106 protein-coding genes and 1 pseudogene (1 of these 107 running past the window's edge) are annotated in these 115,343 nt (G+C 69.9%); 31 read left to right on the forward strand and 76 right to left on the reverse strand.

Annotated features, from left to right (window positions below; genetic code table 11):
* Positions 1–255: 255 nt before the first annotated feature.
* The gene (locus AVR91_RS30440; protein WP_143254164.1) at positions 256–2,760 is read left to right on the forward strand and encodes a PQQ-dependent sugar dehydrogenase; all 2,505 of its coding nucleotides are present in this window, start codon (positions 256–258) and stop codon (positions 2,758–2,760) included.
* A 250-nt stretch (positions 2,761–3,010) separates the two neighbouring features.
* Here AVR91_RS30440 and AVR91_RS30445 read toward each other — a convergent pair whose 3' ends face one another.
* A complete protein-coding gene (locus AVR91_RS30445) occupies positions 3,011–3,622 on the reverse strand; it encodes a TetR/AcrR family transcriptional regulator (RefSeq protein WP_228708328.1) in 612 nt (203 codons plus the stop codon).
* 85 nt (positions 3,623–3,707) lie between these two features.
* Between AVR91_RS30445 and AVR91_RS30450 the strand changes: the two genes are divergently transcribed.
* On the forward strand, positions 3,708–4,586 hold the full coding sequence (locus AVR91_RS30450) for a sterol desaturase family protein (RefSeq protein WP_083737786.1): 879 nt from the start codon (positions 3,708–3,710) through the stop codon (positions 4,584–4,586).
* Here AVR91_RS30450 and AVR91_RS30455 read toward each other — a convergent pair.
* Both AVR91_RS30455 and AVR91_RS30460 read right to left on the reverse strand, forming a co-directional pair.
* The gene (locus tag AVR91_RS30455) at positions 4,560–5,564 is read right to left on the reverse strand and encodes a glucosyl-3-phosphoglycerate synthase (protein WP_063276237.1); all 1,005 of its coding nucleotides are present in this window, start codon (positions 5,562–5,564) and stop codon (positions 4,560–4,562) included. The two genes, AVR91_RS30450 and AVR91_RS30455, sit on opposite strands and share 27 nt — an antisense overlap.
* 85 nt (positions 5,565–5,649) lie before the next feature.
* Positions 5,650–6,573: a hypothetical protein gene (locus AVR91_RS30460; protein ID WP_063276238.1), complete on the reverse strand. Its 924-nt coding sequence runs from the start codon at positions 6,571–6,573 to the stop codon at positions 5,650–5,652.
* A 60-nt stretch (positions 6,574–6,633) separates the two neighbouring features.
* Here AVR91_RS30460 and AVR91_RS30465 point away from each other — a divergent pair, with 60 nt between their 5' ends.
* The 5 genes from AVR91_RS30465 to AVR91_RS30485 are packed head-to-tail and all read left to right on the forward strand — an operon-like array spanning position 6,634 to position 12,437.
* Entirely contained in the window at positions 6,634–9,381 is a 2,748-nt protein-coding gene (locus AVR91_RS30465) for an FHA domain-containing protein (RefSeq protein ID WP_211282792.1), read from the forward strand.
* Positions 9,335–9,568 carry a hypothetical protein gene (locus tag AVR91_RS30470; protein ID WP_063276239.1) on the forward strand — a complete coding sequence of 78 codons (234 nt, stop codon included), beginning with the start codon at positions 9,335–9,337 and terminating at the stop codon, positions 9,566–9,568. Before AVR91_RS30465 ends, AVR91_RS30470 begins: the two co-directional genes overlap by 47 nt.
* Positions 9,569–9,571: 3 nt before the next feature.
* Positions 9,572–10,786, forward strand: coding sequence for a glycosyltransferase family 4 protein (locus AVR91_RS30475; protein ID WP_063276240.1), 1,215 nt, complete (start codon positions 9,572–9,574; stop codon positions 10,784–10,786).
* Positions 10,780–11,487: a class I SAM-dependent methyltransferase gene (locus AVR91_RS30480; protein WP_063276241.1), complete on the forward strand. Its 708-nt coding sequence runs from the start codon at positions 10,780–10,782 to the stop codon at positions 11,485–11,487. The genes AVR91_RS30475 and AVR91_RS30480 overlap by 7 nt, the downstream gene beginning before the upstream one ends.
* Positions 11,484–12,437, forward strand: coding sequence for a prenyltransferase/squalene oxidase repeat-containing protein (locus AVR91_RS30485; RefSeq protein ID WP_063276242.1), 954 nt, complete (start codon positions 11,484–11,486; stop codon positions 12,435–12,437). Before AVR91_RS30480 ends, AVR91_RS30485 begins: the two co-directional genes overlap by 4 nt.
* A 61-nt stretch (positions 12,438–12,498) precedes the next feature.
* Here AVR91_RS30485 and whiA read toward each other — a convergent pair whose 3' ends face one another.
* Genes whiA through uvrC form a run of 4 tightly spaced genes read right to left on the reverse strand, consistent with a single transcriptional unit; the run spans position 12,499 to position 17,328 of the window.
* On the reverse strand, positions 12,499–13,488 hold the full coding sequence (gene whiA, locus AVR91_RS30490) for a DNA-binding protein WhiA (protein WP_063276243.1): 990 nt from the start codon (positions 13,486–13,488) through the stop codon (positions 12,499–12,501).
* Positions 13,489–13,506: 18 nt separating this feature from the next.
* Complete coding sequence (locus AVR91_RS30495) at positions 13,507–14,484, reverse strand: gluconeogenesis factor YvcK family protein (protein ID WP_143254155.1); 978 nt, start codon at positions 14,482–14,484, stop codon at positions 13,507–13,509.
* The gene (rapZ, locus tag AVR91_RS30500; RefSeq protein ID WP_034311885.1) at positions 14,471–15,328 is read right to left on the reverse strand and encodes an RNase adapter RapZ; all 858 of its coding nucleotides are present in this window, start codon (positions 15,326–15,328) and stop codon (positions 14,471–14,473) included. The genes AVR91_RS30495 and rapZ overlap by 14 nt, the downstream gene beginning before the upstream one ends.
* Positions 15,329–15,378: 50 nt before the next feature.
* Complete coding sequence (uvrC, locus tag AVR91_RS30505; RefSeq protein WP_076153730.1) at positions 15,379–17,328, reverse strand: excinuclease ABC subunit UvrC; 1,950 nt, start codon at positions 17,326–17,328, stop codon at positions 15,379–15,381.
* Positions 17,329–17,577: 249 nt separating this feature from the next.
* On the opposite strand from uvrC, the gene AVR91_RS30510 reads away from it, so the two are divergent.
* Both AVR91_RS30510 and AVR91_RS30515 read left to right on the forward strand, forming a co-directional pair.
* Positions 17,578–18,315 (forward strand): S1 family peptidase, encoded by a 738-nt coding sequence (locus AVR91_RS30510; protein WP_063276246.1) that lies wholly within the window; start codon positions 17,578–17,580, stop codon positions 18,313–18,315.
* Between the two features lie 94 nt (positions 18,316–18,409).
* Entirely contained in the window at positions 18,410–19,189 is a 780-nt protein-coding gene (locus tag AVR91_RS30515; protein WP_063276247.1) for an exodeoxyribonuclease III, read from the forward strand.
* 482 nt (positions 19,190–19,671) lie between these two features.
* On the opposite strand, the gene AVR91_RS30520 is transcribed toward AVR91_RS30515, so the two are convergent.
* From AVR91_RS30520 to rpe, 5 genes are all read right to left on the reverse strand, one after another.
* Positions 19,672–20,115: a PH domain-containing protein gene (locus tag AVR91_RS30520; protein WP_063276266.1), complete on the reverse strand. Its 444-nt coding sequence runs from the start codon at positions 20,113–20,115 to the stop codon at positions 19,672–19,674.
* Between the two features lie 17 nt (positions 20,116–20,132).
* Positions 20,133–20,639 carry a 6,7-dimethyl-8-ribityllumazine synthase gene (gene ribH / locus AVR91_RS30525; protein WP_016333121.1) on the reverse strand — a complete coding sequence of 169 codons (507 nt, stop codon included), beginning with the start codon at positions 20,637–20,639 and terminating at the stop codon, positions 20,133–20,135.
* Positions 20,636–21,910: a bifunctional 3,4-dihydroxy-2-butanone-4-phosphate synthase/GTP cyclohydrolase II gene (locus AVR91_RS30530; protein ID WP_016333120.1), complete on the reverse strand. Its 1,275-nt coding sequence runs from the start codon at positions 21,908–21,910 to the stop codon at positions 20,636–20,638. Before AVR91_RS30530 ends, ribH begins: the two co-directional genes overlap by 4 nt.
* Before the next feature lie 56 nt (positions 21,911–21,966).
* A complete protein-coding gene (locus AVR91_RS30535) occupies positions 21,967–22,590 on the reverse strand; it encodes a riboflavin synthase (protein ID WP_063276249.1) in 624 nt (207 codons plus the stop codon).
* Between the two features lie 112 nt (positions 22,591–22,702).
* Positions 22,703–23,371: a ribulose-phosphate 3-epimerase gene (gene rpe / locus AVR91_RS30540; protein ID WP_016333118.1), complete on the reverse strand. Its 669-nt coding sequence runs from the start codon at positions 23,369–23,371 to the stop codon at positions 22,703–22,705.
* A 145-nt stretch (positions 23,372–23,516) separates the two neighbouring features.
* On the opposite strand from rpe, the gene AVR91_RS30545 reads away from it, so the two are divergent.
* From AVR91_RS30545 to AVR91_RS30555, 3 genes are all read left to right on the forward strand, one after another.
* Complete coding sequence (locus AVR91_RS30545) at positions 23,517–24,752, forward strand: sensor histidine kinase (protein ID WP_063276250.1); 1,236 nt, start codon at positions 23,517–23,519, stop codon at positions 24,750–24,752.
* Entirely contained in the window at positions 24,749–25,408 is a 660-nt protein-coding gene (locus AVR91_RS30550) for a response regulator transcription factor (protein WP_063276251.1), read from the forward strand. The genes AVR91_RS30545 and AVR91_RS30550 overlap by 4 nt, the downstream gene beginning before the upstream one ends.
* Before the next feature lie 82 nt (positions 25,409–25,490).
* Positions 25,491–26,606: a serine hydrolase domain-containing protein gene (locus AVR91_RS30555; RefSeq protein ID WP_063276252.1), complete on the forward strand. Its 1,116-nt coding sequence runs from the start codon at positions 25,491–25,493 to the stop codon at positions 26,604–26,606.
* Here AVR91_RS30555 and AVR91_RS30560 read toward each other — a convergent pair.
* The 4 genes from AVR91_RS30560 to ggt all read right to left on the reverse strand — a co-directional run bounded on the left by AVR91_RS30560 (position 26,603) and on the right by ggt (position 31,485).
* Complete coding sequence (locus tag AVR91_RS30560; protein ID WP_063276253.1) at positions 26,603–27,109, reverse strand: flavoprotein; 507 nt, start codon at positions 27,107–27,109, stop codon at positions 26,603–26,605. The two genes, AVR91_RS30555 and AVR91_RS30560, sit on opposite strands and share 4 nt — an antisense overlap.
* Entirely contained in the window at positions 27,106–28,542 is a 1,437-nt protein-coding gene (locus AVR91_RS30565; RefSeq protein ID WP_143254156.1) for an RsmB/NOP family class I SAM-dependent RNA methyltransferase, read from the reverse strand. The genes AVR91_RS30560 and AVR91_RS30565 overlap by 4 nt, the downstream gene beginning before the upstream one ends.
* Entirely contained in the window at positions 28,539–29,465 is a 927-nt protein-coding gene (gene fmt, locus AVR91_RS30570) for a methionyl-tRNA formyltransferase (protein ID WP_063276254.1), read from the reverse strand. The genes AVR91_RS30565 and fmt overlap by 4 nt, the downstream gene beginning before the upstream one ends.
* Before the next feature lie 208 nt (positions 29,466–29,673).
* Positions 29,674–31,485, reverse strand: coding sequence for a gamma-glutamyltransferase (gene ggt / locus AVR91_RS30575; protein WP_063276255.1), 1,812 nt, complete (start codon positions 31,483–31,485; stop codon positions 29,674–29,676).
* 97 nt (positions 31,486–31,582) lie between these two features.
* Between ggt and AVR91_RS30580 the strand changes: the two genes are divergently transcribed.
* A complete protein-coding gene (locus tag AVR91_RS30580) occupies positions 31,583–32,962 on the forward strand; it encodes a hypothetical protein (protein WP_076857467.1) in 1,380 nt (459 codons plus the stop codon).
* Between the two features lie 9 nt (positions 32,963–32,971).
* Here the strand turns inward: AVR91_RS30580 and AVR91_RS30585 are convergent, their stop codons facing one another.
* The 13 genes from AVR91_RS30585 to pyrR form a co-directional block, all read right to left on the reverse strand.
* Positions 32,972–35,062, reverse strand: coding sequence for a primosomal protein N' (locus AVR91_RS30585; RefSeq protein WP_063276257.1), 2,091 nt, complete (start codon positions 35,060–35,062; stop codon positions 32,972–32,974).
* Between the two features lie 417 nt (positions 35,063–35,479).
* Positions 35,480–36,682 carry a methionine adenosyltransferase gene (gene metK / locus AVR91_RS30590; protein WP_063276268.1) on the reverse strand — a complete coding sequence of 401 codons (1,203 nt, stop codon included), beginning with the start codon at positions 36,680–36,682 and terminating at the stop codon, positions 35,480–35,482.
* Positions 36,683–36,778: 96 nt separating this feature from the next.
* On the reverse strand, positions 36,779–37,999 hold the full coding sequence (gene coaBC / locus AVR91_RS30595; protein WP_076857469.1) for a bifunctional phosphopantothenoylcysteine decarboxylase/phosphopantothenate--cysteine ligase CoaBC: 1,221 nt from the start codon (positions 37,997–37,999) through the stop codon (positions 36,779–36,781).
* Positions 37,992–38,261, reverse strand: coding sequence for a DNA-directed RNA polymerase subunit omega (gene rpoZ, locus AVR91_RS30600; protein WP_005152353.1), 270 nt, complete (start codon positions 38,259–38,261; stop codon positions 37,992–37,994). Before rpoZ ends, coaBC begins: the two co-directional genes overlap by 8 nt.
* 24 nt (positions 38,262–38,285) lie before the next feature.
* Positions 38,286–38,915: a guanylate kinase gene (gene gmk, locus AVR91_RS30605; RefSeq protein WP_016333106.1), complete on the reverse strand. Its 630-nt coding sequence runs from the start codon at positions 38,913–38,915 to the stop codon at positions 38,286–38,288.
* On the reverse strand, positions 38,912–39,229 hold the full coding sequence (gene mihF / locus AVR91_RS30610; RefSeq protein ID WP_003096398.1) for an integration host factor, actinobacterial type: 318 nt from the start codon (positions 39,227–39,229) through the stop codon (positions 38,912–38,914). The genes gmk and mihF overlap by 4 nt, the downstream gene beginning before the upstream one ends.
* A 107-nt stretch (positions 39,230–39,336) precedes the next feature.
* Complete coding sequence (gene pyrF, locus AVR91_RS30615; protein WP_063276259.1) at positions 39,337–40,176, reverse strand: orotidine-5'-phosphate decarboxylase; 840 nt, start codon at positions 40,174–40,176, stop codon at positions 39,337–39,339.
* On the reverse strand, positions 40,173–43,487 hold the full coding sequence (gene carB / locus AVR91_RS30620; protein ID WP_063276260.1) for a carbamoyl-phosphate synthase large subunit: 3,315 nt from the start codon (positions 43,485–43,487) through the stop codon (positions 40,173–40,175). Before carB ends, pyrF begins: the two co-directional genes overlap by 4 nt.
* A complete protein-coding gene (carA, locus tag AVR91_RS30625; protein ID WP_063276261.1) occupies positions 43,487–44,623 on the reverse strand; it encodes a glutamine-hydrolyzing carbamoyl-phosphate synthase small subunit in 1,137 nt (378 codons plus the stop codon). The genes carB and carA overlap by 1 nt, the downstream gene beginning before the upstream one ends.
* Positions 44,623–45,132, reverse strand: a complete 510-nt coding sequence (locus AVR91_RS30630) for a PH-like domain-containing protein (protein ID WP_063276262.1) — start codon at positions 45,130–45,132, stop codon at positions 44,623–44,625. The genes carA and AVR91_RS30630 overlap by 1 nt, the downstream gene beginning before the upstream one ends.
* Positions 45,129–46,421 (reverse strand): dihydroorotase, encoded by a 1,293-nt coding sequence (locus AVR91_RS30635; RefSeq protein ID WP_076857471.1) that lies wholly within the window; start codon positions 46,419–46,421, stop codon positions 45,129–45,131. The genes AVR91_RS30630 and AVR91_RS30635 overlap by 4 nt, the downstream gene beginning before the upstream one ends.
* Positions 46,418–47,350: an aspartate carbamoyltransferase catalytic subunit gene (locus AVR91_RS30640; RefSeq protein ID WP_016333100.1), complete on the reverse strand. Its 933-nt coding sequence runs from the start codon at positions 47,348–47,350 to the stop codon at positions 46,418–46,420. Before AVR91_RS30640 ends, AVR91_RS30635 begins: the two co-directional genes overlap by 4 nt.
* The gene (gene pyrR, locus AVR91_RS30645) at positions 47,347–47,943 is read right to left on the reverse strand and encodes a bifunctional pyr operon transcriptional regulator/uracil phosphoribosyltransferase PyrR (RefSeq protein WP_016333099.1); all 597 of its coding nucleotides are present in this window, start codon (positions 47,941–47,943) and stop codon (positions 47,347–47,349) included. The genes AVR91_RS30640 and pyrR overlap by 4 nt, the downstream gene beginning before the upstream one ends.
* 260 nt (positions 47,944–48,203) lie before the next feature.
* Between pyrR and bldD the strand changes: the two genes are divergently transcribed.
* Positions 48,204–48,692 (forward strand): transcriptional regulator BldD, encoded by a 489-nt coding sequence (gene bldD, locus AVR91_RS30650; RefSeq protein ID WP_003096372.1) that lies wholly within the window; start codon positions 48,204–48,206, stop codon positions 48,690–48,692.
* Between the two features lie 109 nt (positions 48,693–48,801).
* Here the strand turns inward: bldD and nusB are convergent, their stop codons facing one another.
* Genes nusB through AVR91_RS30665 form a run of 3 tightly spaced genes read right to left on the reverse strand, consistent with a single transcriptional unit; the run spans position 48,802 to position 50,959 of the window.
* On the reverse strand, positions 48,802–49,266 hold the full coding sequence (gene nusB / locus AVR91_RS30655; RefSeq protein WP_063274190.1) for a transcription antitermination factor NusB: 465 nt from the start codon (positions 49,264–49,266) through the stop codon (positions 48,802–48,804).
* Positions 49,266–49,829: an elongation factor P gene (gene efp / locus AVR91_RS30660; RefSeq protein ID WP_034311660.1), complete on the reverse strand. Its 564-nt coding sequence runs from the start codon at positions 49,827–49,829 to the stop codon at positions 49,266–49,268. Before efp ends, nusB begins: the two co-directional genes overlap by 1 nt.
* A 38-nt stretch (positions 49,830–49,867) precedes the next feature.
* The gene (locus AVR91_RS30665; protein WP_063274191.1) at positions 49,868–50,959 is read right to left on the reverse strand and encodes a M24 family metallopeptidase; all 1,092 of its coding nucleotides are present in this window, start codon (positions 50,957–50,959) and stop codon (positions 49,868–49,870) included.
* Between the two features lie 537 nt (positions 50,960–51,496).
* On the opposite strand from AVR91_RS30665, the gene AVR91_RS30670 reads away from it, so the two are divergent.
* Positions 51,497–51,904 carry a B-4DMT family transporter gene (locus tag AVR91_RS30670; protein WP_063274192.1) on the forward strand — a complete coding sequence of 136 codons (408 nt, stop codon included), beginning with the start codon at positions 51,497–51,499 and terminating at the stop codon, positions 51,902–51,904.
* Here AVR91_RS30670 and AVR91_RS30675 read toward each other — a convergent pair.
* The 11 genes from AVR91_RS30675 to AVR91_RS30725 all read right to left on the reverse strand — a co-directional run bounded on the left by AVR91_RS30675 (position 51,859) and on the right by AVR91_RS30725 (position 60,526).
* Positions 51,859–53,343: a glycoside hydrolase family protein gene (locus AVR91_RS30675; protein ID WP_063274193.1), complete on the reverse strand. Its 1,485-nt coding sequence runs from the start codon at positions 53,341–53,343 to the stop codon at positions 51,859–51,861. The genes AVR91_RS30670 and AVR91_RS30675 overlap by 46 nt on opposite strands.
* Positions 53,344–53,403: 60 nt before the next feature.
* Positions 53,404–54,330 carry a GNAT family N-acetyltransferase gene (locus tag AVR91_RS30680; RefSeq protein WP_063274194.1) on the reverse strand — a complete coding sequence of 309 codons (927 nt, stop codon included), beginning with the start codon at positions 54,328–54,330 and terminating at the stop codon, positions 53,404–53,406.
* Positions 54,327–54,758 (reverse strand): type II 3-dehydroquinate dehydratase, encoded by a 432-nt coding sequence (aroQ, locus tag AVR91_RS30685; RefSeq protein ID WP_063274195.1) that lies wholly within the window; start codon positions 54,756–54,758, stop codon positions 54,327–54,329. The genes AVR91_RS30680 and aroQ overlap by 4 nt, the downstream gene beginning before the upstream one ends.
* A complete protein-coding gene (aroB, locus tag AVR91_RS30690; protein ID WP_016333091.1) occupies positions 54,755–55,864 on the reverse strand; it encodes a 3-dehydroquinate synthase in 1,110 nt (369 codons plus the stop codon). The genes aroQ and aroB overlap by 4 nt, the downstream gene beginning before the upstream one ends.
* 8 nt (positions 55,865–55,872) lie before the next feature.
* Positions 55,873–56,274 carry a hypothetical protein gene (locus AVR91_RS30695; protein ID WP_063274196.1) on the reverse strand — a complete coding sequence of 134 codons (402 nt, stop codon included), beginning with the start codon at positions 56,272–56,274 and terminating at the stop codon, positions 55,873–55,875.
* A complete protein-coding gene (locus tag AVR91_RS30700) occupies positions 56,271–56,795 on the reverse strand; it encodes a shikimate kinase (RefSeq protein ID WP_083715671.1) in 525 nt (174 codons plus the stop codon). Before AVR91_RS30700 ends, AVR91_RS30695 begins: the two co-directional genes overlap by 4 nt.
* Positions 56,792–57,979: a chorismate synthase gene (gene aroC / locus AVR91_RS30705; protein ID WP_037343929.1), complete on the reverse strand. Its 1,188-nt coding sequence runs from the start codon at positions 57,977–57,979 to the stop codon at positions 56,792–56,794. Before aroC ends, AVR91_RS30700 begins: the two co-directional genes overlap by 4 nt.
* Positions 57,980–58,026: 47 nt before the next feature.
* Complete coding sequence (locus tag AVR91_RS30710; protein ID WP_063274197.1) at positions 58,027–58,638, reverse strand: prepilin peptidase; 612 nt, start codon at positions 58,636–58,638, stop codon at positions 58,027–58,029.
* Positions 58,639–59,022: 384 nt separating this feature from the next.
* Complete coding sequence (locus AVR91_RS30715) at positions 59,023–59,652, reverse strand: anti-sigma factor family protein (protein WP_063274198.1); 630 nt, start codon at positions 59,650–59,652, stop codon at positions 59,023–59,025.
* The gene (locus AVR91_RS30720) at positions 59,649–60,161 is read right to left on the reverse strand and encodes a sigma-70 family RNA polymerase sigma factor (RefSeq protein ID WP_076153688.1); all 513 of its coding nucleotides are present in this window, start codon (positions 60,159–60,161) and stop codon (positions 59,649–59,651) included. Before AVR91_RS30720 ends, AVR91_RS30715 begins: the two co-directional genes overlap by 4 nt.
* Complete coding sequence (locus tag AVR91_RS30725) at positions 60,158–60,526, reverse strand: hypothetical protein (RefSeq protein WP_063274199.1); 369 nt, start codon at positions 60,524–60,526, stop codon at positions 60,158–60,160. Before AVR91_RS30725 ends, AVR91_RS30720 begins: the two co-directional genes overlap by 4 nt.
* 132 nt (positions 60,527–60,658) lie before the next feature.
* On the opposite strand from AVR91_RS30725, the gene AVR91_RS30730 reads away from it, so the two are divergent.
* Positions 60,659–61,099 (forward strand): QcrA and Rieske domain-containing protein, encoded by a 441-nt coding sequence (locus AVR91_RS30730; RefSeq protein ID WP_063274200.1) that lies wholly within the window; start codon positions 60,659–60,661, stop codon positions 61,097–61,099.
* A 62-nt stretch (positions 61,100–61,161) separates the two neighbouring features.
* On the opposite strand, the gene AVR91_RS30735 is transcribed toward AVR91_RS30730, so the two are convergent.
* Positions 61,162–61,617, reverse strand: coding sequence for a PTS sugar transporter subunit IIA (locus AVR91_RS30735; RefSeq protein WP_063274201.1), 456 nt, complete (start codon positions 61,615–61,617; stop codon positions 61,162–61,164).
* Positions 61,614–61,859, reverse strand: a pseudogene (locus tag AVR91_RS30740) (glucose PTS transporter subunit EIIB); the annotation flags it as partial. The gene AVR91_RS30735 and the pseudogene AVR91_RS30740, both read right to left, overlap by 4 nt.
* Before the next feature lie 225 nt (positions 61,860–62,084).
* Between AVR91_RS30740 and AVR91_RS30745 the strand changes: the two are divergent.
* The 8 genes from AVR91_RS30745 (at position 62,085) to AVR91_RS30780 (ending at position 72,038) form a co-directional block, all read left to right on the forward strand.
* The gene (locus AVR91_RS30745; protein ID WP_038515621.1) at positions 62,085–62,873 is read left to right on the forward strand and encodes a GntR family transcriptional regulator; all 789 of its coding nucleotides are present in this window, start codon (positions 62,085–62,087) and stop codon (positions 62,871–62,873) included.
* Entirely contained in the window at positions 62,870–64,123 is a 1,254-nt protein-coding gene (locus tag AVR91_RS30750; RefSeq protein ID WP_063274203.1) for a PTS transporter subunit EIIC, read from the forward strand. Before AVR91_RS30745 ends, AVR91_RS30750 begins: the two co-directional genes overlap by 4 nt.
* Positions 64,124–64,163: 40 nt before the next feature.
* Positions 64,164–64,430 (forward strand): HPr family phosphocarrier protein, encoded by a 267-nt coding sequence (locus AVR91_RS30755; protein WP_007031200.1) that lies wholly within the window; start codon positions 64,164–64,166, stop codon positions 64,428–64,430.
* Between the two features lie 234 nt (positions 64,431–64,664).
* On the forward strand, positions 64,665–65,489 hold the full coding sequence (locus AVR91_RS30760) for a serine hydrolase domain-containing protein (RefSeq protein WP_063274204.1): 825 nt from the start codon (positions 64,665–64,667) through the stop codon (positions 65,487–65,489).
* Positions 65,490–66,053: 564 nt separating this feature from the next.
* Positions 66,054–67,073, forward strand: a complete 1,020-nt coding sequence (locus tag AVR91_RS30765; RefSeq protein ID WP_063274205.1) for an iron ABC transporter substrate-binding protein — start codon at positions 66,054–66,056, stop codon at positions 67,071–67,073.
* Between the two features lie 62 nt (positions 67,074–67,135).
* Complete coding sequence (locus tag AVR91_RS30770) at positions 67,136–68,575, forward strand: ABC transporter permease (RefSeq protein WP_083737788.1); 1,440 nt, start codon at positions 67,136–67,138, stop codon at positions 68,573–68,575.
* A complete protein-coding gene (locus tag AVR91_RS30775; RefSeq protein WP_063274207.1) occupies positions 68,572–69,588 on the forward strand; it encodes an ABC transporter ATP-binding protein in 1,017 nt (338 codons plus the stop codon). Before AVR91_RS30770 ends, AVR91_RS30775 begins: the two co-directional genes overlap by 4 nt.
* A complete protein-coding gene (locus AVR91_RS30780) occupies positions 69,585–72,038 on the forward strand; it encodes an AMP-binding protein (RefSeq protein ID WP_228709393.1) in 2,454 nt (817 codons plus the stop codon). The genes AVR91_RS30775 and AVR91_RS30780 overlap by 4 nt, the downstream gene beginning before the upstream one ends.
* Here AVR91_RS30780 and AVR91_RS30785 read toward each other — a convergent pair.
* Complete coding sequence (locus AVR91_RS30785) at positions 71,972–72,913, reverse strand: D-2-hydroxyacid dehydrogenase family protein (protein WP_063274208.1); 942 nt, start codon at positions 72,911–72,913, stop codon at positions 71,972–71,974. The two genes, AVR91_RS30780 and AVR91_RS30785, sit on opposite strands and share 67 nt — an antisense overlap.
* Before the next feature lie 92 nt (positions 72,914–73,005).
* On the opposite strand from AVR91_RS30785, the gene AVR91_RS30790 reads away from it, so the two are divergent.
* A complete protein-coding gene (locus tag AVR91_RS30790; RefSeq protein WP_063274209.1) occupies positions 73,006–73,635 on the forward strand; it encodes a maleylpyruvate isomerase family mycothiol-dependent enzyme in 630 nt (209 codons plus the stop codon).
* Positions 73,636–73,638: 3 nt separating this feature from the next.
* Here AVR91_RS30790 and AVR91_RS30795 read toward each other — a convergent pair whose 3' ends face one another.
* Positions 73,639–74,838, reverse strand: a complete 1,200-nt coding sequence (locus AVR91_RS30795) for an endonuclease/exonuclease/phosphatase family protein (protein ID WP_063274210.1) — start codon at positions 74,836–74,838, stop codon at positions 73,639–73,641.
* A 140-nt stretch (positions 74,839–74,978) separates the two neighbouring features.
* Between AVR91_RS30795 and AVR91_RS30800 the strand changes: the two genes are divergently transcribed.
* Positions 74,979–75,392, forward strand: a complete 414-nt coding sequence (locus tag AVR91_RS30800; protein WP_063274211.1) for a hypothetical protein — start codon at positions 74,979–74,981, stop codon at positions 75,390–75,392.
* A gap of 17 nt (positions 75,393–75,409) precedes the next feature.
* On the forward strand, positions 75,410–76,078 hold the full coding sequence (locus AVR91_RS30805; RefSeq protein WP_063274292.1) for a TetR/AcrR family transcriptional regulator: 669 nt from the start codon (positions 75,410–75,412) through the stop codon (positions 76,076–76,078).
* A gap of 66 nt (positions 76,079–76,144) precedes the next feature.
* On the opposite strand, the gene AVR91_RS30810 is transcribed toward AVR91_RS30805, so the two are convergent.
* From AVR91_RS30810 to AVR91_RS42925, 8 genes are all read right to left on the reverse strand, one after another.
* A complete protein-coding gene (locus tag AVR91_RS30810; protein ID WP_063274212.1) occupies positions 76,145–77,398 on the reverse strand; it encodes a GrpB family protein in 1,254 nt (417 codons plus the stop codon).
* 259 nt (positions 77,399–77,657) lie between these two features.
* The gene (locus tag AVR91_RS30815; RefSeq protein ID WP_267284142.1) at positions 77,658–78,515 is read right to left on the reverse strand and encodes a shikimate dehydrogenase; all 858 of its coding nucleotides are present in this window, start codon (positions 78,513–78,515) and stop codon (positions 77,658–77,660) included.
* Between the two features lie 32 nt (positions 78,516–78,547).
* The gene (gene mltG, locus AVR91_RS30820; RefSeq protein ID WP_063274213.1) at positions 78,548–79,996 is read right to left on the reverse strand and encodes an endolytic transglycosylase MltG; all 1,449 of its coding nucleotides are present in this window, start codon (positions 79,994–79,996) and stop codon (positions 78,548–78,550) included.
* 347 nt (positions 79,997–80,343) lie between these two features.
* Positions 80,344–80,772, reverse strand: a complete 429-nt coding sequence (ruvX, locus tag AVR91_RS30825; protein ID WP_394329975.1) for a Holliday junction resolvase RuvX — start codon at positions 80,770–80,772, stop codon at positions 80,344–80,346.
* Positions 80,773–80,839: 67 nt separating this feature from the next.
* Complete coding sequence (gene alaS, locus AVR91_RS30830) at positions 80,840–83,503, reverse strand: alanine--tRNA ligase (protein WP_063274215.1); 2,664 nt, start codon at positions 83,501–83,503, stop codon at positions 80,840–80,842.
* 99 nt (positions 83,504–83,602) lie between these two features.
* On the reverse strand, positions 83,603–83,911 hold the full coding sequence (locus tag AVR91_RS30835) for a hypothetical protein (RefSeq protein WP_016333063.1): 309 nt from the start codon (positions 83,909–83,911) through the stop codon (positions 83,603–83,605).
* On the reverse strand, positions 83,908–84,306 hold the full coding sequence (locus tag AVR91_RS30840) for a DUF948 domain-containing protein (RefSeq protein WP_007031187.1): 399 nt from the start codon (positions 84,304–84,306) through the stop codon (positions 83,908–83,910). Before AVR91_RS30840 ends, AVR91_RS30835 begins: the two co-directional genes overlap by 4 nt.
* Before the next feature lie 102 nt (positions 84,307–84,408).
* Positions 84,409–84,909 (reverse strand): hypothetical protein, encoded by a 501-nt coding sequence (locus tag AVR91_RS42925; RefSeq protein ID WP_143254157.1) that lies wholly within the window; start codon positions 84,907–84,909, stop codon positions 84,409–84,411.
* Positions 84,910–85,014: 105 nt separating this feature from the next.
* On the opposite strand from AVR91_RS42925, the gene AVR91_RS30845 reads away from it, so the two are divergent.
* The 3 genes from AVR91_RS30845 (at position 85,015) to AVR91_RS30855 (ending at position 90,553) form a co-directional block, all read left to right on the forward strand.
* Positions 85,015–87,093, forward strand: coding sequence for a phosphocholine-specific phospholipase C (locus AVR91_RS30845; protein WP_063274216.1), 2,079 nt, complete (start codon positions 85,015–85,017; stop codon positions 87,091–87,093).
* A 102-nt stretch (positions 87,094–87,195) separates the two neighbouring features.
* Complete coding sequence (locus tag AVR91_RS30850) at positions 87,196–87,858, forward strand: VOC family protein (protein WP_063274217.1); 663 nt, start codon at positions 87,196–87,198, stop codon at positions 87,856–87,858.
* A 316-nt stretch (positions 87,859–88,174) separates the two neighbouring features.
* Positions 88,175–90,553, forward strand: a complete 2,379-nt coding sequence (locus AVR91_RS30855; protein WP_063274218.1) for a chitinase C-terminal domain-containing protein — start codon at positions 88,175–88,177, stop codon at positions 90,551–90,553.
* A gap of 150 nt (positions 90,554–90,703) precedes the next feature.
* Here the strand turns inward: AVR91_RS30855 and AVR91_RS30860 are convergent, their stop codons facing one another.
* From AVR91_RS30860 to AVR91_RS30910, 11 genes are all read right to left on the reverse strand, one after another.
* A complete protein-coding gene (locus AVR91_RS30860; protein WP_063274219.1) occupies positions 90,704–91,282 on the reverse strand; it encodes a 1,2-dihydroxy-3-keto-5-methylthiopentene dioxygenase in 579 nt (192 codons plus the stop codon).
* On the reverse strand, positions 91,279–91,911 hold the full coding sequence (gene mtnB, locus AVR91_RS30865; protein WP_063274220.1) for a methylthioribulose 1-phosphate dehydratase: 633 nt from the start codon (positions 91,909–91,911) through the stop codon (positions 91,279–91,281). Before mtnB ends, AVR91_RS30860 begins: the two co-directional genes overlap by 4 nt.
* Positions 91,908–92,624, reverse strand: a complete 717-nt coding sequence (mtnC, locus tag AVR91_RS30870) for an acireductone synthase (protein ID WP_063274221.1) — start codon at positions 92,622–92,624, stop codon at positions 91,908–91,910. Before mtnC ends, mtnB begins: the two co-directional genes overlap by 4 nt.
* Positions 92,621–93,631 (reverse strand): translation initiation factor eIF-2B alpha/beta/delta subunit family protein, encoded by a 1,011-nt coding sequence (locus AVR91_RS30875; protein WP_063274222.1) that lies wholly within the window; start codon positions 93,629–93,631, stop codon positions 92,621–92,623. Before AVR91_RS30875 ends, mtnC begins: the two co-directional genes overlap by 4 nt.
* Positions 93,631–94,761 carry an acyl-CoA dehydrogenase family protein gene (locus tag AVR91_RS30880; protein WP_063274223.1) on the reverse strand — a complete coding sequence of 377 codons (1,131 nt, stop codon included), beginning with the start codon at positions 94,759–94,761 and terminating at the stop codon, positions 93,631–93,633. Before AVR91_RS30880 ends, AVR91_RS30875 begins: the two co-directional genes overlap by 1 nt.
* The gene (locus AVR91_RS30885; RefSeq protein ID WP_063274224.1) at positions 94,758–95,486 is read right to left on the reverse strand and encodes a nucleoside phosphorylase; all 729 of its coding nucleotides are present in this window, start codon (positions 95,484–95,486) and stop codon (positions 94,758–94,760) included. Before AVR91_RS30885 ends, AVR91_RS30880 begins: the two co-directional genes overlap by 4 nt.
* Entirely contained in the window at positions 95,483–96,340 is an 858-nt protein-coding gene (locus tag AVR91_RS30890) for an ABC transporter permease (protein ID WP_063274225.1), read from the reverse strand. The genes AVR91_RS30885 and AVR91_RS30890 overlap by 4 nt, the downstream gene beginning before the upstream one ends.
* On the reverse strand, positions 96,337–97,335 hold the full coding sequence (locus AVR91_RS30895) for an ABC transporter permease (protein WP_063274226.1): 999 nt from the start codon (positions 97,333–97,335) through the stop codon (positions 96,337–96,339). The genes AVR91_RS30890 and AVR91_RS30895 overlap by 4 nt, the downstream gene beginning before the upstream one ends.
* Positions 97,332–98,849 carry an ABC transporter ATP-binding protein gene (locus AVR91_RS30900; RefSeq protein ID WP_228709394.1) on the reverse strand — a complete coding sequence of 506 codons (1,518 nt, stop codon included), beginning with the start codon at positions 98,847–98,849 and terminating at the stop codon, positions 97,332–97,334. Before AVR91_RS30900 ends, AVR91_RS30895 begins: the two co-directional genes overlap by 4 nt.
* Positions 98,830–99,867: a BMP family ABC transporter substrate-binding protein gene (locus AVR91_RS30905; protein ID WP_063274228.1), complete on the reverse strand. Its 1,038-nt coding sequence runs from the start codon at positions 99,865–99,867 to the stop codon at positions 98,830–98,832. The genes AVR91_RS30900 and AVR91_RS30905 overlap by 20 nt, the downstream gene beginning before the upstream one ends.
* Positions 99,868–99,935: 68 nt before the next feature.
* Entirely contained in the window at positions 99,936–101,504 is a 1,569-nt protein-coding gene (locus AVR91_RS30910) for a purple acid phosphatase family protein (RefSeq protein WP_063274229.1), read from the reverse strand.
* 254 nt (positions 101,505–101,758) lie between these two features.
* Between AVR91_RS30910 and AVR91_RS30915 the strand changes: the two genes are divergently transcribed.
* Positions 101,759–103,012, forward strand: a complete 1,254-nt coding sequence (locus AVR91_RS30915) for an HNH endonuclease signature motif containing protein (RefSeq protein WP_076857472.1) — start codon at positions 101,759–101,761, stop codon at positions 103,010–103,012.
* 342 nt (positions 103,013–103,354) lie between these two features.
* Here AVR91_RS30915 and AVR91_RS30920 read toward each other — a convergent pair whose 3' ends face one another.
* From AVR91_RS30920 to AVR91_RS30965, 10 genes are all read right to left on the reverse strand, one after another.
* Positions 103,355–104,428, reverse strand: a complete 1,074-nt coding sequence (locus AVR91_RS30920) for a hypothetical protein (protein ID WP_228709395.1) — start codon at positions 104,426–104,428, stop codon at positions 103,355–103,357.
* 153 nt (positions 104,429–104,581) lie between these two features.
* Complete coding sequence (locus AVR91_RS30925; protein ID WP_063274295.1) at positions 104,582–105,949, reverse strand: replication-associated recombination protein A; 1,368 nt, start codon at positions 105,947–105,949, stop codon at positions 104,582–104,584.
* Positions 105,950–105,992: 43 nt separating this feature from the next.
* Positions 105,993–106,841 carry an SGNH/GDSL hydrolase family protein gene (locus AVR91_RS30930; protein ID WP_063274231.1) on the reverse strand — a complete coding sequence of 283 codons (849 nt, stop codon included), beginning with the start codon at positions 106,839–106,841 and terminating at the stop codon, positions 105,993–105,995.
* A gap of 75 nt (positions 106,842–106,916) precedes the next feature.
* Positions 106,917–108,104 carry a phosphotransferase gene (locus tag AVR91_RS30935; RefSeq protein ID WP_043848017.1) on the reverse strand — a complete coding sequence of 396 codons (1,188 nt, stop codon included), beginning with the start codon at positions 108,102–108,104 and terminating at the stop codon, positions 106,917–106,919.
* A gap of 79 nt (positions 108,105–108,183) precedes the next feature.
* The gene (locus tag AVR91_RS30940) at positions 108,184–109,125 is read right to left on the reverse strand and encodes a DUF389 domain-containing protein (RefSeq protein ID WP_063274232.1); all 942 of its coding nucleotides are present in this window, start codon (positions 109,123–109,125) and stop codon (positions 108,184–108,186) included.
* The gene (aspS, locus tag AVR91_RS30945; protein WP_063274233.1) at positions 109,125–110,897 is read right to left on the reverse strand and encodes an aspartate--tRNA ligase; all 1,773 of its coding nucleotides are present in this window, start codon (positions 110,895–110,897) and stop codon (positions 109,125–109,127) included. Before aspS ends, AVR91_RS30940 begins: the two co-directional genes overlap by 1 nt.
* Before the next feature lie 101 nt (positions 110,898–110,998).
* Entirely contained in the window at positions 110,999–111,574 is a 576-nt protein-coding gene (gene merB / locus AVR91_RS30950) for an organomercurial lyase (protein ID WP_063274234.1), read from the reverse strand.
* Positions 111,575–111,698: 124 nt separating this feature from the next.
* Positions 111,699–113,606 carry an intein-containing Rv2578c family radical SAM protein gene (locus AVR91_RS30955; protein WP_197684784.1) on the reverse strand — a complete coding sequence of 636 codons (1,908 nt, stop codon included), beginning with the start codon at positions 113,604–113,606 and terminating at the stop codon, positions 111,699–111,701.
* Positions 113,607–113,672: 66 nt separating this feature from the next.
* Positions 113,673–114,716: a hypothetical protein gene (locus AVR91_RS30960; protein ID WP_063274235.1), complete on the reverse strand. Its 1,044-nt coding sequence runs from the start codon at positions 114,714–114,716 to the stop codon at positions 113,673–113,675.
* A 33-nt stretch (positions 114,717–114,749) separates the two neighbouring features.
* Positions 114,750–115,343: the 3' portion of a sucrase ferredoxin gene (locus AVR91_RS30965; RefSeq protein WP_063274236.1), read on the reverse strand. It continues 354 nt past the right edge of the window; only the last 594 of its 948 coding nucleotides appear in the window; the start codon falls outside the window, past its right edge; its stop codon occupies positions 114,750–114,752.

The following is a 115,343-nucleotide window of genomic DNA, read 5'->3' on the forward strand; positions in this document are numbered from 1 at the left end:
CGCATCCAGAGGACTAAATGCATTCGGGGGCGTGACCCTCCGTGTTGATGTTGGTCAAGTATTGACACGAAGCACCCACTGGTGTGTGATCTGAACCATAGATAGGAAAGTTTCCTAACTAAAACTCCACCCTCCCCGCCGGGCCCCGCCCGGTCCGCCGTTGTACCTCCCGACCCCCGAACTTCACGCATGGAGGCTCCAGTGGCACCCCGACCACCGTGGCGCGCGCTGCTGACGTGTGCGGCCGCGACGGCGATGACCATCGCCGCCCTGCCGGCCCCATCCGCCGGCGCGGCACCGACCGATCACGAAGCCGAAGACGCGACGATCTCCCAAGGCGCCGTCGAGAAGAACCACGCGGGCTACTCCGGCACCGGGTTCGTGAACTTCGACAACGTCGTGGGCAGCTATGTCGAGTACACGGTGAACGCCGCGCAGGCCGGAACCCAGACCCTGACCTTCCGCTACGCCAACGGAACCACGATCGACCGGCCGGTCTCCCTCAGCGTCAACGGCACCGCGGCCGGGACGCTGTCGTTCCCCGGCACCGGCGCGTGGACCACTTGGAAGACCGTCACCAAGGACGTCGCGCTGGCCGCCGGGGCCAACAAGATCCGCACCACCGCGACGACCGCGAACGGCGGGCCCAACGCGGACAAGCTCACCGCGAGCGGAGTGACCGACGCCGAGGCGCCGACCCCGCCGAAGAACCTGGCGGCCAAGGACATCAAGGCCCGCAGCGCCACCTTCACCTGGGAGGCCGCGACCGACAACGTCGGCGTGGTCCGCTACGACGTGATGCGCGGCGGCAACGTCCTCAAGACCGTCGACGGGAACACGCTCACCACGACCGTCGACAACCTGCAGCCGAACACGGCCTACGACATCTCCGTCGGCGCCTTCGACGCGGCCGGAAACCCTTCGCAGCAAAGCAATGTCGTCCAGTTCACGACACCGCCCAGCGGTGACACCACACCGCCGACCGTGCCGGGGAACCTGCGCTCGACGTCGGTGACCGCGAACAGCGTCTCGTTGGCGTGGAACGCTTCCACCGACGACAGCGGCACCATCGCCGGTTACGGCGTGTACCAGGGCACCACGAAGGTCGCGACGACGCCGTCGCTCGAAGCCACGGTCACCGGGCTGACGGCGAACACTTCGTACACGTTCACGGTGAAGGCACGCGACCTCGACGGCAACGCTTCGGGCGCGAGCAACGCGCTGACCGCGAAGACGAGTGGCGCCGCGGGTGGCGGGATTCCCGAGTACGACAAGGACATCACGAAGGTGGACCTCGCCTGGTCCGTCGACTTCCTGCCGGACGGCACGGCACTGGCGACCGAACGGGACCGGTTCGAGATCCTGCGGATCACGCCGTCGGGCGAGAAGACGACGGTCGGCAAGGTCCCCGGCGCGGTCGGCACCAACGGCGAGGGCGGCCTGCTCGGCATCGCGATCTCGCCGAACTACGCCACCGATCACGCGATCTACCTGTACCACACGGCATCCGGCGACAACCGGATCGTGAAGATGACCTACGACAACGGAAAGCTGTCTTCGACGTCGACGCCGGTACTCACCGGGATCGCCAAGAACCGTTACCACAACGGCGGAAGGCTGCGGTTCGGTCCGGACGGCAAGCTCTACGCCACCGCCGGCGACGGGCAGAACAAGGACACCGCACAGAACAAGGGCTCGCTCAACGGGAAGATCCTGCGGGTCAACCCCGACGGTTCGGCGCCGAGCGACAACCCGTTCTTCTCCACCGGCGGCAACGCCCGCTACGTCTGGAGCTTCGGTCACCGCAACCCGCAGGGCCTGGCCTGGGATTCGCGCGGTCAGCTGTGGGCTTCGGAGTTCGGTGACGGCAAGCTCGACGAGCTCAACCTGATCCAGAAGGGCGGTAACTTCGGCTGGCCCCAGTGCGAAGGAACCGAAGGATCCTGCGGTGGCACGGTCGCGCCGAAGAAGACGTGGCCGACCAGCTCCGGCGGGCCGAGCGGGATCGAGATCGTCAACGACTGGATCTACGTCGCGGCGGTCACCAGCCAGCAGCTCTTCGCCACGCAGATCAACGCCTCGGGCAACGGTGTCGGCTCGGTGCAGTCGCTGTTCTCGGGCCGCTGGGGCAGGCTGCGCTCGGTCACCAAGACGCCCGACGGCGGGCTGTGGGTCACCTCGACCAACGCGGACAAGAACGGCGGCACGCCGAGCGGGATCGACAACGTGGTGGTGCGGCTGAAGTTCCCCGGTGCCTCGCAGCCGGGAGCGTTCAAGCTGACCAGTTCCGCGTTCGCCGACAACGCGACCATCCCGGACAAGTTCACCTGCGCCGGTGACGGCACCGCGGGACAGGACACCTCGCCGCCGCTGGCGTGGAGCGCCGGGACCACCGGCGCCAAGGGATACGCGATCGTCTTCGCCGACGTGGCCAACAACGGCAACAAACTGCACTGGGCGATCTGGGACATCCCGGCATCCGCGGCGTCGCTGCCGGAAGGCCTCGGCTCGGGCTTCACCGTCCCGAACCAGAACGGCGCCAAGCAGAAGGCCATGGGCAGCGGGGCGAACTCGCAGAAGTACTTCGGCCCCTGCCCCGGCGGCTCCAGCCATCCCTACACCTTCACGCTCTACGCGCTGAAGTCGGCGACGGTGCCGGGGTTGTCCTCGTCCTCGACGATGGCGCAGATCGAAACGGCCATCAAGAACGCTTCGACGGCCAACGTCAAGCTGCGCGGCAAATCCAGCGCCGCGTCCTGAGCACGGTCGGGGTGTCCGGAGCGGCGCCGGGCACCCCGACCGTATCCACCGGGACGGGTCGGGTATCCGTCGGTCTACGGCGAGGTCGACCACCCTTGTAAGCCCGGTCGGAGTGTTTTGCCCGGGGTCGTGAGTGTCAAAGAGTGTTCTAACCCGAATCGCCACTCACGACTCCACCTCGGAACCGCACAGTCGAGAAGGTGCCCGACCGCGATTTGTGAGCTTCAGGCCCGGCGCGTGTCGCGATCCGTCACCAGCCGAACAGGTTCCGCATGATCCGCGAGCAGCGTTCGGTCATCGCCGCGGCGTCCTGATCCGGCTGGTCGATCCACCAGCTGATCAGGGAATCGACCACGCCGGTCCACACCTGGGCGATCGCCTCGATGTCGCGATCGTCGTCCAGCCCGCGCGAGTGCATCAGCTGGGCGGCGCCGACCAGCGCGAACCCGTCGAGCCGGTAGCGGTAGTCGACCGCGACACCGGCGATCTCACCGGTCGAGGGCACCGTCGGGTCGCGTAGCAGCTTCCAGGCGTACCGGTCTTTGTCGAACGTCTCGAAGATGGCCGAGAGCACGGCGAGCGGCATCCGTTCCGGCGGCTCACCCTCCTCCGCCATCGTCTCGGCGACGCCTTCGGTCAGCCGGTCCCCCGCCCGGTGCAGGCAGGCGAGATACAGCCCGTCCTTCGAGCCGAAGTACTGGTACAGCAAAGGTTTCGTGACACCGACCCGGCGGGCGATCTCCACCATCGACGCCCCGGCGTACCCGTTCTTGCCGAACTCCTCCGTCCCGGCGCGCACGATCTGGGACTCCCGCTCTTCGCGGGGCACCCCCTTCGTGCCGACGGCCCTTGCTTCTGTCACGGCGGTTATCTTACCCTGAGGTAAATGACCCCAGGGTAAGTTACCTGATGGTCAGATAACCGGGGGCGAGACAGGGAGAGGTGCGGTGGCGGATTTTCTTGCCCATATGAGGGACCCGGTGCTGCTGGCGACGCCGGTGTTCCTGCTGTTCGTGGCGATCGAGATCCTCGCGCTCCATGTGCTGGGGCACGACGACAACGTCATCGGCTACAGCGTCAAGGACACCCGCACCAGCATGTCCATGGGCGCGGTGGCGGTGGTGATCAACGGCGTCTTCCGCATCGCCATGCTGTTCGTCTTCGCCGCGCTCTACGAACTCGCGCCGGTGAAGTTCAGCCCGCACGACTGGTGGACCTGGGTCCTGATGCTGCTGGGCCAGGAGCTCGTCTTCTACGCGTACCACCGGGCGAGCCACCGCGTCCGGCTCATGTGGGCGGGCCACCAGGTGCACCATTCGAGCGAGCACTACAACTTCTCGACGGCGTTGCGGCAGAAGTGGACCCCGTACTTCCAGCTGCCGTTCTGGTCGATCCTCGCCCTGGCCGGCATCCCGCCGTGGATGATCCTCACCGGCCTGTCGATCGACCTCGTCTACCAGTTCTTCGTGCACACCGAGAAGATCCGGAAGCTGCCACGCTGGTTCGAGTACGTGTTCAACACGCCTTCACACCATCGTGTGCACCACGGCAGCGACCAGGAGTACCTGGACGCGAACTACGGCGGCATCCTGATCATCTGGGACCGGATGTTCGGCAGTTTCGTACCGGAGGGCAAACGCCCGACCTACGGGCTGACCAAGAACGTCGAGTCCTACAACCTGCTCAAGGTCGGCTTCCACGAGTACGGCTCGATCCTGCGCGACGTCCGCGCGGCAGGCTCGTGGCGGGACAAGCTGGGATACGTGTTCGGCCCGCCGGGCTGGCAGCCGAAGGAGGCGTTAAGCGCTCCTGCGCAAGGCGGGTGAGTTCTCCGGGCGGATCTCCGGCGGAAGGCTCTCCAGCGGCGGCCGCTGGGTGAGGGTCACGTCGGTGAGCACGAGTTCCCGCTCGACGGCCTCCCCCGCGCCACGCCGGAACTGGGCGAGCGACGTCGACGGCGGCGCCGCGGAGATCACCCGGCCGCCGCGCTCCAGCCGGTCCATCAGGGTCAGCATGATCTGCGCGGCCATCCGGCCGAGGGCCTGGGTGCCCTGGTGCCGGTGGGTCCGGTGGCCGAGGTCGACCTGCGCGAGCGCGTCGAGCCCGTGCAGTTCGAGCAGGTCGATCAGGTGGCCGACCTCGACGCCGTAATGCGTGACGAACGGGATGCCTTCGAGCACTTCGCGCCGTCCCGCGTACTCACCGGCGAGCGGCTGGACGAAACCGGCCAGCTCCGGCCAGTACATGTTGAGCAGCGGACGGGCGACGAGTTCGGTGACCCGGCCGCCGCCGTCGGGTTCGACGCCCGCCGCCCCGGTGAGCGGACGGTGGTAGAACCCTTTGACGTAGGCGATCCCCGGGTCGGTCAGCAACGGTCCGAGCAGTCCGGTCACGTAGTCCGCGGTGAAGTCGCGGAGATCGCCGTCGACGAAGACGACGAGGTCCCCGCTGGTTTCGGCGACGCCCTTCCAGAGCGCTTCTCCTTTGCCCGTCAGGCTTTCCAGCTCCGGGAACACCGAATCCTGCGCGACGACGTCCGCCCCGGCCGCCGCGGCGACCTCGGCGGTCGCGTCCGTGGAATGGCTGTCCACCACCAGGATCTCGTCGACGAGGGGAAAGCGTTCGACGAGTTCGCGCCGGATGGTGCCGACGATCGCGCCCACCGTCTCCGCCTCGTCGCGGGCCGGGATCACCACCGAAACCCGGGTCCCGCGTTTGGCGGCGACCAGCTCCGCCGCCCACCAGTCACCCGCGCGGCTGCTGCGCCGCGCGAGCCACGTGCCGACCTCCGCCGATACCCGCATGGCTTCCCCTTCCCTCGAAGATCACCTCACCGGTGAGCTTCGACGGAGGCTGTTTCCATCCGTCGTCGCCGCGGAAACCGCCGCGTTACGCCTGCCCGCCGGAGGTTAACGCCCGGGAGAGGACCTCACCGGTGCGTCGCTTGGCGAGGTAGAACGCCGCCTCGTGCGGTTTCGCCCCGTTGTCGACCGTGTAGCCGCTGTCCAGTACCCCGTCGGCGCCGGGGAACAGCCCGGCGAGGTCGGGCCGGGCGGCGACGAGGTCGTCCCGGTCGGCCAGGTTCACCCAGCTCGCGACGCCGGGCGGCACGGACGGCGGCTGCGGGCGGGTCCGTTCGTAGACGACCGTGCGCAGGCCCAGCGGCGAGCCGAGGGTGAGCAGCAGCGGCAGCGGGCGGCCGTGCCGATGGGCGGCCTCGTAGGCGACGACGGAACCGAGGGAATGCCCGATGATCGCCTCGGTCTCCGGTCCGATGTGCTCGGCGACGCGGGCCTGCACGCGTTCCCGGATCGTGTCGTCGGTGAGGTACAGCGTCACCTGCTTGAGCGCCTTGACCACCACGCGTTCGGCGAACGCCACCCCGAGCCGCGCGAACGGCTTCAGCCGCACCAGCGCGTTCAGCACCGGGCGGGCGGCCGCGCGCACGCCCTGGGTCTCTCCCGCCGGACCGCCGAGCAGGTCCAGTTCGGCCTTCGCCCGGTTCCGGTCCGCCTCGCGGGACGCCGAGGAAGCCGCGTTCCGGAGCCATTCCGCCGCCAGCGCTTCGGCGAGCGCCCACTCGTCCGGGGTGAGTTCGTCCGCGCCGCCCTGCTGGCCTTCCGTCCGGAAAAGGTCACCGTAGAAGGCCATCCGCGCGTCTCCGGGCCGGGCGTCCCGCCACAGGGTGTCGGCCAGCGCGGCGTCGCCGGCGAGCCGGACGCCGCCCGCCAGACTCGGCAGCCATTCCGCCTCGAGGGTGTCCGCGGACTTCTGTTCCTGGGCGATGCCGTGCACCAGAACGATCCGAGCCATGGCGCACAGTATCGCGGGCCGCCCTTGCCGGTGGCCGCCCGATGAGACAAAGTGATCTCCGTGGGAGAGCGGAGGTCGTTGGTGGTCGCGTCGCAATGCGACTCACTGAACCTTCTCTCGTTCCTCCCCGACGCGGGCCACCAGGTCTCGACGGCCCTGCTCGATCCCGAGATCGGCGGCTGCGTCCCCGCCCTCGAAGACGGTCGCGGCCTGCTCGTCGACCCGACGATGGTCGAGCTGGACGACGCGCTGGTGGAGGCCTTCGAGCGCGCGTCGGAAGACGAGGCGACGCTCTTCCTCTCCCTCGTCGGGCACGGCGAATACGCCGACGACGACTTCTACTTCCTCACCAAGGACACCGGCCTGCCGGTGGACAGCCGCCGCTCCTTCCTGTTCGCCCAGCGGATCAAGGAACTCCTCGGCCGTCACTCGATGCTCGACGGGCTGGTGATCCTGCTCGACACCTGCCACGCCGGCATCGGGGCGAGGCAGGCTGGCCAGCGCTGGCTGCGGATCGTCGGTGAGGCAGGCAAGCGGTTCGACCTGCTCACCGCCTCGGACGACCGTGTCGCCGCGAACGGGTGTTTCAGCCGGTCTCTGGTCTCGGTCCTGCGGACGGGGCACGCGGAGTTCGGCGAGCGCGTCCGATGCGCGGATCTCAAACGGGTGATCACCGGCCTGTGCCCGGCGCAGACCGCCGTCCACCTGGGTTTCGACGGCACCCGCGAGGTGCCCGAAGCCGATCAGGGCCTGTGGCTCGCGCTGAACTCCTCCCCCGCCTGGCGGCGTTCACCGCTGGCGGGCAACCCGGCCGCGCCCACGATCGAACGGCTGACCGCGGGCTATCAGCCGGATCCGAAGCTCGGCGAGACCGTCGGGCATCTGCTCACCGGTGCCCGGCTGGTCGCGCTCACCGGGGAGGCCGGTGCGGGGAAGTCGACCATGCTCGCCGCGCTCGCCCGGCCTTCGGTGGCCGGATCCTATGTACCGCCCGACTTCCTGCACGCCGTGCTGTTCGCGAGCCGCGGCGACACGGCCGAGCGGATCGCGAGCGAACTCGCCCGGCAGTTGCGGCGCACCGTGCCCGGTTTCGCCGACGCCGAGCAGGCGTACCGAGCCGGTCTCGACGACACCGGCCTGAGCGGTGCGAGCGCTTTCGATCTGGCGCTGCTCGGTCCGCTGCGGAGTCTCGCTCCACAGTGGACCGGAGCCCCCGTGCGGATCGCGATCGACGGGCTCGACGACCTCGATCCCGATGTCCGGGACCGGCTGTGCGGTCTTCTCCGGCACCTGTCGACGGCGCCGGAACTGACCATGGTCAAGACGGTCGCGACCACGCGGGATCCGGCATGCCTTCCGCCCGCGGTCGAGATCTCCCTGGTGCCGGCCGGCGGTTTCGAGCCGCCCGCCGTCGAGCCTGCTCCCGTGGTCCGGGAACCGGAGGGAAACTGGGGCGACCAGCCCGGATACGACACCGGCTCGCCCACCGCGCCGAGGATCACCCCCGCCACGCTGATCATCGACGTCCCCGGGCAGCCGCCCGCGCACCACGAACTGTCCTTCGGGCTCACGACGCTCGGCCGCAGCAGGAACGCCGCGGTCCGGCTCGGCGACTCGCGGGTGTCGCGGCTCCACTGCAAGATCCGCTGGGACGGTACGAACGCGTGGCTGACGGACCTCGACTCCGCCAACGGCACCTTCGTCAACGGACAGCGGGTGCCGAGCGCCCGGTTGGCGCACGGTGACATGCTCCGGCTCGGCGATTCGAAGGTGACCTTCATCAGCGTGGCGCAGGAGGAGACCGACATCGAGCAGGGCACCGGTGCGGTGGCCTCGCCGCGGCCCGGGCACGCGGTCCTGCTGGAGTTGCTGGGTCTCGCCGCCTCCCGCGGGCCCATCCCGATCTCGATCCTCACCGCGGCGAGCGCGGCGGCGGGCGGTCCGGACCGGCGGGTGCGCGTCCGCGATTTCCTGGCCGGGCTCGGTGACTCGGTCAGCCGGACGCGGGCGGGCCTCGCCGACGAAACCGTCCTGTGGACCGGAGAGCCGCCCGTTCTCTCCCCTGACGCGGCGACCCGGCTGCATGCCCGGCTGGCGGCGGCGACCTCGGAGGTGCCACTCGTGACCGGAGACGACGAGCCGACGCTGGAACAGGGCTACGCGGCGGCCACCGAGGCCGAGCACTTCTGGCTCGCCGGGCTCCGCGAAGACGCCCTCGCCGCGTTGGAGCGGCGGGCGTCCCATATCCCCGTCGAGAACCGGGAACGCTGGGCGGCTTGGGCGAACCGCGCGGCCCGGGAACTCGGCGACACCGATCGGATCACGTTGCGCTGTAAGGCACGGCAGGCGACCTGGACCGGCAAGGCGGGCGACGCGGCCGGAGCGCTCGCCCGGTTCGAAGAGCTGTTGCCGATCGCCACGGCCACCCTGTCGAGTGGCGACGAAGAGGTCTTGAGCATCCGCAACAACATCGGGCACCTCCTCGCCGAGCTCGGCCGCTTCGGCGAATCCCGGGCCGAGTTCGAAGCCCTCGTCCGGGACGCCACCCACGCCCTCGGAGCCGATCATCGCGAAACGCTGCACGCCCGGCACTTCCTCGCGGTGGCGACGGGCAAGACCGGCGACGGGGCAGAGTCCCTCCGTCTCTCCCGGGAGCTGCTGCCGCAGGCGAAACAGGCGCTGGGCGACGACGAGATCGTCAGCCACGTGCGGCACAACATCGCGTTCTGGAGCGCCGAAATCGAGCACCCCCCCCCGTTGTTTGGAGTACCGAGGGCTCCTCACCGAAGCGACGGGACGGCTGAGTGAACGGCATCCCAACGTCCTCGACCTCCGGTTCGGTCTCGCGCTCGCCCTCGCCAAGGCTGGCCAGGTCACGGAGGCGCTTTCGACATGGACCCTGCTGCTCGGCGATTCCGTCGAGGTCCGCGGCGAACGGCACGGCGAAACCCGGAAGATCCGCGAGCAGCTCGAGTACTGGGGCACGCGGGAGTGAGCGGTGAGCGCACTGCGGATCGCGCTCCTGACCTACCGCGGGAATCCGCGCAGCGGCGGTCAGGGCGTGTACGTACGGCACCTGAGCCGCGAACTCGCCGCGCTGGGACATCGCGTCGAGGTGCTGTCCGGGCCTCCCTACCCGGAGGTCGATGAGGGCGTGCGGCTGACGAAGATCCCGGGCCTCGACCTGTTCGCGGAGCCGGACCCCTTCCGGACGCCGCGGCCGCGGGAGCTGCGCGATCTGCCGTCGTGGGTGGAGTTCCTCGGCATGCGCCGCGGCGGCTTCCCCGAACCGCTCGCGTTTTCCCTGCGTGCCGCGCGCCATCTCGCGAAACGCCGGGGCGAGTTCGACATCGTGCACGACAACCAGGGACTCGGCTACGGGATGCTCCACTGTGGACTGCCGACGCTCGCCACGATCCACCATCCCATCGCGGTGGACCGGGCGCTGAAACTCGCCACCGTCACCGGCCGGGAGGCGGCGCGGGTCACACGGTGGTACGGCTTCGTGGAAATGCAGCACCGCGTCGCGCGGCGGCTGCCCGCGCTGACCGTGTCGCGGGCCTCCCGTGCGGCCATCGGCCGGGAGATGGGCGTTCCGGAGGATCGGATCCACGTCGTCCCGCTCGCCGCGGACACCCGGATCTTCCGGCCGCGGCCCGAAATCCCGCGCGTCCCCGGCCGGGTCGTGGCCACCGCGAGCGCGGACGAGCCGTTGAAGGGGCTCGAACATCTGCTGGCGGCGTGGGACCGGATCGAAGGCGAACTGGTGATCGTCGGCAAACCGAAACCGGACGGCCCGGCGGCGCGGGCACTCGCCCGGCTCGGCCCCGGTGCCGACGTCCGTTTCGTGAGCGGGCTGACCGACGACGAGCTCGCGCGGCTGCTGTGCTCGGCCGAAATCGCTTGCATACCTTCGCTGTTCGAAGGGTTCTCGCTGCCGGCGGCCGAGGCCATGGCCTGCGGGACGCCGGTCGTCGCGACGACCGGCGGGGCGCTGCCCGAAGTCGTGGGCGACGCGGGGATCCTGGTGCCGCCGGGCGACGTCCCGGCACTCGCGGAAGCGCTCATCAAGGTTCTGGGCGACGAACATCTGCGCGCCGACCTCGCGGCCCGCGGACTGGCGGCGGCGGGGGCGCTGAGCTGGCGGCGCACCGCCGAGGAGACCGCCGCGCACTACCGGCGCGTCCTCGGCCGGGAGCGTGCCGAGTGCTGACCGTCGATTTCGACCGGTTCCCCGTCGGCCCTGGCGACCGGGTGCTCGACCTCGGCTGCGGGGACGGCCGTCACGCCTACGAGGCGTACAAACGCGGCGCGGACGTGGTCGCCGTCGACCTCGACGACACCGCGCTCAAACACGTGCGGGACATGTTCGCCAACCTGGCGGAGGCGGGCGAGGCACCCGCGGCGGCTTCGGCGCTGGCCGTCCGCGCGGACGCCCTCCGGCTCCCGTTCCCGAGCGGCTCCTTCACCCGGGTGATCGTCGCCGAGACCCTGGAACACATCCACGCCGACCGGACGGTGCTCGCGGAGGCGAGCCGCGTGCTGGCGCCGGGCGGACGGCTGGTGGCGACCGTGCCGCGCTGGTGGCCGGAGCGGATCTGCTGGCTGCTCTCGGACGCGTATCACGAGGTCGAAGGCGGGCACATCCGGATCTACCGGCGCCGCGAACTGCTCGGCAAGCTCACCGAGGCCGGGCTGCGGCCGACCGGCGGCCATCACGCGCACGCCCTGCATTCGCCGTACTGGTGGCTGAGATGCGCGGTCGGCCCCGACGAGGAGCACCGGCTTTGCGCGCTGTACCACCGGTTCCTCGTCTGGGACATCATGCGGAGCCCCCGGCCGGTGCGGTTCGCCGAATGGGCGCTGAACCCGGTGCTCGGCAAGAGCCTCGTCGTCTACGCGCGCAAACCGTGAAGGCCACCGCCGCCGCCATCGCGGCCGTGCAGCGGCCGGACGGCGGGATCCCCTGGGAGCCCGGCGGGCACCTCGATCCGTGGAACCATCTCGAAGCCGCGATGGGACTGGACGTCGCCGGGCTGGGAGCCGAGGCCGAAGCCGCGTACGAGTGGCTGATCCGCAACCAGCGCCCAGACGGGTCATGGGCGGCCGGTTACCGCGACGGCCGCGTCGATTTGTCCACTATGGACACGAACTTCACCGCGTACGTCGCGGTCGGGACCCGGCACCACTTCCTGCGGACCGGGGACCACGCCTGGCTGGACCGGATGTGGCCGGTCGTGGACAAGGCCATAGACGCCGTCCTGCGGCGGCAGCAGCCGTCGGGTGCCATCTCCTGGCGCGACGATCCCGAGATCCGGCTGGTCGCGGGCTGCGCCAGCATCCATCACGCGCTGACCCAGGCGCTGGCGCTCGCGTCCGTGCGAGGGCTGGACCGTCCACAATGGCGAGTCGCGGCGCACCGGCTCCGCGCCGCCCTGCTCGGCGAGCCGGGGCTGTTCGCCGCGAAACCGCACGCGATGGATTGGTACTACCCTGTTCTGGGCTCCGTCGTCACCGGCACCGACGCGACGGAGCGGCTGGCGGCGGGCTGGGACCGGTTCGTCGAGCCCGGGCTGGGCGTGCGCTGCGTGCACCACGAGCCGTGGGCGACCGGCGGTGAGACGGCCGAACTGGCGCTCACCCTCGCCACTCGCGGCGACCGTGCCCGCGCGGGTGAACTCCTCGCGTGCCTCGCCCGGCTACGTCACGACGACGGCTCGTACTGGACCGGCTATCAGTTCGTGGACGACGGGTTCTGGCCGGACGAGCGCACCACGTGGACCTCGGGCGCGGTCCTCCTGGCGACCGCCGCCCTCGACGGCGACCCGGCCACGTGCGACGTCTTCGGCGAGCACCGCGTTTAGTCCTCTGAATGCGGTAGTTGCGTGTGCAAGGACCGCATTCAGAGGACTGAATGCGGGTGGGTCAGGCTTCGTCTTCTTCCAGCATTTCCGGGGTGACGGCGGATTCGGTGTCCGGGATGCCTTGTTCCTTCGCCTTCTTGTCGGCCATCGCCAGCAGGCGGCGGATCCGGCCGGCGACCGCGTCCTTGGTCATCTGCGGATCGGACAGCTGGCCCAGTTCCTCCAGCGAGGCCTGCCGGTTCGACAGTCGCAGCTTGCCCGCGGCGAGCAGGTGCTCCGGGGCGGAATCGCCGAGGATGTCCAGCGCCCGCTCGACCCTGGCCGCCGCCGCGACGGCCGCGCGGGCCGAACGGCGCAGGTTCGCGTCGTCGAAGTTCGCGAGCCGGTTCGCGGTGGCGCGCACCTCGCGGCGCATCCGCCGCTCTTCCCAGGCGAGCACGCTCGTATGCGCGCCGAGCCGGGTCAGCAGGGCCCCGATCGCGTCACCGTCGCGCACCACGACCCGGTCCGCGCCGCGGACCTCGCGCGATTTGGCCTGGATGCCCATCCGCCGGGCGGCGCCGACGAGCGCCAGCGCGGCCTCGGGGCCGGGGCAGGTGACCTCGAGCGACGACGAACGGCCGGGTTCGGTGAGCGAACCGTGCGCCAGGAACGCGCCGCGCCAGGCGGCTTCCGCGTCGGCGACGCCACCGGACACGACGGCGGCGGGCAGCCCGCGTACCGGACGGCCGCGCTGGTCGATCAGGCCGGTCTGCCGGGCGAGTCCCTCGCCGTCCTTGACCACCCGGACGACGTACCGCGTGCCCTTGCGCAATCCGCTGGAGGAAATGACGTGCACGTCGGACTGGTGTCCGTACAGTTCGTGGATCTCCTTGCGCAGCCGCCTCGCCACCGAACCGGTGTCGAGTTCGGCCTCCACCACGACGCGGCCGGCCACGATGTGCAGCCCGCCCGCGAATCGCAGCATCGACGCGACCTCCGCGCGGCGCGGGCCGATCTTGGTGATCTCCAGCCGGCTCAGCTCGTCCTTCACGGCGGCGGTCATCGCCATCGCTGCCCCTCCATACCTTCAGCTCCTCCCCCGGTGAGACTCCAGAGCGTCTCGCATACAGCCCGCGAGCGCATCAGGATCATGCCGCCCCGTCACGACCGGGTCAGCCACCGCCCCCAGCAACGCCCGCGCGCCCAGTCTCCCGGCCGCGTCCCGCAACCGGGCTGGTGAGGGCACCGAGTCCCGGTCCGCGATGACCGCGTCCACCCGTAATTCCGGGGCGTGTTCGAAGAGTACGTCCAAATGCTTCTCCGGCGAGAACCCCGCCGTCTCCCCCGGTTGGGGGATCAGATTGAGGATCACGACCTTCGTGGCGTCCGTTCGGAGCAACGCGTCGTGCAGATCCGGCACCAGCAGATGGGGCAGCACACTCGTGAACCACGAACCCGGGCCGAGGAACACCACGTCCGCGTCGAGCACGGCGTCGATCGCCTCGGCACAGCCGCGCGGCGGCCGATCGGCCTGCCCGGTCGGGTGCAGGCTGATCCGGTGCACCTGCCCCGGGGTCGTCGCCACCGCCACCTGACCGCGGATCCGCCGCAGCGCCTCGGGATTCTCGGCGTCCAGCCCCGAAACCTCGCCCTGGATCTCCAGCGGTTCGGGTGACATCGGCAGGACGCGCCCGGAGATGCCCATGAGCCTGCTCGCCTCGTCGAGCGCGGCGACCGGATCCCCGAGCACCTCGAACAACCCGGCCAGCAACAGGTTCCCGACCGCGTGCCCGGCGAGCGCGCCGTCGCCGCCGAAGCGGTGCTGGAACACCTCCGCCCACAACGTCCCGCCGTCTTCGGCGGCGAACGCGGCGAAGGCCTGCCGCAGGTCGCCCGGCGGCAGCAGCCCCAGTTCCCGGCGCAGCCTGCCGGACGAGCCCCCGTCGTCCGCGACGGTGACCACGGCGGTGACCTGCGAGGTCACCCGGCGCAAGGCGGTGAGGGTGGCGTGCAGGCCGTGCCCGCCGCCCAGTGCCACCGCGCGCGGTGCGCTACTCGCGGCCAAGGTCGCGGTGCACCACCTTCACGGCCATACCGTCCTCATTGGACAGACGCTGGGCGAGCTCCTCGGAGATCGCGACGCTGCGGTGCTTTCCGCCGGTGCAGCCGACGGCCAGCGTCAGATACCGCTTGCCCTCGCGTTTGTAGCCCGCGCCGATCAGGCGCAGCAGCTGGTGGTAGCGGTCGAGGAACTCGTCCGCGCCCTCCTGGCTGAGCACGTAGTTGCGGACCTCGCCCTCGAGACCGGTGTGGTCGCGCAGTTCCGGGATCCAGAACGGGTTCGGCAGGAAGCGGACGTCCATCACCAGGTCGGCGTCCATCGGCAGGCCGTACTTGTAGCCGAACGACAGCACGGTGACCCTGGTCTGCGTGCTCGCCTCGGAGCCGAAGGCGTCCTCGATCTTGGCGCGCAGGTCGTGCACCGAAAGCGACGACGTGTCGAGCACGAGGTCGGCCTCCTCCCGCAGCGGCTCCAGGAGCGTGCGCTCGGCGGTGATGCCGTCGGCGAGCCTGCCGTCGCCCTGCATCGGGTGGCCGCGGCGGACGGCCTCGAACCGGCGCACCAGCACCGCGTCGGTGGCCTCCAGGAACAGGACGCGCGGCTTGTAGCCGCGGGCGTCGAGGTCCTTGATGACCGAGGCCAGGTCGTCGGTGAACGCGCGCGAACGCACGTCCATCACCACGGCGACCTTGGTGATCGCGCCCCGCGCCTGCGCGCCGAGCTCGACCATGGTCGCGATCAGCTCGGGCGGCAGGTTGTCCACCACGAACCAGCCCAGGTCCTCCAGGCATTTCGCGGCGGTGCTGCGGCCGGCGCCGGACAGACCGGAAACGACCGCGACCTCCATCCCGGAACCGCGGCCTTCTTCTTGCGCACTCACAATGGTCCCTTCACCGATCACGTACTGGACTCCCCCGCCGCCGCGGACTCCCCTGCGAGCGCCGCGACGACCGCTTCGGCGGTGCGCCTGCCGAAGCCGGGCACCGCCTCGATCTCTTCTATCCGCGCTTCGCGGAGTTTCTTCACCGAGCCGAAATGCTTGATCAGCGCGGTACGACGAGCCTGCCCCAGCCCCGGCACACCGTCCAATGCGGACACCTGCATCCGCTTGGACCGCTTCTCGCGGTGGTACCGGATGGCGAAGCGGTGCGCCTCGTCGCGCAGCCGCTGCAACAGATACAACGCGTCGGAGGTGCGCGGCAGGATCACCGGATCGGGATCGCCCGGCAGCCACACCTCCTCCAGCCGTTTCGCCAGGCCGACCACGGCGATGTCGGTGATGCCCAGCTCGGAGAGCACATCCGCGGCGGCCGTGGCCTGCGGGCCCGCGCCGTCGACGACGAGCAGGTTCGGCGCATAGGCGAACTTGCGTGGTTTGCCGGTCTCCGGGTCGATGCCCGGGCGGTCCGGGTCGACCCCTTCGGCGTTTTCCTTGAGATACCGGTAAAACCGGCGGCGGACGACTTCCGCGATCGACGCGACGTCGCCTTCCTCCGCCGCCTCGCGCAAGGCGAAGCGCCGGTACTCGGACTTGCGCGGGATGCCGTCCTCGAACACCACCAGCGAGGCGACCACGTCACTGCCCTGGATATGGCTGATGTCGACGCATTCGATGCGCAGCGGCGCGGTTTCCAGCGCCAGGTAGTCCTGCAGTTCCGCCAGCGCGGCCGAACGCGCGGTGAGGTCGCCCGCGCGGCGCAGTTTGTGCTGGGTGAACGCCTCGCCGGCGTTGCGGGTCACGGTCTCGGCGAGCGCGCGTTTGTCCCCGCGCTGCGGCACCCGCAGGCTCACCTTCGACCCGCGCAGCCCGGACAGCCATTCGCCGAGGGCTTCCGCGTCGGCGGGCAGCTCGGGGACGAGCACCTCGCGCGGCACCGGGGAGCCGCCGTCGGGATCGTCCGCGCGTTCGGCCTGCTCGCCGTAGAACTGCGTGATGAAGTGGTCGACGAGATCCTTGACGTCCATCTCTTCGGCCTTGTCGATCACCCAGCCGCGCTGCCCGCGGACCCGGCCGCCGCGCACGTGGAAGACCTGGACGGCGGCTTCGAGCTCGTCGTGGGCGAAGGCGACGACATCCGCGTCGGTGCCGTCGCCGAGCACGACCGCCTGCTTCTCCATCGCGCGCCTCAGCGCGCCGAGGTCGTCACGCAGCCGCGCCGCGCGCTCGAACTCCAGCTCTTCGGACGCGGCCGCCATTTCCTGTTCCAGACGGCGGATCAGCGCGTCGGTGCGGCCGGCGAGGAAGTCGCAGAAGTCCTCGACGATCTCGCGGTGCTCGTCGGCGGAGACCTTGCCGACGCACGGCGCGGAGCACTTGCCGATGTAGCCGAGCAGGCACGGCCTGCCGATCTGGCCGTGCCGTTTGAAGACGCCGGCCGAGCAGGTGCGCGCCGGGAAGACCCGGAGCAGCAGGTCGAGCGTTTCGCGGATGGCCCAGGCGTGCGCGTACGGCCCGAAGTACCGCACGCCCTTCTTGCGCGCGCCGCGATAGACGTGCAGGCGCGGGTACTCCTCGTTCATCGTGACGGCGAGGACCGGGTAGCTCTTGTCGTCGCGGTACCGGACGTTGAACCGCGGGTCGAACTCCTTGATCCAGTTGTATTCGAGCTGGAGCGCCTCGACTTCGGTGCCCACGACGGTCCACTCGACGCTCGCCGCCGTGGTCACCATCTGGCGCGTGCGCGGGTGCAGGCCCGTGATGTCGGCGAAGTACGAGTTCAGCCGGCTGCGGAGGCTTTTCGCCTTGCCGACATAGATGACCCTCTTCGTGGCGTCACGGAATTTGTACACGCCAGGGGCGTCCGGGATGCTCCCCGGCGAGGGACGGTAGGTGGTCGGGTCAGCCACGTCGCCAAGCCTATGGGGCACCACCGACAGTCTTACGAGGCCCCGTCCTTAGCCGCGGTCCGGTCAACCCTTCGAGTGGCCATTCCCACCATCCGGTCGGTCTTTCACTACGTATACCGACCTAAGTCGGGTCTTCGGCCGTAACCGACGTTCGTTGGTTCCTACCGGGTGAATCGGTTGATTACTTTCCGTCCCAGTTCCACTTCATTCGGTTCTTCGTCAGATGACGCTCGAAAGGACTCCTGCACCGTGAGCCGTCTTCGTACGCTGGGCGCCGCCACCCTCGCCGCCGCAGCCCTCACCATGACCGCGGGCGCCGTCGCCTCCGCGGGCACCCCCACCGGTGTCCAGCCCAACATCGTGGGCGGCGGCACCGCCCCGACCGTGAGCTGGGGCGCCCAGATCTACGTCAACACCCCGGGCCGTCAGTGGGACGGGTTCAACTGCTCCGGCAGCGTCATCGCGCAGCGCTGGGTGCTGACCGCCAAGCACTGCCTCGACTCCGACGGCAGCGGCATGCGGGTCCGCGTCGGCAGCAACCAGCTCCAGGGCGGCCGTGAGATCGCCGTCGACCGCAAGGTGTCCTCGCCGAACGGCGCCGACATCTCGCTGCTGCACCTGGCCTCCGACGCCGGCGTCACGCCGATCACCCTGGCGAGCTCGAACCCGTCGGTCGGCAGCACCAACCAGCTCTACGGCTGGGGCCGCGAGACCCCGACCGGCCCGCCCGCCTCGGCGCTGAAGGTCGCCAACGTGCGCGTCACCGGCAGCTCGACCGACGCCTACGGTGGCCCGGCCATCCAGAGCGTCGGCATCAACGGTTCGGCTTGGAAGGGCGACTCGGGCGGCCCCCAGGTCTCCAACGGCGTCCAGGTCGGGGTCGCTTCGACCGTGCAGAACCAGAGCGGCTCGAACATCCGCGGCACCAACAACTACGGCAGCGTCGCTTCGGCCCGCTCCTGGATCCGCTCGACCACCGGGGTCTGACCTCCACCCCGGCCGGCCCCTGTCGCGACGTGACCCGTCGCGGCAGGGGCCCTTTCACGTCAGGGTGTCGGTGGGGTGTGGGACGCTCGCGGGCATGCGGATCGCGACCTGGAACGTGAACTCGATCGGGCCCCGGCTGCCGAGGGTGCTGGAGTGGCTCGGTTCGGCCCAGCCGGACGTGCTGTGCCTGCAGGAACTCAAATGCGGCACCGACGCCTTCCCTTTCGACGCGGTGACGGAACTGGGCTATGAGACGGCGGCGTACGGCATCGGTCGCTGGAACGGCGTCGCGATCCTGTCGCGCGTCGGGCTGGAAGACGTGACACGCGGGCTGACCGGCGAACCCACCTTCGAGGACAAGACCGACGCACGGGCCATCGGCGCCACCTGCGGCGGGCTGCGGCTGTGGTCGGTGTACGTGCCGAACGGGCGCGACCTGGAGAACCCGCACTACGGCTACAAACTCGCGTGGCTCTCGGCGCTGGAGGCGACGGTGCGGGAGGAGCAGGCGCGCGGGCTGCCGTTCGCGGTGCTCGGCGACTTCAACATCGCGCCGACCGACGCGGACGTCTGGGACATCGGCGTGTTCGCCGAATCGACGCACGTGACCGAGCCGGAGCGGAAGGCGCTCGCCGCGCTGCGGGACCTCGGCCTGTCCGACGTGTTCCCGCGGCCGCTGAAGTACGACCACCCGTTCACGTACTGGGACTACCGGGCCGGGAACTTCCCGAACAACAAGGGGATGCGGATCGACCTCGTGTACGCCGACGCCGTCGTGGCGGGTGCGGTGACGGATTCCTATGTGGACCGTGAGGCGCGGAAGGGGAAGGGGCCCTCGGACCACGCGCCGATCGTGGTGGATCTTTCGCTCTGAACGGTCTGCGGGGTGGTCCCGGATGTCATGAAAGGGTCGTTCAGGACGTTTTTCGTCCTGAACGACCCTTTCATGACACTTGAGTGAGCCCGGCGAAGGCAGCCTGCCCCGATGCTAGGAACGGTCCTTTCCTTGCAAATTTTGCAAGGAAAGGACCGTTCCTAGCACTCGAAGGAGCCGGAGAGAGCGGCGTCAGCCTCCCTTGGCTCAATTCCGTGAAGGCCTCCTTGAGGGACTCTGGGTCCCTCAAGGAGGCCTTCACGGACTTGCGAGGCGCCACATGCGCCCCACTGATCACAGCGGCCGCACGTGAAGGTCCCCTTCCCTCGGCTCAGCCGAGGAAACCCGACCTTCACTCCTTCCCGAGTATGTGAAGGCCCCCTTCACTGCGTCTAGCGCAATGAAGGGGGCCTTCACGTACTTGCACACCGCAAGGATCGCATTCAGAGGACGAAACGCGCCCGGTCGGGAAAAGGCGAGCGTCAGCCTTCCCAGGCCGCCTTGTGCAGCTTCCGCAGAGCCCGCACCGCCGCCACCGCGCGTTCCCGGTCCACCGCCTGCACCGCCATGACCGAGTAGTACTCGTCCTCAGGCAGCTCCAGCCGCGCCCACGAGGCCCCGTCCGGGAAGCTCACCGAGAGCACCTCGCTCCACGCGAACTTCTTGGTCATCAGCACGTTCCGGACCTCGATGCCGTCGGCGTCGGCCTTCACGCGCGCGGTCGCGAACAGCATCGTGCCCGCGGCGAGCAGGACCCCGATGCCGATCATCGCCGCCTGGTCGGACGGCTGGAAGATCACGCCGGTGTCCGAGCCGCGCAGCAGCACCGCGACGACGACGAACGTCGCCAGCAGGATCACCGCCAGCACGGAGCACATCACCAGGGCGCGGCGGGGCCGCACCACCACGACCTCGGACTCGGTCATCACATCCGCCTCGACGCTCACACGAATCCCCGCTCGGTCCACGGCTGGCGCAGGTTCCGCAGCGCGTGCGCGGCGTCCAGCGCGGCGACCGTCGCTTCGTAGCCCTTGTCCTCGACCGAACCGGGCAGACCCGACCGGTCGAGGGCCTGCTGCTCGGTGTCGCAGGTGAGGACGCCGTTGCCGACCGGAGTGCTCTCGTCGAGCGCGACCCTGGTCAGGCCCGCGGTGACCGCGTCGCAGACGTACTCGAAATGCGGCGTCCCGCCCCGGATCACCACACCCAGCGCGACGACCGCGTCGTGCGTGCGGGCCAGCGCCTGCGCGGCGACGGGCAGTTCGACGGCGCCCGCGACGCGCACGACCGTCGGCTCCTCCTCCAGGTCGGCCACCTTGGCCGCCTCGAGGGCGCGTTCCAGCAGGGCACCGGTGATCTTCGTGTGCCAGCGCGTGGCCACGATCCCGAGCCGGATGTTCTTACAGTCGGACAGGTCGAGTTCGACGTCCGGACGGCCTTCGCCGCTCACCGCGTGCCACCTCCGTTGCCCTGGTCGACCTCGGCGCCGACCTGGTCGAAATGCTCCAGCTGGGACAGGTCGTGCCCCATCCGGTCCCGTTTGGTCTTGAGGTAGCGCAGGTTCTCCGGATTCGGCGAGATCGGCAGCGACACCCGGCCGCTGACCCGCAGGCCGTAGCCCTCCAGCCCGACGCGCTTGGCCGGGTTGTTCGTCAGCAGCCTCATCGAGCGGACACCGAGGTCGCACAGGATCTGCGCGCCGGTGCCGTAGTCCCGCGCGTCGGCGGGGACGCCGAGCTGCAGGTTCGCGTCGACGGTGTCCGCGCCGGCGTCCTGCAGCTGGTAGGCCTGCAGTTTGTGCAGCAGCCCGATACCGCGGCCCTCGTGGCCGCGGATGTAGAGCACGACGCCGCGGCCTTCCTTGGCCACCGCTTCCAGCGCGGCCTCCAGCTGCGGGCCGCAGTCGCAGCGCAGCGAGCCGAAGACGTCACCGGTCAGGCACTCGGAGTGCACGCGGACCAGGATGTCCTCGCCGTCGCCGATCTCGCCGTAGACGAACGCGATGTGTTCGATGCCGTCGAGCAGGCTGTCGTACCCGACCGCGCGGAAGGTACCCGCCGAGAGCGGGATCCGCGCCTCGGCGACCCGCTCGACCTGCTTCTCGGTGCGCCGCCGGTACGCGATCAGGTCGGCGATGGTGATCATCTTGAGGTCGTGGTCCGCGGCGAAGACCTCGAGTTCGTCGCGGCGGGCCATGTCACCCTCGTCCTTCTGCGACACGATCTCGCAGAGCACGCCCGACGGCGAAAGGCCGGCCAGCCGGGCCAGGTCGACGGAGGCTTCGGTGTGCCCCGGTCGCCGCAGGACGCCACCCTGCTTGGCGCGCAGCGGGACCACGTGGCCGGGCCGCCGGAAGTCCGACGCCTTGGACGCCGGGTCGGCGAGCAGCCGGACGGTGTGCGACCGGTCGGCCGCGGAGATGCCGGTGGTGATGCCCTCGGCGGCGTCCACCGTGACGCTGTACGCGGTGCCGCGCTGGTCCTGGTTCGTGTGGTACATCGGCGGCAGGTCGAGCCGGTCCGCCTCGTCCTCGGTCAGCGCCACGCAGACGTAACCCGAGGTGTAGCGCACCATGAAGGCCATCAGTTCCGGCGTGGCCTTCTCCGCCGCGAAGATCAGGTCGCCCTCGTTCTCGCGGTCCTCGTCGTCCACCACGACGACCGGGCGGCCCGCCTTGATGTCGGCGATCGCCGCCTCGATGGCATCGGCGTTCACGGCCACCACCCCGCCCGCACAGGGGGTCAGATCGGCCGACCCCGGAATCGCACTCGTCTCGCTCACGCCCGCTCCTCCGTACCGCCATTGTCCCCCTGCTCGCGCAGGTGCGGCATGGCCAGCTTCTCGACGTACTTGGCGACCACGTCCACCTCGAGGTTCACCAGGTCACCCGGGGTGTTCCGGCCGAGCGTGGTGAGTTCGAGGGTGGTCGGGATCAGGGCGACGGAGAACTCCTCGTCGGTCACCGAAGCGACCGTGAGGGAGACGCCGTCGACCGCGATCGACCCCTTCTCGACGACGTACCGGGACAGCTTCTTCGGCAGCGCGAACGTGGTGAGTCCCTGCTCGTCGCGTTTGAGGAAGACGCCGGTGCCGTCGACATGGCCCTGCATGATGTGCCCGCCGAGCCTGCCGCCCGCCGGCGTCGCGCGTTCGAGGTTGACGACGTCGCCGACGTGCACCTTCGCGAGGCTGGAGCGCTGCAGGGTCTCGTGCACGACATCGACGGTAAACTCACCGCCCGCCACCGCGACCACGGTGAGGCACACGCCACTCACCGCGATGGAGTCGCCGTGTCCGGCGTCGCTGGTCACCAGCGGCCCCCGAACGGTCAGTCTCGCGGCGTTCGGGACCTGCTCGACCGCGGTGACCTCGCCGAGTTCCTCGACAATGCCGGTGAACACTCCTGCTGCCCTCCTCCTGGCTCGCACCGCCGCTGGGAACGGTGCTCCCCTCATCCAACACCCATCGGGGCCGATTCCTTCTCCTGACCCGACGGCGGATCACGAGGCGGGATCAGCCGCGGACGCGCGCCGCCTGCTCGCGAAGCGCCGCGACGGCCTTACCAGGGTCTTCGGCGCCGTAGACGGCGGAACCGGCCACGAAGCAGTCCACCCCGGCCTCGGCGGCCTGCTCGATGGTGTCGGCGTTGATCCCGCCGTCGATCTCGACGACGAGCTTGAGGTGGCCGGTGTCGACCAGGCGCCGCGCGGTGCGGACCTTGTCGAGGACGCCCTCGATGAACGACTGGCCGCCGAAACCGGGCTCGACCGACATCACCAGGAGCGTGTCGTAGTGCTTGAGGGTTTCGAGGTGGTCCTCGATCGGCGTGTTCGGCTTGATCGACAGACCGGCCTTCGCCCCGGCGGCACGCAGGTTCTTCGCCAGCGCGATCGGGTCGTGCGCGGCCTCGACGTGCACGGTGACGTTGTAGGCGCCCGCTTCGGCGTACCCGATGGCCCACTTGTCGGGGTTCTCGATCATCAGGTGGCAGTCGATGGGGACGTCGGTGGCCTTGAGCAGCGACTGCACGACCGGCAGGCCCAGGGTCAGGTTCGGCACGAAGTGCGCGTCCATGACGTCGACGTGGACCCAGTCCGCGCGGGTCTCCCCCTCCCCCGCGACAGCGCGGATCTCGTCGCCGAGCCGGGCGAAGTCCGCGGACAGGATGCTGGGTGCGATCAAAGGTCGGTGAGCCACGCGCCCGAGTGTAGGAGGGCGCCGCTAACGCCCGCTAACCGGCTGTGACCGGCGACCCGGTCTGGAGTATGACGCGAAATGGCACCGCAGTGGGAGGTGCGCGCACGCACCGCCGAATAGCGTTCCCTTCATGGTCAAACCACTCAAGCCCCTCGTGCGGATCGGCAGTTACCGCAGCGTCCCGTTCGGACTCCTCGGCATGGCGATGACGGCGATCCCGTTCCCGATCGCGCTCATCCCCGCCGTCCTCCTCCCGGGTGACGTGTGGGCGAAGCTGATCTACGGCGTGCTCGCCATGGCCGTGCTCGTCGTGCTGGCCGGGTTGCCGGGACCGATGCGCCGGGTCGGTATCTGGTTCTCCAACCAGATGCTGGGCACCCGGATCGCGCAGCCCCCACCGCATACGAAGGTCGCGTGGGCGGAGCGCGGGCGTTCGGCGGCCTGGCTGCTCGCGCACACCGCGCTCGGCTGGGTGCTCTTCGGCCTCGGCTGTTTCCTGATGCTCGGCTTCGTGTTCGCCATCGTGTGGGCGGGAGGCGGCGGCAGCCCCATCGAGTTCTTCGGGGAACGGCTGACGATCGAACCGGGCACCGGTGGACTGTGGACACTGCCGATCGCCCTGGTCACGCTCGTCGTCATCGCCTACGTGCTCGCCGGTTTCAGCAAGCTTTTCCAGTACACCGCGGTCGCCCTGCTGGGCCCGTCCGCCGCCGAGCGTGTCGCCGCCGCGGAAGTCCGCGCGAACCACTTCGAGCAGCGCAACCGGCTGGCCCGCGAACTGCACGACTCCATCGGGCACACGCTGACGACGTCGACCATCCAGGCCGCCGCGGCCGCCGAACTGGTCGATTCCGAACCGCAGCTGGTGCGCCGGGCGCTGGGCACCATCGAGGAGTCTTCGAGGGCTGCGCTCGAAGATCTCGACCACGTGCTCGGCCTGCTGCGGGACGACCGGTCGTCCCGTGAGCCCGAACGGCGTCTCATCGAGGCCGGGACGCTGGCCGAACGCGCCCGCGCGGGCGGCGCGGTGATCGACTACGAGCTGACCGGCCCGGCCGCCGAACTGCCCGCGACCCTTTCGCGGGAGGCGTACCGGATCGTCCAAGAAGGACTGACGAACGCGTTGCGGCACGCCCACCCGGGCCCGGTGACCGTGCGGGTCGCGGTACTCGCCGACGCGCTGCGGATCGAGATCGTGAATCCGCTCATGGAGCACGCGGCCGCCTCCGGCCGCGGCGGCAACGGACTGCCGGGGCTCACCGAACGGGTCGAGGCCCTGCGAGGGGAGCTCGTCGCGGGCCCCGCCATCGACGGGGAACCGTTGTGGCGGCTGGTGACCACGATCCCGCTACGGTCGCACTCATGACCTTGCGTGTCCTGATCGTCGACGACGAACCCTTGCTGCGAGCCGGATTGCGCTCCCTGCTGGACAACCAGCCCGATCTGACCGTGGTCGGCGAGGCGGGCGACGGCGACGAGGTGGTCGACCTGGTGCGGCGGACGCATCCCGAGGTGGTCCTGATGGACGTGCGCATGCCCGGGGTGGACGGGATCGAGGCGACCCGGCGGGTGCTCGCCGAGATCCCCGACCCGCCCAAGGTCCTCGTGATCACGACGTTCGACAACGACGACTACGTCTACGACGCGCTGCTGGCCGGGGCGAGCGGGTTCCTGTTGAAGCGGGCGCGCAAGGAGGAGTTCGCGCACGCCATCCGGACGATCGCCGCCGGGGAGACCCTGCTGTTCCCCGACGCGATCCGCCGGATGGTCACCGCGCGCCCGGCGCCGTCCGGCCTCGCTCCCCGCCCGTCGTCGCTGACGAAACGGGAGACCGAGGTGCTGCGGCTCATCGCCACCGGTAAATCCAATGTGGACATCGCGGCCGAGCTCGTCATCAGTCTCGAAACCGTCAAGACCCATGTGGGCAACATCTTCGGGAAACTGGGCGCGGCCAACCGGAGCCAGGCGGTGGTGTTCGCCTACGAAACCGGCATCGTCGCGCCGGGGCACAGCCTGCGCTGAGCGGCGTGGTGGGGCAAACCTCAGTATGAGCTTGGGGTACACCCCATGGTCACCGCGCCCGAGCGTCCCTAGCGTGGAATCCATGCGAAAATCCTTGCCAGGCAAGAAGATCATCGCCGTCGGCTCCCTGGTCGCGCTGCTCGCCGCGACGACCGCCACGCCGGCGCTGGCCGTGACCCATCCGCGGGACGAAGTCGACAAGGCGCTGAAAACGCTGGTGCAGGACGGCGTCCCCGGCGCGCAGGCGACCGTGTCGGGCCCGTCCGGGCGGACGTGGTCGGAACGCGAAGGCGTCGGGAACGTCGAGACCGGGACACCGTTCCCGCACGGCTCGAAGTTCCGGGCGGCCAGCATCACCAAGACCTTCGTCGCGGTCGTGGTCCTGCAGCTGGTCGCCGAGGGGAAGGTGCGGCTGGACGCGCCGATCGACCGCTACCTGCCCGGTCTCGTCCACGGGAACGGCAACGACGGCACCAAGATCACCGTCCGGCAGCTGCTGCAGCACACCAGCGGGATCTACAACTACCTCCGAGACCTCGACCTCGAAGAGTGGCGCCATCGCGGCGCCGAACCCGAAGAGCTGGTGGCGATCGGGCTCGCGCATCCGCCGTTGTTCGCCCCCGGCACGGACTGGTCGTACTCCAACACGAACTACATCATCGCCGGGATGCTGATCGAGAAGCTCACCGGTCGTTCCGTCGCCGGCGAGATCCGGAGCAGGATCACCGGACCGCTGGGCCTGCGCGACACCTCACTGCCCTCGCGCGGCGACGAAAACCTGCCGTATCCGCACGCCAGGGGCTACGGGCCCGGCCCCACCGACTACACCGAATTCGATCCCTCGGCCGCCGGGGCCTCCGGCGGGCTCATCTCGACCGGCGCGGACCTGAACCGGTTCTACGGAGCGCTCGTCGACGGTCGTCTCCTGCCGCGCGCGCAGCTGGCGGAGATGCAGCGGACCGTTCCGGCGCCCGTCGGGCTCCCCGGCGCGGAGTACGGCCTCGGGATCGCGTCCGTCCCGCTGTCGTGCGGCGGCAGGTTCTGGGGGCACGGCGGGAACATCGTCGGCTACGCGAACCTGTCCGGCGCCGTCCCGCACGGCAGGCGGGTGAACGTCGTGGTGAACCTGAATCCCGCGCCGCCCAAGGTGGCCGACGACCTCGCCAAGGCGCTCGACACGGGGTTCTGCGCCCGCTAAACCGGCGGCAGCAGGTCCAGCACGGAGGTCCACGAGGCCTCCGGGCTTAGCCTCGTGGTGGTGACCCCGGCCGAGGCGAGCGTGTCGAGATGGCGCCGCCACGCCGGATGGTGGATCCGTGTGTCCTGGATCTGGTAGCCCAGCACGATCGTGATGCCCGGTGTGCCGAGGACGTCGCCGAGCAGGGTCAGCGCCTGGTTGTCGGCGATGCCCAGCGCCAGTTTCGCCACGGAGTTGGCGGACGCGGGCGCGAAGAGGAACACCCCGGGATCCGGATGCGGCCGGGGTTCGCCCGGCAGCCGGGAGGTACTGCGGACCGGCAGCCCGGTGAGCTTCTCCAGGTCACCGAGCCTGCCGGTCGTCTCCAGCCAGCGGGCCGCGGTGGGGGTCAGCGTGATCGCGAGCTCCCAGCCGCGGTCGGCGGCCGGTTTCGCGAGCTGCGCGGCGAACCGGGTGTCCAGTCCGCCGCACGAGCTCGCGACCAGGCCGAGGACCCTGCTCACCCGGCGGGGTCCGGCTTCCGCAGGACGGCGCAGAACATCGCGTCGGTGCCGTGGCGATGCGGCCACAGCTGGACGTACGGGCCGTCGCCGAGCTGCGGGACGCCGGGGAAGAACTCCCGCGCGTCGACGATCTGGGCGCCGGCGCGGCGCGCGGTCTCCCCCACGACGCCTTCGGTCTCGGCCAGATGCGGCGAGCAGACGACGTAGGTGACGATGCCGCCGGGGCGGACCAGGTCGAGCGCCGCGGTGATCAGCTGGCCCTGCAGTTTCGTCAGGTCCGAGATGTCGCTGGGCTGACGGCGCCAGCGTGCCTCGGGACGGCGCCGCAGCGAGCCGAGACCGCTGCACGGCGCGTCGACGAGGACGCGGTCGTAGCCCGGCTCGAGACCGGTCTCGCGGCCGTCGGCGACGTGCACGGTCACCGGCAGGTCCTGGACGGCCTTCTCGATCAGCTTCGCCCGGTGCGGGGCCTTCTCGACGGCGTCGACGGTCGCGCCGGCGGCCACCGCCAGCGCGCCGAGCAGCGCGGCCTTGCCACCCGGGCCGGCGCACAGGTCCAGCCATCGCACGTCGGTGCCGGAGACCGGGACCCTCGTGACGGCGTAGGCGCACAGCTGGCTGCCCTCGTCCTGCACCGCGGCCAGCTTTTCCTTGATCGGCTCGAGGTCGCCGGGGTCGCCGGAGCCCGCGGGCAGCCGGACGCCGTAGGGCGAGTACGGCGCGACGTCGCCACCGGTGATGGCGGCCAGCTCCTCGGCGCTGATCTCGCCGGGCCGGGCGACCAGGTGGACGTCGGGGCGGTCGTCGTCGGCCTCCAGGGCCGCCTTCAGCTCCGCTCCCTTGTCCCCCAACGCTTCCGCGAACGACCGCGCGACCCAGCGCGGATGCGCCGTCCGCAGGGCGTAGGCGCCGATCGGGTCGGCGGCCTCGTCGGGGGCCAGTTCGTTCAGCCAGGTCTCTTCGTCCTTTTCGGACACCGAGCGCAGCACGGCGTTGACGAAACCCGCGATCCAGGAACCGACTTCGGCGCGGACGAGGTCCACAGTGGACCCGACGGCGGCGTGCTGGGGGATGCGGGTGCGCAGCAGCTGGTACGCGCCGAGCCGCAGCCCGTCCAGCACGACGGCGTCCACCTTGGCCAGCGGCCGGTCGAGGCAGGCCTCGATGACGGCGTCCAGCATGCCCACCGCGCGGCAGGTGCCGTAGGTCAGCTCGGTGGCCAGCGCGGCGTCGCGGCCGGAGATCCGGCGGTTGCGCAGCAGTTGCGGCAGCACCAGGTTCGCGTACGCGTCGTCTTCGCGGACGGCGCGCAGGACGTCGAAGGCGACCTGACGAGCCGGGTCGATCTGCGGCGGGCGGCTGGGCCCTTCCTTGCGCGGGGCCGGACGGCCTCGCTGCGGCCTCGACGGCCGGCGTTCCCTACGCTCGTTCACTGCAGGCGCTCTCCTTGTTCGATCCTCATACCGCGCGCCCAGTCGGTGGCCGCCATCCGCTTCTTCCCCTGCGCCTGCACCTCGCCCAGCCGCACCGGCTTCGACGCCGTGCCGACCAGCACCCGCTTGCGCTCCACGACCAGTTCGCCGGGCGGGGGCCCCGGCTCGTCGACGATCGTCACCGGGCCGAGTTTCAGCCGCTCGCCCCGGAATTCCGCCCACGCGCCCGGCTCCGGCGTGACCGCGCGGATCTGTCGGTCGACCGCGGCGGCCGGGTCGGCGAACGACACGCGCGCGTCCTCGACGGTCACCTTGGGCGCGTAGCTCACGCCGTCGCCGGTCTGCGCGACCGCGCGCAGCGAACCGTCGGCGATTCCGTCCATCGTGGACACGAGCAGCTTCGCCCCGGACTCCGCCAGCCTGCCGAGCAGCTCGCCGGCGGTGTCGGTATCGGCGATCTGCTCGGTGACCACGCCGTAGACCGGGCCCGCGTCGAGTTCCTTGACGATGCGGAACGTCGAGGCGCCGGTGATCTCGTCCCCGGCGCGGATCGCGGCCTGGACCGGCGCGGCGCCACGCCACGCGGGCAGCAGCGAGAAGTGCAGGTTGACCCAGCCGTGCGCCGGGATGTCCAGCGCGGCCTGGGGCAGCAGCGCCCCGTACGCGACCACCGGGCACGCGTCGGGCGCGATCTCCGCGAGCCGGGCGAGGAACGCGGGGTCGCTCGCCTTCGGCGGGGTCAGCACCTCGATCCCGTGCTCGTCGGCCAGCGCGCCGATCGGCGACCGGACGACCCGGCGGCCGCGGCCCGCCTGTGCGTCCGGACGGGTCACGACGGCGACGACCTCGTGCTGCTCGGACGCCAGCAGCGCGCGCAGCGACGGGACCGCGGGTTCGGGGGTACCGGCGAAGACGAGGCGCATCAACGCACCTCCGCCGGGGGGACGGGTACCTCTGACTGGGCGAACATCGCCGCTCAGTCTAGAAGGAGCTCACCACCCCGGCGCGCTCGCTCTCCCTCTGCGGTGCGGCGGCTGCAATGAACGGTCCTTTCCTTGCAAATTTCGCAAGGAAAGGACCGTTCCTAGCACGCGAGAGAGCTGTAAGAGGCCTTCGCGAGCGAAGTCGTCCTTAACGCGGCGGCCAGGGCAGCACGACGGCCGCCGAGCCACCTCCCCGGCGCGTGGGTTCGGCCGCCGCGAGCCACCGGCCGTCCTTCAGCCGTTCGACGCCGGTCGCCGCCCCGATCTCCGCGGGTGCCGTCGAGAAGCCCTGCCCCTTGGCCTTCAGCGCCGCGAGCACCTCGGTCTGGTCCAGGAACGCCTGCTCCACCTGCGCGGCCGCGGAGTTCCGCTGCGAGGCGCGCGGTTCGGCGATCGCGTCGACCAGCTTCAGCCCGCGGTCGATGCGGCCGGTGAGGATCTGCAGCACCGTGGTGATGATCGACGCGCCACCGGGCGAGCCGACGGCGAGGAACGGCTTGCCGTGATCGAGCACGATGGTCGGCGCCATCGACGAACGCGGCCGCTTCGCCGGGCCCGGCAGGTTCGGGTCGGGCACGCCCGGCGTCACCGGGGTGAAGGAGAAGTCGGTCAGTTCGTTGTTGAGCAGGAAGCCGCGGCCCGGCACGACGATGCCGCTCCCGCCCTCCTGCTCGATGGTCAGCGTGTAGGCGACGACGTTGCCCCACCGGTCGGCGACCGTGAGGTGCGTGGTGTTCTCGCCCTCGTACGGGGTCGGCGCGGGGTTCGTCCCGGCCACGCACGGCGTGGGCTTGCGCGGATCCGCCGGCGCGACCGGGCTGGTCCCGGCCTTCGCGGGGTCGATCAGGCACGCGCGGCTGTCGGCGAACTTCTGGCTGATCAGTTCCTTCGCCGGGACGTCGACGAAGGCCGGGTCGCCGATCCACCGGTTGCGGTCGGCGAAGGCGTACCGGGTCGACTCCAGGAAGTAGTGCAGATAGTCGGCCTTCTCCAGCTTCGAGAGCTTCGTGTTCTCGAGGATGTTCAGCGCCTCGCCGACGGTCAGCCCGCCGGACGACGGCGCGGGCATGCCGTAGACGTCGAGACCGCGGTACTTGGTCTTCGTCGGCTTCCGCTCGACAACGCGGTACTTCGCGAGGTCGGCGGCGGTCATGTCACCGGGACGCACCTTCAGCGTCGACGCGGGGTCGACCGGCGGCTTCCGCACCGTGTCGACGACGTCCGCGCCGATCGGGCCGCGGTAGAGCACGTCGGTGCCCTTCGCGGCCAGCTGCGCGTACGTGCCCGCGAGGTCCGGGTTCTTGAACGTCGAGCCGACCGCGGGCGGCGCGCCGCCGGGCAGGTACAGCGACCGGGTGGACGGGAACGCCGAGAAGCGGGCGGCGTTGTTCGCGATCTGGGTGTTGAAGGTCTGGTCGACGGTGAAACCCTTGCGTGCGAGTTCTTCGGCGGGCTTGACCGCCTTCGCCAGCGACTTGGTCCCCCATTTGCGCAGGGCTTCCTGCCAGGTGGCGGGTGTGCCGGGAACGCCGACGCCCAGTCCGCTGGTGACGGCCTCGGCGAACGGGATCGCCTTGCCGTTCTCGACGAACAGGTTCTCGTCCGCGGTCGACGGGGCGGTCTCGCGGCCGTCGAGGGTGTGCACCTTGCCGGAGCGCGCGTCGTAGTAGACGAAGAAGCCGCCACCGCCGAATCCGGCGGAGAACGGGTCGGTGACGCCGAGCGCGGCGGCCGTCGCGACGGCCGCGTCGACGGCGTTGCCGCCCTCGCGCAGGATCTTCGTGCCGATCGCGGTCGCGTCCGCGTCGATGCTCGACACCGCGCCCAGATAGCCGACGGCGGTGGGCGATTTGGGTGTCGGTGGCGCTGCCGCCGCCATCCCCGGTGCGGCGGTGCCGACCAGGACGGCGATCGCGGTGACTGCGGTGATGCGTACCGGAGTTCTTCTGTGCGCGGCCATGGCGCGAGTCTGCCCCGCCTGTCCACCCCGGACAAGACCCGCCGAGACCTGCGTTCGTCGGTGGTGCGGCCCTGGCGGGATGAGCAGAATGCGGGCCATGAAGACTCCCGGCAGGCGGTGGGGCGCCTTCCTCCCGCTGCTCATCGCTCTTCCCGTCCTCGCTGTCCCCGGTGTCGCGCAGGCAGAAGGCGCTAGCGCCTGCTTCGACGACTCCGCCGCGATCACCGTCGAGGAGAAGCGGCTCACCGCGACCATGCCTTCGGGTGGTCCGGCGGTCGGCCCGGAACTCGTCCGGCTCGCCGGATTCGACAAGCTCGTCTCCGACTTCACGACACGTCTCTGCGCCACGAAGACCGCCTTGCGGGCCGAGAAGCTCGCCGAGACCGCTGGTGACGGGCTCTGGCGCACCGCGGTCGACCGCGCGCAGGGCCGCCGTCCCGATCTCGGCAGTATCGACAAGGCCGACGACCGGCCGCTCTACTGGGCCCGTCTCCAGATGAGCAAGGCGTTGCGGCAGTGGACGCCGCGGTTCCCGCTGTCCGCGCCCGCCCGGGCGGAGCTGCTGAAGACGTTCGATTTCGGCGCGCGGGGGCTCGACGACTCCCGTTTCCCCGCCGGCCCGAAGCTGCGCAGGGTGCTGGTGAGCGGTTTCGACCCGTTCACCCTCAACGGCGCGGGCGTCCGCATCGCGAACCCGTCGGGTGCGGCGGCGCTGCATCTCGACGGCAAGACGATCCAGACGCCGACCGGGCCCGCGCTGGTGCAGGCCGTGTCGTTCCCGGTGGTGTGGAGCTACTTCGACGCCGGCATCGTCGAGTCGGCCTACGGTCAGGCGTTCACGGACCGGTTCCGCCGTCCGGAGCTGATCATGACGATCAGTCAGGGGCGCCCCGGCCGCTTCGACATCGAGCGGTGGGCGGGTGCCTGGCGCGGTGGTTTTCCGGACAACCTCGACGAGCCCGTTCGCGGCCAGGTCCCGCCCGCCGACGGCTGGCCGCAGCCGGACGTCCAGTTCATCGAAACCACGCTGCCGCACGAAAAGATGCTCGCCGCGCCCGCCGGGGCGTACCAGGTGCTGTACAACGAGGCGTTCTGCGTCTGGCCGGACAGCACGAAACCGGGCACGGGGACCGCGGTATGCCGGACGGACGCGCCGAAACCGGGCGAGATCGCCGCTTCGGGCGGGGGCGGCAACTATCTGTCGAACGAGTCCATGTATCGCAGCAACCGGCTCCGGACGGGCCTCGGCCTGACCGGGATCGCGGGCGGGCACCTGCACACGCCCGTCCTCGGTACGCCCGCAGATCCTTCGGCCCTGACCGACGCCGATTTCGAGGCACGGCGGGCGGCGATCTCCTCGCAGATCGTCACCCTGCTCACCGCCGCCCTGGGCGGCTCCGCCACGAAGCCCGCTTCGCCCGCCCCAGGCGCTTCGGCCCGTGCCGACGTCCTCGCGACCCCCGGCACGACCCTCTGACCCCACGCGCTAGATGAGTTCCAGCGGGTCCAGCTGGATCCGGATGGGCTCGGACGCCTTACGCGCGTCCCGGCGGGCGGCCGCGGCGTGGACGGCGGCCGCGAGCGCCTTCCCGTCCGGCCGCGCGACACGCACCAGCGCCCGCTCCCGTTCGGCGTTGCCGTCCTCGTCGACCTCGCCGAGCGGCACCGGGCCCAGCACCTCGCCGGTCTCCGGGAGGGCCAGGTCGTCGAGCAGTCCGGCGACCGCGTCCGGCGTGCCTTCGATACTCGCCATCCGCATCGCGGGCGGGAACCCGAGTTCGCGCCGCTCGGCGAGTTCGAGGCTCGCGTGCCAGCCCGGGTCCCAGCGCACCAGCGCCTGCACCACCGAAAGGCCCGCTTCCGCGCCGACGAACACGCGGCCGCCTTCGGTCCCGGGCCGCACCAGCGCCGCCGCCGCCATCCAGCGGCGCAGGGTCTCCTCCCCCGCGCGCAGGTCCTGCCGCCCCAGCAGCGCCCAGCCGTCCAGCAGCAGCGCCGCGCCGTAGCCGCCTTCCGCGACCGGCTCGGCGCCCGGCGTGCACACCACCAGCGCCGGTTTTCCGGGCACTGAAGCCAAAACCTCCGTCGCGCCCGACGTCCGCACGGGGAACCCGGAGAACGCGCGGCCCAGTTCCTCCGCCGTGCGCTTCGACCCGACGACGACCGCCCGCAGCCGCACCGAACCGCAAGCCGCGCAATGGAAGTTCGTCTCGGGGACGCCGCACCACCGGCAGGCGGGCGGCCTCGGCGCGCCGTCGATCAGCCCGCCCGGCAGGGAAAGCGGACCGGCGCAACGACGGCAGTGCGCCGACGTCCGGCAGTTGCCGCAGGCGAGCCCCGGGACGTACCCGCGACGCGGAACCTGCACCAGCACGGGGAATCCGCCGGCCAGCGACTGCCGCGCCGCCTCGAAGGCGACCGACGGGAGCCGCGCGGCCTTGGCCGCTTCGTCCCGGGCGACGTCGAAGTCCTCGCCGACCGGAGTGACCCGCGGCGCCGCCGCCCGCAGTTCCGGCCGGGCGGCCACGAGAGGCTGCGCCCAGCCCGATTCCACCAGGAACTGCGCCTCCGCGGTGCGCGCGAAACCGGCGACGAGCATGGAGCCCTTCGCGGCGTGCGCGCGATCCATCAGCACGTCGCGGACGTGCGGATACGGCGCGTGCTGGTCGAGGTGGACGTCGTCGCCGTCGTCCCACACCACGAACAGGCCTGGATCGGCGACCGGCGCGAACATCGCCGCGCGTGTGCCGACGACGACGCGCACCGCGCCGCGCAGCACCGCGAGCCAGCGGCGATACCGCTCGGCCGGCCCGAGCCCCGCGATCAACGCGACCACGGATTCGGGGCCCAGCAAGGAAACGCACGCGTCGTGCAGCCGGGTCAGGTCACGATGGTCGGGCACGACCATGACCACACCCCGGCCCGCCGAAGCCGCGACGGCGGCCGCTTCGGCGAGGCGGCGCGGCCAGTCCTCCCCCGGCAGCGCCTGCCAGACCGCGTTGGCCGGACGCCGTTCGGCGACGGCCTCCAGGAACGCCGGACCGCTCTGGTACTTCTCCCAGGCGGTGGTTTCGGGCGGTTCCGGCGTCGGCGCGGGCTCGGCGGGCGGTTCGCCCTCGGCCTTCGCGTGCCGGGACGGGATCGCGAGCCGCAGGACGTCGCTGAGCGTGCCGCCGTAGCGGTCCGCGACAGACCGGCAGAGCGCGAGCAGCGCCGGGGGCAGCACGGGCTCGCTGGAGGTCACCCTGTCGATGTACGCGAGCTTCCCGGTGAACTCCGTGGTGTCGGCGCGCTCGACGAGGTACCCGTCGACGAGCTGACCGGCGAACCGGACCCGCACCCGGCAGCCGGGAACGGCGGCTTCGTGCAGCTTCTCGGGGATGCGGTAGTCGAAGGTGCGGTCGAGATGGGTGAGCGGGATGTCCACGACGATCCGCGCGACCGGGTTCTCGGGCGCGGGGTTCTGCGCCCCACGACGGCTGGCCATTTTCGCGCGCGCCGGTTTGGCCTTCCGCGCGGGCTCGGCCTTCGGCTCCGGAAGGTCCCACAGAGGGGTCGGTTCGGGACTGCTGCTCACCCGGTGATCTCTACCAGACGGTGTCGCCAGTGCCCGCCACCGCGTGCAATGAACGGTCCGTTCCTTGCAAATTTCGCAAGTAACGGACCGTTCATTGCACGCACTGCTGGAGCCATCTCGCTGTGGAGTGCCGTGAAGGACCTCCCGAGTACATGAAGGCCCCCTTCCTTGCGCCTAGGTACAGGAAGGGGGCCTTCATGTACCTCCGGCAAGCGGAGACGCGCCAGCACCACGCAGACCGGGGTCTCAAGCTGGCGGCCTCGCGTGGTTGAAGGGACGACACGTGTGATCCGGCGGACGACACGCGTGACTGGATGGACGACACACGCGCAACAGGGCTCCGACCCCAAGACGCCGTGAAGGCCTCCTTCCCTACCCTCAAGGTAGGCAAGGAGGCCTTCACGGAACGGAACGGGATCAGGCGCCCGCGGCCGACTTCAGGTCCGCGGCCCGCGCCGTGCTCTCCCACGGGAGCGCCAGCTCGGGACGGCCGAAGTGGCCGTACGCGGCCGTCGGCGCGTAGATCGGGCGAAGCAGGTCGAGGTCGCGGATGATCGCGGCCGGGCGCAGGTCGAAGACCTCCGTGATGGCGGCCTGGATCTTCGTCGGGTCGACCGTCTCGGTGCCGAAGGTCTCGACGAAGAGGCCCACCGGGGCCGCCTTGCCGATCGCGTACGCGACCTGGACCTCGGCGCGGGCGGCGAGCCCGGCGGCGACGACGTTCTTCGCCACCCAGCGCATCGCGTACGCGGCCGAGCGGTCCACCTTGGAGGGGTCCTTGCCCGAGAACGCGCCGCCACCGTGGCGGGCCATGCCGCCGTAGGTGTCGACGATGATCTTGCGGCCGGTCAGGCCCGCGTCGCCCATCGGCCCGCCGATGACGAAGCGGCCGGTCGGGTTGACCAGCAGCCGCACGTCGGAGGTGTCGAGCCCGAGGTCCGCGATCTCCGGGGCGACCACGTGCTCGCGGACGTCGACGCCGAGCATCTGCTCCAGGTCGATGCCGTCCGCGTGCTGGGTGGACACGACCACCGTGTCGAGCCGCACCGGCTGGTCGCCCGCGTACTCGATGGTGACCTGGGTCTTGCCGTCCGGGCGCAGGTACGGCAGCACGCCGTCCTTGCGGACCCGGGTCAGCCGCTGCGAGAGCCGGTGCGCCAGCGCGATCGGCAGCGGCATCAGCTCGGGGGTGTCCGAGCAGGCGTAGCCGAACATCAGGCCCTGGTCGCCCGCGCCCTGGCGGTTGATCTCGTCCTCGTCGGATTCCACACGGGACTCGTACGCGGTGTCGACACCCTGCGCGATGTCCGGCGACTGGGAGCCGATCGCGACGTTGACGCCGCACGAGTTGCCGTCGAAGCCCTTGGCCGACGAGTCGTAGCCGATCTTCAGGATCACGTCGCGGACGATGGTCGGGATATCCGCGTAAGCCTCGGTGGTCACCTCGCCGGCGACGTGCACCTGCCCGGTGGTGATGAGGGTTTCGACCGCCACCCGGCTGCGCGGGTCCTTGGCCAGCAGACCGTCCAGGATCGAGTCGCTGATGGCATCGCAAATTTTGTCGGGATGACCCTCAGTCACCGATTCCGATGTGAACAGTCTGCTCGTGGACGCGGTCACGGTGCCCGTCACTCCCTCACCTAGACGTCTGATGCCTAGAAAGTTAGGCACCCCTCAGCTCGAACTCAAGCCTACTGACTATCGCTTTGGGGGCTCTCAACGCTTCATCAAGGTCACAACAGCATCCCACAATGTGGACGCGAGTTCTGCCTTGGCGCCAAGCGGGATCGGGATCTCGGTGCCGTCGGCCCCGAGCAGCCAGCCCGAGTTGTCCTCGGTCCCGAAGGCCTTCCCTTCACCGACGGCGTTCACCACCAGCAGATCCGCGCCCTTGCGCTTGAGTTTGACCCTGGCGTGGTCGAGGACGCCACCCTTATCGTCCCCTGTTTCGGCGGCGAAACCGACGACCACCTGCCCCTGGGCGCGATTCCGCACCAGCTCGGCCAGGATGTCCGCGTTGCGGGCGAGCTCGACGACGGGATCCGGCGCGTCGTCGGACTTCTTGATCTTGTGGTCGGCCCGGTTCGCAGGCCGGAAGTCGGCGACGGCGGCGGCCATCACGAGGACGTCGGCGGAGGCGGCCTCGGCGTGCATGGCCTGGCGCATCTCCTCGGCGGTCGACACGTGGACGACCTTCGCGCCCGCGGGCTCCGGCAGCGCCACGGTGTGCGCGGTGACCAGGGTGACCTCGGCGCCGCGCTGGGCGGCGACGCGGGCCAGCGCGTACCCCTGTTTGCCGGACGAGCGGTTGCCCAAGTACCTGACCGGGTCCAGCGGCTCACGGGTGCCACCGGCCGAAATGGCCACGCGCACGCCTTCGAGGTCGCGCGGGAGGGCCTTCGGCACGGCGAGCAGGAGCCGGGCGAGGTCGACGATCTCGGCGGGGTCGGCGAGCCGTCCCTTGCCGGTGTCCTTGCCGGTCAGCCTGCCGGCGGCGGGTTCGGCGACGACCAGGCCGCGCGAACGCAGCAGCGCCACGTTGTCGCGGGTGGCCGGGTGCTCCCACATCTCGGTGTGCATCGCCGGGAAGAAGGCGACCGGGCACCGGGCGGTGAGCAGGGTGTTCGTCAGCAGGTCGTCCGCGATGCCGTGCGCGGCCTTGGCGAGCAGGTTCGCCGTGGCGGGCACGACGATCACCAGGTCGGCTTCCTTGCCCACGCGGACGTGCTGGACCTCGGGCACTTCGGTGAACACGCCGGTGTGCACCGGGTTCCCGGACAGTGCCTCGAAGGTGGCCGCGCCGACGAAGTTCAGCGCGGCTTCGGTGGGGACCACGCGGACGTCGTGACCGGATTCGGTCAGTCCGCGCAGGACCTCACAGGCCTTGTAGGCGGCGATCCCGCCACCCACGCCCAGAACGACGCGAGGTTTATTCACCCTCGGTGTGCTCGAGCAGACCGCCGTGGATCTCGCGCAGGGCGATGGACAGCGGCTTCTCGCGCGGGCCCGGCTCGACCAGCGGGCCGACGTACTCCAGGAGACCCTCGCCCAGCTGGGCGTAGTAGTCGTTGATCTGGCGAGCGCGCTTGGCCGAGTAGATCACCAGCGCGTACTTCGAGCTGACCTTCTCGAGGAGGTCGTCGATGGGCGGGTTGGTGATGCCTTCGAGCTCTTCGTGCAGCGTGGCCTGAGTCGTCACTCGTGGTGCTCCGAATCTTCGGGTCTAGTTGTCGCCGGTTATCAAGTTTAGCAACTGCTCGGCGGCCTCTCGCACGTCGGCGTTGACGACGCGCTCGTCGAACTCCCCGGCGGCGGCGAGTTCGCGTTCGGCCTCGGCCAGCCTGGCCTTCACCGCGGCTTCGTTCTCGGTACCGCGGCCGGTCAGCCTGCCGACCAGTTCGTCCCACGACGGCGGCATCAGCATCACCAGCCGGGCCTCCGGCATCGCCTTGCGGACCTGCCGCGCGCCCTGGAGTTCGATCTCCAGTATCGCGTTGCGGCCCTCGGCCAGCACCCGCTCGACGGGCCCGCGCGGGGTGCCGTAGCAGTTGCCCGCGAACTCGGCGTGTTCGAGCAGTGCGCCCTCGGCGACCATGCGGTCGAACTCGGCCCGGTCGATGAAGTGGTAGTGCTCGCCGTCCACCTCACCCGGCCTCGGCTTCCTGGTGGTCACCGAGACGCTGAAATAGATCTCCGGATCCAGCTTGCGCAGCTCCTTGGCCACGCTCGACTTCCCGACCCCCGAAGGCCCTGAGACGACCGTGAGCCGGTGCCGGGATTCGACTCCCGCCACCGGCTCACCGCCGCGGTCAGCGCCCGGGTTCACCGGGTGGTCCTGACCGATGCCGCTCACTCGCCGCTGAATTCGGCCAGCAGCGCCTTGCGCTGCCGGTCGCCGAGGCCGCGAAGACGACGGCTGGGTGCGATCTCCAGTCGTTCCATGGTCTGCTGGGCACGGACCTTGCCGACGCCCGGAAGTGCCTCGAGCAGAGCCGAGACCTTCATCTTGCCGAGGACTTCGTTCTCCTCGGCCTGCTTCAACACGTCGACCAGAGTGGTACCGCCCCGCTTCAGCCGCTCCTTCAGCTCAGCACGGATGCGGCGGGCGGCGGCGGCCTTCTCCAGCGCCGCAGCGCGCTGTTCCTCTGTCAGCTGGGGAAGTGCCACGTTTTCCTCCGGTAGTTCTCAAATCTGGGTGGGTGTGGCGACGGTACCCACCCGTTACCTCGGCCCACAATGCGGGGGTGGCTGGTCATGACGGATTCCCGGGCCTGCTATTGGCCGTTTTCCAGGGGACCGAGGGAATCCCGGGTCCGCCGAACGGCCGCACGCAACGCTTCGGGGTCCGGCCCGTGCCTGAGGACGTCACGGGACGACGCGGGCAGCACACCCGGCAGTCCCGGCCCGAAAAGGGCCCGCAAATCGGCCGGAGTGGCCCCCTGGGCCCCGAAACCGGGCGCCAGGATCGGACCGTTCAGCTTGCTCAGATCGAGCTCTCCCGGCGCGATGGTGGCGCCGACGACGACACCGATGTCACCCAGGGGGCCGACGCCCGCGTTGTACGCGGCCGCCGTGTCGACGATGTCCTGCGCGACGGTCTTTCCGTTGGGCAGCAAGGCGTTCTGCAATCCCTGCGCCTCCGGGTTGGAGGTGCGCGCCAGGACGATCAGCCCCTTGCCCTGCGCCTGCGCGACGTCGATCGCGGGCGCCAGCGAACCGAACCCGAGGTACGGCGACACGGTGATGGCGTCCGCCTCGAGTTCCGCCCCGGCGGGCAGGAACGCCGCCGTGTACGCCGCCATCGTCGAACCGATGTCGCCGCGTTTGACGTCCAGCAGGACGAGCGCGCCCGCCTCCTTGCACACCTTCATCGTCTTGGCCAGAACAGCGACCCCAGGAGGCCCGTAGGCCTCGAAAAAGGCCGACTGGGGCTTGATCACCGCGACCTCGGGCGCGAGCGTCTCAGCGGCCGTGAGGGCGAACTTCTCCAGCCCGCCCGCGTCCGCCGGGAGACCCCACGCCTGGAGCAGCCCGGGATGGGGGTCGATACCGGCGCAGAGCGGTCCCTTCTCCGCGACCGCCCGCGCCAGCCTCGCCCCGAACCGCTCGCTCATGCCTTGGCCTTCAGCGCCGCCTGCAGGCTCTGCAGCGACCGCACGCCGATGTCGCCCTTGATGACGGCCTCGATCCCGTGCACGGCCGCCGCCGCGCCCTGCACCGTGGTGATGCAGGGGATGTCGCGGGACACCGCGGCCGTGCGGATCTCGTAGCCGTCGATCCGCGGACCGCTGTTGCCGTAAGGGGTGTTGATCACCATCTGCACTTCGCCGCTGAGGATGACATCCACGACGTTCTGTTCGCCTTCGGCGGAACCCTCGTAGTGCTTGCGCACGACGGTGCAGGCGATCCCGTTGCGCCGCAACACTTCCGCGGTGCCCGAGGTGGCGAGGATCTCGAAACCGAGGTCCGCCAGGCGCTTCACCGGGAACACCAGCGAACGCTTGTCGCGGTTGGCGACGGAGACGAACACCTTGCCCGACGTCGGCAGCGAACCGTAGGCGCCGGCCTGCGACTTGGCGAACGCCTTGCCGAAGGAGACGTCCACGCCCATGACCTCGCCGGTGGACTTCATCTCCGGGCCGAGCAGCGAGTCGACGCCGTGGCCCTCGGGGGTGCGGAAGCGGTGGAACGGCAGGACCGCCTCCTTGACCGCGACCGGCGAATCGGCTGGCATGTGGCCGCCGTCACCCTCGGCGGGGAGGACGCCGGATTCGCGCAGATCCTTGATCGACGAGCCGGTCATGATCAGCGCGGCGGCCTTCGCCAGCGGCACCGCGGTCGCCTTGGACACGAACGGCACCGTCCGCGACGCGCGCGGGTTGGCCTCCAGGACGTACAGCACGTCGTCCTTGAGCGCGTACTGGACGTTCAGGAGCCCGCGGACACCCACGCCGCGCGCGATGGCCTCGGTCGAGCGGCGCACCGTCTCGATGTCGGTCCGGCCCAGCGTGATCGGCGGCAGCGCGCACGAGGAGTCGCCGGAGTGGATCCCGGCCTCCTCGATGTGCTCCATGACGCCGCCGAGGAAGAGCTCGTCGCCGTCGAACAGCGCGTCGACGTCGATCTCGATGGCGTCGTCGAGGAACCGGTCCACCAGCACCGGGTGTTCCGGGGTGACCTCGGTGGCGCGGTGGATGTAGCCGGCGAGGGATTCCTCGTCGTAGACGATCTCCATGCCGCGTCCGCCGAGCACGTAGGACGGCCGCACGAGGACCGGGTAGCCGATCTGGTCGGCGATCCGCTTCGCGCCCTCGAACGAGGTCGCCGTGCCGTACTTCGGCGCGGGCAGCCCGGCGTCGGTGAGGACCTCGCCGAACGCGCCGCGGTCCTCGGCGAGGTGGATCGCGTCCGGGGAGGTGCCGATCACAGGGACACCGGCGTCGGCGAGGCGCTTCGCGAGCGAGAGCGGGGTCTGGCCGCCCAGCTGCACGATGACCCCGGCGACGGTGCCCGACTCCTGCTCGGCGTTGACCACTTCGAGGACGTCCTCGAACGACAGCGGCTCGAAGTAGAGCCGGTCCGAGGTGTCGTAGTCGGTGGAGACGGTCTCGGGGTTGCAGTTGACCATGACGGCCTCGAAACCGGCCTCGCGCAAGGCGATCGCGGCGTGCACGCACGAGTAGTCGAACTCGATGCCCTGCCCGATGCGGTTCGGCCCTGAGCCGAGGATCAGCACCTTCGGCTTCTCGGTCTGCGCGGTGATCTCCGACTGCGCCGCGGGGTCGGTCTCGTAGGCCGAGTAGTGGTACGGCGTCTTGGCCGCGAACTCGGCCGCGCAGGTGTCGACGGTCTTGTACACCGGCCGCACGCCGAGACGGCGGCGCAGCGCGCGGACGCCGTCCTCCCCGGCCAGTTCCGGCCGCAGCGAGGCGATCTGGCGGTCGGAGAGGCCGATCCGCTTCGCGCGGCGCAGCAGCGGCTCGTCGAGCACCTGGGCGTCACGCACCTCGGCGCCGACCTCGCCGATGAGGGCGATCTGGTCGATGAACCACGGGTCGATCCCCGAGGCCTCGTGCACCTGCTGGACGGTGGCGCCGAACCGCAGCGCCCGCTCGACCTCGTAGATCCGCCCGTCGTGCGGGGTGCGCAGGGCCTCCAGGGCGGACTCCAGCGACGCGCCCTCGGGGTCGGGGCGGGTCCAGAAGCCGGTGGCCTTGGTGTCGATGGACCGCAGCGCCTTGCCGAGCGCCTCGGGGAAGCTGCGGCCGAACGACATCGCCTCGCCGACGCTCTTCATCGTCGTGGTGAGCGTCGGGTCCGCGCCCGGGAACTTCTCGAAGGCGAACCGCGGCACCTTCACCACGACGTAGTCCAGCGTCGGCTCGAAGGCCGCCGGGGTCTCGCCGGTGATGTCGTTGCGGATCTCGTCGAGGGTGTAGCCGATGGCGAGTTTCGCGGCGATCTTGGCGATGGGGAACCCGGTCGCCTTCGACGCCAGCGCGCTGGAGCGGGAGACCCGGGGGTTCATCTCGATGACGACCATGCGGCCGTCCTCGGGGTTGATCGCGAACTGGATGTTGCAGCCGCCGGTGTCGACGCCGACCTCGCGCAGCACCGCGATGCCGACGTCGCGCATGTGCTGGTACTCGCGGTCGGTCAGGGTCATCGCGGGCGCGACGGTGACCGAGTCGCCGGTGTGCACGCCCATCGCGTCGAAGTTCTCGATCGAGCAGACGACCACCACGTTGTCGTGCCGGTCGCGCATGAGCTCGAGTTCGAATTCCTTCCAGCCGAGGACGCTCTCCTCGATGAGCACCTCGGTGACCGGCGACTCGGTGAGGCCGGTGGAGGCGAGGCGCTCCAGTTCCTCGTCGGTGTGCGCCATGCCCGAGCCGAGCCCGCCCATGGTGAACGACGGCCGGATGACCACCGGGAGGCCGACCTCGGCGACGGTCGCGCGGACCTCGTCCATGTCGTGGCAGACCCGCGAGCGCGGGACCTCGCCGCCGATCGTGCGGACGATGTCCTTGAACTTCTGCCGGTCCTCGCCGCGCTGGATGGCTTCGACGTCGGCGCCGATCAGCTCGACGCCGTACTTCTCGAGCACACCGCGCTCGTGCAGGGCGACGGCGCAGTTCAGCGCCGTCTGCCCGCCGAGGGTCGCGAGGATCGCGTCGGGGCGCTCCTCGGCGATGACCTTCTCGACGAACTCCGGGGTGACCGGCTCGATGTAGGTGGAGTCGGCGAACTCGGGGTCGGTCATGATGGTCGCCGGGTTCGAGTTCACCAGCGAGACGCGCAGCCCCTCCTGACGCAGCACACGGCAGGCCTGGGTGCCGGAATAGTCGAACTCGGCCGCTTGGCCGATCACGATCGGCCCGGAGCCGATGACCAGGACGTGCTGGATGTCTGTCCTCTTCGGCATTACTTGGCCTTCTTCTCCATCAAGCTGACGAACTCATCGAACAGGGGCGCCGCGTCGTGCGGGCCGGCGGCGGCCTCGGGGTGGTACTGCACCGAGAACGCGGGGACGTCGAACGCGCGGACACCTTCGACGGTGTCGTCGTTCGGGCAGTAGTGCGAGATCTGCGCGGCGCCGAACGGCGTCTCGAACCGCTGGCCCGGCTCGCCTTCGAGGGCGAACCCGTGGTTCTGCGCGGTGATCGCGACGCGTTTGGTGGCCACGTCGATCACCGGGATGTTGATGCCGCGGTGGCCGTAGCGCATCTTGTACGTGCCCAGCCCCAGCGCGCGGCCGAGGATCTGGTTGCCGAAGCAGATGCCGAACAGCGGGATTTCCCGCTGTAGCACCGCTTTCGTCAGCTCGGTCGCGTGCGCGGTGGTCGCCGGGTCACCGGGACCGTTGGACAGGAACACCCCGTCCGCCTCGACGGCGAGCAGTTCGTCCACAGTGGACGACGACGGCAGCACGTGCACCTCGATACCGCGGGCGGCCATCATGCGCGGGGTGTTGGACTTGATGCCCAGATCCAGCGCGGCGACGCGGAATTTCCGCTCGCCCTGCGCTTCGACGACGTACGCCTGCTTCGTGCTGACCTCGCCGGCGAGGTCGGCGCCCTTCATCTGCGGGCTCGCCTGCACCTGCGCGAGCATCTCCTCGTCGGAGCCCAGTGCGTCGCCCGAGAAGACGCCGGACCGCATGGCGCCCTGCTCGCGCAGGTGCCGGGTCAGCGTGCGGGTGTCCACCTCGGAGATCCCGACGACGCCCTGGCGCTCCAGTTCCTCGTCCAGCGTGCGCTTCGAGCGCCAGTTGGACGGGGTGCGCGCGGGGTCGCGGACGACGTAACCCGAGACCCAGATGCGCGAGGACTCGTCGTCCTCGTCGTTCCAGCCGGTGTTGCCGATCTGCGGCGCGGTCTGGACCACGATCTGCCGGTGGTAGGAGGGGTCGGTCAGCGTCTCCTGGTAGCCGGTCATGCCGGTGCAGAACACCGCCTCACCCAGGCTGCGGCCGCGGGCGCCGTACGCGGAACCGCGGAACACCCTGCCGTCTTCGAGGACCAGTGCGGCGGGGGTCCTGGTGTCGTTCGCGGTGCTCATCAGGCACCTCCCTTGATGTCGTTGCGAGTGTCTTGCAAAGCTTCGATCCACTGTGGATAGTCGTCGACCTCGTCGCCGCGGAAGCCGGTGTCCAGCTCGACGTCGCCGGCCAGCCAGGTGATGACGAGCAGCGCGTCGATGCCCATCACCTTCCCGGCCATCCCCTTGTCCTTGCGGACGCCGGTGACCGAGGCGCGCGGGATCCAGAAGTCCGGGGCACCGCCGCGTTCGATGGCGATGCCGTCTTCGTGCAGGCGCCACACCGCGCCGGTGCGCAGGCCGGCGCCGCGCGTGACGACGCGGTCCTGCCAGTGCCCCGCCGTCGTGGTGCTGATGTAGACGCCGGTCGATTCGAGCAACGCCTCGCCGGGGTCCGCGGGGATCTCCGGGAACGGCGGGACCTGGACGCTCTGCGCCCGGGACTTCCGCCGCCAGCCGCGCCACATCAGGAACACGCAGAAGAGGAAGAAGGCGAAGACCGCCAGGGTCAGCAGGATCCGGTCACTCATTGCGCGATCTTCCCTTCCCGCGCGGTGATCCGCCCGCGCAGCAACGTCGCCGTCACCACGCCGGGGAGCCGCATTCCTTCGTACGGGGTGTTGGCCGCGATACTCGCGAACTCGGCGCCCCGCACGGTCCATTCGGTGTCCGGGTCCACCAGCGTCAGGTTGGCGGGTTCGCCGACCTCGATCGGACGGCCGTGATCGGTCAGGTTGCCGATCTCGGCGGGCCGCTCGCTCATCACCCTGGCGACACCCCGCCAGTCCAGCAGGCCGGTGCGGACCATGGTCTCGACCACGATCGACAGCGCGGTCTGCAGGCCGAGCATGCCGGGCCGGGCGTGGCTCCACTCGCAGTCCTTGTCCTGGACCGCGTGCGGCGCGTGGTCGGTGGCGACGCAGTCGATGACGCCCTCGGCCAGCGCGGCGCGCAGCTTCTCGGCGTCGGATTCGGTGCGCAGCGGCGGGTTGACCTTGTTGACCGGGTCGTAGGTCGCGAGCCGCTCGTCGGTCAGCAGCAGGTGGTGCGGGGTGACCTCGGCCGAGACCTTGGTGCCGCGGTCCTTGGCCCACTTCAGGATGTCCGCGGTGCCGGAGGTCGAAACGTGGCAGACGTGCAGCCGCGCGTTCGCGTGCTCGGCGAGCAGGCAGTCGCGGGCGACGATCGACTCCTCCGCCGAGGCGGGCCAGCCGGTGTAGCCAAGGCGGGCGGCCTGCTCGCCTTCGTGCGCCTGCGCGCCGACGGTCAGCCGCGGCTCCTCGGCGTGCTGCGCGATGACCACGCCCAGCGCCGTCGAGTACTCCAGCGCGCGGCGCATGAGCAGCGGATCCGCGACGCAGAGGCCGTCGTCGGAGAAGACCTTCACCCGGGCTTCGGATTTCGCCATGGTGCCCAGTTCGGCGAGCTTCTCGCCCTTGAGGCCCACGGTGACCGCGCCGACCGGGTGCACGTCGACCAGCCCGGCCTCCTGGCCGCGGCGCCACACGTGGTCGACGATCACCGCGTTGTCGGCCACCGGATCGGTGTTGGCCATGGCGAACACCGCGGTGTAGCCGCCGAGCGCGGCCGCGGCCGAACCGGTGGCGATCGTCTCGGTGTCCTCGCGGCCGGGTTCGCGCAGGTGGGTGTGGAGGTCGACGAAACCGGGGAGCAGCACCTGGCCGGCCGCTTCGATCACTTCAGCGTCTTCGGGCGCGTCGAGGGAACCGATGTCGGTGATGACCCCGTCCTCGACGAGCACGTCGACCGGGTCGCCCTCGCCGTAGGGTCGGGCGCCCTTGATCAGGACGGTGGTCATGCAGCGGCTCCTTCACTGGCGAGCAAGTGGTAGAGGACCGCCATGCGCACGTGGACGCCGTTGCGGACCTGTTCGGTGATGGCCGAGGCCGGGGAGTCGGCGACCGCCGAGGCGATCTCCATCCCGCGCAGCATCGGGCCTGGGTGCAGGACGACGGCGTGCTCGGGCAGGAGCTTCATCCGCCGTTCGTTGAGGCCGTAGGCGATCGAGTACTCACGGGCGCTCGGGAAAAAGCCCCCGTGCATCCGCTCGGCCTGGACCCGCAGCATCATGACCGCGTCGAGCGCGGGCAGTTCGGCGTCGAGTTCGTGCGACACGGTGACCGGCAGGCTCTCCACGCCGGCGGGCAGCAGCGTCGGCGGCGCGACGAGCACCACCTCCGCGCCCAGCGCCGACAGCAGGTGGATGTTCGACCGCGCGACCCGGCTGTGCAGGACGTCGCCGACGATCCCGATGCGGCGGCCTTCGAACGAGCCGAGGCGCTCCCGCAGTGTCGCCGCGTCGAGCAGCGCCTGCGTCGGGTGCTCGTGGGTGCCGTCCCCGGCGTTGACGACCGCCGTCCCCGCTTCGGCGAGCCAGCCCGAAAGCCGCTGCGCCGCACCGGAGGCGGGATGCCGGATGATCACGCAGTCGGCGCCGGCCGCGGCCAGTGTCAGCGCGGTGTCCCGCAGCGATTCGCCCTTGTTGACCGAGGAACTGGACGCGGAGACGTTGATCACGTCGGCGCTCATCCACTTCCCCGCGATCTCGAACGAGACACGGGTGCGGGTCGAGTTCTCGTAGAACAGCGTGATGACGGTGCGGCCGCGCAACGTCGGCAGTTTGCGGACCTCGCGGCCCAGCAAGGTGTGCTTGAGCTCTTCGGCGGTGTCCAGCACGGCTGTCGCGAGCGCCGGGTCGAGCCCGTCGGTGGCGAGCAGGTGCTTCACGATCGATCTCCTTCTGGTTGCGCGCGAAGCAGAACCGTGTCCCGTCCGTCCACTTCGGACAGCAGGACCTCGATCCCCTCGGCGCGCGAGGTGGGCACGTTCTTGCCCACGTAGTCGGCGCGGATCGGCAGTTCGCGGTGACCGCGGTCGACCAGCACGGCCAGCTGGACCGCGCGCGGGCGGCCGTGGTCGCGCAGGGCGTCGAGGGCGGCGCGGATGGTGCGGCCGGAGAACAGCACGTCGTCGACCAGGATCACCACCGCGTCGTCGATACCGGTCGGCGGCAGCTGCGAATGTTCGAGCGCGCGGGGCGGGCGGCGGCGGAGATCATCACGGTAGAGCGTGATGTCCAGCGCGCCGGTCGGCGGACGGATGCCGGAGAACTCGGCGATCTTGTCCGCGAGCCGCAGGGCGAGCGGCGTTCCCCTGGTGGGGATGCCCAGCAACACGGGCGGAGTCGAGCCACCGGCACCGAGAGCGGTCTTCTCGATGACCTGGTGGGCCATTCGGGCGATCGTGCGCGCGACATCGCCGGACGAGAGCAGCTCGCGCTCTCCCGCCGGTTCCGCCGCGCCACGCGGGCGTGACGACAAGGCGGACCTCCTTCCCCGCCTCTCTGGACGGGTCCTTAAAGGACGTCGACTTCCTGCGTAGCGAGGAAATCTCCCCGACACTAGCAGGAGCGATGGCTCATTCTTACGAGTGGCGCGCCCCAGGTGACGAAGGCCTCTCGAAAGCACCCGCTTGACCTGGTGACAACTATGCGTAACCATTACTCTGAGTATTCGACTCTAGGAGTCCCCTGGACCGGTCACCCCGACCGGTTGGGGGTGAGGAAACGGAGAACCACCAGATGGGCGATTACGCCAAGGCGCTCGGGGCCAAGCTCCGCGGGATCCGCCAGCAGCAGGGCCTGTCCCTGCACGGGGTCGAGCAGAAGTCCGGAGGCCGCTGGAAGGCCGTCGTCGTCGGTTCGTACGAGCGCGGGGACCGCGCCGTCACCGTGCAGAAGCTCGCCGAGCTCGCCGATTTCTACGGCGTCCCGGTGGTCGAGCTGCTGCCGGAGGGCCGGGTGCCGTCGGGCGCCGAGCCCGCCACGAAGATCGTCATCAACCTGGAGCGTCTCCAGCAGCTCCCGGCGGAGAAGGTCGGGCCGCTCGCCCGCTACGCCGCCACCATCCAGAGCCAGCGCGGCGACTACAACGGCAAGGTGCTCTCCATCCGCACCGAGGACCTGCGTTCGCTGGCGATCATCTACGACATGACCCCAGGCGAGCTCACCGAGCAGCTGATCGACTGGGGTGTGCTGCCGCCCGAGGCTCGACCGTCCAAAGAGGACTAGAGATGGCGACGTTTTCGGTCCGGGGGGACCGGAAACGCCAACCGGCACCACCGAGCACGAGAACGGGCCGTGCCCTCGGCAGAGGACACGGCCCGTTGTCGTACGCCTTCTAGAGGACCGCGCGCAGCCTGTCGGCGATCGTGCCGATCCGGCCGAGCACGCCGTTCACGAAGCGCGGCGAGTCGTCGGTCGACAGCTCCTTCGCCAGCCCGACGGCCTCGTCGATGGCCACTGGGTCCGGCACGTCCTCGGCCCAGAGCAGCTCGTAGACGCCGACCCGCAGCACCGCCAGGTCCACCGGCGGCATCCGGTCCAGCGTCCAGCCCTGAGCGTGCTCGGAGAGCAGCTCGTCGATCTGGGTCTTGCGGCCGGTGACACCCTCGACCAGCGAGATCGTGTAGTCCGCGATCGGGTCGACCTCGACCGAACCGACCCGGTCCGCCAGCAGCGTCACCGCGTCGGCACCGCGCTGGGCGGCCTCGTACATCATCTCGACCGCGCGTTTGCGGGCCTGACGACGGCTGATCGGCCCGCCGCGGTTCGGCGACTTGCCCGATTTGGCTGAGTCGGCCATCAGCTGGAAACGCGGCCCAGGTAGCGGCCGTCGCGGGTGTCGACCTTGATCTTCTCGCCGGTGGTGAGGAACAGCGGCACCTGGATCTCGGCGCCGGTCTCCAGGGTGGCCGGCTTGGTGCCACCGGTGGAGCGGTCGCCCTGCAGGCCGGGGTCGGTGTGCTGGACGACGAGCTCGACCGAGGTCGGCAGCTCGATGTACAGCGGGACACCCTCGTGCACCGCGACCTGGACCTCGGTGTTCTCGAGGAGGTAGTTCGCGTTGTCGCCGACGGTCTCGTTCAGCACGGTGATCTGGTCGTAGGTCTCCGCGTCCATGAACACGAAGTCCTGACCCTCCTTGTACAGGTAGGTCATGTTGCGGCGGTCGACGGTGGCCGTGTCGACCTTCGTCCCCGCGTTGAAGGTCTTGTCGACGACCTTGCCGGTCAGCACGTGCTTGAGCGTGGTGCGGACGAACGCCCCACCCTTGCCCGGCTTGACGTGCTGGAACGCGGTGACGGTCCAGAGCTGGCCGTCGAGGTTGAGGACGAGCCCGTTCTTCAGGTCGTTGGTGGTGGCCACGAGTGTGCAGTCTCCTGTGTCGATCTTCCGGGCCGTCGTCAGACGACCACGAGTTCCTTGGTGCTCAGCGTGAGGAGTTCGGGCGTACCTTCCCGCACGACCAGCGTGTCCTCGATGCGCACGCCTCCGCGTCCGGGCAGATACACACCAGGCTCGACGGTGACGGCCATACCGGCGGACAGTGTACCGACGCCGGTGGTGGCCAGGCTGGGCGCCTCGTGCACCTGCAGTCCGACGCCGTGGCCGAGGCCGTGGCCGAACTCCTCGCCGCGCCCCGCGCCGACGATCACGCCGCGGGCCGCTTTGTCCACTTCGGACACTTCGGCACCGGGGAGGACGGCGTCGCAGCCCGCCGCCTGCGCGCGCTGGACCAGCTCGTAGATCTCCTCCTGCCACGCCGCGGGCTTGCCGATGACGAACGTGCGGGTCATGTCGGAGTGGTAGCCGTCGACCGTGGCCCCGAAGTCGATCTTGACGAACCCGCCGGTCTCGAGCGGCGCCGAGGTCGGCCGGTGGTGCGGGATCGCGGAGTTGGCGCCCGCCGCGACGATGGTGTCGAACGAAGGCCCGGTCGACCCGTGACCGAGCATGCGGTTCTCCAGGTCGCGGGCGACGTCGAGCTCGGTGCGGCCCGGCCGGAGCCCGCCGGCGGACACCAGGTCCTCCAGCGCCCGGTCGGCCGCCGCGCACGCCTGGCGCAGCGCCTCGATCTCCTGCTCGTCCTTGACCAGCCGCAGCTGCTCGACGAGCCCCGGCGTCCGGACCAGCTCGACGCGGTCGAAGCGGACCTTGAGGTCCTCGTGCTGCTCGACACTCACGTGCTGGCTCTCGAAGCCGGTCTTGCCGAGCTTCTTCTCGGCCGCCAGATCGGCCAGCTTCGCCGCGCTCGCGCGGTCCAGCACTCGTTCGAGGTCGGGCACCTCCGTCGCCGACTGGACCTGGTAGCGGCCGTCGGTGCAGAAGATCGTCTTGTCGTCGCCGCTCCCGTGGACGAGGAGAGCGGCGTTGGACCCGGTGAAGCCGGTCAGGTACCTGATGTTGAGCAGGTCCGTGACCAGCAGCGCGTCCACCCCGGAGTCGGCCAGCAGGGAACGCAGCGCCGCGCGGCGGCGAGAGAAGTATTCACGCACGTCATGGAGTTTAGGGGGTGGGCCGCCCGCGGCACGCGTTTCGTCTGCCGCTTGCGTTCACTGTGGCGCGCGGTCGTCGCGTGAAGGCCTCCTTTTGCTTGCCCACGGGTTTGGGCCGAGCCTGAGGGGTTCGGGACGTCGAACGTCCTGACTCCTCCACACAGGGATTCGTTGATGAAGGATTTGGGACGGTGAACGTCCCAAATCCTTCATCGACAACGCTCGCCCCTGTCTGGAACGAATCCCGCTCACGCCCAGTTCAGACGTAGATCAACGAATACCTGTCCGTGAAGGCCCCCTTCACGCGGCTGAGCCGAGGGAAGGAGGCCTTCACGCGCATTCATCGTGGCTACTTGGTGCACCTGGGGCGAATGTGGCGGTCGGCCAGTCCGTGAAGGCCTCCTTCACTACCTTCAGGGTAGGCAAGGAGGCCTTCACGGACTGGAGGACCGAACACCCACCGGCACGTGGGCGCGTAGGTCGCTACTGGCGAGTTAAACTCCCCCAATGGCACCGTGGCTGACTCGTGGACTCGTGATGGCGCTGCTGCACGGCGCGGCCGTCACCGTGCTGGCCAAGTACGAGGTCTTCAACCCCACCGACAAGACCCTCGTCACCTCCCTCGCCCTCGCCGTCCTTGTCGGCGCGGCGGCGGGCTGGGGCGCCGTGGACGCCTGGCAGGGCAAACCCGAACGCGGCAAGAACTGGTTCATCGCGGCGCTGATCGCCGGCCCGGTCTCGGGCGTGCTGTACGTGATCGGCCGCGCGGTGTTCGTCGACCAGACCGGCGCTTCGGAACTCGGCGGCGCGCTCACCGGCGGCGCCGCCTTCTCGGCCCTGCTGGTGCTCATCCCGGCCGGCATCGGCCTGTTCGTCGGCGGCCGCATCACCAAGCCCGATCAGCCCGCGAGCGAGAAACCCACCGGGAAACCGTCCCAGGCCTGATCGCTGATCTCTTCGACGGTCGAGTCGTTCAGCGCCGCCGTCCCCGCGTCCGGCACCGCATACAGCTTGCCGTCGAGCACCACGCCGAATCCGCGACCCGGCGCGTGCACCGTCTTCGCCCCGGCGCTCAGCCGCGCGACCTGCGGGAACTTGTCGACGACCTTGAGCCGCAGGTCCAACACCTCGCCCGCGAGCGCCGCCGCCACCGAGCGCCGGTCGACCCGCACTAGCTTGCCGTCGGCCACCAGATCGATGGTCCGCTGCGGCGAGGGCATCGCGACGCCTTCGAACGAGGTCCGGATCCGGGCGTCGCCCTCGCACGCCCGCGAACCGCGGACGTCCAGCCCGAAATGCTTGAGGTCGGTCGGCGCCCCCGCGCCGCCGACGACCGTGGCGCGGACGACGTCGAAGGGCACCCGATCGCAGACGTCGCCCGACGAGAGCGGCGCGTGCCCGTCGGGCCGCCGGACCAGGCCTGGGCCTTCCTTCCAGGCGCCGGGGATGAGCGACGGCCGGTACGGCTGCGCGGAGAAGTCCCTGGTCCAGAAGGTGAGCGTGGTGCCGGCGTCGGTCTCGTGCGCGATCACGAAGGCGTCGAGCGCACCGACCCACATGAGGTCGGTGCTGAACCCGTCGACCAGCGAGCGGGTGCGCGGCGAGATCGTCGTCGGCTTGGCGACGAAGCCCTGCTCCCCCAGCGTCTCCACGCCCCGGCTGAACGCAGCGTCCCTCGCGCGGAGCAGGAACTGCCCGGCGCCGTTCCACCCGGCGGCCTTGGCCGTGGTGTCGGTGAAGAGCACGTAGAACCAGCCGTCGAGGTACACCGCCGAAGGCTGGCCCGCGCCGTAGACGTTGGCGCGGTGGACGTCGTGCGCGGGTCCGATGATCGGCTGCCCGCCGGCCGCGCGGGTCCAGTTGAGCCCGTCGGGGCTGGTCGCGAGGCCGATCGAGTTGCCGAGGGCGTGATCGCCCGCCGCGCCGGTGTAATACATGTAGTAGGTCGAGCCGACCTTGATCACCGACGGGTCGCAGGTGTGCATCCCGTCGAAACCGCCGGGCGCGCCGGAGAACACCGCCGCCGGTCCGCTGCCGGACGGACCGCTGAAGGGACCGTCGAGCGAGGGCGACTGCGCGTAGAGGACGTCGTCACCGGGCGGCTGGGCGCTGCCGTACTGGCTGCACCACCACATCTTGAGCTTGCCGCCGTCCCGCATCACGGTCGGGCTGTAGTTGTAGACCGCGTCCTGGTCGCCCGCGGCGACCACGCCGCCACTGGCCCGGGGATCGCTCGTCGCGAGCTCGACGTCCATCGGCCGCGGCTTTTCCTGGGGCGCCTGCTGGGCTCCGCCGATCCCGCCGCCCTTGCCGTCGGCCTGGGACTGCACGTTCCCGTCGCTGCACGCCGCGAGTACCGCGCCCGCCGCGACGACGGCCACCACGGCACGGGCGGGTCGCCGACCCCCACGAAAAAGGCGCATGATGGCCGAGTGTAGCGAGGCTTAACCCGGCCGGGTGACGCCAGTACCCGGGAGGGCGACCAATTCCACTTCGAAGCCGTCGGCGTTTTCGAGGTAGGCAGCGTAGTGATGGTCACCGCCCGCATTCGGATAGCGGTCCGCGAACAGGGGCGACCAGCCGTGTTCGACGGCCTTCGAAGCCAGTTCGTCCACCCGATCGCGTGACTCGACATGCAGGGCGAGATGGTTCAGGCCCGGCGCGGTGCGGTCGTGCTTTTCGCCGCTGAGCGCGGGCGAACGCTCGACGACGAGGTAGGTCGCGCCGTGCTTCCAGCTGACGCCGGCGGGCCAGCGCTGGAATTCCCGCCAGCCGAGTTCGCCCAGCAGCCAGCCCCAGCTCTCCTCCGCACGGCCGAGATCGGGCACCCACAGCTCGATGTGGTGCGCGCGGCCGCGGTCCGAAGGCAACGCGACGAAGACGCGATGCGGCCCGCTGCCGTAGTGGTCGCCGCCGCCGACGTCGAGGAAACCCAAGCGCCGCACCAGGTTCTGACTGGCCACATTGGACTCCCCGACCAGCGCCCACACCGACGACAGGCCGAGCCCGACGAGCCCGTGCTCCAGCAGGGCCTTGGCGGCCTCGGTCGCCAGCCCCTGCCCGCCATGCGCCCGCGACAGGTAATAGCCGATCTCCGGCACGTCTCCGGGCAGTTCCTGCGATGGCCGCAGATGCGCGAGCCCGATCACCTCGCCGTCGCGTTCGATCACCCAGTGCCCCATGCCCGCCGGGCCGTCGTAGGACAGCCTGCGCCCGACCATTTCGCGAACGCGGTCCGGCTCGGTGAGCGGCACCGCGAAATGCGCGCTCATCGCCGGGTCGGCGAAGAGCCCGATGATCGCGCCGGTGTCGGCTTCGGTCAGCGCGCGCAGCCACAGCCTCGCGGTCTTGAGCTCGGGAGGGTTGTTCACGCCGCGTTCGCGGCCATCCAGCGCAGGGCCAGGGGGTATCCGTCGACCCCGAGCCCGGCGATCACGGCGGTGGCGATGTCCGACAGCACGCTGTGGTGCCGGAACTGCTCGCGTTTGTGCACGTTGGAGATGTGCAGCTCGATCAGCGGCGCCTTGAGCTGGGCGGCGGCGTCGCGGACGGCGATCGAGTAGTGCGTCCACGCGGCGGCGTTGAGCACCACCGGCCAGCCCGCATCGGCGGCTTCGTGCAGCCAGCCGACCATCTCGCCCTCGTGATCGGTCTGCCGGACCTCGACGTCGATCCCCAGTTCCTTGCCGGTCTCGACGCAGTTGGAGGCCAGATCCGCGTGTGTCGCCGAACCGTAGATCCCGGGTTCGCGCAGGCCGAGCCTCCCGAGGTTCGGACCGTTGAGGACGAGCACCTTCACAGCAGCACGCTCCCGCCCGGCTTGGGGGCCTCGCCCGCCACCACCGAGTAGGCCGCGGCGAGCAGCGATGGGTCCGGCCCTTCCAGCCTTCCGGGCTTCGCGAGCCCGTCGAGGACGACGAAGCGCAGCACACCCGACCGGGTCTTCTTGTCGCCCTTCATCGTCTCCAGCAGCTGCGGGAGCGCGTCCGGGTCGTAGGTGGTCGGCAGGCCCAGCAGCTTGAGCACCTTCGCGTGCCGCTCGGCGGTGGCGTCGTCGAGACGGCCGGCCAGCCTCGCGAGCTCGGCGGCGAACACCAGGCCGACACTGACCGCCGCGCCGTGACGCCACCGGTACCGCTCACGGCGTTCGATGGCGTGGGCGAGCGTGTGGCCGTAGTTGAGGATCTCGCGCAGATCCGATTCGCGCAGATCCGCGGCGACGACGTCGGCCTTGACCTGGATCGAGCGGCGGACCAGTTCGCCGAGGACCTCGCCGGTGGTGTCCAGCGCCGCGGCGGGGTCCTGCTCGACGAGTTCGACGATGCGCGGGTCGGCGATGAAGCCTGCCTTGACCACCTCGGCCATTCCGGCGACGAGTTCGTTGGGCGGCAACGTTTCCAGCGTCGCGAGGTCGACGAGGACGGCGCTCGGCTCGTGGAAGACGCCGACCAGGTTCTTGCCCGCCTCGGTGTTGATGCCGGTCTTCCCGCCGAGGGACGCGTCGACCATGCCCAGCAGCGTGGTGGGCACGTTGACCAGGCGGACGCCGCGCATCCAGGTGGCGGCGACGAATCCGGCGAGGTCGGTCACGGCGCCGCCGCCGAGCCCGACGACCACGCCCTGGCGGTCGAGGCCGATGCGGCCGAGGACCTCCCAGCAGAAGCTGGCGACGGTGAGCGCCTTGCCGTCCTCGGCGTCGGGGATCTCGACCCGGTGCGCGTCGATCCCGGCCTCGGCCAGTTCGTCGCGGATGGCCTCGGCGGTGGTCGTCAGCGTCGGCGGGTGGATCAGCGCGACCTTGGAGGCGTCGGCGAGCTGCTCGGTGAGCTCGCCCAGCAGGCCGCGGCCGATGACGACGTCGTACGGCTTGGCGGTGTTGACGGTGATGCGGACCGGCTCGGTCATCGTTCCCCTCACTTCGGCGGAAGCCGCTTGGCCCTCGCGACCTCGCAGGTGATCTTGCCCTTGACCGGGGTGTCCCCCGGGATCTCTTCGGTCACCTTCTGGCCGGGCGTCATCCGGTTCTTCGCGAACAGCGCCTCACCGGCGGCCTTGCCCTCGGCGTCCTTGATCGCGATGGTGACGGCGTACCGCGCGTCCTCGCCCGTGCTGTTGGTGACCTCGATGGTGATCTTCGGGGTGTAGCTGTTGCTATCGCATTTGGTGACCTTGACGTCGGCCGCGACATCGGGCGCGGCGCTGGTCGCCGCGCTCGTCTGGATCACGTCCGCGCCGGGCGGCTGCTTCTCCTCACCGCACGCGGTCAGGGTCAAGGCCACGACGCCGAGCAGGACGCCGGCGATGGTGCGCTTCATGCTCGTTCCTTGCTGATCTCGGTCAGCCCGATGACGGCGGCCTCGACGACCTCGTCGGCGGTCAGCTGGTCGGTCTCGATCTCGAACGTGGCCACCTCGCGGTACACCGGCAGGCGCGCGTCGAGGAGTGCCTTGTAGGTGGCGCGGGGGTTCACCCCGGCCAGCAGCGGACGCGCCGTCGAGAGCCCCGCGCGCTGGACGCCCGCGGCCATCCCCACGTTCAGGAAGATCACGGTGTGCCCGGCCAGCCGTTCGCGGGTGCCCGGCGTGATCGGCGCTCCCCCGCCCAGTGAGAGGACGCCTTCGTGCTCGGCCAGGGCCTTCGCGACCATCTCCTCCTCCAGCGCGCGGAAGGCGGGCTCGCCCTCCTCGGCGAAGATGTCGGTGATGGGCTTGCCCGCGCTCGCGACGATGTCGTCGTCGCTGTCGCGGAAGGCGAGACCGAGCCGGGCGGCGAGCGCCGGGCCGACCGTGCTCTTGCCCGAGCCCGGCGGCCCGATGATCACCGCGCGAGGAGTCACCAGCGCTCCTCGAGCGCCTTCAGGTAGGCCTCGACGTTGCGCTTGCCCTCGATCAGCGAGTCGCCGCCGAACTTCTCCAGCGCGGCGTCCGCGAGCACGAGCGCGACCACCGACTCCAGCACGACCCCGGCGCGGGGTACCGCGCAGACGTCGGAACGCTGGTGGATGGCCACCGCGGGTTCCCCGGTGGTGACGTCCACAGTGGACAGTGCTTTGGGGACGGTCGAGATCGGCTTCATGGCGACGCGCACACGCAGCGGCTCGCCGTTGGTGATACCGCCTTCGAGGCCGCCCGCGCGGTTCGACCGGCGGGTCACCCCGACCGGGCCGGTGCCGCGGTCGATCTCGTCGTGGGCCTGGCTGCCCCACCGCTTGGCCGTGGTGAAGCCGTCGCCGACCTCCACGCCCTTCATCGCCTGGACGCCCATGAGCGCGCCGGCGAGGCGGGCGTCGAGCCTGCGGTCCCAGTGGACGTGCGAGCCGAGGCCGGGCGGCAGGCCGTAGGCGATCACCTCGATCACGCCGCCGACGGTGTCACCCGCCTTCCGCACGGCGTCGACCTCGGCGACCATCGCGTCGGTCCCCTCCTGGCCGAAGGCGCGGACCGGGCTCTCGTCGATGGCCGGAAGGTCCGACGGCACCGGCAGCGGCCCCTCGGGCGCCGAGGCGCCGCCGATGGACACCACGTGGCTGAGGATCTCGACCCCGAGCAGCTGCTTGAGGTACGCGCGGGCCACCGTGCCGAGCGCCGTGCGGGACGCCGTCTCGCGGGCGCTCGCGCGCTCCAGCACCGGACGGGCCTCGGGGAAGCCGTACTTCTGCATACCGGGCAGGTCGGCGTGGCCGGGCCGGGGACGCGTCAGCGGCTCGTTGCGCGCGAGGCCTTCCAGCTCCTCGGCGGGCACGGGATCGGCCGACATGACCTTCTCCCACTTGGGCCACTCGGCGTTCTCGATCTGGACCGCGACGGGGCCGCCCTGGGTGAGCCCGTGCCGGACACCGCCGGTGAACTCGATGTGGTCGGTCTCGAAGCCCATCCGGGGGCTGCGGCCGAAGCCCAGCCTCCGGCGCGCGAGCTGCTCGCCCACTTCGGCGGTGGTGACCTCGACCCCGGCCGGCATCCCTTCCAGGATGGCGGCGAGGGCGGGTCCGTGCGATTCCCCTGCGGTTATCCAGCGCAACACCTGACAGATCCTGTCACAACCTCCTGACCTTCCTAGGAAGGGTCGGGCTATCCAGGACCGGGCCCGGCGAAGACGGCGAGCACCCATGCCGCGACCAGGAGACCGGGGCCGTGCGGCACCGTGGGATGCCGGGGCCCGCCGACCGCGAGCGCCACGCTCAGTAACGCGGCGGCGACCGCGCCGAGCACGATGGACGGCCAGCCCGTCGCCGCGAGGACCGCACCGAGGCTGCCGGCGAGCTTCACGTCCCCGGCGCCGAGCGAGCGCGGCGACACCGCGTGGACGAGCGCGTGCGCCCCGCCGAAGACCAGCGCGCCCAGCACCGCCCGCCACGCGATGGCGGCCCCTCCCCCGTGCGCGGCGATCCCCAGCGCGACGGCGAGCGCCGGGTACGCGGGCAGGGTGAGGATGTCGGGCAGGCGGCGGTACTTGAGGTCGGCGAGCGTGAGCGGGACCGCGAGGACGGTCAGCACGGCCGGGACCGCGAGCCACCACGACGGCCAGGCTCCCGACTGGTACCTGAGGCAGACCGCGACGAGCGCCACCGCGGTGAGGGCGGCGGCCCATGCCGTGATCGGCGCTCCGGCCCGGCGCAGGCAGGAACGTGTGGCGAGCGCCGACCCGGCGCCCGCCACCGCGAAGGCGATCGGCGTGAACACGAGATCAAGAGTGCGTCCGGTGCTGCACGGACGGCAAGATTTTCTTTTCGTGACAGGGACTTTCACGCACTTTCGGCAGGTGGGGCGGGGGTGCGGAAGTCGTGAACGGACCGTTCACGCACGGATGCACGGCGCGGGGTGAAAGCTCCCTTCACCGCATCTCATGCGGTGAAGGGAGCTTTCGTCGCATGAGATGCGGGGAAAGCGTCCTTCAGCCCGGCCGACGGCAGCGCGCGGAGCGGCCGTTCGCCCGGGTACGTGAAGGCCCCCTTCATGTACCCAGGCGCAAGGATGGGGGCCTTCATGTACTTGGGCGTCCGAAGTTTCCGCGCGAGCGGCAATCCATCCCGTCCCCGGCGCCGAAGTCCTGTCATGACACCGGGATCAGGGGTTCATCCGCAGCAGCGGGAGACCCGACGGCGTGCGGATCTCGAGCGCCTTGATGTCCCCGGTGCGCATCGCGGTGCCGACCACGATGTGCGCGGTGTCCTTGGGCATCGCGCGCCAGGACGCGAGCTCGCTGGTGCCGCCGTCGGCGCCGACGGCGACCAGGATGTAGTCCCCGGTCCGGTTGCCGCCGTAGCTGCACGTCATGTCGACCTTCGTGCCGGTGTCCGTGGCGGACATGGCGATCTCGGCGGTCACCGGGTAGTCGCCGAGCAGGGTCATCGGGTCGCCGGCCGCCGCCGTCGGCCCGGTCAGGACGACCACGAGCGCGACGCCCGCGGCCACGGCCATCCCGGCCGCGGTGGTGGTGATCGCCCGTTGGATCCGCCTTCCCCGGCGGACCCGTTTGAGCACGGTCGGCAGCAGATCCGGCGAGGGCGCCGGTTCGTCCTCCAGCAGGGCGGGGGCACCCGCCTGGGCGAGCAGCCCGGGGATCCCGGCCAGGTCGCGCACGGAGGCCGCGCAGCGGTCACAGACGCGAAGGTGTCTCTCGTAGGCGGACCGGTCTTCCGGGGACAACGCACCGAGCACGTAGGCCGCGTCGTAGGTGGCGAAGGGGTCGGTCATTGAGTCACCCCTCTTTCCTCCAATATCAGCCGCAACGCGCGCAACGCGTAATGCGTCCGCGATTTGATCGTCCCTTCGGCCACACCCAGCCGCTTCGCGGCGTCGGCGACGGAGTAGCCCTGGAAGTAGCACAGGACCAGGACGTCCCGGTGTCTCGGCGAGAGCTCACCGAGCGCTTCGGCGACCAGCCAGCCCTGGACCGCCCGTTCCGTGCCGTCCGTGACCGCCGTTTCGGGCGGTTGACCGGTCACCACCTCCGGATGCGCCTCGGCGGCCCGCCAGTCGTCGATGGCGATCCGTCTCGCCACGGTGAACAGCCAGCCGCGCGCCGAACCCTCGGTCTGGTCGAGCACCTTGGCGTTGCGCCAGGCCCGCAGCAGCGTCTCCTGGACGACGTCCTCCGCGCGAACGCGGTCGCCGCCGGTGAGGTGCAGTGCGTAGGACCAGAGCGCCGCCGCGTGCTCGTCGTGCAGAGCCCGCATCAGCCGGTCCTCCGCGAATTCCTTCACCGATCCGTGCCTTCGCGGTTGATGAGCAGCGGGAGGGCGAAGACCACGCAAGCCACTTCGGTGATCAGGCCCCACAGCTCGGCCTGGGTGGTGAAGCGCTCCGAGACGCCGAAGAATCCCGTAGTCAGCGAGAGCACGTACGCGCCCAGGGTGGCCAGGCCGAAGCCGATCGCCGCGAGCGCGGGAAGCCAGTGGTGCCACGCCAGGACGGCGATCGCGATGACCACGCCAGCCACGACGTTCACCAGGAAGAGCGGGCCGACCACGTCCGTTTCCGAGGCCCAGTCCTGCCATACGACGTAATGCACCCACGCCGAGCCGAGGAGGCCCGCCGCCACCACCGCCCGCAACAACCACCGGATCATGTCCGTATCTCTTTCCCGCGTGTTCGGTTCCCCTATGCCTTTGAACACGGAAAAGAGGGCCTCTCGGTTCAATCCGGCACCCGATGGACGGCGAAATTGAACCGGATGGCCGCTCGGACCGTGTGTATGGGCATGACTGCCGAACTCCACTCCCGCCGCAAGGTCCTGACCACCGGCGCCGCGGTCGCCGGTGCCGCCGCCGGAGCCGTGGCCCTCACCGCCTGCGGAAGCGACAGCGCGCCGTCCGGTTCGACCGCCGCACCGCCCGCCGCGGCGCCGGGCGAGACCCTGACCGCACTCTCCGACATCCAGGTCGGCCAGGCGAAGGCCGCCAAGACCGCCGACGGCAAGGACGTCATCGTCACCAGGACCGCCGAAGGCACGGCCGCCGCGTTCAGCGCGATCTGCACCCATCAGGGGTGCGCGGTCGTCCCCGAGGGCGCGGAGCTGAAATGTCCCTGCCACAACTCGATCTTCGACGCCGCGACCGGCGCGGTCAAAAAGGGACCGGCGGACCAGCCGCTGCCGAAGATCGCGGTCAAGGTCACCAACGGCCAGGTCGTCACCGCCTAGAACACGAGAAAGGTCCCTTTAGGACGTGGACATCGTCCTAAAGGGACCTTCCTGACGAGCTTTCAGCTGTCCCAGGTGAAAATCGGGTCGCCCACCTCGACGTCGCCGCCGGTGAGCAGTCCGGAAAGGACCTCCGCCTTCGCGTCGAGCGCCACCACGGGCACGATCGGTGAGTAACCCGCGGCCTTGACCGCGTCGGGGTCCCAGCCGACGACCGGCTGCCCGGCACGGACGGCCTCACCCTTGACGACGTGGAGGGTGAACCCCTCGCCCTTCTGCTTCACCGTGTCGATCCCCAGGTGGACCAGCACGCCGCGGCCGTCCTCGGTGGCCACCACGAAAGCGTGCGGGTGCAGCGTGACGACCGTCCCGTCCACCGGGGCGACCGCGTCCTGGTGACCGCCCGAGGGCAGGACCGCGATGCCGGGGCCGACCATCGCCTGCGCGAAGACCGGATCGGGCACTTCGGTCATAGCGGTCGTCTTCCCGCTCACCGGGCTGAGGATCTCGAGACTCACAGCAGATCCTCGATCTCACTGGCGATCGTGTCGGCCTCGGGCCCCACGATGACCTGGACACCGGCGCCCATGCGGACCACACCCATCGCGCCGGCGGCCTTGAGCGCCGCTTCGTCGAGCAGGTCCATGTCTTCGAGCTCACATCGAAGCCGGGTGATGCACCCCTCCACCTCGATGACGTTCTCGGCGCCACCGAGCCCCGCGAGGATCTTTTCCGCCCTGTCATCCGCCATCGCGGTCTCCCTGTTCCCTGTCGGTTTCCCACATGCGAACCAGCTCTACTACGCCGTTCGCCGACTCGCACCCGATCCCTGGCCACGAACGCGTAACGGTGGTTGACACCCGCTCGTGCGACGGAGCATCCTGCCCCATCGGATCATTGGTCTAGACCGGAACGTACCAATCTTCCGGACCAGATGCGAGTACGGGTTGCCCGAACAGACCGGCCCGAAAGGACGGTGAACGTCATGAGCGCTTCGGCGCAGCTGCCGCCGTCCGACCGTGTGATCAACGGACCGACGCCCAAGCACGCCCAGCTGCGGGAGATTCTGCGCCGCACGGTGGAGCGTGAGCTACCCCCCGGCTCGCCGATCCCCTCGGAACGTGACCTCGCCGAGACCTACCAGGTGTCGAGGCTCACCGTCCGTTCGGCGATCGGCAAGCTGGTCGAAGAAGGGCTCTTGTCGCGGGTGCGCGGCAAGGGGACGTTCACCGCCGCCAGGCGGATGGAACTGCAGCTCTACCTGATGTCCTTCACCGAGGACATGCGCCGTCGCGGAATGACGCCGACCACGGAGGTCGTCAAGACCGCCACCGAGGTCCCGCCCGCCCCTTCCGCGCACGCCCTCGGCCTGGCCGCCGGGACCCCGGCGCACCACCTGGTCCGGCTCCGCCGTGCCGACGGGGTGCCGCTGGCGGTCGAACGCGGCTGGTATCACGCGGGCCGGATGCCCGGCCTGCTCGACCTCGATCTCACCCGATCGTTGTACGTCCAACTCGCCCAGTCGTACGACCTGCGCCCGGATCACGCGTGGCAGACGGTCTGGGCCGAATCCGCGGACCGCGAAACGGCACGCCTGCTCGGCATGCGCGCCGGCAGTCCGCTTCTCGTCTTCCGCCGGGTCTCCAGCGTCAACGGGGAACCGATCGAAGACATGACTTCCTGGTACCGGGGCGATCACTACCAGGTCACCATGCAGCTGGACCGGAACACCCCGGATTCCGGTCAACATCCTCACTACGGAGGTACCCGATGAGCTCCACCACCGCGGAGGGGGCGAAGGGCAAGGGACTGGCCGGGCTTCAGCGCTTCGGCCGTAGCCTCATGCTCCCCATCGCCGCCCTGCCCGCCGCCGCGCTCCTCAACAGGTTCGGCCAACCCGACCTGCTCGGCAAGGACGGGCTCGGCTGGGACAAGGTCGCCGAAGTGCTCGGCGCGGCGGGCAACTCGCTGTTCAGCTGGCTGCCGCTCCTGTTCGCGGTGGGTATCGCCGTCGGCTTCGCCCGCAAGAGCGACGGCGCGACCGGGCTGGCCGCCGTGGTCGGCTTCTTCGTGTTCACCAGCGTCCTCCAAGTCCTCGCACCGTTCTCCGAGCTCCCCGGCTGGGATCCCGAGAAGCCCGCGGGCCTGATGCTCAACCCGCTCAAGTGGCCTTACAGTGTGCTGGCCGGTGTGATCGTCGGCCTGGTCACCGCCCTGCTGTGGCAGAAGTTCTACCGCATCAAGCTGCCGCCGTACCTGGCGTTCTTCGGCGGCCGCCGGTTCGTGCCGATCATCACCGCCGTGGTCATGATGATCCTCGCGGTGCCGCTGGGCCTGGTCTTCCACTGGGTCAACGACGGCATCCAGGCGGCCGGTGAAGCGGTCACCGGTGCCCCCGTCGTCGGTGGCGGCATCTACGGTGTGCTCAACCGTCTGCTGATCCCGGTCGGTCTGCACCAGCTGCTGAACGTGCCGGTGTGGTTCATCTTCGACGGCGGCGACATTCCGAAGTTCTTCAAGCTCGAGGACCCGACCGCCGGTACCTTCATGACCGGCTTCTTCCCGATCTTCATGTTCGCCATCCCCGCCGCGGCGCTGGCGATCTGGCAGAGCGCGAAGCCCAGCCAGAAGAAGATCGTCGGCGGTGTGATGATCGCCGGTGCGCTGACCTCGTTCCTGACCGGTATCACCGAACCGATCGAGTTCTCGTTCATGTTCGTCGCGTGGCCGCTGTACCTGATCCACGCGGTACTGACCGGCACGTCGCTGGCACTGGTGAACGCGCTCGACATCCACCTCGGCTTCGGTTTCTCGGCCGGTGCGATCGACTTCGCGCTCAACAGCGGCCTGCCCGCGGCGAGCAGCAACGTCTGGCTGCTCATCCCGATCGGTCTCGCCTACGCGGTCATCTACTACGTGATCTTCCGGTTCGTGATCAAGAAGTGGAACCTGCGGACCCCCGGCCGCGAGGACGACGCCATCGAGGCGGATCTCGAAGCCACCGCGGCGAAGCCCATCAAGTAGTTTCAGCTCAGCAGAACCAAAGGCACGAAAGGGAAAGAACATGCCGGAGAAACGCGTCACCGTGGCCAGCAAGGTGGGCCTGCACGCCAGGCCCGCGGCGACGGTCGCCAAGGCGGCCGCGGCGCAGCCCGTCGCGGTGCACATCGCCAAGGCGGGCGGTGACCCGGTCGCGGCCGGCAGCGTGCTGAACCTGATGACGCTCGCCGCCGGTTACGGCGACGAGGTCATCATCAGTGCCGAGGGTGAAGGTGCCGAGGCGGCCGTCGACGCCATCGCCGAACTGGTGGCGACCGACCTCGACGCCTGATCCCGATCCCTGCCGTCCGCGGTGAACCCTCGACCGCGATCGACGTCGGCAGGGCGCCACCTGATCATCCACGTCACGGATGTGGACGAGGCGCCCTGCCACCGCGATAGCGGGGCCTTCGGCCGTGGCGGGTTCACGCGTACGGTCGCCTGAGAGGTACATCTCCGGCTCCGCCCCCGACCTCTGCGAAGCCCGGGCCGCCCCGACCGGCCCGGGCTTCGTAGGGTGTTGGGCATGGAAAGCGTGCGCAGGATCGAACAGTGGCCGGTGGACAACGCCGCCACGGCCGTGGTGACCGCCGCCGGTGACGTGCTGGGCACGCACGGCGACTCGACGAAGGTGTACCGGCTGGCGTCGGTGACCAAACCGCTCACGGCCTACGCCGCGCTGATCGCCATCGAAGAGGGCGTCGTCGAACTCGACACCCCCGCCGGGCCGGAAGGCTCCACGATCCGGCATCTGCTCGCGCACACCTCGGGCCTGGCCTTCAACGAACACAAGGCGATGGCCGCGCCCGGCAACCGGCGCCTGTACTCCAACGCCGGCTTCGAACAGCTCGCCGACGCGCTCACCGAGCATTCCGGCATCCCCTTCGCCGACTATCAGGCGGAGGCGCTTTTCCAGCCGCTGGGCATGAAATCGACCAAGCTGACCGGCTCTCCCGCTTCGGGTGCGGAGTCCACTGTGGACGATCTGGTCGCGTTCGTCGCCGAACTGCAGGCCCCGAAGCTCATCGCCGCCGAAACGGTGCGCGAGGCGACTTCCGTGGTCTTCCCCGGGCTTTCCGGCGTCCTGCCCGGCTTCGGCCACCAGAAACCGAACGACTGGGGCCTCGGCTTCGAGATCCGTGGCCACAAGAGTCCACATTGGACCGGCGCGTCGAGCTCGCCGCGGACCTTCGGCCACTTCGGGCAGTCCGGCACCTTCCTCTGGGTCGATCCCGACGCCGGCGCGGCCTGCGTCGCGCTCACCGACCGCGCCTTCGGTCCGTGGGCGGCCGAGGTCTGGCCGCCGTACACCGACGCCGTGCTGGCCGAGCTGGGTGAACGCGACGGGTGACCGGATGGTCCGGTGGGTCGTGAGTGGCGTTTCGGGTTAGAACCAAGGGTGCTTCACCAGCAACCACAACAGTCACAACGGCAGCGCGTGAAGGCCCCCATCCCACGGCTCAGCCGAGGAAACTCGACCTTCACACCTTCCCCAGTACATGAAGGCCCCCTTCCTTGCGCCAGGCGCAAGGAAGGGGGCCTTCATGTACTTCAGGGACCCGACGCGGGTCGTGAGTGGCGTTTCGGGTCACAGCCAACCGTGTCCCAGGTACCTACTGGTCCGAAGTCCGTGAAGGCGCGGCGTGATCGAAGGCGTGACTCGCGTGATCAGGGACGTGACTCGCGTGATTGAAGGCCGCACTCGAGTGTTCCGCCGCTGATCACGAGAGTTCCGGCTTCGATCACGTGAGTGACGGCCACCTGGGCAAATAACCAACCCGAAACCCGGCCACCACCCGAGCGGGTGACGTGACCGAGGTTGCATCACGCAATGGCCACGATGCCTTGTCAGCCCATTAGGTGAGCTTTACCTTAGCCGCGACACAACCGTGGGGGCTGATCGAAGGAGGACCCCGTGGCTGTGGGCCGGGTAGCCGTCGTCCTGTTCGTCGCGGCGTTGCTGGCGACTTCCGTCGCCGCCTGCGACAGCGCGGAGGAATCCGACGCGCTGGTGATCTACTCCGGACGCAACAAGGAGCTCGTCGGCGGGCTCCTCGACCGGTTGAAGCAGGCGACCGGGACCCCGGTCGAAGTGCGCTACGGCGGCAGCGGCGAGATGGCCGCGCAGCTGCTCGAAGAGGGTGAGCGGACCCAGGCGGACGTCTTCTTCGCCCAGGACGCGGGCGCGCTCGGCGCGGTCGCGGGCCAGGGCAGGCTCTCCACCCTCCCCGCCGACGTCCTCGGCCTGGTGCCCGCCGGGTATCGCGCCGACGACGGCCGCTGGGTCGCCACCTCGGCCCGGGTACGGGTCGTCGCCTACGACCCGCGCGCGGTCGCCGAAGCCGACCTGCCGAAGAGCCTCGACGACATCGTCGACCCGAAGTGGAAGGGCAGGCTGGGGTTCGCCCCGACCAACGGCTCCTGGCAGGCGTTCGTGACGTCGGTCCGGGTCCTCAAGGGCGAGGACTTCGCCCGCGACTGGCTGCGCAAGTTCGCCGCGAACGAACCGAAGCGGTTCGACAACAACGTCGCGATCCTCAACGCCGTCAACGACGGCCAGCTTCCCGCCGGGTTGATCAACCACTACTACTGGTACGCCAAGGTCGCCGAGGTGGGCGCCGGCGCGGTGCGGGCGAAGCTGCACTACGTCCACGGCGGTGACCCTCTCGGCCTGGTGAACGTCGCCGGAGCCGGTGTCGTGGAAGGGACCGACCGGCGGGAAGCCGCGCTGAAGGCCGTCCGGTTCCTGCTTTCCGAGGAGGCGCAACGGCACTTCGCCGACGTCACCGCGGAGTACCCGGCCGTCCCGGCGGTGAAGGCGTCGAAGCACCAGTTGCCTCCGCTCACCGAGTTGCACGGTCCCGACATCGATCTCTCCAAGCTGTCCTCGCTTCAGCAGACCGTCGCGCTGCTTCAGGAAACGGGCCTGTCCTGAAAGGCGTCTTCCGGGCCGCCCCCGCACTGACGACGCTCGGTGTCCTGGTCGCGGCCGCGGCGGTGACGCCGCTCGGCTACCTCGCGGTCCGCTCGTTCGACCGCGGGGCGGGCGAGGTGTGGCGGATCCTGTGGCGGTCCCGCACCTTCGACCTCGCCGCGCGCAGTGTCGCGCTGGCGGTCGCGGTCACCGCGGCCTGTCTGGTCCTCGGCGTGCTCACCGCGTGGCTCGTCGTGCGCAGCGACCTGCCGGGACGCCGGTTCGCCGGGATACTCCTCGTGCTGCCGCTGGCCGTGCCGTCGTACGTCGCCGGGTTCACCTGGCTGGCGCTGGCCCCCGGGCTGACCGGGTTCTGGGGCGCCTTCCTGGTGCTGACGCTGGTGTCGTACCCGTATGTCCTGCTTCCCGTGGCGGCGGCGCTGCGCACCGCGGATCCGGCGGTCGAAGAGGTCGCGCGGTCGCTGGGCCGCACGAGCACGCGGACGTTCTTCTCGGTCACCCTGCGGCAGATCCGGCCCGCGGCCACCGCGGGCGGGCTGCTGGTCGCGCTGTACGTGCTGAGCGATTTCGGCGCGGTGTCGCTGATGCGGTTCGAGGCGTTCACCCTCGGCATCTACACCAGCTATCGCGGCACCTTCGACCGGACGCCCGCCGCCATCCTCGGCTGCGTCTTGGTCGTCCTCGCGATCCTGCTGACCGTCGGCGAACGGCGCGCGCGGGGCTTGACCGGCGGGCGCGGAGACCGCGAACCTGTCCGCGTTCGGCTGGGCAGGGCGAAGATCCCGGCGGTGGCCGGGACGGCGGCCGTGCTCCTGCTCGCCCTCGGCGTGCCGGTGGCCAGCCTCGTCCGATGGCTGGTCGCGGGCAGTTCGGCCGCGGGCGGCGATCTGCTCTCTACGGCCGGGAACACCGTGGCGGTGGCGGCCTCCGGCGCGCTCCTCACCATCGTGTTCGCCCTGCCGGTCGGGATCCTCGCGGCACGGCACCGGGGACCGCTCGTCCGGGGGATGGAGCTGGCGAGCTTCGCCGGGCACGCGCTGCCGGGTATCACGGTCGGGCTGGCGCTGGTGTTCTTCGGGATCCGCGTGCTGCCGGAGCTCTATCAGACGACGTCGATGCTGGCCTTCGCCTACGCGGTGCTCTTCCTCCCGCTGGCGGTGAGCGCGGTGCGGACCGCCGTCGCGCACGCGCCACCGATACTGGAAGACGTCTCGCGGTCGCTCGGGAAGGGCCGCTCGGCCACCCGGTTGCTGGTCACCGTGCCGCTGGCGGCTCCGGGCATCCTCGCAGGCGCGGCGCTCGTCTTCCTGACCTGCGCCAAGGAACTGCCCGCGACCCTGCTGCTCCGGCCGACCGGGGTGGACACGCTGGCCACCGAACTGTGGACGAAGACCGAGATCGGCGCCTACGCCGCGGCCGCGCCCTACGCGGCGGTCCTGCTGGTGGTGGCGGCCGTCCCGGCCGTCGTCCTCGACCGGTTCCTGCGAGGAGTGACGCGATGAGCGGCTTGGACGTGAAGGGCCTGATCGCCGGGTACGGACCGGAACCGGTGCTGCGCGGGCTGGATCTGCGGGTACCCGAGGGCGGGCTCGTGGCGGTGCTCGGACCGTCCGGCTGCGGGAAGACGACCTTGCTGCGGGTGCTCGCCGGGTTCCATCCGGTGCGTGACGGCGAGGTCCACCTCGGCGGCAGGCTGCTCGCCGGCGGATCCGCGCATGTGCCGCCGGAGCGGCGCGGTATCGGGATCGTGCCGCAGGAGGGCGCCCTGTTCCCGCACCTGAGCGTCGCGGGCAACGTGGGTTTCGGCCTGTCCCGCGCCGGACGGCGCGACGGCCGGATCGGCGAACTCCTCGATCTGGTCGGGCTTTCCGGTTACGAGGCAAGGAAACCCGGCGAACTGTCCGGCGGGCAGCAACGCCGGGTCGCGCTCGCCCGCGCGCTCGCGCCGAGACCGGGTGTCGTGCTGATGGACGAGCCGTTCTCCTCACTCGACGCGAGCCTGCGCGACGAACTCCGGGTGGACGTCCGCGCGGCGCTGCGGGCGTTCGGCGCGACGGCGTTGCTCGTGACGCACGACCAGGAGGAGGCGCTCGGGATGGCCGATCTGGTCGCCGTGCTGCGCGACGGTGTCGTCGCGCAACTCGGGACACCACAAGAGATCTACGCCCGGCCCGCCGATCTCGGTGTCGCGCTCTTCGTCGGCGAGGCGGTCACTTTCCCCGGGCACGCGGAAAACGGGACGGTGGACACGCCGCTGGGCAGGCTTCCCGTCCAGGGCACCGGCGGCGGAACCGTTCTGCTGCGCCCGGAGCAAGTGCACGTCGGCGCCGACGGCGTACCGGCCACAGTGGACGATGTCCGGTTCCACGGGCACGACGCCACCGTTTCGCTGCGGCTCGCCGGAGGCGAGCGGGTGCGCCAACGTGTCCAAGGACCGCTCGGGATCTCCCCCGGCGACGAGGTCCGCGTGCGGGTGTCCGGCCCTGCCTTGTTCTTCGCCGGGGAGCCGGCATGACCAGGGCGGCCGATCTCGGCTTCCTCGGCGATCTGGCGGTCCACGGCGACCGGACCGCGCTGGTCGCCCCGGACGGCTCGGCGCTGACCTATCGGGAACTGGACCGGCGAGTGTCCACTGTGGCCGATCGGCTCGGCCCGGTACGCAGGCTGGTGTTGCTGACCGCCGCCAACGACGTCGACACCCTGGTGGCCTACCTCGCGGCGCTCCGCGGCGGACATCCCGTGCTGCTGGTCCCCCGCGGCCAGGCGGGCTCGCTGATCGAGGGCTACGACCCGGACGTCGTCATCGACGGCGGCCTGACCGAGCGGCGGCCGGGCACCGCGCACGAACTGCATCCCGAGCTGGCGCTGCTGCTCTCCACCTCGGGCTCCACCGGTTCCCCCAAACTGGTGCGCCTGTCGGCCGAAAGCCTGCGGGCCAACGCCGCCGCCATCGCCGAATACCTCGACATCCGGGCAGGCGACCGCGCCGTCGCCGCGCTGCCGTTGTCCTACTGCTACGGGCTTTCCGTGGTGAACAGCAACCTCCTGCGCGGCGCGTGCCTGCTGCTGACCGAGCGGTCCGTCCTCGATCCCGCGTTCTGGGCGCTGGTGAAGGACCGGCGCGCGACGAGCCTGCACGGTGTCCCGCACACCTTCGCCCTGCTCGACCGGGCCGGGTTCGATCGGCTCGAACTGCCCCATCTCCGCTACGTCACCCAGGCGGGCGGCCGGCTCGATCCCGCGAAGGTGGCCGAGTACGCCGAACTCGGTGAGCGGCGCGGCTGGCGGTTCTTCGTGATGTACGGCCAGACCGAGGCCACCGCACGGATGGCCTATCTGCCGCCGGAGCTGGCGAGCGCACACCCCGCCGCGATCGGCCTGCCCGTTCCGGGCGGCGAGTTCGATCTCGCCGACGACGGGGAGCTGATCTATCGCGGCCCGAACGTGATGCTCGGCTACGCGCACACCCCCGCGGACCTGGCCTTGGGCCGGACCGTCCACGAACTCCCGACCGGCGACCTCGGACGGCGGAACCCGGCCGGGCTGTACGAGGTGACCGGCCGCAAGAGCCGCTTCGTCAAGCCGTTCGGGCTGCGCGTCGACCTCGACCGGGTGGAACGTCTCCTCGCCGAGGCCGGGATCGAGGCGGTGGCCGCGGGCGACGACACCCGGGTGGTGGTCGCCGTCCACCGGTCCGCCGAGCGGGCGGCCGCCCTCGTCCGCGCCCGGTTCGGCCTGCCGCCGTCGAGCGTCGTCGTCCGTCGCATGCGTGAATTCCCGTTGCTGCCCAACGGAAAACCCGACTACCGGGCCATCGCCGCGGCAAGCGAACCGGCGAGCGCGGAGCCGGGAACCGTACGCCAGGCGTTCACCGCCGTCTTCGGCCGCCGCGACATCCCCGGTGACGCGACCTTCGTCGGGCTGGGCGGCGATTCCCTTTCCTACGTCAGGATGTCGATCGCGCTGGAACGTGTGCTCGGACGGCTTCCCGACGACTGGCCGGACACCCCGGTCTCGGAACTCGAGCGGCTGCGCGCGACGCCCTCGCGGTGGGCGACGCTGGAGACCAACGTCCTCCTGCGCGCACTGGCGATCGTCTTCATCGTGGGCACGCATATGGAGCTGTTCACCGTCCACGGCGGCGCGCATCTGCTCTTGATCGTGGCTGGCTGGAACTTCGCCCGTTTCGTGCTGCCCGGCCCCGCGACGCGGATCGCCCGCGCCGCACTGCCGATCGCCGTGCCCGCGGTCGCCTGGCTCGGCTACCGGCTCGCCGTCACCGACGACGTGTCGTGGACGAATGTGCTGCTGATCAACAACTTCACCCTCACCGGGGCATACGGGTACTGGTTCGTCGAAGTCCTCGTGCACGCGTTTCTGGCGCTGTCACTGGTGTTCGCGATCCCGGCCGTGCGCCGTGCCGAGCGGGAGCACGGGTTCGCCACGGCGCTGGTCGCGCTCGGCGCCGGGCTCCTGCTCCGGGTGAGTCTCGGCGAGGCGCCGTCGTTCCCCGAACTGCACTGGACCACCCTCGGCACGGTCTGGTTCTTCGCGCTCGGCTGGCTCGCCCACAAGGCGCGCACGGGCACGCAGCGGGCCGTCGTGCTGGCGTTCGGTTTCCTGCTCGTCCCCGGGATGGTCGGCGACCCGCTGTGGGAGGCCGTGGTGCTGGGCGGGCTGGTACTGGTGCTGCTCCAGGTCCGCGTCCCGGTGCCGGGTGCGGCGGTCGGCGTGCTCGGGCTGCTCGCGAGCGCGTCGCTCTACGTCTACCTGACCCACTGGACGGTCTTCCCCGCCCTGCTCCCGTATCTTCCGGCACCGGTCGTGCTGGCGCTCAGCCTCGCGGCGGGCACGGCCGTGTGGTGGCTCGTGCAGCTCGCCACGCACCGGATGCGACGCTACTCCATGACGCGGATCGGTGAACCCGCCTGGAAGGCCGCGATGTCCTCGACGGCGTCGCGATAGAAGATCTCGTAGGCCTCACGCGTGACGTAGCCGATGTGCGGGGTGAGCACGACGTTGTCCAGCGTCCGCAACGGATGCTCCGACGGCAACGGCTCCACGTCGTAGACGTCCAGCGCGGCGACCGCGATCTCCTTGCGCCGCAAGGCGTCCACCAGCGCGGCTTCGTCGACGATCGGCCCGCGCGAGGTGTTGACCAGCATCGCTGTCGGCTTCATCGCGGCGAGTTCGGGCGCGCCGACCAGCCCGCGGCTGCGGTCGCCGAGCACCAGGTGGATCGACAGGACGTCCGCGCGGGCGAACAGTTCGTCCTTCGACACCGCGGTCACCCCGTGCGGGTCGGCCTTCTCCTGGGTCAGGTTCGGGCTCCACGCGATGGTCTCCATCCCGAACGCCTGGCCGATCTTGGCCGCGCCCGCCCCGAGCCTGCCGAGCCCGAGCAGGCCGAGCGTCTTGCCGGACAGGATCGTGCCGACGGTGGTCTGCCAGCCACCTTCGCGCATGTTCCGCGACTCCACCGGCACGTTCCGGGCGGCGGCGAGGATCAGCGCCCAGGTGTGCTCGGCCGCGGGGGCCGCGATGTACCCGGTGGACGAGACGACCACGCCGTTGCGCCGGGCGGCGGCCACGTCGATCGCGGCGTTGCGGCGGCCGGTGCTCACCAGCAGCTTGAGCGCGGGCAGCCGGTCGAGGACCTCGGCGGGGAAGCGGGTGCGTTCGCGCATCGCCACCACGACCTCGAAGTCACGCAGGCGGCCCACCACGTCGGCGGGATCCGCGAACGGCTTCGTGAACACCTCGATCTCGGCGCCGAGGGAATCCCAGTCCCCGAAACCGAGCGCCACTTCCTGGTAGTCGTCGAGAATCGCGATCTTCATGCCCTCAGGCTAGTTCAGCTCTTTCGAAGAACCCGAACGGCGAGGCCTGTGGTTCCATGGCGGCGAAGTGTGTCTCCGAGCGGAGGAGCGGGATGGACGACGGCGAGATCCTGGCCTGGACAGAGACCGAACGGCTGAGCTTCGCGGATCTGCTGGAGAGCCTGGACGAGCAGGACTGGACGGCGAAGACGCTGTGTACGGAGTGGACGGTCCGCGCGATGGCGGGCCATCTCGCGCAGACCACCAGGAACCGGCTCAAGGACACCCTCGTCGGCATCGTGAAGGCCAAGGGCGACTGGGATCGGATGAACACCGACCAGGCCATCGCCTACGGCGCGCGGTTCTCCCCCGCCGAACTCGTCACCCAGATCCGCGAGGACGCCGGATCGGCCCGCCGTTCGCCCGGCGCCAAACCGATCGACCCGCTCGCCGACGTGCTCATCCACGGCCAGGACGTCGCCCGCCCGCTCGGTATCGCCCGGCCGATGCCGGAGGAGCCCGCCATCGCGGCGCTGGAACACCTGCTCGTCAGCCCGTTCTGGGGCGCGAAGAAACGCTGCAAGGGTCTCCGGCTGATCGCGACCGACGCCGAGTGGACCGGCGGAACGGGCCCCGAAGAGGTCCGGGGCCCGCTCGTCGACCTGCTGCTGTCCGTGAGCGGCCGGAGCACCGGGCTGGCCACGTTGACCGGCCCGGGCGCGGCGCTGCTCGGCTCCCGCTGAGTCCTACCAGCGAGGAACGAACACGTCGACGCGCACCAGGTGGTGGTCCGAAGCGTCGTTGAGCCGGGCCAGCGGTGACTCGGGCAGCGGCCAGAAGACCTCGGCACGCCAGGGGATCAGGCCCTTCGACGGCAGGACGTAGTCGATCCGCAGGTTCCCCGGCGCCTTGTCGTTGAAGTCGCCGGTGTCGTGGTACGGGTCGCCCTTCTGGCCGATGTTGGCGCCCGCCTGGTCCTGAGCGGCCCGTACACCGCCTTCGCTACCCGGCCGGGTCTCGATGACGCGAGGCGCGTTCAGCAGGCGTGAGATGGCGCCCGGGACGCTGTCGCCGTCGAGCGGGTCGGAGTTGTGGTCGCCGGCGATGACGAACTTCTCGTGCGCGCCCAGCCCGCCGCGGCGGCCGCGGTCGTCGTGGATGTAGCGGCCCTTGCCCGGGGTCACGTAGTCCGCCCAGAAGCGGATCTCGTCGTTGTTGCGGGTGCCGTTGCGGTCTTCGGGACCGTCGAAGGTGGGCGGCGTCGGATGCGCGGCCAGGAAGTGCACGGTCGAGCGGCCGATCCGGATCGGAACGTCCCAATGGGACTTCGACGACAGGCGCAGCACGTCGAGAACCTGCGGCGAGTACCAGTCGTTCGGCGCCGCGGTGGCCGGGTCGTCGGGCAGCAGCGCGCCCGGCATGTCCTTCCAGAGGAACTTCTGGAACGTCCGCACGCCGTCGGTGTCGATCGGGTACTTGGACAGCACGAGCATGCCGTACTGGCCCTCGAAGAGGCCGAAGCCGTGCGCGTCGTTGCCGCCGCCGACCTTGCCGTCGCGGTCGAGGTCGAAGCCGGTCGCGACGCCGGTGTTCGAGGGCGCGGTGAAGGCGTACGGGTAGTCGATCGGGGCGGCGCCGTTCTGGCCGTGCTTCAGGTAGTTCTCGCGGAACAGGTCCGCGGCGCGGTTGCCGGGCACGTAGTCGAACTCGTTGATCAGCAGCACGTCAGGCCGGTTGCGCTGGATCACTTCGGCGACCTCGTTCGCCTGCGCGTTGCCCGGCTGCGACAGGTCGGTCACGAGCTGACCGGCGGCTCCGCGGTTGAGCGAAGCGTTGTACGTCGCGAAGCGGACGTTCTTCCCGACGGCGGCTTCCGCCGGTGTGGCGGCCAGCAGCGTGCCGGCCAGCAAGGCGCCCGAAGTGAGCACGGCGGCGATGCGTTTCACGGTCTTACCTCCCAGAGTTCGAGGCGACCTTACGCACTCCGCCCGGCCGTCCGGGTGAGCTTCAGGTGAACAGCGTCTCTTGAACGCGTTCAAAATCTGGGCTACGGTCCTTCTTGAACACGTTCAAAAAGGAGGTCCCCATGCAACCCGTAGTCGTGGCCTACGCCCTCTACCTGGTCGTCACCGTCCCGCTGACCGTGCTGGTCGCCCGCACGCTGAGCAAGCACGGCAAGACGTTCCTGGAAGACGTCTTCCAGGACAACCGAGCGCTGGCGCAATCGGTGAACCAGCTGCTCGTCGTCGGGTTCTACCTGGTCAGCCTGGGTTTCGTGACCCTGTTCCTGACCAGCGACGACACCGTCCTCGACGCGCGCGACGTCTTCGAGATGCTGTCGGTCAAGGTCGGCACCGTGGCGCTCGTGCTCGGCGTGATGCACGTCGGGAACGTGCTGGTGTTCAACGGGATCCGGCGCAAGCACCTCAACAACGCCACCGCGCCGGTACCGCCGCCGTACCCCGGCTACCCGGCGCCCGCTCCGCACCCGGCGCCCTGACCGGATAACGTGCAGTGGTGGCGAAGAGTGAGGAAACCAGGTCACTGATCGTGGCGACCGCGTTGCGGCTGTTCGCCGAGAACGGCTACGACCGCACGACCATGCGGGCAATCGCCGCCGAAGCGGGCGTGTCGGTCGGGAACGCCTACTACTACTTCGCCTCGAAAGACCAGCTGATCCAGGGTTTCTACGACGAGATCGCGAAGGCGCACCTGACGTCCGCGCGTCAAGCGATCGAAGGTGAGCGGGACTTCAGCGCCCGGCTCAAGACCGTCCTGCTCACCTGGCTCGACGTCGCCGAGCCGTATCACCGCTTCGGCACCCAGTTCTTCGTCAACGCCGCCGACCCGGACTCGCCGCTGAGCCCGTTCAGCGAGGAGTCTTCGCCTGCCCGCGACGCCTCCGTCGGCCTGATGCGCGACGTCATCGCCGACTCCGATGTCAAACTCGACCCGGACCTGCGCGACGACCTGCCGGATCTGCTGTGGCTGTATCAGATGGGGGTCGTGCTGTTCTGGGTCCACGACCGGTCCGCCGGGCAGAAGCGCAGCCGGATCCTGGTGGAGCGGACGGTGCCGCTGATCGCGCGGCTGGTGGGGCTTTCGCGGTTGCGGGTGCTGCGGCCGGTCAGCCGAGAGATCGTTTCGCTGATCCGGGACCTTTCGAAGCGGGACGACCTCGCCTGACGCGCGTTCAGTCCTCTGAATGCGGTAAGGGAAAGCCCGCATCCAGAGGACTGAATGCGGCGTGGGTCAGGGTTCCCGGACGGTCCGGAAGTACAGGAACCGTGGTTCGGTCCGCAGCTTGGCGTACCACTTCGGGTCCGTTTCGGCGACCGCCTCGTCCGGCATCGGCTCGACCAGCCTGTCGACGGCGAACCCGGCGTCCCGCACCGCGCCGAACGTCCAGCTCAACGGCCGCCGGTAGAAACGGACCGGCTGCCCTGGCGGGAACTCGTCCTCCAGGAGTTCGAGCTGGAAGTAGTTCCGCTTTTCGAACCACCGCCAGTCCTCGCCCGGATGATGCACCGAGAACACCAGGAGCCCGCCCGGTTTGAGCACCCGCCGGAACTCCGCCAGCGCCGGGCCCCACTCCTTCAGGTAGTGCAGCACCAGCGACGCCGTGATGACGTCGATCGAAGCGTCCTCCACAAAGGACATCGGCCGCGAGACGTCCGCCGTCTCGAAGCGGGCGACGTGCCCGAACTTCTCCCTGGCGACGGCGACCATCCCCGAGCTCGCGTCGACGCCGAGGACGTCCGCGCCCTTCTCGGCGAGCAGGGCGCTGAGGTGTCCCGCCGCGCTGCCGACGTCCAGCACCCGTTTGCCCGCCACGTCCCCGGCCAGCTCGACGATGGCGGGCCGGTCGTAGTGGGCGTTGGTGATGCTGGTTTCGGCGTGCGCCGCGTAGAGCCGCGCGAAGCCGTCGTACTGGGCCGCGCGTGCCCGCTCGATGATCTCGTCGACCACCTCATTCTTGGCGTCGGCGTAGTGCTGGATGTACTTCCAGGTGCGCGACGCCAGTTCGCGTTTCTTGGCCTCGTAGAGCTTCCGCTCGTCCTCGTGGGCGATGAGACGGTCGCGGAAGAGGCGGTAACGCTCGGTCTGGCCGTTGTCCGGCGAATAGACGTGCAGGTTGACGTTCGTGTCCGGACCTTTGAAGCAGCGATGCTTCTCCCAGTCCGGCTCGCGGATGACGAGCTTGTAGCCCTCGGCCTCCAGCTGCGGCACGTAGGCGTCTTCGTCGTCCGAATCCGCGACGATCAGCATGATGTCGATGATCGGTTTCGCGCACAGTCCCGGCACCGACGTGGAGCCGACGTGCTCCAGGACCAGCGCGCGTTCCCCCAGGATCCCCCTGATGCGCTTGGCTTCCCGGTCGAACAGCTCCGGCCACTCCGGGTCGTATTCGGCCAGGGTGACGGTGGAGTTCAGTTCCGGAGGCTCGGCGACCCACGAGTTGGTGATGTCTTCTTCGGTGTAGTGGTCTCGATCGGGTTTAGGCATCGACCCCTTGTTCCTTCCTCAGCACTCTTCGCGAGCTCTGCGCGCGACGCGATCACGTCGCCAGGGCGCGAGTAGGAACAAGACGTCCCGTCCCCCATCAAGAGCGCCCTGCCGCCGAGATCGCGGGGCCGTTCGGCCAGGGGCGCGCGCGGTGGTCACCTGGTTGCCGCGACGCCCCTCTCGAGGCAGTCGGCCAGATTATCGAACCCAGGCGATCTTGTCAGGCGCTTTTCACCGAAGATGATGTGCGTGGTCCCGCTCAGCCGATCGGCAGGGAAAGGATCCCGCCGGTCGCCTCGCGCAGCGCGTCCCGCATCTCCGCCCGCGGCGCCGGCTGCCCGGTGAAGTACTCGGACTGCCCGAAAGCCTGATGCAGCAACATGTCCAGCCCGGTCGCGAGCCGTCCGCCCCGCTCGGCGACGGCTTCGGCGAGCGCGGTCGGCCAGGGGTGGTAGATGACGTCGAGGACGCATCCGATCCCGGACAGCTCCGCCAGATGCGGCCGGACGGCGTCCGGGGGAACGGTGTTCACCAGCACCGCCGAATCCGCCGCGAGCTTCCCGAAGTCGGCCTCGGCCCAGCGCAGGACCTCGACGTCGAGACCGGCCCGCTGAGCCGCCTCGACCGTTTCCGCCGCCCGTGCCGGATCCCGCACGACGAGCCGGACCGTCCGCACGCCGAGCGAGGCCAGCCCGACGACGGCCGCGGCGGCCGTCCCGCCCGCGCCGAGTACGACGGCGGCGTCGTCGGCACCGGGCGAGTACTCCCCCGCGATCCGCAACGCCTCGGTGACCCCGTCGACGTCGGTGCAGTCCGCCAGCCAGCCGGTTTCCCGGCGCACGAGCGTGTTCGCCGCGCCGACCGCCGCCGCGCGCGGCGTGACCTCGTCGGCGTGCTCCAGTGCGGCCCGTTTCCCGGGCATGGTCACCGACAGCCCGGTCCACTCCGGACCGAGTCCGTCGACGAACGCGGGCAGCCCGGGGCCGTCCATCTCGACCCGCTCGTAGGTCCAGCCGTCCAGGCCCAGCGCGCGGAAGGCGGCGCCGTGCAGCACGGGCGAGAGCGAGTGTTCGACCGGTTTCCCGAGGATGGCGGCCTTGCGGTCAGCTGACACCACACCTCACCGCGTCGTCCCGGTTCGTCCGGTGGTCATCGGATGACACCTCGCCGCACCGCGTCATCGCGGTTCTTCCGGTGGTCGTCGAAGGTCACCGCGAAGCAGGAAAGCCCGTTCTTCTCGCATTTGACGAAGAACAGCCACTCCCCCGCCGCCGGCTTCAACGCGGCCTGGATCGCCTCCGCGCTCGGGACCGCGATCGGTGTCGGAGTCAGGCCGACCGACTTGTAGGTGTTGTAGGCACCCGCTTTTTCCCGTTCCTCAGGCTTGGTGAGCAGGGTCGGCCGGTCGAGGACGTAGTTGACCGTCGAGTCCATCTCGAGCCGCATCTTCTCGTCGAGCCGGTTGTAGATGACCCGCGAGATCTTCCCGAAGTCGGCCTTCACCGCCTCGCGTTCGATGATCGACGCGATGACGAGCGTCTCGTAAGGCGTCTTGCCCTCACCCTTCGACTGCTCGCTCAGCCCGGCGTTGAGGATGCGCTCCGCCGACGTCTTCACGACGTAGGTGAGCAGTTCTTCGGCCGTCCAGCCGGGCTTGATGTTGTAGATGCCCGGGGCGATCAGCCCTTCGAGACGCCGGTCCTTGTGCTCGGCCTTCGTCGCGGCCTCGACGGCCCAAGACGGGACGCCCAGCTTCGCCAGATCCGCGTTCTCGATCGTCTTGCGCAGTTCCTCGACCGGGACGCAGGTGCTCGTGCCGTTCAGATCGGCGCAGGAAGCCTTGGACAGCAACGTGTACACCCCGGGCGTCACCTTGCCGTCCGGCTGGGTGATGTCGTGGAACTGGGTGTACGGCCGGATCTCGACCTGGCCGACCTTCGACGCGGGAGCGAGCATCTTCTCGACCGCGCTGGCGCCGGACATCTTCGTCCTCATGACGTAGTAGCCCTGCTGGAGCCGCGAGACGGCGGTGTTGTCCTCGCCCGCCTTCACGAACGCCTTGCCGCTGGCCACCACCCCGGCCGCCTGCAACCGGTTGCCGATCGCCGACGTCGAGTCGCCCTTCTGCACCTCGACGAGGACGTCGCTCTCGCCGGCTCCCTCGTAGTCGTCGTAGCCGAAGATCTCGGTGAAGCCGTAGTAGGCGCCGCCGGCGAGCAGGACGAGCACCGTCAGCGCGGCGATCCAGCCCAGCGCGCGCTTCTTCTTGCGCTTCTTGGGCGGCGGCCCCTGACGTTCCGGCCGCTCGTCCTCGATGCGTTCCGGCTCGGCACGGTCCTCGTCGTCGTAGTCCTCGTAATCCTCGTAGTCGTCGTACTCGTCATAGTCGTCGTACGCGTCGTCGCCGAAGATCTCGTTGTACTCCTCTTCGCTGCCTTGAGGCGGCGAAGAGGGAGCCGCGCCGGGGCGCCGTGCCAGCGGCGCCTCCTGGATCGCGGGGAGGACGTCGGTCGGCCGCTCGTCCGGGAGCGGGCCGTCGTCCTCGTTGCGCCTGCGGCGGCCGGGACGAGGTGCCTCGTCCTGGGCGTAGGCGGGCATGCCAAGACCCCGGTCACCCGGCTGGGGGGACCGCCGCTGCGGCGCGGGAGGCGGCGGCGGGGCCGCCTGTTCCGGAGCCCGCCTGGCCGGGGCCGGACGCGGTGCCCGGGGCGGCGGCTCGTCGGCGGCACGCCGGGCACGCGGTGGTGGCTCTTCCGGCGACCGGCGGGCCCGCGGCGGTTCCTCCGCCGGACGCCGCACGGGCGGTTCCTCCCGGATGTGCCGTCGTCCCGTCGGCTGGGGTTCGGGCCGTCGACGCGGCGGGGCCGGTGGCTGAATGGCCTCCTCAGGCTCCCGCAACCGTCGTCTACCGCCCTGACGGCGTTCGGGCCGGCCGTGGGGCTCGGTCATGTATCGCCCTTCCGTGCGCGATGTGCCGCTACCGCGTCGATCCACGCCTGCAGGATCTCGACCGCGGCCGCCTGATCGACGACGGCACGTTGCTTACGTCCCTTCACCCCACGCTGCGACAGCATCCTGGATGCCGTCACCGTGGTCAACCGCTCGTCGGCCAGTCGCACCGGTACCGGGGCGATCCTGTCGGCGAGCTTCCCGGCGTAGTCGAGTGCCGCTTCGGCCGCCGGGCCGTGACGGTCCTTGAGCGTCCTCGGCAAGCCGACGACGACTTCGACCACGTCGTGTTCCGTGACGAGTTCGACGAGCTGGTCGACGTCCTTGTCGCCCGCCGCGTCGCGAGTGAGGGTAACGAGCGGGCTCGCGAGGATGGGGTCGGGATCGCTGAGCGCGATCCCGACCCGGACGGATCCGACATCCACCCCGAGCCGCCTGCCGCGCCCCGGATCGGACTCCCCTGGCCGATCCGGGCGGCGCCCAGCGGCGTCGTCAGCCAACTTGGGCGACCGCCGCGCGCAGGGAGGCGATGGCCTGGTCGGCACCGGCCGGGTTGGTGCCCCCGCCCTGGGCCATGTCCGGCTTGCCGCCGCCACGGCCGCCGATCGCCTCGGCGAACGACGGGACGAGCTTGCCCGCCGCCACACCCTTGGCCTGCGCCGCCTTCGTGGTGGCGACGACGAAGGCGATCTTCTCGCCCTGCGGGGCGAACAGCGCGACGATGCCGGGCCGGTCGCCGAGCCTGCCGCGGATGTCCGAAGCCAGCGCGCGCAGACCGTTCGAGTCGACGCCTTCGCCGAGCTTCTCCGCGACGACCGCGATCCCGCCGATGTCCTCGGCCTTGTCCGCGAGCGAGCCCGCCGAGCCGAGCACCTGCTGGGTGCGCAGCTGCTCGATCTCCTTCTCGGCGTTCTTGAGCCGGGTGAGCACGTCGTCGATGCGCGACGACAGCTGCTCCGAGGGCACCTTGAAGGTGTTCGCGAGCTGCGAGACGAGCAGCTGCTCCTTGCGGACGTACTTGAGCGCGTCCGTGCCGACGAGCGCCTCGACGCGGTGCACGCCGGAACCGATGGACGAGTCGCCCACGAGCTTCACCAGGCCGAGCTGGCCGATGCGATCGACGTGGGTGCCACCGCAGAGTTCGCGGGAGTACTCGCCCATGTCGACGACGCGGACGTCGTTGCCGTACTTCTCGCCGAACAGCGCGACCGCGCCCAGTTCGAGGGCCTTGTCCTTCGTGGTGACGAAGGTGTTCACCTCGACGTTGGTCTGGAGGTAGTCGTTGACCTCCTCCTCGACCTCGGTGAGCACGTCGGCCGACACCCCGCCGGAGGTGGTGAAGTCGAAGCGCATCCGGCCCGGCGAGTTCAGCGAACCGGCCTGCGCCGCGCGCTTGCCGTACGCCCCGCGCACGGCGGCGTGCACCAGGTGCGTCGCGGAGTGCGACCGCTCGATCGACAGGCGGCGGTGCTGGTCGACCGAACCGGTCAGCGCGCCGCCGATGCCGATCTCGCCGTCGAGCACCTCGACACGGTGCACGAACAGGCCGGGCACGATCTTCTGCACGTCGTGGACCTTGAGCTCGACGCCGTCGCCGAGCAGCACGCCGGTGTCGGCGACCTGGCCACCGCTCTCGGCGTAGAACGGCGTGCGGTCCAGGACCAGCTCCGCCTTCTTGCCCGCGCCGACGCGGGAGACCGGCACGCCGTCTTCCAGCAGCGCGACGACCTTCGCCTCGGCCTGCAGATCGGTGTAGCCGAGGAACTCGGTCTCGCCGTGCTGCTCCAGCACCTTGCGGTACTCGGACAGGTCGCCGTGACCGGTCTTGCGCGACGCCGCGTCGGCCTTCGCGCGCTGCCGCTGCTCGTTCATGAGCGTGCGGAAGCCCTCTTCGTCGACGGTCAGGCCCTGCTCGGACGCCATCTCCAGGGTCAGGTCGATCGGGAAGCCGTAGGTGTCGTGCAGCTGGAACGCCTTGTCGCCGGCCAGCAGCGAACCGCCGGACCGCTTGGTCTCCTCGGCCGCGAGGTCGAAGATGCGCGAACCGCTGGTGAGCGTGGCGAGGAAGGCCTCCTCCTCGACGCGCACGACGTCCTCGATGCGGTCGAACCCGGACACCAGCTCGGGGTACGTCGGGCCCATCGTGTCGCGGACGACCGCGGCGAAGGCGGGCAGCACCGGCTCGTGCACGCCGAGCAGGCGCGCGGAGCGGATGATGCGGCGCAGCAGGCGGCGCAGCACGTAGCCGCGGCCGTCGTTGCCCGGGGTGACGCCGTCGCCGATGAGCAGCACACCGGTGCGGGCGTGGTCGGCGATGACGCGAAAGCGGACGTCGTCGGTGTGGTCGGAGCCGTAGCGGCGGCCGGAGAACTCCTCGGCGCGGCCGATCACCGGTCGGACGAGGTCGGTCTCGTAGACGTTCTCGACGCCCTGCAGGATCGTCGCGACCCGCTCGACACCCATGCCGGTGTCGATGTTCTTCTTCGGCAGCTCACCGATCGGCTTGTGGCCGTGCTTCGGGCTCTTGTCGCCCCGCACGTCCTGCATGAAGACGAGGTTCCAGATCTCGATGTAGCGGTCCTCGTCGGCGACCGGGCCGCCCTCGCGGCCGTAGTCCGGGCCGCGGTCGTAGTAGATCTCCGAGCAGGGACCGCCGGGACCGGGCACGCCCATGTCCCAGTAGTTGTCCTTGCCGTCACGGGACTGGATGCGCTCGCCGGGCAGGCCGGTGAGCTTCTTCCACAGGCCGGCGGCCTCGGAGTCGTCCTCGTAGACGGTCGCCCAGATCCGGTTCGGGTCGAGGCCGTAGCCACCCTCGCTCTGGGGCTTGGTGATCAGCTCCCAGGCCGCCTCGATGGCGCCTTCCTTGAAATAGTCGCCGAAGGAGAAGTTCCCGGCCATCTGGAAGAACGTGTTGTGCCGGGTCGTCTTGCCGACCTCGTCGATGTCCGGCGTGCGGACGCATTTCTGGACGCTGGTCGCGCGCGGGTACGGCGGCGGGACCTCGCCGAGGAAATACGGCTTGAACTGGACCATGCCCGCGTTGACGAACAGCAGGTTCGGGTCGTCGAGGATCAGCGGCGCGCTCGGGACGCGCGTATGTCCCTTGTTCTCGAAATGGCTCAGAAAACGCTGGGTGATTTCGTGTGTTTCCACGGGATCGTCCTTGTGTACGGGCTCGCGCGAAGGCGCTGGGAATGCGGACAGGCGAGAACGGCGAAGGGCTGGGATCTGCTGATCGCGGACGCGATCGGATCAGCCCTCCGCCCGGCGAGCTCGCCGGACCGGGCGCCGCGACGACGCCGCGTGCCTGCCCTCGGTCACGGGGGCCGTGCTCAAGCCGGTCCGTTCGGACACCATGTCGTGCAACTCCTGTTCCCGTTCGCTCATCCCGGCGCGGACCTCCGCGCCGAACGAACCGACGGCGCCCGCGAGTTCCCGCACGGCGTCGCCCAGGTTCGAGGCTAACCCCGCGGGCGTGGCCTGGCGAGCGGTTTCCGTCGCTTTACGTGACAGGGCGACGCCGGCGACCACGCCGACGCCGAGCCAGAACAGGCGCTTCATTTGCGGCCCCGCTTCTTCGCCGGTCGGGAGGCTTTCGCTTCCGCCTTCTTCCGGCGGGCCTTGATCGCCTTGCTGAGGCCGTAGGACAGCGCGGCCGTCTTCACCAGCGGACCGCCGAGCGTCGCGGTGAACACCGACGACAGCGCGGACACGTTGCCGGACACGGCCTGCGCGTTGGCCGTGATGCCGTCGACCCGCTCCAGCTGCGTGTTGACGTGCGTGATCGTCTCGTTCGCGCCGATCAACAGCGGGTCGGTGTTCTCGTGCGCCTTGCGGATGGCGATCGTGGCCTCGTCCAGGGTCCGGCCGAGCTTGAACAGCACGATCGCCAGCAGCACGACGAGTACGACGAATGCTCCTGCGGCGATCAGCGCGGCGATCTGCCCTGCCGACACGGGCCCTCCTCAAGGGTCTGCGGTCTTGGTGCCCGTGAGGTTACCGCGCAGGCGGCCTTCCGGCGGTGCCACCCCGCCGGACGGTCACTCAGCGTCGTGACCTCACGACGAACCCGGGAGAGCCCGATGTGAGCGCTCGCTCTTCGGCGGCGTGGTCTTCCCCTGCTTCGGCGGGTTTTCGGGCGCGCGGCCGTTGCGGCGGTCGCCGCCCTGGCGCGGGGCGGCCGCGTCCGCCCGCGTGTCGGGCGGAGCAGGCCGGGCGAACTGAGCGGACTGAGCCGTGGTCCGGGCCGGAGGCGGCTCGGCGCTCGTGCGCGGAGGTTCACGAACCGGCTCAGGCGCTCCCCGCGCTTCCGGCGCCGAAGCCGTTCGAGGCCCGGGCGGCGGCGCGGCGGGCGGCGGCGTGGACGACGGCACAGGGGTCTTGGGCGTCGACTGTGGCAGGGGGAAAGGCCTGGGGTCCAGGGCAGTGGGCAGGTCCGGCACACCGGAGAACGCGACGAGGAGGAGCGCTCCGTAACCAGCGGCGGCACCGGCGCTGATCGCGGCCCGGCGGGCGAAGACGCGGCGACGGCCATCGGATCCCGCGAACACCCGCCTCACGAGGTCACCTCCACCGTCGTTTCGTCGTGTCACCATCCGGCTTCCGACCCCGAGTCGACCGGTTCGGTTCTTGTGACGTTCACATTACTGGGACAAGGTTCCGGCATGCCTGAACTGTCACGCCGTACGTTGCTGGGCGCCACCGGCGCCGCGGCCGCCACCACGCTTCTCCCGCCGTCCGTGCACGCCGCCATGGCCGAACCCATGCGGCGGGGCGGGCTCGACGCCATCGAGCACGTGATCGTGCTGATGCAGGAGAACCGGTCGTTCGACCACTACTACGGCAGCCTGCGCGGGGTCCGTGGGTTCTCCGACCCGCGTCCGCTCGAACTGCCGTCGGGGAGATCGGTGTTCGAGCAGCCGAATCCCGCCGGCGGCACGGTGCTGCCGTTCTCGGTGCGCAAGGCGGCCGAACTCGCCGGCCGGAACACCGACGACATCCAGTACCTCGGCGACCTCGACCACAGCTGGAACGGCAGCGGCAAGGCATGGGCGCGCGGCTGGAACAACGGCTGGATCGCGGCGAAGACGCCCGCCACCATGACCTACTACGAGCGCCGCGACATCGCGCTGCAGTACGAACTGGCGGACACCTTCACCATCTGCGACGCCTACCACTGCTCGGTCTTCGGCTCCACCAACCCGAACCGGAACTTCCTGTGGACCGGGACCACCGGGTTCGAGCCGGGCAGCACGACCAACCGCGCGGTGACGAACGCGGCGTACTCCTACGACCACAAGGGCTACGACTGGACGACGTACCCGGAGCGCCTCGAAGCCGCCGGGGTGCCGTGGCAGATCTACCAGGAGTGGGACAACTTCACCGACAACGCGGTCGAGTACTTCGTGCCGTTCAAGAAGGTCGGCACGAAGATCCTCGCCTCGGTCGAGGAGAAGTTCCGCACCACCGAGGAGTTCTACGACGCGCTGCCCAAGAAGACCGCCGAGGAGCGTGCGAAACTGCTGGCGCAGTTCGACGCCGGGGTCGCCAAGCTGACGCCCGCCGAGCGGAATCTGTTCACGAAGGCCATGTACCGCAGCGAGCCGGAGACGCTGGTGACCCGGCTCAAGGCGGACATCCAGGCGCGGCGCCTGCCCGCGGTGAGCTGGCTGGTGCCGTCCGCGAAGGACTCCGAGCACCCCGGCGCGTCCACCCCGGTCGGCAGCGCGAACCTGATCTACCGCGTGCTCGACGCGCTGGCGTCCGACCGCGAAACGTGGTCGAAGACGGTGCTGCTGATCAATTTCGACGAGAACGACGGGTATTTCGACCACGTCCCGCCGCCGATGCCGCCCGGGAACGCGGCGAACGACGCGGACCACTTCAACGGCCAGCCGCTCGGCTTCGGCCCGCGCGTGCCGATGACGGTCGTCTCGCCGTGGTCGATCGGCGGCCACGTCGATTCCACCGTGTACGACCACACCTCGGTGTTGCGGTTCCTCGAGCGCTGGACCGGGATCGCCGAGCCGAACATCAGCAAGTGGCGGCGGACCGTCGCGGGTGACCTCACCGGCGCCTTCGACTTCTCGCGCGCCGGACGTCAGCCGCGGGTGAACCGGCCCGGCCCGGTGCCCGCGCCGATCAGCCGCTGGCGGCCGTCGGCCCCGGCCGAGCAGAGCCTGCCCGTGGCCGAACCCGGCAACCGGCCGTCACGCCCGCTGCCGTATCAGGTTTCGGTGTCCGGCGCGGTCGACAAATCGGGAAATCTGGCGCTTTCGCTGGCCAACAGCGGCTCGTCCTCGGCGCATTTCGCGCTGTACCCGTACAAGGGTGAGTTCGCCGAGCCCGCGCACCGCGACGTGCGCGGTGAGGCGCCGGAACTCGTGAAGCTGCCCGGTGACGAGTACCGCGTCGTCGTACAGGGCCCGAACCGGTCGTGGTGGGAACTGCGCGGGAGCCGGTCCGGGGCCGCCGCCGGCGTCGATGTCCGGACACGGTTCCTGACGTGGCGCTCGGGCGTCGAGTTCAAGCTGTCCAACTCGGGCACTTCGGCGCTGACGCTACGGCTGTCGTCTTCGCGCTTCACGCGGGTCGTGCGCGTCGGGGCGGGGCGCTCGGTCACGGTGGACTGGCCGGTCTCCGGCGGCTGGTACGACGTGAAGGTCACCGCGGACGGGGATCCGTCGTTCCTGCGGACGCTGACCGCGCGGGTGGAGAACGGGCGGCCCGGCGTCTCGTGCTGACGGTCCCGTGAAGGCCTCCTTCCCTACTCTCAGGGTAGGGAAGGAGGCCTTCACGGACCTTAATCGGTTGCGTGCCGGGCGCCGCTGTTCTTAGCGTCGCTTATGGCCGCCACCCTGCACGCGCTCCGTATCGCCGCGCACGATCCGCACGCTCTCGAACGGTTCTGGTCCGGACTGCTCGGCCGGGCGATCGACGAGACCTGTTTCCGGCTGAGTTTCGTGCGAAGCGACGAACCGAAGACCCGCCAGAACCAGATGCATTTCGACCTGACGAGCGAGTCGCTGGAAGACCAACGCCGGACGGTCGCGAAGGCACTCGAACTCGGCGGACGGCACATCGACGTCGGCCAGCTTCCCGAAGAGAAGCACGTCGTGCTCGCCGACCCCGAGGGCAACGAGTTCTGCGTCATCGAGCCGGGCAACGACTTCCTCGCCGAATGCGGTTTCGTCGGCGCCATCGCGAGCGACGGTTCGCAGGAAGTCGGCTACTTCTGGAGCAAGGCGCTCGGCTGGCCGCTGGTGTGGGACCAGGACCAGGAGACCGCGATCAGGTCGCCGCACGGCGGTCCGAAGATCACCTGGGGCGGCCCGCCGTTCACTCCGAAGACGGGACCGAACCGGCTGCGTTTCGTTTTGACCGGCCCGCTTTCCGAAGTCGAGCGGCTGGTTTCGCTCGGTGCCGCCCGGCTCGGTGCCGAGCGCGACGGACAGGTGGAGATGGCGGATCCCGACGGGAACGAGTTTTCTGTCGTGGTGCCCCCCTAACCTCCGCCGCGTGGACAGGAGGCCTGCGATTCCGCTCGGTCGCAGCGTCGCGAAAGTGGCTTTCGCGACACGCCTTGGCCTGACTGTCCACATGAGACCGTGCAACACATGGCCATAACACTCACCCGATATGGCTGATGGTATGGCCACCTACCCGGCCCTCGTCGCTTCTCGACGAGGACCGGACCTGACGGACCACAGGTCCGCTCCGCCGTACGGCACAGGATGGAAATTGGTCTACACCTATTGACGCGCGCCAGGTCGGCGGCTCAAGCTGCTGTGACCGAGGGCCATCTTCCACTGTCGGAGGTTCGGCGTGCCAAGGAGAACCAGGAAACTACTCCCCCTGCTGGCGTCGCTCATCACGCTGGCCGGACTCATGATCGTCGTCATCAGCCCGTCCACGTCGAGCGCGGCAGGCCACGAGGACTGCCGTCCCGACGGGCTGTACCGGACACCCGGCGTCGACACCCCCTACTGCACCGTCTACGACACGAACGGCCGGGAATCCCTGGGGCAAGGGCATTCCCGCCGCGTGATCGGCTACTTCACCAGCTGGCGCACCGGAAAGAACGGCGCGCCCGCGTATCTGGCGAGCAACATCCCGTGGACGAAGGTCACCCACCTCAACTACGCGTTCGCGCATGTCGACGCGCAGAACAAGGTGTCGGTCGGCGCCGCGGGCCCGAACAACGAGTCCATCGGCATGGAATGGCCGGGCGTGCCCGGCGCCGAGATGGATCCCTCGTTGCCCTACAAGGGACATTTCAATCTGCTGAACAAGTACAAGAAGCAGCACCCGAACGTGAAGTCGCTGATTTCGATCGGCGGCTGGGCCGAGACCGGTGGCTTCCTGAACCCGGACGGCACGCGCAACGCCTCGGGCGGGTTCTACAAGATGACGCAGAGCCAGGCCAGCATCGACACCTTCGCGGATTCCGTCGTGAAGTTCCTGCGCGACTACGGATTCAACGGCGCGGACATCGACTACGAGTACGCGACGTCGGCGAACTACGCCGGAAACCCGGACGACTACTGGATCGCACAGGCCAACCGGGGCACCCTCTGGGCAGGCTACGAGAACCTGATGCGCACGTTGCGACACAAGATCGACCAGGCGGGCGCCGCCGACGGCAAGCACTACCTGCTGACCGCGGCCGTCCCCGCGTCCGGCTGGCTGCTGCGCGGCCAGGAGGTCTACGGCGTCACGCAGTATCTCGACTACGCCAACATGATGAGCTACGACCTGCACGGCGCGTGGAACCAGTTCGCCGGGCCGAACGCCGCGCTCTACGACAACGGCAAGGACGCGGAACTCGCGCACTGGCAGGTGTACACGACCCCGCAGTACGACGGGCAGGGCTATCTCAACACCGACTGGGCGTATCACTACTTCCGCGGCGCCATGCAGGCGGGCCGGATCAACATCGGCGTCGGCTTCTACACCCGCGGCTGGCAAGGCGTTTCCGGCGGGACGAACGGTTTGTGGGGCACCGCTCCACTGCCGGACCAGAAACAGTGTCCACCGGGAACCGGATCCCACGTCGGCTCGACGGTGCCGTGCGGCAACGGCGCGATCGGCATCGACAACCTCTGGCACGACCTGGGCCTGGCGGGTGGCGAGGTCCCCGCTGGCGCGAACCCGATGTGGCACGCGAAGAACCTCGAGAACGAGATCACCCCGGACTACCTGGAGGCGTACGGGCTGACCCCGAAGACCGACCCGACGGACCGGATCTCCGGCTCCTACAACAGGTTCTACGACAACACGATGGTGACGCCGTGGCTGTGGAACAACGACAAGAAGGTGTTCCTGTCCACTGAGGACGAAGAGTCGCTCGCCACGAAGGCCAAGTACGTGGCCGACAAGGGCATCGGCGGCATCATGATCTGGGAGCTGGCGGGCGACTACGCCTTCGACGGCGCCAAGGGTCAGTACTTCATGGGCGACACGCTGATCACCAAGATCAACGACGGCCTGCGTGGCGCCGCACCGTACGGCAACGTCAAGTCGCCGCGTCCCGCGCCTTCGTCGGTGCTGAACGCGCACGTCAACCTGACCGGATTCGCGCTGGGTGACGCGAACTACCCGATCACCCCGCGGATGCGCATCACCAACAATTCGACCACCACCATCCCCGGTGGGACGAAGATCGAGTTCGACTACGGCACGAGCGCGCCCGGCAGCATGTCCGACCAGTCCGGCTTCGGCCTGACGGTCACCAGCAAGGGCCACAGCGGGCCCAACGTCGGCGGGATGAAGGGAGACTTCCAGCACGTCGCGGTGACCGTGCCCAGCTGGCAGAACATCGCCCCGGGCGCCACGGTCGAGATCCGGCTGAACTACTACATGCCGATCGCGTCGCCGTCGAACTTCACGTTCACCTTCGGCGGGACGACCTACGCGATCGCGTCGGACAACCCGCGTGGTGGCGGCACCCCGCCGACGACCACGACCACACCGACGACGGGAACCACGACCACGACCACCAGCCCGACCACCACGACCCGGACGACCACCACCACGCCGACGACGACCACCTCGGTGCCGTCGGATGCCTGGAAGCCAGGTGTCGACTACGCCACCGGCGCCAGGGTGACCCACAACGGCACGGCGTACGTGTGCCGGCAGGGCCACCGGTCGCTGGCCGGCTGGGAGCCGCCGAACGTGCCCGCCCTCTGGGCACCGGCCTGATCGACCCCGGCAGCGCGCTAGGAACGGTCCTTTCCTTGCGAAATTTGCGAGGAAAGGACCGTTCCTAGCATCCGGATATGTCATGAAAGGGTCGTTCAAGACAAAAAACGTCCTGAACGACCCTTTCATGACACCCGGGAGAAGCGATCCTCAGTAACGCCCGGCGGTCAACTCGTCGAACCCCGGGAAGTCCCCCGCCAGCGTCGCGCCGGTGAAGTTGCCGACCCACCCGCCGTCGTCGTGGAAGAACCGGATGGACACGTAGTCGGGCCGCGTCCCCATGTCGAACCAGTGCGTGGTGTTCGCGGGCACGCTCAGCAGGTCCCCTGCCTCGCACAGGACCGCGTACACCTTGCCCCCGACGTGCAGGTAGAACACGCCGGCCCCACGCGCGAAGAAGCGGTCTTCATCATCGTCGTGGGTGTGCTCGGCGAGGAACTTCTGCCGGGCTTCGGCGGCCGTGGCGGCCCAGCCGGGTTCGTCGGACGGGGTCATGCGGACGGCGTCCACGAACGTGTAGCCCTCGGCCGCCGAGACCTTGGCGATCGGCTCCTCGTAGGCGGCCAGCACCTGTTCGGGCGTCACGTCGCGCGGCAGGTCCTCGACGAGGTCCCACCGTTCGAAGCGGACACCGAGCCGCCCCAGTTCGCCGGTGATCACGGCCGGATCCTCGGTCCTGAGCGCGATCTCGCCGGGCCGGTCGTCCGGCCATACGGTCAGCAGGGTCATCGCACTCCCCTTTCTTCACCCACGAGTCTTGTCTCTACCCGGAACCGGAGCAACCACTCCAAACATTCCAGGCGATGACGAGCGTGGCGCAGGTCATCGCCCCAGACGTAGATCCCGTGCCGCGCGACGATCACCGCCGGCGTGTCCGCCCGGAATCCCGCCTCGAACGCGTCGCCGAGGACACGCATGTCCTGGCCGTTGGCGATCACCGGGATGGTCACCAGGTCGTCGTGCGCGGCGCGGCCGAAGCCCTTGAGCATCTCCAGGTCCCGCAGTTCCACACCGTCCGGCCAGTGCTCGGCGGCCACCACCGGCGCGAGCGCGTGCACGTGGATCACCGCGCCCGCGCCCGACACCGCCGCGATCCGGGCGTGCAATCCCGCCTCGGCCGACGGCACCTTGTCCGGATGCGGCTGGTCGGCGACGGCCCGCCCGTCCTCGCCGACCACCACGACGTCGTCGCTGGTCAGCTCGCCTTTGTCCCGGCCGCTGACGGTGACCGCGACCCGCAGTGGGTCGCGCCCGAGCACCACCGAGAGGTTGCCGGACGTGCCCCGCATCCAGCCCAGTCCCGCGAACCGGGCGGACTCCTCCGCGAGCGCGCGCCCGGCCAGTTCCAGCACACTCATCGAGGGACGACCTTGATCTCGTCGAACGTCCGGATCGTCCGGTGCGTCCCGAAATCCGCGTCACCGAACGGCTCACCCTCGCGGGCGAGCCCGACGGTCTGCCAGCCGTCGGCCGCCGCGCCGTCGAGTTCGGCCGGGACGTCGGAGAAGAACACGACGTCGCCCGGCTCGGCCTCCAGCGCGGTGGCGATCGCACGGTACGACGGCGCCTCGCGCTTCGGCCCGGCGTTGACGGTGTCGAAATGCCGCTCGAACAGGCCGGTGACGTCGCCGTCGGTGGTCCGCGAGAACGACGCGATCTGCCCGGCGACCGAACCGGACGAGAACACCGCGAGCCGCAGCCCGGACTCGTGCCACGACCGCAGGGCCGGGGCGACGTCGCCGAAGAACTCCGTCGTGAGGTCGCCCTCGGCGTACCCGCGCTGCCAGATGAGGCCCTGCAACGTCTTCAGCGGCGCGATCTTCCGGTCCGCGTCCATCCAGCCGTGCAGCACCCGCACGACGTCCACAGTGGACGCGCCCACCGGGAGCCCGCCGAGTTCCTTGATCCGCGCGACGGCGTCGACGACCTCCGGATCCTCCGGGTGCTCGTCGATCCACGGGCCCAGCCGCGGGCGCGCGTAGTCGTAGAGGGTCACGTGCACGTAGCTGGTGGCGGTCAGCGTGCCCTCGATGTCGAGGACCACCCATCGGGCGGTCAGCGTTGCGGTCACTGGTTCGCTTCCCCTTCTGCGTAGTACTCGCGGAGCCGTCCTGGTTCGAAGGCCCCGCGGTCGGTCACCACCGTGGTCACGAAACGCGGTGGTGTCACGTCGAAAGCCGGATAGTGCCCCCGGGCACGCTCGCCGGCGACGCGGTGCCCGAGGGCGCTCAGCACCTCGTCGCCGTCGCGGTATTCGATCGGCACGTCGGCGCCGGTCGGTGCGGCCTGGTCGGGCGCCTGGACCATGGCGTGGAACGGCACGCCGAACGCGTCCGCCGCCACCGCGAGCCCCAGCGTGCCGATCTTGTTGACGACGTGACCGTCCATGGTGACACGGTCGGCCGCGGTCACCAGCGCGCCGACCTCGCCCGAGGCCAGCACCGCGGCACCCATGCCGTCGGTGATCAGCCGGGTGTCGGCCCCCATCTCGGCGAGCGTCTCGGCGGTCAGCCGCGCGCCCTGCAGGTACGGCCGGGTTTCCGTGCAGAAGAAGGAGAACTCCTTGCCGTGGCGTCGCGCGGCGAGCACGAATTCGACGAGGTACAGATCCGCCCAGCAGTGCGTCAGCACGGTCGCCCCGTCCGGCACCAGCGCGGCGGTGTGTTCGCCGAGCGCGCGGCTGCGCGACCGGTACAGCTCGTCACCCGCTCGCGCCCCGGCCGTCGCGGCCTCGACGAGGTCGCCCGCCGATTTGTCCACTTCGGACAGCACGGCGGCGACGGCCTTGCGCAGATGGTTGTTGGTCTTGCGGGTCTCGACGATCCGCTCCCCCGCCCGCCGCAAGTACGCCCGGGGGGCCGCGAGCCCGGACGCCTCGCGCGCGGCGAGCACCATCGCGCCCAGCGCGGCGAAATACGGCCCGGACGACTGCGTGACCATGTCTTCGATGGCGACCGCGACCTCTTCCGAGGTCCGGCAGAGCACCCATTCCCGCGCGAACGGGAAGACCCGTCGGTCGAGGATGTGCACGCCTTCGTCGTCGAGGCGGACGCTTTCGGCGAGGATCGGCAGCGTCATCAGCTGTACCCCGAGAGGCACGGCGGGATCCCGTTGAGGAAGTGGTCGCCGACCTCGCGTGCCTTGTACGTCACGGGATCGTGCAGGGTCAGCGTGCGGGCGTTGCGCCAGAAGCGGTCGAAGCCGTACTTCGTCGCCGTGGCCCGCGCGCCGGTGAACTCGAAGACCTTGCTCGTGGTTTCGACGGCCACCCGGCTCGCCACGATCTTCGCCGACGAGATGGCGATCGCCGCTTCGGCACGCTCGGCCGGTGTCAGGTCGAAGCCGCGTTCGTCGGCCTCGCCGAGCGCGGAAACCGCCGCGTCGACGGCGAATCCGGCCGCTCGCGCCGTCGCGACCAGCTCGCCGTAGCCCGCCAGCGTGTACGGATCCTGGGCCGCTTTGTCCACATCGGACAGTGTCCAGGGCCGGGCGGACTCCCGCGTGTAGACGGCCGCCGCGTCGAGCGCGCCGAACGCGAGGCCGACGTACACCTGCGCCAGCATGAGCTGGAACCCGAGCGCGGCAAGGGAGATCCGGGGCACCTTCGGATCGGACTGGTCCTCCGGCTGGGCGCCGAGCACGTCGTCGTGCGCGACGCGGACGGCTTCGAACCGCACCGCGCCGCTCGCGGTGAGCCGCTGGCCGATGTTGTCCCAGTCACCGGGGAAGGTGATCCCCTCGGCCCGTGCGTCGACGACGAAGGTCAGCTTCTCGCCGTTGTCGGTCCTGGTCGCGCTGACCACCAGGCGGTCGGCGACGGCCGCGCCGGTGGCGAAGGTCTTGGTGCCCTCGACGGTGAACCCGCCGTCGGCCGGGGTCAGGAGCAGGGCGGCGTCGAGCGGGTTGCTCACGCCCGCCCAGAACCAGCCCGGTTCGCTCGCCGCGCGCGGCCCGAACAGGCCGGTACGCCACAGCTGCAGGTAGTGGTAACCGAGCAGATGGCCGACCGACGCGTCTGCGGCGGAGACGATGCGGGTGACCTCGTTCGCGGCCGCCCAGCCCGCGGTGTCGAGCAAGGGCAGCAGCCCGGACTCGCGCAACAACGCGACCTCGGCGACGGGGAGCCGTCCGGCCAGATCACGCTCGGCGGCGTCCGCCGCCAAGGTGCCCGCCAGCTCCTGAGCCGCCTTGCGCCACACTTCGGTCATTCCGCCCCTTCCACGTCGATGAGAGCGTCGAGGGCCACGCGAGTAGCCCTCGCCACCCCCTCGGCCACGACGTCGCGATGCGGGTCGTAGGCCGACGGGTCGGGATGCTCGGGCCGCGCGTCGCCGTCGATCACGAGCACACCACCGGCCCGCAGGCCGCGCAATGCCGCGAACACCAGCAACGTGGAGAGTTCCATCTCAATGGCGATCACCCGCGCGGCCAGGTACTCGGTCATCGGGAGGGTGAGCACCAGCGGGCTGAACGCGGCCCGCGTCCACACCACGCCCCGGTGCGCCTCCGGTGCCACCCGGCTCAGCGCCACAACGAGTTCAGGGGTGGCGAAGGCCGGGTACTCCGGATGGATGAGCTGCTGGGTGACGCCGTCGTCGCGGACCGCCGCCTCCGCGATGACGAGGTCGCCATCCGTGATCCCGTCGGCCAGCGAACCGGCGGTGCCGAGCCGCAGGAACGTGCGGACGCCCGCTTCGGCCAGCTCGCCGAACTGGCACAACGCGCCGGGCCCGCCGACGCCGTGCGACGACACGACGACCGGGACGCCCTTCCAGCTGCCGGTGTAGCTGCGGTACTCGCGGTTCTGCCCGACGAGGACGGCGTCCGTCAGCGATCCGGCCACCGCGGTCGCGCGGTCGGGGTCGCCCACGACGAGGGCACGTGGCGGCAGTCCGTGCCGGGGGATCTTGGTGATGGGCAGGACGTCGCTCACGCGGGCTGTCCCTTCTTGCGTTTCAGGTTGGACAGGAACAACGCCACGAGCGTGACGACATACGGAGCGGCGTCGGTGGCCTGCTGCGGCAACCCAATGCCCTGGAGCCGGAATCCGAACGCCTCGGCCAGGCCGAACAACAGCGCGGCGAGCAGCACTCCGAGCGGATGGGCGCGGCCCAGCATCACCGCCACGACGGCGATCCAGCCGCGACCGGCGGTCATGTTCTCGGCGAAGAGCGTCACCGAGCCCAACGCCAGTTGCGCGCCGCCGAGACCGCACAGCGCTCCCCCGGCGAGGATCACCCCGTAGCGGTATTCGGTCACGTCGACGCCGAGGCTGGACGCCGCCTCCGGGCGCTCCCCGACCCCGCGCAGCCGCAGCCCCCACGGATGCCGGTAGAGCAGCACCGCGAGCGCGGGCACGGCCAGCCAGGAGAGATAGACCAGCAGCGACTGGCCCGGGATCGGGCCGAACTGGCCCAGCCCTTGCAGCGACGGGTCGCTGAACGAGCCTTCGGTGCCGAAGACGGTACGGATGAGGAAGCTCGTCAGGCCGACCGCGAGCAGGTTGCTCGCGACACCCAGCACGATCGGGTCGCCGCCGAAGGTGATCGAGCCGATCGCGAGGATCAGCGAGTAGGCCGTCGCCGCGATCACCGCCACGACGACGCCGATCCACGCGCTGCCGGTGTACCAGCTGCCTGCGACCGCGCCGAAACAGCCGACCAGCAGCGAGCCTTCGAGCGAGATGTTGAAGACCCCGGCTCGCTGGCACAACGCGCCCGCGAGCGCGGCGAACAGGATCGGCGTCAGCGCGGTGAGCGCCGAGGAGAACAGGCTCGCGTCGATCATGCCCGCCTCGCCTTCCGCTTGAAGACGCCCGACGTCGCCGCCAGGAAGATGATCAGCACCGCCTGCAGGACCGCGGTGAGTTCGCGCGGGACCTGGGTGGCGCGTTCCATCGCGAACCCGCCGCTGGTCAGCGCCGCGAAGAAGACCGCCGCGAGCAGCGTGCCGAGCGGGCTCGCCCCGGCGAGCAACGCCGCGAGCAGGCCGATCCAGGTGTACTGCGGCGTGATCAGCGCGCCGTCGATGAACCGGTACGGGAAGCCGAGGACGGCGATCGCGCCGACCAGTCCGGCCGTCCCGCCCGAAGCGGCCAGCAGCCGAAGTGTGAGTTTCGGCCGGTCGATGCCGGCGTAGGCGGCGAACCGCGGCGCCCAGCCGGTCACCTTGGTCTCGAAACCGGCGGGAGTGCGGGCGTCGATCACCGTGTAGACCGCGATCACCGTCACCACCAGGAAGATCCCGGTCGTCACGCCGTCGATTTCGGGCAACCGCGCGGACATCTGCGGGCTCTGCGGCAGGCTGGAACCGGCGTCCTTCAACGGGAAGCGCACCAGATACCCGGCGAGCGCCATCGCGGGATAGCTCAGCAGCAGCGTGCTGATCAGCAACGGGACGCCGAGCCGGTTCTCGCAGACCGCGGCCAGCGCGGCGTATGCGCCTCCGGCGGCGATGCCCGCGAGCAGCGCGAGGATCACCTTCACCGGCCCGGGCCCGGGCACGTACAGGCCGACGGCGAGAGCGCTGATCGCGCCGAGCACCAGCTGGCCCTCACCACCGAGGTTCACCATGCCCGCGCGCAGCGGGATCGCGAGCGCCGTGGCCATCCCCGCGACGGGGACGGCGTAGGCGAGGGTGTCGCCGATGCCGTCGGGGCCGAACGCGCCGGAGACGATCGCGCCGTACGCCGCCAGCGGGTCGGTTCCGGTGGCCAGCAACAGGATCGCGCCGAGCACGAGCGCCGCGGCGACCGGGACGGCGACGAGACGGACGCGGGTCATCCGGCACCTCCGGCCATCGCGAGCCCGACCGTGTGCTGATCGGCCTCGTCCTTGGTGAACTCCGCGACGATCCGGCCTTCGAACAGCACCAGCACCCGGTCCGACAACGCGAGGATCTCGCTGAGCTCGGCGGAGATCAGCAGGACGGCGTGCCCGGCGTCGCGATGGGCGACGAGCCTCGCGTGGATGTTCTCGATCGCGCCGACGTCGACGCCGCGAGTGGGCTGTTCGACCAGCAGGAACGGCGCGTCGTGGGTGAGCTCGCGGCCGAAGATCGCCTTCTGCTGGTTGCCGCCGGACAGCGTGCCCATCGCGACGGCGAGGCCGGACGCGCGGACGTCGTAGTCCTCGATGATCGCCGAGGCGTGGTCGTCGATCGCCTTGCGGCGCAGGAATCCCTTGCGCACCAAGGGTCGCTTGCGGTGGAAACCGACGGCCAGGTTCTCCCGGAGCCCCGCCGTGGGCGCCGAGCCGACCTCGGCGCGGTCTTCCGGGACGTGGGCGAGCCCGGCGTCCCGGCGCGCGCGGACCGACAGGCCGTCGATGATCTGTCCATTGAGGACAATGGTTCCGCCGGTCTTCAGAAGACCGGTGATGGCGCCGGAGAGCTCGGCCTGCCCGTTGCCCGCCACCCCGGCGACGCCGACGATCTCCCCGGCCCGCACGCTGAGGGAAACGTTGTCCAGCAACGGTTTTCCTTCCACACCGGGAACGGTCAGGGAACGGGCTTCGAGGACGGTCTCGCCGGGTGCCCCGGCCGGGTGGACGCGATCGAGGTCGACCTCGCGTCCGGTCATCGCCTCGGCGAGCCCGGCAGCCGTCTGGTCGGCGGTGCGCCCGCGCGCGGTGACGCGGCCGTCGCGCAGCACCGTGACGTGGTCGCTGACGGCGAGGACCTCCTGGAGTTTGTGCGACACCAGCAGGATCGTGCGATCCTCGGCGGCGAGGGCGCGCAGCACGCCGAACAGCCGCTCGGTCTCGGGCGGGGTCAGCACGGCGGTGGGTTCGTCGAGGATCAGCACACCGGCGTCGCGGTACAGCAGTTTGAGGATCTCGACGCGCTGTCGCAGCCCGACCGGCAGGTCGCGGACCCGGTCGCCGGGCCGCAGCCGCAGTTCGTGCCGTTCGATCAGTTCGGTGACGCGGGCCGTCGCCGCCTTGCGGTCCAGCAGGCCGCGGCGGGTCGGTTCGCTGCCGAACACGACGTTCTCGGTGACGGTGAGTTCGCCGAACAACGCGAACCCCTGCTGCACCATGCCGACACCGGCGTCGATCGCCTGCGCGGGCGAGCCGAAGGAGACTTCCTCGCCGTGCAAGGAGATCGTGCCCTCGTCGGGCCGGTGCAGACCGTAGAGCACGGACATGAGCGTCGACTTGCCCGCGCCGTTCTCCCCCATCAGGGCGTGGATTTCGCCTCTCCCGACGTCGAGGTCCACGTGGTCGTTCGCGAGCACTCCGGGGAACCGCTTGACGATCCCCCGGAGTGAGACGGCGTCAGGACTTGGCGGGGTCATCGACGACGATCGCGCCCGAGATGATCTGGTCCCGCAGTTCGCCGACCTTGGCCAGCACGTCGGGGTGGCTCGCGACGACACACTGCGAGGTCGCGGCGTCCGGCTCCAGCCCGGTCAGAGAGATGCCTTTTTCCTTGACGCCGTAGGACTTCGTCTCGCCGGTCTTACCGCCGAGGATCGCGTCGACCCCGTCGCCGATGACGACGTTGGTGCGCTTGATGACGTTGTCCACGACCTGCCCAGGGCTGGCCGGGCACTGGTTGGCATCGACGCCGAACGCGAAGAACCCGCCTTGTTTTGCCGCCTCGAACACGCCGAGGTTGCCCGCCGCGGAAGCCGCGCCCATGACGTGGTCGACACCCTGACCGGCGAGCGTGGCGGCCAGCGCCTTCGCCCGGGCGGGGTCGTTGAACGGGTTCGCGCCGCCGATGAACAGCGGGGCAAGGGTGGTGCCGGGCTTGGCCTTTTCGGCGCCCTGCCCGAACGGGATCGAGTACCGGCGGAACTGGGGTGCGTCGAGCACGACGACCGCGCCGACTTTGCCGCTCTTGCTCAGCAGCCCGGCTTCGGCGCCGGCGAGGTAGCTGCCCTCGTGCTCGCGGAACACCGCGCAGGTGACGTTCGGGAACGGTTTGGTGGTGCAGGAGTCCACGAACAGGAACTTCTGCTCGGGATTGCGCTCGGCCTCGGCCGCGATCGCGTCGGCGAAGTTGAAACCGACGGCGACGATCACGGCGGGCTTCTCGCGCACCGCGGCCGCGAGGTTCTGCTGGATCGAGGCGGGATCGGTGCTCTGGTAGACCTTTTGTGTTCCGTTGTGCTTCTTGGCCGAGTCCTCGATGCCCTGGACGGCGAGCTTGAGGAAGTCGTTGACGCCGACCGGGCTCGGCGTAATAAGGACCAGCGCGGGCCCAGCGGAACTCTGCGCGGCCGGATCCTTGGCCGAGGCGTTGCACGCGGCGAGGAGCGTGACGGCGGAAACGGCCATGACGGCCCGCAGGAGGATTCTCGGCGACATGTCCCGGACTGTATGTCTCCGGTCCACGATATGGCACCGAGTCCCACCATGCGGAACCGTGTAGGGCGTTATACGTCGCTCGGGTCGGCGCCCAGGACAGCGTGCCGCGACCGATGGAGACCGGCGGTGCGGCGCAGGGTGAACCGGTCGATCTCGGCGCCGTCGTTGCGGAGGGTCCGCACGGTCAGCGTCGTCCGGCGGCCGGCCCAGGCGGGCTCGACGTCGATCGCGAGGAACGAGTAACCGGTGTAGCGCACCCGGGACCACGAGACGGTTTCGGTCACCTTCTCACCACCCTTGACCCAGTGATACGACTGGAACTCGCCCGCGAACGTGTCGGGCACGGGGAAGCTGTAGAGACTCTTCCCGCCGCCACCACAGGTCGCGTACACGGTGCCGTCGCGGTCCGGCTCGACGGTGTCGCCGATCTTGACCTCGCGGGTCACCTTGCCGTCGCGCAGGGCGTCGGTGCGCTCGTAGATGTGGTTGTGCCCGTTGATGACGAGGTCGACCCGGTACTCGTCGAACAACGGAACCCACTGCTCGCGGACACCGCCCTCCGACGCGTGCTGATTGGTCGTCGAATAGGCGCAATGATGGAAGAAGACCACGATGAAATCGACGTCCGGCTGCGACCGCAGATACCGCAGGCGGCGTTTGAGCCAGGCCGTCTGGGAGCCGTGCGAGTAGCCGAGGTTGGCGGGGATCTCGTAGGAGACGTCGTTGGCGTCGAGCGAGATCACCCCGACGTTGCCGTAGATGAAGGAGTAGACGCTGGGGCAGTCGTGCGGGCCCGTGCCGGGGAAATCCCAGCGTTTGACCTGGCCGCCGTAGCCGTCGGGCGAGTAAAGGGCCTCCATGTCGTGGTTGCCGGTGGTGACCATCCACGGCACCGACGCCGCGACACCCTCGATCTGGCGGTAGTAGGCGTCCCAGACCTTGGGGTCGAAGAGATCGTGGTCCGCGTCGGGTTTGGACCCGGGCGGTTTGCCCGAGCCACTCGGGTCGGCGTACGCGATGTCGCCCGCCAGCAGGTGGAAACGCGGGTTCTGACGCGCGACGGCGCCATCCTGCGCGAGCGCCGTCGTCGAGACCCCTTGGTCGCCGAACGCGGTGAAAGTGAACTTGCCCGCCGGGATGCCGCGCGCGGGCGCGGTGGTGAACGTCGAGATCGCGGCAGGCCCGCCGTCCCCCGAAGCCGGGTCGAAACCCTCGTGCCCGACGGCGTACCGGTAAGTGTGACCAGGCCAGAGATGGTCGGCCTCGGCGTGCAGGTAGTACTGGTCGTACGGCGCGATGACCCCGGCGACCTCGGAATGCAGCGCGCGAACCTCGGCCGGGATCCGATGACTCCAGCCGCCGTGCCCGTCGGCGATCCGCAGGAACGGCTTCCGCACCGGCGCCGGCACCTGCCACGCGACCCGCATCGACGTCCGCGGATTCCGGCCGAACGCGAGATGCCGCCCCGCCGGGACGACCTTGTCGCCGTCGGCGTACGCGGTGCCCTGCAACAGAAGCGGACCGGCCGCGAGGACGGCGCCCTTCAGAATCGTGCGTCGGCTGAGGAATTCGTGTTGTTCGGCCATCGTGAGGCGCGAGGCCAGCGCGTCGGGAACACCGACCCTGGGGATTTCCATGCGCGGCATCGTCGCCGACCGACATGTTCGGCTCGCGACGGTGGGGCCAACGGGAGTGGTCGAACTGTCCAGGGCGGGATCAAGGGGTTCTCAAGCGGGCTTTACTTTTCTTCCGCATTTGGTCGACTAAACGCTAGTCGCTCAGGGTGATTCGGCATTGGCGACCGTTTCACTCTTCAGTGTTATCCGCACAAGTTGGCCTATTGCTTAAAATTACGAACACGTGTTCGACGGACTTGCGGTATTATCGAGGTGTGCCCGAGACCTATCTCCCCGAACTGCCGCAGGAGCTGTGGCGCGCCGGCAAACTGGAGCTTGCCCAAGGCGTGCAGCAGTTCTTGCAGGCGATTCGCATGGCCACTGCCGGGTTGGGGCAGTTTCTGGCAGAGATCGAGAATCGGGGCGCGAAAGACTTGTACGGGCATGGCAGCACGGCGAGCTGGTTCGCGGAGATGGCCGGGCTCTCGCGCGGCGAAGCGGGCGCGGTGGTGAAACGGGCTCTCGCCCTGAACCCCACCCGCGCTCTGGACGGCACGGAGGTTCCGCCTGTCGCTCCCTGCACCGCCGCTGTCGCTGCTCAGGGGTTGGTCGGGGATGAGCGGATCGATCAGATCCTGGAGATCTTGAAACGGCTCCCTGCCGACACCTCTGTCGAGGATCGGGCCAGTGCGGAGAAGATCCTGGCCGAGCTTGCCCCGAACGCCGGTCCCCGCCAGCTCTCCGAGGCTGAGACGAAACTGCTGGGCTGGCTCGACCCCGATGGCAACGAACCCAAAGACCCCGAACCGAAGGAGCCGCGCCGGGAGATCACGCTGGAACGCCGGAAAGACGGGTTCTGGAAGCTGACCGGCCTCCTCGACGATGAGACCGGGGCCCGGACCGCGGCCGCGTTGGAGGCGCATGCCCAGCCACGACCGGTCGACGAATTCGGTCAGGCGGATCTGCGGATGAAATGTGAACGCATGGGAGACGCCTGGGCCGAGCTCCTCGATCTGGCGATCGCCTGCCCGGATCAGCCGGGAACCAGTGGCTACCGCACCTTGGTGAATGTGACCGTCGGACTCGACGAACTGAAGTCCGGTCTCGGGGCCGCGTGCCTGGACTTCGTGGGGACGATGACCGCTCGGGAAGCGCGGCTCGCGGCCTGCGATTGCCTGATCTTGCCGGTGGTGATGAGCGGCTCGGGTGAACCGCTGGATATGGGACGCCTGAGACGGTTCGTCACCCCGGGCCAAAGACGGGCGCTGAACCTCCGCGACGGCGGCTGCGCGTTCCCCGACTGCCACCGAAAACCCAAGAACTGCCACGCCCACCACATTCACCACTGGGCAGACGGCGGGCCCACCGACCTCCGGAACCTCGTGCTGCTCTGCGGCTTCCACCACCGGCTGATCCACCACGGTGACTGGGAAGTACGGATGGCGGCCGATGGGTTACCGGAGTTCATCCCACCCCAGTACCGGGATCCGCTCCGACATCCCCGGCGCAACACCCTGCATCACGTCTAGGCCCCGAGGAGCCCGCCAGCCACGACGGCGACGGGCCCCTCGGCACGCCCAGCGCCGGCCAAGCCACGGTGGCCGCGTGGTTTTCGGGACATCTGACGCCCCAAAGCCAGCCTCATCCATCCCTGACCGACCCACCGTGACCGGACCGATCACGCACGACCGTGTGGATTTCGGGACATCTGACGTCCCAAAACCCACACAGTCCCCCCACCAACGGACCGATCACGACCGAAAGATCGGCACTCGACGAACCGAGACTCTGGACTTGCTTTCACACTCGGTCTCGTTCATGAGTCGTTCCGAAGCTCGGCGCCCAGGAAAGCCTGGTTCAGGCCAGGATCCTCAGGACCGGTCGGCCGCCTCCGCGACGAAGATCTCCGTCTCGAGGAAGACCCGCCACCGCGCCGGGGATTCGCTCTGCAAGGCGCGATACGCGGCAGCCTGTACCTGACTGCCCGGCCTCGACCTGGTCCAGATCTCGCGCACCAAAGGCCCTTCCTGGAGGTACCTGGCATATCCGGCGTCGATACCGACGACGGCGGCGGCGCGCACCTTGATGCCGTCCACCTTGTCCTTCGCCGCGGCCTCGAAGATGCCGGTGTCGATGAAGGCCCGCCACTGCTCCGGCGTCCGGCTGTGGAACGCCCGGTTCCACACCTCGGAGTCCCGGGGCGCCAGGTCACGGGACCAGATCTGCTGCACGAAATACTCGTCCGTCAGCTGAGCGGCCAGTGCCGGATCCATACCGACGACGGCGGCAGCCTTCACCCGGGCATCGCGAAGCTTCTTTTCCGCGGCTTCCTTCTCGGCCGCTTCCTTCGCCGCGTCCACGTCACGCTGGTGTTCGACGAAGATGCCGCGGGCAATGAAGTCCTTCTGCTCCGCCGGGGTTCCGGCGAAGGCCTTGCCCGCCCCCGCCTTCACGAACGAACCGCTCGCGGCCCGTTCCCACAACGCGAAGACGAAGTTCTTGTCGTCGTAGGCCAGCAGGATCGTGGTCAGCTCGAAGCCGAGCAGCGTGGCGGAGGGCTGCCGCTCCGCGCGCCGGGCCTGATAGAGGGCTTCCCGGTCCAGATCCCGCTGGTGCGCCTCGTAGATCCCGGTCGTGAGGAACAACGAAGTCCAACCGCCGTTGTAGGCATCGAGCGCCGCGAACTGGACCTCCCGTGCGATCTCGCCACGCAGCCTCGCGGCCCGGTAGATCTCGTAGACGAAGTCACGTTCTTCGATCCGCAGCAGTTCCGGGGTGACCGTGAGTCCGACGACCGCGGCGGCCTTGGTACGGACCTCGGACGAAGTCACGACCGAAGCCCCGGCCGGAGCGGCGGTCGCCACGGCGGGGACGGCGGCTCCGGTCGCCACGGCGAAAACCGCGAGAGAAGAGGCCAGGAAAACGCGAACTCTGAAATCAGCCATAAGGTGAGGTTGTCGGTTTAGTTCTGCTCGCCATCGTGGTCGAGCACGGGGGATCCCACTCAGCGTGACAACCCGGCATCCCCCAGCCACCGGGGATATAGCCCCATGATCAACCACCGTTACCGATCACGGCGACATTGCTCCGAACGCGGGCTAACGCTCCCCCCGAATGGTCCTCCGCAGCTTCGGCACCCGCTCGTGCAGAGTCCGCTCCGCGCCACGCTGCGTCGGCTCGTAGTAGTCCCGCCCCACCAGCTCGTCCGGCGGATACTGTTGCGCCAGAACACCTTCCGGCACGTTGTGCGGATACCGGTAGCCCTTCGCGTTGCCGAGTTTCTCCGCCCCCGCGTAATGCCCGTCGCGCAGATGCGGTGGCACCGTCCCGATCCGCCCGGACCGGACGTCGCTCAGCGCGGCGTCGATCCCGGTGATGACGGCGTTCGATTTCGGCGCCGTCGCCAGGTGCACGGTCGCCTGCGCCAGTGCGAGACGGCCTTCCGGCATGCCGATGAACTGCACGGCGTGCGCCGCCGCGACGGCCGATTGCAGTGCCGTCGGGTCGGCCATGCCGATGTCCTCGCTCGCGTGCACGACCAGGCGCCGGGCCAGGAACCGCGGGTCCTCCCCCGCCTCGATCATCCGCGCCAGATAGTGCAACGCGGCGTCCACGTCCGAACCCCGGATCGATTTGATGAACGCGCTGATGACGTCGTAGTGCTGGTCGCCGTCGCGGTCGTAGCGCACCGCCGCCTTGTCCACTGTGGACTCGACGATGGCGAGATCGATCGTCTTGGCCTCGGTCGCGCTCGCCGCGTCGGCGGCAGCTTCCAGTGCGGTGAGCGCTCGCCGCGCGTCGCCGGAGGCCAGCCGCACCAGATGGTCCCGCGCGTCTTCGGTCAAGGTGAGTTCGCCGCCTAGACCGCGTTCGTCGGCCAGCGCGCGCTCGATCAGCGCGACGATGTCGGCGTCGGTCAGCGGCCGCAGCTGCAGCACCAGTGACCGCGAGAGCAGCGGCGAGACCACCGAGAACGACGGGTTCTCCGTGGTGGCGGCCACCAGCAGCACCGTCCGGTCCTCCACCGCGCCGAGCAGGGCGTCCTGCTGCGTCTTGGAGAACCGGTGGACCTCGTCGATGAACAGCACCGTGTTCTCGGCGTTGTAGTTGCGGCGACGGCGGGCCTCCTCGATGACCCCGCGCACCTCCTTCACCCCGGCCGACAGTGCCGACATCGCCACGAACCGGCGGCCGGTCGCGGCCGAGACGAGGTTCGCCAGCGTGGTCTTGCCGGTGCCCGGCGGGCCGTAGAGCAGCACGGAAGCGGGCGCCGCGCCTTCGACGAGCCGCCGCAGCGGCGCGCCCTCACGCAGCAGATGCTGCTGGCCGACGACCTCGTCGAGCGTCCGCGGCCGCATCCGCACCGCCAGCGGCGAGCCCGCCGGGACAGCGACCTCCCTCGGCTCGGCCGGCTCCGGCGGCGGACCGAGGTCGGGGTTCACGGTGAAGAGTTCGTCCTGTGCCACGGTGTCGACGGTAGCCGTACCCACCGACGGTTCCGGGCACAGGTCAGCGCAGCCGCTCCCGGAACGAATGCCACATGATCACGGCCGCGTACGGCACGAACTCCCGGCCCCGCCGCCACACCCACGGGATGCCCTTGAGCACCAGCCACCCGACGTGCCCGGCGGTACTCGGCTCCACGCCTCCCGAGCAGGTCAGGCTGACCGGCTCCGGCACCGCGAACCCGGCCTCGGCGAGCCGTTCGGTGAACCCGGTCGCCAGCATCCGGTGCCCGAGTTCCGACGGGTGCAGCCGGTCGACGCTCCACGCGGTGAGGTCGTAGGCGCCGGGCAGTAGTTCGAGGTCGAGGCACGGCACGCCCTCGCGTTCGACGACCCCGTCGATGGCGGCGTTCAGCTCGGCCACCCGCTGGCTCAGCGCGCGCCGCAGCGACTGCGGGAGGCGGAACACCTTGCCGTGGTCGTGATAGCGCACCGGGACCACGACGGTGCCGACGGCGGCCAGCGAACGGATCACCTCGGTGAGGTCCGCGGCGATCTTCTCGGCGCTGAAATCGGGGCGCAGCGTGTCGTTCATGCCCGCCACCACCAGCGCGACGTCCGGCCGGTGCGCCACGGCCGCCGGAAGCTGCTTCGTCAGCACGCAGCCCATGCGCGCTCCGGTGAACGACGGGTTCAGATAGCCGTCCGGCTCGACGCCGAGCGCGTCGGCGACGAGCGGGCCGACCCCGCGCCAGCCGCCCCGGCCCGGCAGGGGGTCGCCGAGGCCCACGGCCGTGGAATCGCCGAGCACGACCAGTCTGCGGGCGGACCGCGGGACCGCCGGTGCGGGAGGAAGGAGGGGTTCGGGACTCGGAGTGACTTCGACACTGATCACGGTCACGGTAGCCACCATCGGCCACGCAGACTCACCCGCGGTGATGCCTGGGTAACGCGGCGAGGACGGCCGAGCGAAAAGTCCGTGCGGCGGTTACCGGAACGCGGGATAGAACGCGAGATCGGCGTGCGGCCCGAGCCGGGCACCGAGGGCCGCGGCGACCCTGGTGGCGTGCTCGGAGATATGCGTCAGACGGGCACGCAGCGAGTGTTTGGCCAGCTCCCGCCACCAGGTGACCAGCGCGGCCTCCCGGCTGATCGGCGTCGCGTGCCGGTCCAGGTCCAATTCCGGGAGGATCTCCCAGGTCAGCACCCACAGCAGGAGCAGCTGACCGTCCATCAGGTGCTCGGCCAGCGCGTCCTCGTCCGCGAGCCCCGGCCAGACCGAGACGACCTCGGACCGCCAGGCCGCGATCATCGCCTCGCTCATCCCCGGCGGCAGGGCCAGCGCGTCCGCGCTCGACGCGAACGGCAGCCGCAGGTACGCCACGTCCATTAGGGTGCTGCGCACCCGCCCGCGTTCGAAATCGAGGAACCGCACTCCCCCGCTGGTCACGAGGTTGTTGTCCGGGCTGAGGTCGACGGGGCTGAACGCACGGTACGACGGCGCGCCCGCCCGCTCGGCGACCTCCATGACCCGCCGTTGCACCGGCTCCGGCGTCTCGACGTCGAGCAGTTCCTCCAGCACACCCGGCAACTGCGCGCAGACCGCGGGCAGCGGCGCGTCCTCGTTCTTGACCGGGCCGCCGAGGCGGCGCAGCAGCGCGTTGAAATCGGGCTCGCGGCTCGCGGTGGTCGCGTGCAGCCTGCCCAGCGACCGGGCCCAGGACAGCAACGCGCGTTCGGCGCCGCGGGCGTCACGGGCGTGGAGTTTGTCGTGCAGTGTCGGGACGCCGCCGAGGTCCTCGATCACCAGGACTCTGTCCCGGCCGTCGTGCGCCAGCAGCTCCGGGCACATCCGGTCCTCCGGGGCGAGCGCGGTGAACAGCTGGTAGCTGACCGCCTCCTGCGCGAACGGATCGGGCCGTCCCGGTTCGGGTGGATCGGGGTAGTGCTTGATCACCAGGGTGCGCGGCAGCGCGAACGGCGACGACGCCACCCGCGCCCGCACGACCGTGGCCGGGCCACTGCCGGCGAGGTCTTCGGGGGCGACAAGGGTGATCGCGCTGCCGAATCGGCGCGTGAGGACCGACTCGCCGGCGGCGACCGCGGCCGCCACGGCGAGGGTTTCGGCTCCAGCTCCGACGGTCGAATCGTCGGCAGAGGAGGTATCGACTGTCATTGCCACCGACCCTACTCGTGACTGAGCAACCATGACCACTGAGATCCGGGCAATCGCGCGCGCTGGCGCGATCGAGGACTCATCCGCGTGAAAGCGGACGTTCCGTCACCCTCGATCGTTGCCCACGACGGCGCAATGTCAGCACAATGGCCGCAGCTGCAACGATTCCGATGAGATTGACCAGCAGCTGTCCGGCCGAATAAAGGCACCGTTCCCACTGACCGGCAACCGCCGCGACCACCGCGTAACCGGCCGCGGGCACCGTCGTCACCGAGATGAAGACGCCGACGAGCGCGGCGGATTTGGCCGACGTCATGGAAAGCATGCCCGCGGCGCCGGCGAGGAGCGCGACGATCAACGACGCGATTCCCACCTTGTAAACGAAATCCACTTCGTGGTTTTCCGCCAGCTTGCTGACCTCGAGCACCCCGGTGGCGTTGCCCAGCAGCACCACGCCGAGCGTGATCACCATGGCGATCGGGAAACCGCCCAGCAACGCGACGGCGCCCTGCTTCACGAGATCTCCCCGGCGTAGCACCACCCCGACCGCGATGGCCGCCAGCGGACCGAATTCCGGCCCCACGACCATCGCACCGACGATGGTGACCGCCGAGTTGGTGACCACCCCGACCGCCGCCAGCAGGCACGCGATGGTCAGGAATGCCTGAAATGTCCAGGTGAGCCGGGACTCCTCGCCGGAGCGGCCGACGAGTTCCTGCCACACCACCGCGTCCGCGCCTTCACCCGGCGCGGCCTCCTCGGCCTTGTCGGCGGCGTCGGACACCGCGGTGTCCAGTGCTTCCAGCGTGATGCCGCCGGTGTGGTCGAGGTCGAGCCCGCACAGCGACTCGATGATCTCGTCGGCCGCCTCACGGGCGATGTCCGCCTCGATCAGATCGCCTTCGGGCTCGACCGCCACCCCGTGATGCAAGACGAGGTGCGCGGTCCCGGTGTGCGCCCGCAGGATCCGGATCGCTTCGTCGGTCCGGTCCGGCGGGCACACGGCCCTGAGGTGGAGCATCAGTTCTTGACGGGCGGCGCGGGCTTGGCGTCGATGCCCGCCTCCTTGCGCTGCTCCGCCGTGATCGGGGCGGGAGCGGCGGTCAGCGGGTCGAACCCGCCACCGGTCTTCGGGAACGCGATCACGTCACGCAGTGACTCGGCCTTGGCGAGCAGCATGACGATCCGGTCCCAGCCGAACGCGATCCCGCCGTGCGGCGGCGGGCCGAAGGCGAAGGCGTCGAGCAGGAAGCCGAACTTCTCCTGCGCCTCCTCCTCCGACAGGCCCATCAGCTCGAAGACCTGCTTCTGCAGCTCCTGCTGGTGGATACGGATCGAGCCGCCGCCGATCTCGTTGCCGTTGCAGACGATGTCGTAGGCGTAGGCCAGCGCGTTGCCGGGGTCGTCGGCGAGTTTGCCGATCCACTCCGGGGTCGGCGAGGTGAAGGCGTGGTGCAGGGCCTTCCACTTGCCGCCGCCGACGGCGACGTCGTCGGACTCCTCGGCCGAGATGAACATCGGGAAGTCGACGACCCAGACGAACGACCAGGCGTTCTCGTCGATCAGGCCGAGACGGTTGCCGATCTCGAGCCGGGTGGCGCCCAGCAGCGCCCGCGCGTCGGCGGGCTTGCCGGCGGCGAAGAAGACGCAGTCGCCGGGCTTGGCGCCGACGGCTTCGGCGACCGTCTCGCGCTCCTTCTCCGACAGGTTCTTCGCGACCGGCCCGCCGAGCGTGCCGTCCTCGTTGACCAGGATGTACGCGAGCCCGCGGTGGCCGCGCTGCTTGGCGAAGTCCTGCCAGGCGTCGAGGGTGCGGCGTGGCTGGTCGGCCCCACCGGCCATCACGACGGCGCCGACGTACGGCGCCTGGAAGACGCGGAACGGGGTGTCGGCGAAGAACGCCGTCATGTCGGTGAGTTCGAGGTCGAAGCGCAGGTCCGGCTTGTCCGAGCCGTACTTCTCCATCGCCTCGGCGTAGGTGATGCGGCGGAAGGGCTTCGGGATCTCGGCGCCGATCAGCTTCCACAGCGCCGTCACGATGTCCTCGCCGAGCGCGATGACGTCGTCCTGCTCGACGAAGCTCATCTCGATGTCGAGCTGGGTGAACTCCGGCTGCCGGTCGGCGCGGAAGTCCTCGTCCCGGTAGCAGCGCGCGATCTGGTAGTACCGCTCGAGACCGCCGACCATGAGCAGCTGCTTGAACAGCTGCGGCGACTGCGGGAGCGCGTACCAGGAGCCGGGCTTGAGCCGGGCCGGGACCACGAAGTCGCGGGCGCCCTCGGGGGTGGAGCGGGTCATGGTCGGGGTCTCGACCTCGACGAACTCCTGGGCGTGCAGCACCTCGCGGGCGGCGCGGTTGACCTCGCTGCGCAGGCGCATGGCGGCCGCGGGGCCGCTGCGGCGCAGGTCGAGGTAGCGGTGCTTGAGGCGCACCTCTTCGCCGACGTCGACGCGGTCGTCGATCGGGAACGGCAGCACGGCGGCCTCGGAGAGCACCTCGAGCTCGGTGACCAGCACCTCGATCTCGCCGGTGGGGATCTCGGCGTTGGCGTTGCCCTCCGGCCGCTTCGAGACCTCGCCGACGATGCGGACGCAGTACTCGGAGCGCAGCTGGTGGGCGCGCTCGGCCATCTCACCCTCGCGGAAGACGACCTGGCTCACGCCGCTGGCGTCACGCAGATCGATGAAGATGACGCCGCCGTGATCGCGCCGCCGGGCCACCCATCCGGTGAGGGTGACCGTCTGACCGGCGTGCTCGGCACGCAAGGTGCCGGCTTTGTGGGTGCGAAGCACTGCGGGTGCTCTCCTTCGGCATCACGATTCTGCGATTCGACGGCTTCTCGCCGACGTCAAAGGCTAACGAATCGCCCGTGATGCCTCGCGACCAGGTGTTCTCAGATCGTCGGCCAGGCCTCCAGCGCGGCGACCATCCGCCGTGTGTGCGCCAGATAGTCCGGGACGGACAGGACCCGGCCGTCGATGTTCTCCAGCAGCCAGCCCGAGGCCGCCTCCTTCGACGCGAAGAACCCCGTGCAGACCAGCGCCTCGACGTAGTCCTGGCCGAGGGCGAGGTCGATGCCGGACAGCCGTGACGCGGCGACCACGGCGTGCGGAGGGTCGACGCTCAACACCCTCTCGCGGGTGAAGTGGACGCGGACGCGTGCCCCGGTGGCCGGGCAGACCGCGTCCGCGTGCACGGGTTCGCCGGTGGCGACGGCCAGGAGGAACAGGTCGACCCGGTACCGGTCGGAACCCGGCCGGTCGGCCGGGCGCGAGCCGCGGTCCATCACGACCAGACCGTCGCGGATGACGAAGCCCATCAAATCCATCAGACGGTGGGCTTCGGCCGGGTCCATGCCGACGGTGGCGGCGAGTCTTCCGATGGCGATGGGGTGTCTGCCCGCTCTGGTCAGCTTGGTCGCGGCCCAGGCGATGCGGACAGCGGCGGTGCGATCCGTACGGGTGGTCAACAGGCACCTCCTCGCCTTCGTCCCCTTGAGATTAGGCACGAAAAGGTTTTCCGCCAAGCCACTGCGCCGAACGGCCGAATCCGTTGTGCGGTAAGACTTTCGGACACTCGAGACAAAAGTGCGCCTACAGCAGTTTCAGTTGCTCCGCCGCCGGAATCACCGCCTCCCCGGAACGCTGCACGGGCATCGTCACCTGCATTCGTTCCCCGTCGTCCGCACGGGAACCGAAGCCGTGACGGCGCAACAACGGGCCGACCCTGGCGCCGAGCCGCTCCCGATAGGACTTCGGGAGATACGCGCCGCGCGAGTACAGCTCGCGGTATTTCGGCACCAGCTCCGGATGTTCCCGGCCGAGCCAGCGCGCGAACCATTCCCGCGCGCCCGGCCGCAGATGCAGCGGAAGGACGGTGACCCGGGTGGCACCGGCTTCGGCGAGCCGCGAGAACAGGGCGTCGAGCGCGGCCACCGAATCGGTCAGGTACGGGAGCACGGGGGCGACCAGCACCGAACACGGCAGCCCGGCGTCGCGCGCTTTGCGGATCAGGTCGAGCCTCGCCCGCGGGCTCGGCGTCCCCGGCTCCAGACGGTGTTGCAGTTCCTCGTCCAGCAGCGCGAGCGAGATCGCCAGCCCGGCGGGCACGTCCTTCGACACCGATCCCAGCAGCGGGAGATCCCTCGCCAGCACCGTTCCCTTGGTCAGGATCGACAGCGGCGTGCCCGAATCGGCCAGCGCGGTGATGATGCGCGGCATCAGCTTGTACCGGCCTTCGGCGCGCTGGTAGGGATCGGTGTTCGTGCCCATCGCGACGTGCTCGCGGGTCCAGCTCGGCCGCCGCAGCTGCGCGGCCAGCACCTCGGGCGCGTTGACCTTCACGATCACCTGCGTGTCGAAATCGCGTCCGGCGTCGAAATCGAGGTACGTGTGGGTGTTCCTGGCGAAACAGTTGTGCGTGACCATGCCGTCGGCGATGAAGTCGCCCGTGCCGGTGGTGATGTCGAACAGCGGCAGCTCGATGCCCAGCGGCTCGATGGACGTCACCTTCCGTCTCGTCCGGCCGATGGGGAGGCCGTCGAGCGATCGTTTCCAGCCGACGGCGGGGTCGGCGAGCTGGAAGAACCGCACCTCCTCCGCGGGCCCGCCGAGGATCTGCACCGTCCACAGCGGACGGAACTTGGCGTTTTCGCTTCTGACGTAACGGAAGTCGAAGTTACCCAGCGCGGAACAGAAGGTGGAGACGATGTCCTGCTCGTCATGGGTGACGCGCAGCGCGCCGTGCCGGTAGCTCCCCGCCAGGTCGAACAACCCGGCCAGGAATCCGCGCAGCCAATGGGAATCCGGTGACGGCGGCACCTGAACGAAACCGACCGACGCACCGAAATCCGGCAGGTAGCGAAGCGCGCGGTCGGCGGCGTCCTTCTCGGCCGAGAACCCGCCGGACCGCAACATCCCGCACAGATACCCGGCGCGGTAGCCGAGCGTGTCGTCCGGAGTGCGCGCGAGCCTCCCGACACCGACGAGTTCGGTGCCGCCGACCAGATGCGGCCGTTGCGCCGCGCCGAACCGGGTGCCGGTGACGTGTTTCCAGCCGCGACCGGTCAGGAACCGGTGATCACCGCTGGCCACGATGGACGTTCCGTCGTCGAGCGACAGACGATACGCCGGTTTCAGCGTCGACCAGTGCGCGAGGACCTTCGTCGGCACCAGGCGGCGCCCCGCGCCACGCCCGCGCGTCCCGTAGATCGCGTCGCCGGGCGCCAGCTCCGCCAAGGGTTTCGTCCGGCCGTCGGCCATCAGGACCGGCGTCCCGCCTTCGAGGCAGTACGTACACGCGTGAGAACAACCGCGGTACGGGTTCACCGTCCATCCGAACGGGACACCCGAGCCCTCGGGCACCTTGTTCAGCACGGATTTGGCGTGCACCTCGTGAAAGGTGACGCCGTCGAACTCGGGCGTGCGCACCGAACGCGGCAGCCCGTCCAATCCGGGCAGTACCGGCTCGCCGCCGTCCGCCCGCTGTCGATCCCATCGCACCCGGCCAGTCGAACACACGTTCTAGACGGGTGTCAAACGTATGTTCGAACGAGGGTGAAGAGGGTCTCAGTCCGGAAAAACCGGGCTGAGGTCCATCGGTGACTCCAGGTGGAGGTTCGAGGGCCAGTAGCGGCCCACCATCCGGTGATAGACGCCCTCCGGATCACTTCCGTCGAGATAGGCCCACGGCCGCTGGTAGAACCGGTCCCTGGTGCCGAGCAGATGCAGGAAGGCCCGCTCGGCGTTGCCGCCGCAGGCGAACGCGGCCGCGAAGTAGTGGTGCGCCTGCAGACCACGCGGGTGCGGCTTCTCCTCGGCGAGCCAGCGGTCCGACGCGGCCACCAGCGTCGCCTGCATGCGCTCGCTGGAAAAGTAGAGCTTCTCGAACTCGTCGAGGCGGTCGTCGTCCAGCTGCCTCGACGCCATCAAGTAGACCTCGAAGCAGGCGGCGGGCTGGATCGCGGTCAGCGGGTCACCTGGCGGCGCGGCGCGCGCGGTTTCGAGGGCGAACGTCAGCATTTCCTGCTCGGTGCCGCCCCACTTCGGTGCCAGCGTCTGAAGCCGGATCATATGCGCGGAGAAATGAGCAGGGCTCCGCCGGACGGTTTCCCGCCACACCTCGTCCCGTTGGTCGCGGGGCGCGCTGAGGACGAGCGCAGCCGACATCAGATTGACCCAGGGCGTCGAGTCGTCCGGTATCAGTTCGGCGGCGCGGTGCAGCGGACCGATCGCTTTGGCGCCGACCTGATGCACCATCTTGAAGCGTTCCTGGCCGACGCCTTCGGCCCAGCCGGTGCCGCGGATCGCCATCGCCTCGTCGAGATACGCCGCGCCCGCCATCAGCCACAGCTCCGGCTCGTCCTGCTGCCGTGCGAGCTCCGCGATCTCGTCGGCGTGCCCGACCAGGCCCTTCGACAGCTGATCCAGCCGCAGGCCGCGGGTCTCGGCGTCCTCGCGAGATTCAGCCAGTACGGTTCGCGCTGCGCGAAGGTCACCTTCGCGCAGCCCATCGAGCGCCGCGTCGAGCGCGAGGTCGTCGTAACAGTGATCGAGGATCAGCGTGCGACGTTCGGGCTCGGGCCGCGGCGCACGTCTGCCGAAGAGCTTCACCGCGACACCCTATCGGGCGAAAATCTCGCTCTGTCAGAGCTTCGTGATCTCGTCGGCCACGTACCCGGCTGGCTGGATCAGCCCCGCGCACCGGCTTTCCCCGCGCGGCGCGGCCGAACGGCGTCGCACCGTCACGGAGTAGAAGTCCTCGCCGCCGCGCACGGTGACGACCCGCGCGTCGGCTTCGAGCAGCGGCTCCTCCTGTACGGCGAGCACGTCGTCCAGACCGGGGAGGTCCAGCCGCCGCCGGAGCGCGATCTCCGCGAACTGCGCCCACGCCGTCCGCGCGGACGTCCGGCCGCGAAGCTGCTCCGGCTCGACCTGGCCGCGCAGCGCGGCCTTGGCCACCAGCGCCGCCTCGGCCGGGTTCAGCTGGCCGTGCAGGAAACCGTCCGGGACCACCAGGAGGTTGCCCGCCCAGCGATCGCCGCCGACGTGACTGACCTCCCAGGCCCGGCCGGGGTGGTTGGTGTTGAGCGTCGAAGCCAGCGGGCGGCCGAGGACCGCGCAGCACATGTCCTTGGTGCCGTGGGTGCAGACCAGGAACAGCGGCCCGTCGACCCGGGTACCGAGCCCACCGGTGCCCTCGGCGACGGCTTCGAGGTCCAGCTCGGCGAGTTCACCCAG

Source organism: Amycolatopsis keratiniphila subsp. keratiniphila, assembly GCF_001620365.2.
GTDB classification, from domain to species: Bacteria; Actinomycetota; Actinomycetes; order Mycobacteriales; family Pseudonocardiaceae; genus Amycolatopsis; species Amycolatopsis keratiniphila.

What these genes read in the sequence shown, in the direction of transcription:
- AVR91_RS30440 (WP_143254164.1), top strand. Translation starts at nt 256, where the DNA reads ATGACCATCGCCGCCCTGCCGGCCCCATCCGCCGGCGCGGCACCGACC.
- AVR91_RS30455 (WP_063276237.1), bottom strand. Translation starts at nt 5,564, where the DNA reads ATGCGGGTATCGGCGGAGGTCGGCACGTGGCTCGCGCGGCGCAGCAGC.
- AVR91_RS30460 (WP_063276238.1), bottom strand. Translation starts at nt 6,573, where the DNA reads ATGGCTCGGATCGTTCTGGTGCACGGCATCGCCCAGGAACAGAAGTCC.
- whiA (WP_063276243.1), bottom strand. Translation starts at nt 13,488, where the DNA reads ATGGCGATGACCGCCGCCGTGAAGGACGAGCTGAGCCGGCTGGAGATC.
- rapZ (WP_034311885.1), bottom strand. Translation starts at nt 15,328, where the DNA reads ATGGAGGTCGCGGTCGTTTCCGGTCTGTCCGGCGCCGGCCGCAGCACC.
- AVR91_RS30515 (WP_063276247.1), top strand. Translation starts at nt 18,410, where the DNA reads ATGCGGATCGCGACCTGGAACGTGAACTCGATCGGGCCCCGGCTGCCG.
- AVR91_RS30520 (WP_063276266.1), bottom strand. Translation starts at nt 20,115, where the DNA reads ATGACCGAGTCCGAGGTCGTGGTGGTGCGGCCCCGCCGCGCCCTGGTG.
- AVR91_RS30545 (WP_063276250.1), top strand. Translation starts at nt 23,517, where the DNA reads ATGGTCAAACCACTCAAGCCCCTCGTGCGGATCGGCAGTTACCGCAGC.
- AVR91_RS30550 (WP_063276251.1), top strand. Translation starts at nt 24,749, where the DNA reads ATGACCTTGCGTGTCCTGATCGTCGACGACGAACCCTTGCTGCGAGCC.
- AVR91_RS30555 (WP_063276252.1), top strand. Translation starts at nt 25,491, where the DNA reads ATGCGAAAATCCTTGCCAGGCAAGAAGATCATCGCCGTCGGCTCCCTG.
- fmt (WP_063276254.1), bottom strand. Translation starts at nt 29,465, where the DNA reads ATGCGCCTCGTCTTCGCCGGTACCCCCGAACCCGCGGTCCCGTCGCTG.
- ggt (WP_063276255.1), bottom strand. Translation starts at nt 31,485, where the DNA reads ATGGCCGCGCACAGAAGAACTCCGGTACGCATCACCGCAGTCACCGCG.
- AVR91_RS30580 (WP_076857467.1), top strand. Translation starts at nt 31,583, where the DNA reads ATGAAGACTCCCGGCAGGCGGTGGGGCGCCTTCCTCCCGCTGCTCATC.
- pyrF (WP_063276259.1), bottom strand. Translation starts at nt 40,176, where the DNA reads ATGAGCGAGCGGTTCGGGGCGAGGCTGGCGCGGGCGGTCGCGGAGAAG.
- carB (WP_063276260.1), bottom strand. Translation starts at nt 43,487, where the DNA reads ATGCCGAAGAGGACAGACATCCAGCACGTCCTGGTCATCGGCTCCGGG.
- carA (WP_063276261.1), bottom strand. Translation starts at nt 44,623, where the DNA reads ATGAGCACCGCGAACGACACCAGGACCCCCGCCGCACTGGTCCTCGAA.
- AVR91_RS30630 (WP_063276262.1), bottom strand. Translation starts at nt 45,132, where the DNA reads ATGAGTGACCGGATCCTGCTGACCCTGGCGGTCTTCGCCTTCTTCCTC.
- AVR91_RS30635 (WP_076857471.1), bottom strand. Translation starts at nt 46,421, where the DNA reads ATGACCACCGTCCTGATCAAGGGCGCCCGACCCTACGGCGAGGGCGAC.
- bldD (WP_003096372.1), top strand. Translation starts at nt 48,204, where the DNA reads ATGGGCGATTACGCCAAGGCGCTCGGGGCCAAGCTCCGCGGGATCCGC.
- nusB (WP_063274190.1), bottom strand. Translation starts at nt 49,266, where the DNA reads ATGGCCGACTCAGCCAAATCGGGCAAGTCGCCGAACCGCGGCGGGCCG.
- AVR91_RS30670 (WP_063274192.1), top strand. Translation starts at nt 51,497, where the DNA reads ATGGCGCTGCTGCACGGCGCGGCCGTCACCGTGCTGGCCAAGTACGAG.
- aroB (WP_016333091.1), bottom strand. Translation starts at nt 55,864, where the DNA reads ATGACCGAGCCGGTCCGCATCACCGTCAACACCGCCAAGCCGTACGAC.
- AVR91_RS30695 (WP_063274196.1), bottom strand. Translation starts at nt 56,274, where the DNA reads ATGAAGCGCACCATCGCCGGCGTCCTGCTCGGCGTCGTGGCCTTGACC.
- AVR91_RS30715 (WP_063274198.1), bottom strand. Translation starts at nt 59,652, where the DNA reads ATGACCGACCCCTTCGCCACCTACGACGCGGCCTACGTGCTCGGTGCG.
- AVR91_RS30725 (WP_063274199.1), bottom strand. Translation starts at nt 60,526, where the DNA reads ATGATCCGGTGGTTGTTGCGGGCGGTGGTGGCGGCGGGCCTCCTCGGC.
- AVR91_RS30730 (WP_063274200.1), top strand. Translation starts at nt 60,659, where the DNA reads ATGACTGCCGAACTCCACTCCCGCCGCAAGGTCCTGACCACCGGCGCC.
- AVR91_RS30745 (WP_038515621.1), top strand. Translation starts at nt 62,085, where the DNA reads ATGAGCGCTTCGGCGCAGCTGCCGCCGTCCGACCGTGTGATCAACGGA.
- AVR91_RS30750 (WP_063274203.1), top strand. Translation starts at nt 62,870, where the DNA reads ATGAGCTCCACCACCGCGGAGGGGGCGAAGGGCAAGGGACTGGCCGGG.
- AVR91_RS30755 (WP_007031200.1), top strand. Translation starts at nt 64,164, where the DNA reads ATGCCGGAGAAACGCGTCACCGTGGCCAGCAAGGTGGGCCTGCACGCC.
- AVR91_RS30760 (WP_063274204.1), top strand. Translation starts at nt 64,665, where the DNA reads ATGGAAAGCGTGCGCAGGATCGAACAGTGGCCGGTGGACAACGCCGCC.
- AVR91_RS30775 (WP_063274207.1), top strand. Translation starts at nt 68,572, where the DNA reads ATGAGCGGCTTGGACGTGAAGGGCCTGATCGCCGGGTACGGACCGGAA.
- AVR91_RS30780 (WP_228709393.1), top strand. Translation starts at nt 69,585, where the DNA reads ATGACCAGGGCGGCCGATCTCGGCTTCCTCGGCGATCTGGCGGTCCAC.
- AVR91_RS30785 (WP_063274208.1), bottom strand. Translation starts at nt 72,913, where the DNA reads ATGAAGATCGCGATTCTCGACGACTACCAGGAAGTGGCGCTCGGTTTC.
- AVR91_RS30790 (WP_063274209.1), top strand. Translation starts at nt 73,006, where the DNA reads ATGGACGACGGCGAGATCCTGGCCTGGACAGAGACCGAACGGCTGAGC.
- AVR91_RS30800 (WP_063274211.1), top strand. Translation starts at nt 74,979, where the DNA reads ATGCAACCCGTAGTCGTGGCCTACGCCCTCTACCTGGTCGTCACCGTC.
- AVR91_RS30810 (WP_063274212.1), bottom strand. Translation starts at nt 77,398, where the DNA reads ATGCCTAAACCCGATCGAGACCACTACACCGAAGAAGACATCACCAAC.
- mltG (WP_063274213.1), bottom strand. Translation starts at nt 79,996, where the DNA reads ATGCCCGCCTACGCCCAGGACGAGGCACCTCGTCCCGGCCGCCGCAGG.
- AVR91_RS30835 (WP_016333063.1), bottom strand. Translation starts at nt 83,911, where the DNA reads ATGAAGCGCCTGTTCTGGCTCGGCGTCGGCGTGGTCGCCGGCGTCGCC.
- AVR91_RS30845 (WP_063274216.1), top strand. Translation starts at nt 85,015, where the DNA reads ATGCCTGAACTGTCACGCCGTACGTTGCTGGGCGCCACCGGCGCCGCG.
- AVR91_RS30850 (WP_063274217.1), top strand. Translation starts at nt 87,196, where the DNA reads ATGGCCGCCACCCTGCACGCGCTCCGTATCGCCGCGCACGATCCGCAC.
- AVR91_RS30860 (WP_063274219.1), bottom strand. Translation starts at nt 91,282, where the DNA reads ATGACCCTGCTGACCGTATGGCCGGACGACCGGCCCGGCGAGATCGCG.
- mtnB (WP_063274220.1), bottom strand. Translation starts at nt 91,911, where the DNA reads ATGAGTGTGCTGGAACTGGCCGGGCGCGCGCTCGCGGAGGAGTCCGCC.
- AVR91_RS30875 (WP_063274222.1), bottom strand. Translation starts at nt 93,631, where the DNA reads ATGACGCTGCCGATCCTCGCCGAAAGCGTCCGCCTCGACGACGAAGGC.
- AVR91_RS30880 (WP_063274223.1), bottom strand. Translation starts at nt 94,761, where the DNA reads ATGACCGAAGTGTGGCGCAAGGCGGCTCAGGAGCTGGCGGGCACCTTG.
- AVR91_RS30890 (WP_063274225.1), bottom strand. Translation starts at nt 96,340, where the DNA reads ATGATCGACGCGAGCCTGTTCTCCTCGGCGCTCACCGCGCTGACGCCG.
- AVR91_RS30895 (WP_063274226.1), bottom strand. Translation starts at nt 97,335, where the DNA reads ATGACCCGCGTCCGTCTCGTCGCCGTCCCGGTCGCCGCGGCGCTCGTG.
- AVR91_RS30900 (WP_228709394.1), bottom strand. Translation starts at nt 98,849, where the DNA reads ATGACCCCGCCAAGTCCTGACGCCGTCTCACTCCGGGGGATCGTCAAG.
- AVR91_RS30905 (WP_063274228.1), bottom strand. Translation starts at nt 99,867, where the DNA reads ATGTCGCCGAGAATCCTCCTGCGGGCCGTCATGGCCGTTTCCGCCGTC.
- AVR91_RS30910 (WP_063274229.1), bottom strand. Translation starts at nt 101,504, where the DNA reads ATGGAAATCCCCAGGGTCGGTGTTCCCGACGCGCTGGCCTCGCGCCTC.
- AVR91_RS30920 (WP_228709395.1), bottom strand. Translation starts at nt 104,428, where the DNA reads ATGGCTGATTTCAGAGTTCGCGTTTTCCTGGCCTCTTCTCTCGCGGTT.
- AVR91_RS30930 (WP_063274231.1), bottom strand. Translation starts at nt 106,841, where the DNA reads ATGGTGGCTACCGTGACCGTGATCAGTGTCGAAGTCACTCCGAGTCCC.
- AVR91_RS30935 (WP_043848017.1), bottom strand. Translation starts at nt 108,104, where the DNA reads ATGACAGTCGATACCTCCTCTGCCGACGATTCGACCGTCGGAGCTGGA.
- AVR91_RS30940 (WP_063274232.1), bottom strand. Translation starts at nt 109,125, where the DNA reads ATGCTCCACCTCAGGGCCGTGTGCCCGCCGGACCGGACCGACGAAGCG.